This is a genomic window from Mycobacterium sp. RTGN4 (genome assembly GCF_033804635.1).
GTDB lineage: Bacteria > Actinomycetota > Actinomycetes > Mycobacteriales > Mycobacteriaceae > Mycobacterium.
The window spans coordinates 55872-170306 of sequence record NZ_JAPZLB010000014.1 but is presented as its reverse complement, the minus strand read 5'-3'; the positions used below and the strand labels follow the sequence as shown (position 1 = coordinate 170306).

Sequence of the window (114435 nt, the reverse complement as noted above, 5' to 3'; positions counted from 1 at the left end):
ACCCGACAGCTGACCTCGCGGGCGTTGACGAGAGGATTTTCTGCGCATATGAGCAGCGGACGGCATCGTAAGGCCACCAGTTCAGCGGTAAGCGTCGCAAAGATCGCCTTCACGGGCGCCGTCATCGGAAGCGGAGGTCTCGCCCTCGCCGGGCAGGCCGGTGCCGCCACTGATGGCGAATGGGACACGGTCGCCCACTGCGAATCCGGCGGTAACTGGGCCATCAACACCGGCAACGGTTACCAGGGTGGCGTGCAGTTCTCGCCAAGCACTTGGTCGGCGCACGGTGGCGGCGAGTTCGCGCCCGCCGCCAACATGGCCACCAAGGAAGAGCAGATCGCCGTCGCGGAACGCGTGCTGGCCACTCAGGGCCGCGGAGCGTGGCCGGTGTGCGGACGGGGACTTTCCGGTTCAACGCCACGCAACGTCGTAGCCGACGCACCTAAGCCACTCGACAACCCCGACCTCAACGGCGACGTCCCGCCGCCAGTTGAGCAGTTGGGCTTCGACGCGCCTGCTCCCGACGCCCCTGCGCCCGATGTGCCGCTGCCCGACGCACCGCCCCCCGCTCCCGATGCACCGCTGCCGGACGCCCCGCCGCCCGCACCCGAGCTCGCCGCGCTAGACGCACCTGCCCCCGACGCGCCGCCGCCGGTCGATGATCTTCCGCCCGCCGATCCCACGCTGACGGCTTTCGATGCACCGGCACCAGATGCGCCCCCGATCGACGCACCGGCACCTGATGCACCGGCGCCCGATGCCCCGGCACCCGCGGTCGAGGCTGCGGACTGGGACGTCGTCGACGGTGCCCCGGCGCCGGCCGACCAGCCGCAGGAATGGGCGCTGCACGCGGGCGACCTGAAGCTCGACCCGGCGACCCCGCCGGCACCCGTCGACCCCGCAGCTGCGCCCGCACCCGACCCGCTGGCCCCGCTGAATGCCGTCAACGTTCCTGGCCCGGTCTTCGACGCTGCCAACATGGCGGCCAGTGGCCAGATGCCGATCGCACCCAACGGCATGCCGCACCTCGCGAGCCCCGATGCACCGCCTCCTGGCTCGACGATGGACCCAGCCCAGGCCGGCGACACCGACACTCCCAACGTCAGCTACCTCAAGGATCTGTGGCAAGCGGTTCAGAGCCACGACATCAGCGGCAAGGAAGCCCTGATGATGGGGATTGCCCAGCGCGGGATGAACACCCCCTACCCGGATCAGGAGGCGGGCCCCAACGTGCCGGTCTCCCCCGGTGCCCCGGCGGTCGATCCGCTGGCGCCCGCACCGCTGCCTGCCGGGTAGTCAACGCGGCGTCAGGCCGATCCCACCCATTCGTCGGAGCCGTCGACGAAGAACTGGTGCTTCCACACCGGTAGCCGCGCCTTGACGGTGTCCACCAGCAGTGCACAGGTCTCGAACGCTGCCTGGCGATGGTCGGCGGCGACGGCCGCGACCAGCGCCGCATCCCCGATCTCCAGCGTGCCGATGCGGTGGCTGACCGCGATCGCACGAACGCCGTGACTGTCCCTGGCGATCTCGGCCGCCACGTCGACGAGGGTCTGCAGCGCCGTCGGATGTGCGGAGTACTCCAGCCGCGTTACCGAGCGTCCACCGTCGTGGTCACGCACCGCGCCGACGAACCCGACCACGGCGCCTGCCGCCCGATCCGCAACGAGCGCCTCGTGTTCGGCGAGGTCGATGCGTTGCGCGTTCAGTTCGGCGCGGAGTACGACAGCACTCATCGGGTGTGATCCTGACCTTCCAGCTGATCCAGCGCGTGATCCAAGACGTCAGCCAGTACACCGAGGCCGTCGTTGACGCCTCCCGGCGACCCAGGCAGGTTCACGATCAAAGTTCCGTCGCGGACCCCGCACACGCCACGGGAGAGCACCGAGGTGGGCACATGCGGCAGCCCGGAGCGCCGGATCGCATCGGCCAGGCCGGGGATTTGATAGTCGACGATGTCGGCGGTCGCATCGGCGGTCCCGTCGGTGGGCGAGATTCCGGTGCCGCCTGACGTCAGCACCAGGTTCGCCCGCTCACCGATGGCTGCGAACAGCGCACGGTTCACGCCGCTTCCGTCCGCGACGACGATGGGCGCGGGCACGTCGAAACCCCGCTGAGTCAGCCAGGCGACGATGACCGGTCCGGTGCGGTCCTCGTAGACCCCGGCGGCCGCGCGAGTGGACGCAATGATCACCCTGGCCGTCCGCGTCACGGGCGTTGCCACGAGCCCGTCTTGCCGCCGTCCTTGCGCAGGACCCGAATGTCGTCGATGGTCGCCGCCGGGTCGACGGCCTTGAGCATGTCGTAGAGCGTCAGCGCGGCCACGCTCACCGCGGTCAGTGCTTCCATCTCCACACCGGTGCGATCGGTCGTCCGGACGGTCGAGGTGATCACGACTTCCGTTGCGCCGATGTCGAATTCGACGTCGACACCAGTCAGCGCCAGCTGATGGCACAGTGGGATCAGGTCACTGGTGCGCTTGGCGGCGAGGATGCCTGCCACCCGCGCGGTGGCCAACGCGTCGCCCTTCGGCAGGCCGCCGGTAGCGATCAGTTCGACGACGTCGGGACGAGTCCGCAGGGTGCCCGTGGCAACTGCGGTGCGCTTGGTCGCGTCCTTGCCCGTGACGTCGACCATGTGCGCAGCCCCGGTCTGGTCCAGGTGCGAAAGTCGATCGGCTCGAGCGGTCACGCTATCTGTTGATGACGGTGACCGGGTGCGTGTAGGGCAGCTCCTCGGCGGGCAGCGGGAACGTCACCTCGCCGAAGGGCGACAGCGCCCCGGTGCGGTCGGTTGCCAGCTCGCTGACAGCGTGGTCGTCGGCGTCGCCAGCCGGCCAGCCGTTGTCGACGTAGCGGTTCTTCTGCGGTTTCTTGTCAGCCACGCTCCACATTGTGGCAGGTGGAGCGACGAGTGGCGAGGCCGGTGCGCGACGATAGGCTGGTTGCCAATGTCCAATGCCGTGTCCAATCCAGCCGCCGTGGTCCCGTTGGGGGCCTGGCTCGCTGAACTGCCCGACGAACGGCTGGTTCGACTGCTGGAACTACGGCCCGATCTGACTCAGCCGCCGCCGGGTTCGATCGCGGCGCTGGCCGCACGGGCCCAGACGCGCCAGTCGGTCAAGGCCGCCACTGACGACCTGGACTTCCTCCGGCTGGCCGTGCTCGATGCGCTGCTGCTGTTGCACGCCGACGGAGCACCCGTTCCGCTGTCCAAGCTGGTCGCGATGGTCGGAACACAGGTCGACGAGGACGACCTGAACGCCGCCGTCGACGACTTGACGACCCGCGCGCTGGTCTGGGGCGACGGCGCAGTGCGGGTCACCCCGGAAGCCGCGTCGGGACTGCCGTGGCATCCCGGCCAGGTCACCCTCGAAGCCGACCAGGACGGCGCAGAGCGGATCGCCGAGATGTTGGCGGACGTCGACACCGCGCAACGCGACTTGCTCGAGCGGTTGCTCGACGGTTCACCGATCGGGCGCACCCGCGACGCCGCGCCTGGCACGCCCCCCGACCGCCCGGTGCAGCGACTGCTCGCCGCCGGGTTGCTCCGCCAGGTCGATGCCGACACGGTGATTCTGCCGCGCTTGGTGGGCCAGGTGCTGCGTGGAGAACTGCCCGGGCCCACCGGCCTGCGGCGGCCTGAGCCTGCGGTGACGTCGGTGACCGTGTCCGACGTCGACGCCGCCGCCGCCGGTGCTGCGATCGACCTCCTGCGCGAGGTCGAGCTCCTCATCGAAACCTTTTCCGTCGCACCGATTGCCGAGCTTCGCAGCGGCGGACTGGGCGTGCGGGAGCTCAAGCGCTTGAACAAGGTCACCGGTATCGACGACCACCGACTCGGGCTCATCCTCGAAGTCGCGGCCGCCGCCGGACTCATCGCATCGGGCATGCCCGACCCGGATCCGCTGGACGGCAGTGGTCCGTACTGGGCGCCGACGATCGCCGCCGATCGGTTCGTCGAATCGCCCGCGGCGACGCGCTGGCACCTGCTGGCCTCGACGTGGCTGGACCTGCCAGCCAGACCCAGCCTGGTTGGCGAGCGTGGTCCTGACGGCAAACCGTATGCGGCACTCTCGGATTCGCTGTTCTCGACGGCCGCTCCGCTGGACCGCCGACTGCTGTTGACCTTCCTCTCCGACCTGAAGCCCGGCCGGGGCGTTGGCAGCGACGATGCCGCGCAGGCATTGCGTTGGTTACGTCCGCGTTGGGCCGCCAGGTTGCAACAGGGGCCGATGGCGGACCTGCTCGCCGAGGCGCACGCTGTCGGCGTGGTCGGCCGGGGTGCGCTCGCGACCCCGGCGCGCCTTCTGCTCGCGGGCGATTCCGACGAACGCATCATCGCCGCGATGGCCAAGGTCTTACCCCCGCCGATCGACTACTTCCTGCTGCAGGCCGACCTGACGGTGATCGTGCCAGGACCACTGGAACGCGAACTGGCCGAGCAATTGGCCGCGGTGGCCGAGGTCGAGTCGGCAGGCGCGGCGATGGTGTACCGGATCAGCGAGCAGTCGATCCGGCGGGCACTGGATACCGGGCGCACTGCAGGCGATCTGCACACGCTGTTCACCAAGCACTCGAAAACTCCAGTGCCACAAGGATTGACGTACCTCATCGACGACGTCGCACGTCGGCACGGCCAACTGCGGGTCGGCATGGCGTCCTCCTTCGTGCGCTGCGAAGATCCCGCGTTGCTGGCCCAGGCCGTCGCGGCTTCCGCGGTGGAGCGGCTGGACGTGCGGTTGCTGGCCCCGACCGTCGCGGTGTCCCATGCGCCGATTTCCGAGCTGCTCGCCGCATTGCGCGACGCCGGGTTCGCACCGGCCGCAGAGGACGCCTCGGGCACCATCGTCGACATCAGCGTCCGGGGCGCGCGGGTACCCGCCCCGACCGCCCGTCGCCGCGGCTACCGACAGTCGGGCCCCAACGCACAGACGTTGGGGGCGATCGTCGCCGTGCTTCGCAAGATGGCCGCGTCGCCATCGTCTGGCGTCAGGCTCGACCCGGCCGAGGCGATGGCACAACTCCAGCGGGCCGCCCATCATCAGGGTTCGGTGGTGATCGGCTACGTGGACGCGGCAGGTGTCGCCACCCAACGCGTCGTGGCTCCGATCAACGTGCGGGGCGGCCAACTCACCGCATACGACCCGGCGGCCGGACGGGTGCGCGAGTTCGCCATCCACCGCGTGACGTCGGTGGTGTCGGCGGACGAGACGATAATGGACACATGAGCTACTTGAAGCGCGCATGACCGAGGGCCCCTTGATCGTGCAGTCGGACAAGACGGTGCTGCTCGAGGTCGACCACGAGTTGGCAGGCGCCGCGCGGGCGGCAATCGCCCCGTTCGCCGAGTTGGAACGCGCACCCGAGCACATCCACACCTATCGGATCACCCCGTTGGCGCTGTGGAACGCACGCGCGGCCGGCCACGACGCCGAGCAGGTCGTCGATGCACTGGTGTCGTTCTCGCGGTACGCGGTGCCCCAGCCGCTGCTCGTCGACATCGTCGACACGATGGCCCGCTACGGTCGGCTGCAGCTGGTGAAGAGCCCGGTGCACGGCTTGATGCTGGTCAGCCTGGACCGTGCAGTGCTCGAAGAGGTGCTGCGCCACAAGAAGATCGCCCCCATGCTCGGCGCCCGCATCGACGACGACACCGTCATCGTGCACCCAAGCGAGCGCGGCCGGGTCAAGCAGATGCTGCTCAAGATCGGGTGGCCCGCAGAGGATCTCGCGGGCTACGTGAACGGCGAGGCCCATGCGATCGCGCTCGAGCAGAACGGCTGGGAGTTGCGGGATTATCAAGAGCTCGCCGCCGAGTCGTTCTGGGTTGGCGGCTCGGGCGTGGTGGTGCTGCCGTGCGGCGCGGGCAAGACCATCGTCGGCGCGGCCGCAATGGCCAAGGCGGGCGCGACGACGCTCATCCTCGTCACCAACACCGTCGCCGGACGGCAGTGGAAGCGCGAGCTCATCGCGCGGACGTCGCTGACCGAGGAGGAGATCGGGGAGTACTCCGGAGAGCGCAAGGAGATCCGCCCCGTCACCATCGCGACCTATCAGGTCATCACGCGTCGCACCAAGGGCGAATACCGCCACCTCGAACTGTTCGACAGCCGCGACTGGGGGCTGATCATCTACGACGAGGTGCATCTGCTGCCCGCTCCGGTGTTCCGGATGACGGCCGACCTGCAGTCCCGTCGACGGCTCGGGCTGACCGCCACGCTGATCCGCGAGGACGGCCGCGAGGGCGACGTGTTCTCGCTCATCGGGCCCAAGCGCTACGACGCCCCGTGGAAGGACATCGAGGCGCAGGGCTGGATCGCCCCAGCCGAGTGCATCGAGGTCCGCGTCACGATGACCGACAACGAGCGGATGCTGTACGCGACGGCCGAGCCCGAGGAGCGCTACAAGCTGTGCTCGACGGCGCACACGAAGATCGCCGTGGTGAAGTCGATCCTGGCGCGTCACCCCGGTGAGCCGACGCTCGTCATCGGCGCCTACCTCGACCAACTCGACGAGCTCGGCGTCGAGCTCGACGCTCCGGTCATCCAAGGGTCCACCAAGACCGCCGAGCGCGAGGCGCTGTACGAGGCATTTCGACAGGGCGACATTCAGACCCTGGTGGTGTCCAAGGTCGCCAACTTCTCCATTGACCTGCCAGAGGCCAGCGTCGCGGTTCAGGTTTCCGGGACGTTCGGATCGCGGCAGGAGGAGGCGCAACGGCTGGGCCGGTTGCTGCGCCCCAAGGCCGACGGTGGCGGCGCCGTCTTCTACTCGGTGGTGTCCCGCGACAGCCTCGACGCCGAGTACGCCGCACACCGACAGCGGTTCCTCGCCGAGCAGGGCTATGGCTATGTCATCAAGGACGCCGACGACCTCTTGGGGCCGGCCATCTGAGTTCCCAGGCTTCGCACGTGACGTCGCGCACGCCTTGGGAAGGCGCTAGCCTCAACAGTCATGACCGGACGCCACCGCACCCGCGCCTACTCACCAACCGCCAATGCCGCCCGAGTGGCGCTGGTCGGGCTGGCCGTCAGCATGGGTGCCGTGGCGTTCGCAGCACAGGCCAGCGCAGACCCGGCCGATCCGGCCGCGCCGATACCAGTCGCCCCGGGCGATGCTCCGGCACCCGGGCAGCCCGTCGTGGAGGCGGCAGGCCCTCCGCCCGCACCGGGCGACGCGCCGCCCAATTTCAACCCGTCGCAGGCGGTAGGGCGGGTCGCCGACGATCAGGCCCACTATGGAACTGGTTCGGGGCCGCTGGGCTTCCTGCGCGATGCGTGGAACCAAGCCAAGGACCCGTATGGGCTGAACGACCCGTCAGCGTTCGCCGCCGCGCCGCCGCCTCCAGGTGCCGGTCCAGCGCCGGCGCTGCCGCCTGGATACGTCTCGACGAACGCGCCGGGATCCGAGACGGCCCATGTCGCCGGCCCACCTGCTCCTCACCCGGAGCTCCCGCCCGGGTACTTCTCGAAGAGCGGGCCTCCGCCCCCCGGATACTTCGACCCGCCACCCGCACCAGGCGACCCCGCGGTGTTGCCGATGGTCGCGCCGGGTGCACCTGCGGCACCCGGGGCGCCCGCGCCGTACGTGCCGGTTCACTCGCCGCCACCTCCGCCGCTGCTGCCGCCTTCGTAACCATCAGTTGAGGGCACGCCTTCCAGCTGAATCAGCTGTGGCGCAACGTGCCGATGATTTGGTCGATGAGCCCGGGGTCCGGCGCTCCGGGGTAGCCCTGACCGATCGATACGACGAACACGACCACGCCCTTGGCACCTGGGACCGTGGTGGCCACCACGCTGTGTAGCGCGCTCGGTCCGTGGCACTCGTCTTGCTCGATGTCGGTCACGGTGGCGCGGAGCTCAACGGCGGGCGCCCCATCGACGATGAGGGTGCGGGGCTGGCTGGGCGAAACCGTGGGTTTGCGACCGGTTTCCGACGTGTAGACGTCCTCGACGAGGCTGGACTTCGCGCGCGCTTCCCGACCGATGTCGTCGGTATCAAACTGGTTATCCAACCCGCTGACGGCCCGCCAATCCTTAGGGCAGAGCGGAACTTCCAGCTCTGCGGTCCCGCTCAACACTTCAATTGGGCAAGTCCCGAATGGGCCATCGGGACAAAACTTTTCCCACCCGAGCATCGTCGAGCAGTCGGAGACCCTCCAGTCGGCCGGCACGTCGTAGGCCAGCCCGACCGGACTGCTCACTGGTTGCCAGCCCGTCGGCGTCAGTGGTCCCGCAACCGCAGGCGGGCAAATCGGCGCCGACATCGGCGGCGGTGCGAAGAACGGGGGCGGAGGCGCCGCGATCGTCGAGGTATCGGTTGGCGCTGACGTCCGCGACGTCATCGTCCGCACGGTCCACACCAGGCCGGCGCTGACGACGATCAGCAGCACCGCCAAGGCGAGCGACATCCACAGCCACGGCCGCTTGCCAGGGGGCGGACCGCCTGGCGGCTGCGGCGGACCCGGTGGAGGCGGCTCCCCGGGTTGCGGCCTGACGTATCCGTATCCCGGCCAATTGCCAAGCGCGGGATAGCTTTCCGGATTCTCTCCCATGAGCGACCGCGCTTTCGATTGATGCTTCGAACGTCACCTAACTCAGTGCGGGGACGACCTCGCGCTCGAAGAGTTCGATGCCGGACCGGTCGTAGGCGGCCTCCGGGAAGTACAGGATCGCGTACTCACACCCGAGCGCCTTCATGTGCAGCAACCGCTCGACGATCTGCTCGGGGGTGCCGGTGGCGGAGTCGGGCGACGTGGCATTGGCCAGCATCGCATCGACCGCTTCGGCGTTGGCCTTGGTCACCTGCCTGGCGCGAATCCGTTCGACACGGTCCTTCACGTCGGCCTCTGATTCGCCGACGATCGCGTTGAAGTTGGCCGACCTCACGATGGCACCGTAGTCGGTGCCGACCTCCTTGCAGTGACCCTCCAGCACCTGCGACTTGTGCGTGAAACCCGCTGGCTCGGAGACGAAGTTCGTGTACTGGGCGTACCTGGCGGCGATCTTGAGCGTCACCTTCTCACCGCCGCCAGCGATCCACAGCGGAGGACCGCCCTCTTGCAACGGCTTTGGTGCGACGATGGCCCCGTCGACCTGATAGTGCTTGCCATCGGGGAAGCTGACTCGGCCGTCGCGCCAGGCGTCCCGCATGATCTGGACGCCCTCGTCGAGCATGCCGAGTCGCTTGCCCGCCGACGGGAAGCCGTAACCGTATGCCTCCCATTCGTGTTGGTACCAGCCGCCGCCGATGCCCATCTGGACGCGGCCACCCGAGATGACGTCTACCGTGGCAGCCACCTTGGCCAGATAGACGGGATTGCGATAACCCATCGCCGTACACATCTGGCCGAGCTTGATCCGCGACGTCGTCGCCGCGAAGGCCGACATCAATGTCCAGGCCTCATGGGTGGCTTCGTCGGTGGGCACTGGCACGGTGTGGAAGTGGTCATAAACCCACAGCGAGTCCCACGCGCCGCCGTCGGCGTAGGCGGCGAGGTCGTTCATCACCTCCCAGTGGCGTGCGGTGGGGATGTCGACGAGATCGAGCCGCCAACCTTGCGGGATGAAGAGTCCGAAGCGCATGTCTTCGACCCTAGTCCTGGCGGGGCAGGCCCAATGCGTCGAGCGCGCCTGCGACGGCGGCGGCCTTGAGCGCACGCTCGGACGCGTCGGGAAACTGCACGCAACAGTCCTGCAGACCGCCGAAGGCGATGGTGGCGCGGGCCGCCTGAGCAAGCGTCGGCCGCGGACCGAAGATCAACTTGCCCAGGCTTTCCCGCCACGCGATCACCCGATCCACGAAGCCGAGTTCGACCAGCGTGGGCAACTCCGCGACGATGATCAGCAGGTCGGCGCGGTGCCGGTAGTGCAGGTCGAAGTAGCCCTCCAGGAGCGCGCGGGGAGCGATGGCGCGGTTGCGCTGGTTGACGGCGAGGAACTCCTCACCGTCCTCGATCAGCGGCGCCACGATGCTGCGGACCAATTCTTCGCGGGAGGCGAAGTGGTAGTACAGCGCCGGCTTCGTGAGCCCCACCCGGTCGGCGATGTCCTGGAGGCTGGTGCGCTGCACGCCCCTGGCGGCGAACAGTTCGCGTGCCACGTCCTGGATGCGCTGCCGGGTGTCTGACACGGGCCTCGCCACGTAGCCACCCTATCTGACTTAACGATCGGTAAGCTAATGTCCGCATGCTTACCGATCGTTAAGTAAGGAGGAAAGATGCGCGTACTCATCTCCGGCGCGAGCATTGCAGGGCCGGTGCTCGCCTACTGGCTGACTCGCCAGGACATTGACGTCACCGTCGTCGAACGTGCGCCGGCACTGCGCAAGACCGGCGGCCACGCCATCGACCTGTTCCGGCCCGCGATGGAGATCTCCGAGCGCATGGGCGTACTTCCCCAGATCATGGCGCACGCGACCGGGACCACGCTGCTCACCGTTCACCGGCCGTGGGCGTCCCGGCCCGCGCGGATCGACTACCTCAAGCTCGTCGGAGCCATGTCCGACCGCCACGTCGAAATCATGCGCGACGACCTGAGTGAGATCTACTACGACGCCACCCGGGCCGATGTCGAATACGTCTTCGGCGATGAAATCACCTCGATCTCCGATGACGGCGACGTGACCTTCGCCCATGGCGCTCCGCGACGGTTCGACGTCGTGGTCGGTGCTGACGGACTGCACTCCGGCGTGCGCGGACTGGTCTTCGGCGACGACGTTCCCGAACAGTTCCTCGGCGGCTACCTGAGCGTCGTGTCGGTGCCGAAAGCCCTTGCCCGCGAGGGTGAAATGAACGGCTTCTTCGCGCCCAACCGCGTCGCGATGATCTACACCGCCGATCACCTCGACGACGCGCGTGCGGTCTTCATGTTCCGGCCCGAGCAGCCATTGGACTACGACCACCGGGACGTAGCCGGCCAACGCAACCAGCTGCGCGCGGCGTTCACCGGCATGCACGCCGACGTCGACACGTGGCTCGCCGAGGTGGACAACACCCCCGCGTTCTACTTCGACGCCATCACTCAGCTGCAGATGACCAGCTGGTCACGAGGCCGCGTGACGCTCGTCGGCGACGCAGGCTATTGCCCCGGGCCCGCAGTGGGCGGCAGCACCAGTCTGGCGGTATACGGCGCCTACGTATTGGCCGCCGAACTCGCCCGTTCCGGTGGCGACCATGTGGCAACGTTCGCCTCCTACGAGGCGACGATGGTGCCGTCGGTCGTCGGCAGCCGCGCGCTGGCGAGGGTGAACGCGAAGACGATCGTGCCCGGAAGCCGTTGGGGTGTAAGGGCGCTCATCGGCGCCGCCCAAGCGATCTCCGTGCTTCCGCTGGGGCTGACGCAAGCGCTGGCCAGACTCAACTCCAAAGGGGTTCGGCTCTACGACACCATGCCGCTGCCGGACTGGCCGATGGTCGACGCGCGCTGACGCCAGCCGCCGCCGAACAGACGCAAAGGGCCCTGAAGATTCAGGGCCCTCTGTGTCTGCTCGCGCTAGCTGGTCAGCGACGCAGGCGGATTGAAGCGCTCGCCGTACTTGGCGGCCAGTTCCTTGGCCCGCGCCACGAACGCTTCCTTGCCAACACCCAGGGCACCCTCGTAGCCGACGATGTACTGCGCCGAGCCACCGGTGTACGGCGGGTAACCGATACCCATGATCGAGCCGATGTTCGCATCGGCGGTGGACGTCAGCACACCTTCGTCGATGCACTTCTGCGTCTCGAGCGCCTCGGCGAACAACATGCGATCGATCATGTCCTGCAACGGAATATCGGCAGTACCGGAGTTGAATGTGTCGTTCAGCCCCGACCACAGGCCGACGCGCTTGCCGTCGACGTACTCGTAGAAGCCCGCGCCCTTCAGCCGCGACGGCCGCTCGAGTTCGATCATCTTCTCGACAACCGCTTCGGCGGGATGCGGCTGGTAGGTGCCCCCGTCGTCTTCGACGCCCTTGCGGGAGGCGACGGCGATCTTGTGCATGAGCTCGAGGTTGAGCTCGTCGGACAGCTGCAGCGGCGGGGCGGGGTAACCGGCCTGGCTACCCGCCTGCTCGATGCTGGCAGGCACTACGCCCTCACCCAACATGGCCAGCGCCTCGTTGACGAACGTGCCGATGACGCGGCTGGTGAAGAAGCCACGGCTGTCGTTGACCACGATCGGAGTCTTGCCGATGGCTAGCGTGTAGTCGAACACGCGGGCCAGCGCGGCGTCAGAAGTCTTCTCGCCCTTGATGATCTCGACCAGCGGCATCTTGTCAACGGGTGAGAAGAAGTGGATTCCGATGAAGTCGTCCTGGCGCTTCACGCCCGCGGCGAGCCCGGTGATGGGCAGCGTCGAGGTGTTCGAGCCCAGCAGCGCGTTGGGTTCGACGATGTCCTCGATCTCCTGGAACACCTTGTGCTTCAACTCGACTGACTCGAACACGGCCTCGATGACGAAGTCGACGCCCTTGAAGTCGGCGGCATCGGCGCTCGGCGTGATGCGGGCGAGCAGCGCGTCGGACTTCTCCTGCGTGGTCTTGCCGCGCTCGAGTGCCTTGGCTTCGATCTTCTCGGAGTAGTTCTTGCCCTTCTCCGCGGCCTCGATGCTGACGTCCTTGAGCACGACGTCGAAGCCTGCCTTGGCCGACACGTACGCGATGCCCGCGCCCATCATGCCCGCACCCAACACGCCGATCTTGGTGATCGGGGTCTTGCCGATGCCCTCCGGTCGCGAACCACCCGAGTTGATGTACTGCAGATCGAGGAAGAACGCCTGGATCATGTTCTTGGAAACCTGGCCGGTGACCAGTGTGGTGAAGTAGCGGCTCTCGATGCGGCTGGCGGTATCGAAGTCCACCTGCGCACCCTCGACGGCGGCGTCCAGGATGGCGCGCGGCGCGGGCATCGGGGCACCCTTCAGCTGCTTGCGCAGCAGCGCCGGGAACGACGGCAGGATGGCGGCCAGTCCGGGGCTGCTCGGGGTGCCGCCAGGCATCTTGTAGCCCTTGGCATCCCACGGCTGGACGTGGCTGTCGGGGTTGGCCTTGATCCACGCCTTCGCGGCGGGGATGAGCTCGTCCACGGTCGGCAGTACCTCGTCAACCAGGCCGGCTTCGAGCGCCTTGGCCGGCTTGAACCGCGTCCCCTGGCTGAGGATCTCCATGAACGCCTTCTGGATGCCGAACATCCGCACGCTGCGGGCCACGCCGCCGCCGCCGGGCAGCAGGCCCAGCGTGACCTCGGGGAAGCCGACGACGGCGCCCGGGACATCGGCGATGATCCGGTGATGGGTGGCCAGTGTGATCTCGAGGCCGCCGCCGAGCGCGGCGCCGTTGATGGCGGCCACGACGGGCTTGCCGAAGGTCTCCAACTTGCGCAGGTCAGCCTTGACCGCCTCGACCATGTCGAACGCCTCACCGGCGTTCTCGGGGCCCAGGTTGATCATGCCCTTGAGGTCACCGCCGGCGAAGAAGGTCTTCTTCGCGCTGGCGATGACGACGCCGCTGATCGAATCCTGCTCCGCAACAAGGCGTTCGACCGCCTTGTGCATGGATTCCTGATAGTGCTCGTTCATCACGTTGGCCGAACCGGTCGGGTCGTCCAACGTGAGGGTGACGATGCCGTCGGCATCCTTGTCCCACTGAATGGTGTTCTCTGCCATGGTCTTAAACCCTCTCAATGATGGTCGCGACACCCATGCCGCCGCCAATACACAGCGTGATCAACGCGCGTCGCGCACCACGGCGCTCGAGCTCGTCGACCATGGTTCCGGTGATCATGGCGCCGGTGGCGCCCAGCGGGTGGCCGAACGCGATGGCGCCACCGTTGACGTTGAGCTTCTCGTCGGGGATGTTCAGGTCCTTCTGGAACTTGAGCACCACCGAGGCGAAGGCCTCGTTCAGTTCGAACAGGTCGATGTCGTCGACCGTCAGCCCGGCCCGATCCAGCACCTTCTTGGTTGCCGGGGTCGGTCCCGTCAGCATGATGACGGGGTCGGCGCCGCTGGTCGCTGTGGCCACGATGCGGGCGCGCGGGGTCAGGCCCTGCGACTTGCCCGCAGCCTCACTGCCGACCAGCACCAACGCGGCGCCATCGACGATGCCGGAGCTGTTGCCGCCGGTGTGGACGTGGTTGATCTTTTCGATGTAGTGGTACTTCTGCAGCGCCACGTCGTCGAAGCCGCCCATCGCGCCGACGCCGTCGAACGCGGTCTTCAGCTTGCCGAGGCTCTCGACGGTGGATCCCGGGCGCATGTGCTCGTCGTGGTCGAGGATGACGAGGCCGTTCTGGTCCTTCACCGGCACGACGGACTTGGCGAAGTAGCCGCCCGACCATGCTGCGGCCGCCTTCTCCTGCGAGCGCGCGGCGTAGGCGTCGACGTCCTCGCGCGAGAAGCCCTCGATCGTCGCGATCAGGTCCGCGCCGATGCCCTGTGGCACGAAGCCGATGCGGTAGTTGGTCTCCGGGTCAGACGCCCAGGCGCCGCCGTCGGAACCCATCGGGACGCGGCTCATCGACTCGACGCCACCGGCGATCACCAGGTCGTCCCAGCCGGAGCGCACCTTCTGTGCGGCGGTGTTGACGGCCTCCAGGCCCGAGGCGCAGAAGCGGTTGAGCTGGAATCCGCCGGTGGTCTCGGGCAGCTTGGCAACTAGCGCGGCGGTCCGGGCGATGTCGCCGCCCTGGTCGCCGACCGGCGAGACGACGCCCAGAATGACGTCGCTGATCAGGTTCTCGTCGAGATCGGGATGGCGGCTGCGCAGTTCGTCGATCAGGCCGACGACCAGGTTGACGGGCTTGACCTCGTTGAGCGAGCCGTTGCGTTGCTTGCCACGAGGCGTGCGGATCGCCTCGTAAATGAAGGCTTCATCGGACATGTTTTGACTCTCCAGGTCCTTCGGGAATATGGATACGCAGACTCCCAAGCTGAAGAAGCCCACGCGGAGGCTTAGCCCTCGCAGTCGCGAGCCTAGCAGCCGCCCCCCAACCCGTTGGTTGGGCGTCCGCTCAGCTACCCGTCAGGTGTAGCGTGCCCCGCTCCCCCCGAGCAGGGGTCAAGCCGATTCGAGTTCGGTGTAGGCACCCATCGTCGGATAGTCGACGTAGCCCACCGGACCCGGCCCATAGAACGTCGTCACGTCCGGCTCGTTGAGCTCGGCGCCGACGATCAGCCGGTCGATGAGGTCAGGGTTGGCGAGGAACGCCCGGCCCACCGTGGCGGCGCTGATCACGCCCCACTCGGCGAGTTCCTCCAGCTGGCAGAAACTCGTGTCGATGTCGCGGCCGGTGTTCAACACCAGCGGCCCGAACCAGAGCCCGCGAATCGCTCCGAACGCGGGGACGTCGGGATTGATCAGCACGTGCAAGTAGGCGATGTCCAGCGGAGCGATCCGCGTGAGGAGCGCCTCGTACACGGTGACCTCGTCCAATTCCCGCATGTCGCCTGCGGTGTTCCCTGGCGAGATGCGCAATCCGACACGCCCCGCCCCGACCTCTGCGGCGACGGCCTCGACGACCTCCGCGGTCAGGCGCGCCCGGTTCTCCGGCGATCCGCCGTAGGCGTCGGTGCGGTGATTGGTGACGTCGGACGCGAACTGATGCAACAGGTACCCGTTGGCGGCGTGGATCTCGACGCCGTCCATCCCTGCGTCGATGGCCCGGCGCGCGGCTGCCCGAAACTGCTGGACGATTCCAGCGACTTCCTTGGTGGCCAATGCACGCGGCACCGGAAGCGGCTGCTTGCCGGTCGGCGTGTGCGTGGACACCTCGGCGGCGATGGCCGAAGGTGCGACGGACTCGACGCCGCTGATGTCGGGGTGGGCCATCCGTCCGACGTGCCACAACTGCACGAACATCCGGCCGCCCGCGCCGTGCGTCGCCTCGGCGATCTCTGCCCACTTGGCCTGGTGACGGTCGGTGTAGATGCCGGGAGTGTTGAGGTAGGCGCCGTTGGCGGCCTGCGAGATCGCCGTGGCCTCGGTCACGATGAGCCCTGCGGAGGCGCGCTGCGCGTAGTACTGGGCGGCGAGCTCCGAAGGCGTGCCGTCCGCTTGCGCGCGCGAACGGGTCAAGGGCGCCATGAAGATTCGATTCTCGGCCGCCGTGTCGCCGATCCGGATGGGCCGCAGCAGGGCGGCGTCGTGCGGAAGCGTGTAGGTCATGCCGCCGTCAGCGTCATCGGGCGCCCATTCATTCCCATAGGCTCGATATCCATGACGGTATCGAGGCTGCAGCCATACGCCGTGACGATCTTCGCCGAGATGTCGGCATTGGCCGCGCGCATCGGGGCGGTGAACCTCGGGCAGGGCTTTCCCGACGAGGACGGCCCGCCCGCGATGCTGAAGACGGCCGAGCAGGCGATCGCCGACGGCGTCAACCAGTACCCGCCCGGGCCCGGCATCGCACCGCTGCGCGAGGCCATCGCCGCACAGCGTCGACGCCACTTCGGCATCGACTACGACCCGGACACCCAGGTGCTCGTCACAGTCGGCGCGACGGAGGCCATCGCTGCAGCGGTCATCGGGCTCGTCGAACCGGGCTCCGAAGTGCTCGTCATCGAGCCGTTCTACGACTCCTACTCCCCCGTCATCGCGATGGCCGGCTGTCACCGCGTGGCGGTGCCCCTGGTGGCAGCCGGCCGCGGCTTCGCCATCGACGTCGACGCGCTACGCCGGGCCATCACGCCGCGCACCCGCGCGTTGATCGTCAACTCGCCGCACAACCCCACCGGAATGGTGGCCACCGACGCCGAACTCAGCGCCATCGCCGAACTGGCGGTCAGCAACGACCTGCTCGTCATCACCGACGAGGTGTACGAGCAGCTGGTGTTCGACGGCCACCGACACCTGCCGCTCGCCGGATATCCAGGGATGGCCGAACGGACAGTGACGATCTCGAGTGCGGCCAAGATGTTCAACGTGACCGGATGGAAGATCGGATGGGCCTGCGGGCCACGTGATCTCATCGCGGGCGTGCGGGCGGCCAAGCAGTTCCTGACCTACGTGGGCGGGGCCCCGTTCCAGCCGGCGGTCGCTCACGCACTCGACACCGAGGACGCCTGGGGAGCCGCCTTGCGGGAGTCGTTCCAGGCCAAGCGGAATCGGTTGGCGGGCGCACTGACCGACATCGGATTCGGCGTACTCGACAGCTTCGGCACCTACTTCCTGTGCGCCGACCCCCGCCCACTCGGGTACACCGACAGCACGACGTTCTGTGCGGAGCTGCCCGAACGGGCCGGGGTTGCGGCCATCCCGATGTCGGCGTTCTGCGATCCCGACTCAGCTCACATCGGCGATTGGAATCACCTGGTGCGCTTTGCCTTCTGCAAGCGCGATGACACGATGGAAGAGGCTATCCGCCGGCTTCAGGTGCTGAAGGCTTAGCACTCCGCGAGATCGACACCACGGTTGTTGAATCGACTGCGGAACGACCATGGTGTCGGTTTCGCGAGCATCCCAGCCGTGCTGACGCTCAGACTTCGATCGGTGGGTTCAGCCGCTCCATCGTGTATTGCCGATTTCGCCTGGCGGCAAGGGCACTCGCCGAGAGCGACACCGCGAGCACGCCGCAGAGCACGCCGATCGCCACCCACAGCCTGGTTTCCACACCGCCGACCGTCAGTTCACGTAAACCGTTGACGGCATAGGTCATTGGGTCGAAGGGGTGGAGGATCTGGAATGGCTTCGCGGTGGTCTCCACCGGATAGATGCCACCCGAGGACACCAGCTGCAGCATCAGAAAGGCCAGCGTGACCACCCTGCCGACCGCGACGCCGAAAACCGCGTTGAACGCCTGGATCATGGCTAGGAAGGTCGCGGCGACGAGTAGCAGGAAGGCGATCGTGCCGAACGTGTGTTTCGCATGCAGCCCCACTCCGAAGTGGACGACGGCGTACATCACCGCGACCTGAAGGGCCGCCACCGTCAAGGCAGGCCAATACGACGCCAGCACCACCCGCAGTGAGCCCAGCCCGCCCACGATCGGCCGGGCCTGCAGCGGCGTCAGGATCATCCAGATGATCAGGGTGCCGATGAACAGTGCCAGCGGCAGGAAGAACGGCGCGAATCCGGTGCCGAAGGTGGAGGCTTGATTGCTGAAGTTCTGCTGTACGCCAACGGGACTCGCGACGGTCTTGGCGACGGCGTTGCGCTGCTGATCGGTCCACGTCGGAACCTGCGCCGCGCCCTTGTCCAACCCATCCGAAAGTTGACGTGAGCCGGAACTGAGCTGCGTAGTGCCCGCAGCCAGCTTGTCCGCGCCGGTGGCCAGCTGCCGGCCACCATCGGCCAGCTTGACCAGGCCGGTATTGAGTCTCTTTGCGCCACTGTCGAGTTGGGCTGCCCCGTCGCGAAGTCTCACGACGTCCGACTTGAGCTGACCGTTCAATGCCTGCGTGAGGAACTTCCGCATCGGGCTGTTCGGATCGCCGAACTCGACTTCGAGTTGTTGGGCGCTGTCGCGAAGTCGGTTGAGACCGGCATCGGTGGTGGGGTCGACACCCTGCGCGACCAGTAGCCGTTGGGCTCCGGCCAGCACGTCGCCCAGCTCGCGCACCCCCGGGTCCGAATTGCTCTGCAGCCCACCGAGCACCTGCTGCACGATGTCGGATGCCAGGCGCTGATCGACGTTCAACGACGCCAGCCGGTCGGTGGCCGTCTTGAGCCCGCCGCTGAGCCGGGCCGCGAGGTCGCCGACCTCGTCCGGATTGAGGTTGAGTTGGTGGACCCTGTCCAGCACGGTGATGAGCGGGCCGGTGGCCTGACCGATGCCTGTCGACAGTTGGTCGGCGCCTGCCGCGAGCGCCGCCGAGCCGGTCCTGGCCGTCACAAGCCCGTCGGCCAGCGTGTGCGACTCGCCTGCGAGTTGATGGGCCCCGTCGTTGGCGGTCGTCAACCCGGCGGTGAGTTGATTGGCTCCGTCGGCGGCCCGTTTGATGCCGGCACCGGCGTCGGTGAGCCCGATCAGTACCTTGCCGATCACCTGCTGCCCGACCTGGGCGCCCACCTGGTTGAGCACCTCGCGTGAGGCGTTCTGCCCGATGATCGAAGCGAGGTAGTTGTTGGCGTCGTTGAAGTTGAATTCGATTTGCGCCTGGTGCGGATCGGACGTCCCCGAGGATGCGATGGACTCGCTGAAATCCTTGGGAAGCGTGATGGAGAAGTAATACTTGCCGCTCTCAACGGCTTTGGCGGCCTCATCGGCGGACACCAGGTGGAGATCGAGCTGGCGGGACTTCACCAGGGCGCCGGCCACCTGATCACCCGCGCGCAGTTCCTGCCCTTGCGCAACCGAGCCGACGTCCTCGTTGACCAGGGCGACGGGCACCCTGTCGACGGCGGCGAACGGATTCCAGAACGCCCAGAGGTACATCGCGCCGTACAGCAGCGGCAGCAGGATGATCGTGATCAACGCCAGCCGGGGCAAGGTGCCGCGGGAGTAGCGTTTGAGGTCGGTGCCCAGCGACATTCCGGCAAGCATCGTCAGTCGACACCCTTCTGATCGCGAGCGGTCAGCTCGGCATGGCTGATGTTGACGAGCGGTATTTGAGCGCGCACGCCGAGGCCGTCGGGAACCGGGTTGGCGGACGCCGTGACGATCGTTTGACGCTCCCCCAGCGCAACGAGCCGGCGCACCAACTCCGCCCGGTCGCCGTCATCGTCCACCTGGTCGAGGCTGCCGACCACCAGCACCGGAGGCGAGCCGATGTTGGCCAACGCGATGCGCAGCAGCACCGCATCGAGTTCGGTGAGCTGGTCGACGTAGGCGTCGAGTTCAGGCAGCGGAAGTGGGCCAAAAACGGGCCCGCACAACCGGGCCAACTCGTCTGCGTTTGCGCGGCGCACCAATCGGTACCACGGTGCGCTCCAACGCAATTGCTCGGTGACGAGATCTCGGACGGTGACCGATTCATACACGCCGTCGAGGTCCTCGACCCCAGCCAGTGCGCAGTGTTCGAAGATCTTCGCCGCGCGCGTCTGCCCGAGCACGTCAAGCGACCCGCCCATCGCCTTCATCCGACCGGCGAGCGTCATCAGCACCGCGGTTCGACCGGAGCCCGCGGGCCCGAGCAACACCGTGACCCCACCTTGCGCTAACTCCAGATCCACCGGTCCGTATACGGGTCCCCACGGACCTCGCATTGTGATTGCCCTGGCCGTGATGGCCGGTGGCTGCTCTTCATCAGGGTCTGCTTCCGGCACCGTGCCATCCAAACACGGGGCCACCTCTGATGTGGCGCAGTCGCCGTCAGAGCGAGGCGGCGACTTCCCACAGTCGTGCGGGATCAGCGGGGTCCGATCGCAATTGACTCAGCACCAGGTCGGTTGCTCCCGCATCGCGGTAGCTCTGCAATTGCTTGCCGATGGCTTCGGCCGAACCCACCGCGGCGATGTCGGCGGCCCTGTCCGCACCCTCGCGCGCGATCACCTTGGCGTAGGAGGGGATGGTCTCGTAGAACGCCAGTTCGTCGGTAGCCAGAGTGCGAGCGGCGTCGGCATCGTCGGAGACCACCACGGGCACCGCGGCGATGATCTGCGGCGCGGGCCGCCCTGCCGCCGCAGCAGCTTCGGCGATGGTGGGCACGATGAACTCCTCGAGCGTGCGCGGGCCGGCCAGGTAGGGCAGCGTGCCGTCGGCGAGCTCGCCCGTGACTCGTAAAGCCTTGGGCCCCATGGCTGCAACGTACACAGGCAGCGGTGCGCCACCCGGCAGCGCGACCGGCCACTCGGGCGCAGCGGTGAACTCGGCGCCGTGGTGGTCGACCGCGCCGGTGTGGAAGATCGACCGCAACACCTCGAGGTGTTCGCGTAGCCGGCCCACCGTGTTGGGCCATGCCTTGCCGAACGCCTGCTCCTCCGGGGCATGCGCCCCGAGGCCGAGGCCGAGACTGAAGTTTCCGTGCGACGCCGCCTGCGCGGTCTGGGCCAGTGTGGCAACGATCAAGGGGTGGCGCGGGTTGATCGGCACGACGAACGTCCCGACCCCGAGCCCGGGCACGGCAGCGCCGACGAGCCCGGCAAGCGCGATCGCATCGTATTGGAACTGCTGCGCAAGCCAGATCTGACGGACGCCGACGTCGAACGCGCGGCGGGCCTGGTCGACGATGTCGTCGACGGCGTTGGATGCGGTGGCACGGACGTTGAGCACTACTCCAGTGGGCATGTTCGGTGCAGCGATGTGCCGTTGCTGATCATTCCCTTTCGCTCACCGTGTCTTTTAGCCGTGGTTTCGCGTCACCCGGCAGCGCAGCCGATCGATCGCCGCGTCGAGCACGATCTTCTTGGCCCGTTTGATCAGGAACCCGGGAATGGGGGCGGCGAGGTCGATGATGAGGTCGAACCGCACCCGCGTCCTGTCACCCTCTCGCGTGAGGTTGTATTCGCCGTGCTGTCCGCGCTGCTGGAAGGTGTCCTGCGCGTCCCACACCACCCAGTCCGGACCCCAGTGGTACTCGAGGAGCTCCTTTTCGGTGACGCCCATGAGCTTCAACGTCGCCTTCACGTGATGCGGACGGCCGTCGGGGTGGCGGTCGAGCACCTCGGTATGGCGGTGCACGGTCGACCACGACGGCACTTCCTCGATGTCGGCGAGGGCATCGAGGATCGCCTCGGGCGAGGCGTCGAAAACCACCTCGCGGGTGGCTCTCACGGCCATGGTGGCAAATATAGCCACCTCGTTTGCCTCGCGCAGTCGATTGCACAGCTAACCTGACGGACTACCAGCCAATGTCGTCGAGCGCAGTGGTGTGCTGGGGCGGCGTTCCGACCGGACCTGCCGGCGTGCGGGAGAACCGCGGTGCAGGGGCCGCCTGGTCGACGCCGTGCGCGGTGATCATCGTCGAACGAGCCCTCAGGTGCTCGCCCACGGACGCCTCGGTCCAGTTCAGCACCGGCGTGACGCAGGCATCGGTGCCCGCGAAGACCTCAGTCCATTCGGCGCGCGTCTTGCTGGCGAAGCGTTCGGCGAAAATGGCCTTCATCTCGTCGTAGCGGTCGAGCTCGAACTGGCCGGGCACCTCGTCGGCCGCCAAGCCGAGGCCGCTGAGCAGCAGCGCGAAGAACTGCGGCTCGATGCTGCCGACGGCCATGTACCCGCCGTCAGAGCACTCGTAGGTCAGGTAGAAGGGCGCGCCTCCGTCGAGCATGAACGACTCCCGCTGGTCCTTCAGCGAACCCGTCACCTTCATCGTCCAACTCATCTGGGCGAGGATGCTGACCCCGTCGACCATCGCGGCGTCGATGACCTGGCCCTGCCCCGACCGCTCCCGTTCGTACAGCGCCGCGACGATGCCGAGCAGCACGAACATCGATCCGCCGCCGAAGTCGGCGACCAGGTTCAGCGGTGCGACGGGTGGGCGGTCGCGGTAGCCGATGGCGTTCAGCGCGCCGGTCTGCGACAGGTAGTTGATGTCGTGGCCGGCGGTCATCGCGAGCGGACCGTCCTGACCCCAGCCCGTGATGCGGGCAAAGATCAGCCGCGGGTTGACCGCCGCACACTCGTCGGGCCCGATGCCGAGCCGCTCGCAGGTACCTGGGCGGAAACAGTCCAGCAGCACGTCGGCCTTGGCGACCAGCGCGAGCAGCCGCTGCGGTTCGTTCTTGACGTCGAGGTCGACGACGCGTTTGCCGCGGTGCAACAGGTCGAGGTTTTCGGCAGGCATCTGCAGGCCGCCTGGTCGACGCACCCGCACCACATCTGCACCGAGGTCGGCGAGCACCATCGCGGCATGCGGGCCTGGGCCGATACCGCCGAGTTCGATGACCTTCACCCCGGCAAGGGGTCCCGTGTTAGTCACGCGAGGTGAGCCTACTGGCGGGCGTTGCCGTTCAGGGCGCCCATCGGCTACCTCGGAGTATCGTCCGCGTCAATATGGTCAAAGCCATGTGCCGGTCGTGTGGAGCGACACCGCGCGGGGGCGCTCGATTCTGCGACGCATGCGGGTCACCGTTGCCCGCAGCGGTCGATCCTGCGCAGTACCGGCAGGTGACGGTGCTTTTCGCCGACGTGGTCCGGTCGATGGACATCGCGACCACCGTCGACATGGAGCGGTTGCGCGAGATCATGACCGAGCTCGTCGAGCGATCGGCTGCGGCGGTGCAGCGCTACGGCGGAACCGTCGAATACAACGGTGACGGCGTGATGGCGCTTTTCGGTGCCCCAATCGCCTTGGAGGACCACGCTTTTCGGGGGTGCCTCAGCGCACTGGCCATCCAGGATGAGGCCACCCGGTTGGCGGCCGAGGTGGCCCGCCGGGACGGCGTGGAGCTGCGGGTGCGGGTTGGCCTGAATTCGGGCCGCGTCATCGGCGGTGAACTCGGCTCGGGCGCATTCGGCTACCGGGCGATCGGTCGGCAGGTCGGCATCGCGCAGCGGATGGAGTCGGCCGCACCGCCCGGCGGCGTGATGCTGTCGGAGTCGACCGCGCATCTCGTCGAACACGCCGTGATGCTGGGTGAACCGGAGTTGGTGCGCATCAAGGGAGCCGACGAACCGGTGCTCGCGCTCCGACTGATGGCGATCAGCCCGCGAGATGACCTAGCCGGGCGTGTTGAGGCACGCTTGGTCGGTCGGGGCTGGGAGATGGCAACGCTCGAGGCCATGGTGGACCGCGCCATCGGTAGCCGCGGTGGTGTCGTCAACGTAGTGGGACCACCGGGCATCGGCAAGAGCCGGGCGGCCCGCGAGGCCGCCGCGCTGGCACGCGAACGCGGAGTCGAGGTGTTTTGGACCTTCTGCGAGTCACACGCTCACAACATCCCGTTTTACGCGGTCACGCACCTGTTGTGGGCGGCCCTCGGCATCGCTGACCTCGACGACCGAGCTGCCCGCCGACGGGTGCGAGCACGCGTGCCCGATGCGGATCAGCAGGACGTACTGCTACTTGATGATCTGCTCGGCATCGCCGACGCCAATGTGCCGCTGCCCCAGATCGACCCGGATGCTCGGCGTCGCCGGTTGACCGCGCTGATCAACGCCCTGTCGCTGGCGCGCACCCAACCCGCACTGATCATCATCGAGGATGCCCACTGGATCGACGAGGTCAGCGAGTCGATGCTGGCCGACTTCCTCACCGTGATTCCGCGCACCCCGTCGATGGTGCTGATCACGTCTCGCCCCGAGTATGAGGGAGCGCTGACGCGGGTGGCCGGCGCCCATGCGATAACGCTTGCCCCACTGGCAGATTCGGATACCGCGGCGTTGCTGGGTGACCTGTTGGGTTCGGATCCGTCCGTCGGCGAGCTGGCGACAATCATCGCCGAGCGGGCCGCCGGGAATCCGTTCTTCGCCGAGGAGATGGTGCGCGAGTTGGTACAGCGCGAGGTGCTGGCCGGTGAGCGCGGTAGCTATGTCTGTCACGCGGACATGGCCGACGTCGCGGTACCGGCCACGGTGCAGGCCGCCATCGCCGCGCGGATCGACCGGCTGAGCAGCCCGGCCAAGCGGACGTTGAACGCTGCGTCGGTAATTGGCGCCCGCTTCGGGGCGGAGCTGCTGTCCGCGTTGGGCATCGATGCAATGATCGACGAACTGCTCACCGCGGAGCTGATCGATCAGGTGCGGTTCATCCCGAGTGCGGAGTACGCATTCCGCCACCCGCTGATCCGCGCGGTGGCCTACGAATCGCAACTGAAATCCGATCGCGCCCAATGGCACCGGCGCCTAGCCATCGCGATCCAAGAGCGCGCGCCGGAGTCGTTGGAGGAGAACGCGGCGTTCATCGCAGAACAACTGCAGGCTGCGGGCGAGATGCACGCCGCCTACGGCTGGCACATGCGCGCCGGTGCGTGGGCCACCAACCGCGATGTCACCGCTGCTCGGCTCAACTGGGAGCGCGCACGCCGGATCGCCGATGAGCTGCCCGCCCCCAATTCCGAACAAGACCCCGACCAGCTGTCGATGCGCATCGCCCCGCGCACGTTGCTGTGTGCCACCGACTGGCAGGCCCGAGAAGTCCAGGAAAGCCGGGGCCGCTTCGCGGAGCTGCGGGAGTTGTGCAGCGCGGCCGGGGACAAGATCTCCCTGGCCATCGGAATGACCGCGCTGACCACCGAACTCCTCTACGCGGGGCACACGCGTGAGGGGGCGCGGATGGCATCCCAACAGATGGCACTGCTCGAGTCGATCGGCGATCCCACCCCGACCATGGGATTGGTGGCCATAGCGTTCTGCAACTGGCTCGGAGTCGGCGATTTCGACCAGATCTTGCGGTGGTCACAGATCGTCGTCGACGCAGCGGCCGGTGACCCTGCCAAGGGCGCCGGCTACGGCGTGGGATCACCGCTGGCGATCTCCTTGGCATGGCGCGGCACCGCTCGGTGGTGGCTGGGCCGTCCGGGTTGGTGCAACGACCTCCACGACGCCGTCGCGATAGCCCGACGCAGCAATCCGGAAACCTTCTCCGGTGTCATCGCCTGGACCTACGGTTTTGCGATACAGCACGGGGTGCTCGTGGCCGATGACTCAGTGCTGCGCGCGAGCGAGGATGCGGTGCAGACCGCTCACAGCGCCAGCAGCGATCGCGCAATAGGCTTGGCTGCGTACACGTTGGGTGTCGGGCTGCTGAATCAGGACGCCGCGGCTGACCGCCGCCGCGGGCTCGAATCGATGATGCAGGCCCGCGACATATGGCTGCGCAAGCGTGCGCTCTTCCTCATCCCGGTCACGGACTTGTGGGCCGCCCGGGAAACGGCAAGGCGCGGCGATCGCGATGCTGCTATTGGGGCGATGCGCCGAGCCGTCGACGAGCTGCGCCAGGTATTCCCCTTCTATGGCGTGTGGGGCGCAGGCGTTCTGGTGGAGACGCTGCTGGAGCGTGCGGCCGAGGGCGATCTGACCGAAGCCGAAGAGGCGATCGAGCGGTTGGCGGACCTCTGGGCAGACCAGGGTTCGGTGATGCTCGACATCACGCTGCTGCGGCTGCGCGCGCTGCTGGCGCGGTCCCGCGCCGACAATGTTGTCTACCGGGATTTGGTAGGGCGCTATCGCGAAATGGCGAAATCGGCTGGCTACGAAGGCCACATCGCCTTGGCCGAGGAGATGTCGTCGGGCGGTGATCGATGACAGCCGCCGCAGCGTGCGGGTCATGCGGCACGGCCCTGCGGGAGCATGCCAGGTTCTGCGACGAGTGCGGTGCCCCGACCGCGGCTTCGGCCGACACAGCGCAGTACAAGCAGGTGACGGTGCTGTTCGCCGACGTGGTGCGATCGATGGACATCGCGGCCGCCGTGGACATCGAGCGCTTGCGCGACATCATGACCGAACTCGTGGAGCGCTTGGCCGCGGTGGCGCAGCGGTACGGCGGAACCGTCGAATACAACGGTGACGGCGTGATGGCGCTTTTCGGTGCGCCAATTGCGTTGGAGAACCATGCTTTTCGAGGGTGCCTTGCCGCACTCGCCATCCAGGCCGAGGCCAACCGGTTGGCGGCCGACGTGAAGCGCCGCGACGGCGTCGAGCTGCAGTTGCGGGTTGGCCTGAACTCCGGGCGGGTGATCGTCGGCGAGCTCGGGTCGGGCGCGTTGGGTTACGCCGCGACCGGCGCAACGGTGGGGTTTGCCCAGCGAATGGAATCGGTCGCCCCGCCGGGCGGGGTGATGCTGTCCGAAGCGACTGCGCGACTGGTCGAGCGCACTGTCACGTTGTCGGAACCACAGTGGGTGCGCATCAAGGGCGCCGACGAGCCGGTATGCGCGCGCCAACTGCTGGCAATCAGGCCGCCAGAAGAACAGACCGGGCGCGCCGAAGCGAGCCTCGTCGGTCGGCGCTGGGAGATGGCAGCGCTCGACGCCATCGTCGACCGAACCAACCGTGGGCGTGGCGGCGTCGTGAACATCGTGGGACCGCCGGGCATCGGCAAGTCTCGGGCGGCCAGGGAAGCCGCCGCGCTGGCGGCCGGGCGCGGCGTCGAGGTGTTCTGGGCCTTCTGCGAGTCACACACCGGTGACGTCCCATTCCACCTCGTCGCGCAGCTGATTCGGGCGGCCACCGGGGTGTCGGATCTGGACGGCGACGCTGCCCGCGCACGAGTGCGAGCCGCCATGCGCGATGCGGACCCAGAGGATCTGCTGCTGCTGGACGACCTGCTTGGCATCGCCGACCCCGGCGTTCCGCTGCCCCAGATCGATCCGAATGCGCGGCGCCGCCGGTTGACCGCCCTGCTCAACACGGCAGCACTGACGCGCACCACCCCCGCGCTCTACATCGTCGAGGACGCGCACTGGATCGACGTGGTCAGCGAGTCGATGCTGGCCGACCTCCTCACCGTCATTCCGCGTACGACGTCGATGGTGTTGATCACCGCGCGTCCCGAATACGAGGGTGCGCTGACGCGGGTCTCGGGCGCCCAGTCGATAGCGCTTGCCCCACTGGCCGATTCGGAAAGCGCCGCGCTACTGGGCGACTTGGTGGGCGCGCACCCATCGGTCGGCGAGCTGGCGGCGAAGATCGCCGACAGGGCTGCAGGCAATCCTTTCTTCGCCGAGGAGATGGTCCGAGAGTTGGTTCAACGCGGCGTGCTGACCGGCAAGCGCGGCAACTACCTGTGTCGCGCAGATGTCGCCGACCTCGATGTCCCGGCCACGGTGCAGGCCGCCATTGCCGCGCGCATCGACCGCCTGAACACCCCGGCGAGGCGAGCGTTGAACGCAGCGTCGGTGATCGGAGTCCGCTTCGGGGCGGAGCTGCTGGCGGCGCTCGAAATCGACCCGGCGTTCGACGAACTGCTCAACGCGGAGCTGATCGATCAGGTGCGGTTCACCCCGAGCGCCGAGTACGCCTTCCGGCATCCGTTGATTCACGCGGTGGCGTATGAATCGCAACTGAAATCGGACCGCTCCGAATGGCACCGGCGGCTCTCGGCGGCGATCGAAGCGCGTGACCCAGGTTCGGTAGACGACAACGCGGCGCTGATCGCCGAACATCTGCGGGCCGCGGGCGAACTGCACGCGGCATATGGCTGGCACATGCGGGCCGGGGCCTGGTCGACCAACCGCGACGTCGCGGCCGCCCGACTCAGTTGGGAGCGCGCATGCCGCATCGCTGACGCATTACCAGACCATGACCCGACTCAGCTGTCGATGCGCATTGCGCCCCGCACCATGCTCTGTGTCACCGACTGGCTGTCCCGGCCGGTCCAGGCAAGCTGGGGCCGCTTCGCCGAGTTCCGGGAGTTGTGCAGCGCGGCCGGAGACAAGGTGTCGCTGGCGATCGGCATGACCGGGCTGGCAAGTGAACTGCTTTACGCCGGTAATCCTGGCGAGGGGTCGCGGTTGGCATCTGAACAGATGGCGTTACTCGATTCCATCGGTGATGCCAGCCTGACCGTCGGATTGTCGTTCGTCGCGTTCGCCAACTGGTTCAACAGTGGGGATTTCAGCGAAATCTTGCTGTGGTCGCAGAGCGTCATCGACCTGGCAGCAGGCGACCCCACCAAGGGTGCCGACTTCGGTATCGGCTCACCACTGGCGATCGCCACCGCATTTCGCGGCATTGCTCGATGGTGGTTGGGCATCCCCGGCTGGCGGGAGGACCTCGACGATGCCCTCGCGATGTCCCGAGTCGGCGGCGCGACGACGCTCGCCCTCGTCGTTGCTTGGGTCTATCTCGCGCTGACCAACGGTGTGCTTCGGATCGATGACACCGTGATGCACACCGCCGAGGAGGCGTTCCGCGTTGCCACGGACTCCAGTAGCAATTTCGCCGTCATAGGCGCCCAGCTCACACTGGCGATTGCGCTGTTGCATCGCGACGACGCCGACGACCGTCGTCGTGGGCTGGATCTGATGACGCAAACGCGCGACAGGGATCTGCCCGACAGCGCACCGTCTTTGGTCCCGCTCGCACAGGTGTGGGTGGCGCGAGAACAGGCCAGATCCGGTGACCGCGATGCTGCGATCACTGCGATTCGCGAGGCCGAGAAGGAGCTACACCAAGCAGGCCGGGTCGGCTGGGCCGTCGGCGTCACCGACATTCTGGTGGAAACGCTGCTCGCGCGCGGCACCGAGGTCGACCTTGCAGAGGCCCGGGAGGTGATCGATCAGTTGGCGAAACCTCCGTACGACGGTTCGGCAATTCAGGAAATCACGCTGCTGCGCCTGCGCACGTTGTTAGCCCGGGCGGAAGGCGACGACGTTGCCTACCGGGACTTTGCGATTCGCTATCGCGCGATGGCGCATTCGCTTGGCTTCGAAGGGCACATCGATTGGACCGAGGCGATGACAGCGACCTGACTGCTCGACCGGGTTTGCTCTGAGCACGAGAGCATCCCCGGGCCCCCTCGACCCGGGGATGCTCTCCCATGGCGACCTACTGTGCTTCGCCACGTCCCCCGTCCGCGTTGTGCTTGCCGTCGAACCCGCGACCGTCGACGATGCTCCCCCAATTGACCGACATCCCGGCTACGTAGGCCTCCGCGGCCGACAGCAGGAACCGGCGCATGCCACCTTCGTTGCGTCGGAGCGTCCCCACCACGCTGTGGTCGTCGCCGTAGGCCTCCAGGGAGTCCTGGATGCCGCCATCCAGCACCGGGTGCGGACTGCATTCAACGAACGTGCGATAGCCATGTTCGTACGCCCATCGGACACTCTGTTCAAACAACACCGGCTGCCGCAAATTCGCGAACCAATAGTCGCCGTCGAGGATCGTCGGGTCCAGCCCGGCACCGGTCACAGCGGAGATGAAAGTGATGTCACCGGTTCGCGGTTGCAGTCCGGACAGGCACTCGTGCAATGTCGCCCGCAATGCCTCGACGTGAGCAGACTGCGAGGCGTAGTCGACGGGGATTCGTACGGCCGGCACGCTATTGCGCCCGCACACGACCATCAACTCGTCTAGTGCCGCTGCCTGCCCAGTCACGACGCTCGAACGCGGACCATTCTGCGCACCAATGGAAATCGTTTGTAGCCAGGGCTTGATAAGCGTGTGAATCTGATCGATCGGCCGGGCGATCGAAACCATGCCACCCATACCCGCTATCGCCCTGATCGCCTTGCTACGCAACGTGACGACCTTGGCAGCGGCCCGCAACGACAAGGCGCCCGCGACGTACGCCGCAGCGAGTTCGCCCTGCGAATGGCCGAGGACGGCGGTTGGCTGAATTCCAAGCGCCCGCCATTGCGCGGCCAGCGACACCATCACAGCGAACAGCACGGGTTGGATCACGTCGATCCGCTCGAGGCTCGGGCCACCTACGCCGGCGCGCACGGCCTCCAACAGCGACCAGTCCACGAACTCGCGGAAAGCGTTGTCGCAGAGCCGCATCTGATCAGCGAACGCGGGTGCGGTTTCGAGCATCTCGACGGCCATCCCCGTCCACTGCGTGCCCTCGCCGGGAAAGACGAAGACCGTTCCACCCGCTGTCGAAACCCGCCCGATTGCCACATTCGAAGCAGGAGCGCTGGAGGCAATCGCCGCCAACCCGTGCAATAACTCGTCGCGGTGGGCGCCAAACACCACTGCGCGGTGGTCGAAGGACGCTCGGGTGGCGGTCAACGAGTACGCAACATCGATAGGATCCGCGTCCGGTCGCTGCTCGACGAACGCGCGCAACCGGGCGGCTTGCTCAGCCAACGCAGGGGCCGACCTCGCGGACAACACCCAAGGTGTCACCGGTGCGAACTGCCGCTCCGCGTTGCCCCGCAGTCCACGGTTGGACATTGACCGTTTCTCCGTCCGTGCCGTGGCCGGGATAGCTGCGCCATCAGGTCTAGATCCCTAGGTGGACATCGTCGCTCGCCTTCTGCACAGCGGGCTCAGTAGCGACCTACTGCAATCACGCAGGATCGCGCACGGCGCTACTTAGTAGCGACTGACGGCTACTTGGTTGGCCGCTGATAAGGCCGCAACAGCGCAGCGAGTTCGTCGCGGCTGGTAGTTCCGGTTTTCATCATGGCCCGATAGAGGTGGCTCTCGACGGTGCGGACGGACACCGTCAGGCGCTCGGCCACTTCCCGGTTCGACAAGCCCTCGCCGACCAGCATCACGAGCTCGGTTTCGCGATCGGTCAATGGCAAGGGCGCGGAGGCCTGACGAAGCGCCGGGGTAACTGCGCCGCACTGCGCGGCGAGCGCCTCTGCCCGTGTCGAGCAGCCCAGCGCCGAACCACGCTTGTCTTGCCGACGGTACGCGAGCGCGGCCTGGGCAGCGGCGTCGACAGCGGCGACGAGATCGCCGATACGCTCGAATTCCTCTGACACCGCAGCTAGTTCAGCAGCATCACCGTCGTGCAACGCCTCGGCGAACCGGGCGGCGAGGCCCGCGCGCGGTCCCTCGACGATCGCCTCGAGTTCGCGCAACCTGGGACCGCTGGAGCGATCACCGAACTGGGTGGCGGTCTGGAGACAAAGCACTTCGGCCGCGAATTGCCCTGCTGCGCTCGCCTTTTCCGCTGCCGAGAGCGCACCGGCGCCGGCCTCGCTGACGGCGCCCTGACTCGCGACCACCCACGCCATGGCCAGGCTCCGCTCGTACTCAAGGGCACGAAATCGGCGAGCCACCTTGTCGAGCGCGGTGAGCGCGACGACCGCCTCGCGAGTCAACCCGAGCATCGCGAGCGCGGTCACGTGGGCTACGCGATAGCGGTATCCCCAGCCGGTGGAATGCGACGCGGTCAACCCGTCGGCCGCACGTTCCAGCAGCAGACCTGCGCGGTGCAGCTCACCGGCGCCAAGCGCAGCCCGACCAGCCACGGCGGCCCCGAGCAATTGAGCCGCCCCTGGAAGATGCGTGGCCTGCTGAGCGGTCCGCTCGGCCACCGCTGACGCGCCTGCTACGTCGCCGGCCAGCAGAAGCGCGCTCACTTCGGCGTCGGCGATGTTGAACCTCATGTGCGGAGCATCGAGTGTGCGCGTGGCAACGGCGTATCCCGCAGCGGCCGCCGCGACGGCTTCGGTCACGTGTCCCGCGTCCGCCGAGATCTGTGCGATCACCCAGGCGATCTCCGCACCAACGACGGGAATATCGTCCAATGCAAGGGTTTTCGAGACCTGCATCGCGACCTCCGGCTGGTCCATGGCAAACCAGTACACCGTCAGGAAGGCGTCGATGTAGGTGTGAGCGGACGGAGCTGTGGTACGCGCTGCCTCGTCGATGAGCTCCTTGGCGCGCGACGGGTCGGCAAGCGCCCAGAGCATGTTGCTCGACCGCAGAAACGCCAGTCTCGCGCGGTCATGGTCGGTCAACTCAGCAGTCGGGATGGCGCCGAGCACCGCCTCGGCCTCCTCGCCGCGCCCGAGCCACGACAATGCATGGGCCCGAACGAAATTGAGTCTCGGCCCCGCCCCAGCGCGGACCGCCCCCTCGGCCAGTCGATCCGCCAAGGCCAGGTCGCCCAGCCAGACGGCACCGTTCGCAGCCCTGACGAGCAGATCGGCATCTGGAGCCAGGTCGGAGTCCAGGCTCAACGTTGCGCGGCGCACGACGACCCCGATGTCGTCACGGTCACCGGATGCGGCGAGTTCGGTGGCGACCAGCCCTCGCAGCCGTCGTAAGCGGCTGCGGGGCGCACGCCGACGGCGTACCTCTCCGTAGAGCGGATGCTCCATCCGCACTTCGATACCGCTCCCGGCTGGCTGGAGCCGAATGAGGCCGCGAATCTCGGCTTCCTCGACCGCTTCTGAATCGGTGATCCGCGACAAGGCCTCGAGTTCGATCGGTTCGCCGACCGCGAGCACGTCGACCACATCGCCGACTGCCGTTGGCATGACCCCGATCCGGGACTCTATGAGGTCGACGAGGCCGGGCGGCATGACCGGATCGCCGATCCACCGCCAGTACCCGCCCTGGAGCACCATTCGACCGTCGGCGACCTCCCGCTCGACGATGTTCTGCAGATACAACACGTTGCCCCGCGTCAGATTCCAAAGTCGCTGGGCGGCATCCGAATCCACCGAACCTTCCAGAACCTCCGACAGCAGGGTGGTGGATTCCTCGAGCGACAGCTGCTCCAGGTCGATTCGGTTGAAGTGGCCGACCTTCCATATCTCCCGTACCGCGACCGGAATCGGCTCGTCGGCGCGGACGGTGAGGATCAGTTTGGCCGTGCGCTGTTGGGCTATCTGATGGACCACGAATGTCGAGAGCTCGTCCAGCAGATGGACGTCATCGACACCCAGCACCACCTTGGCGGTCGAATCCGAGGCCGTGGTCAGCGACTCGATCACACCCCGCAACAAGTGCACCGTGTCGGTGGCGTCCGACGGCGCCCACGCCGTGAATGCCCCGAGCGGAATCGTTCGCGCGGATGACGCTCCGGCCGTCCAGCGGGTATCGCAGCCGCTGGCCGCGGCAATCCGCAGTGCCTCGCGCGCGATCCGACTCTTTCCGACCCCCTCGACTCCGCACACCAGAATGCCGGAATCGGTCGAGGACGAGATGGCGGCCTCGATCGTTCGCATTTCCCCCGCACGGCCAATTAACGGCCACGACACGCGCACCCTGAGAGCGTAAGAGGCGCGTTACCGCCACGCGGAGATATCGCGACTTCGCGGCCCCCACGAGGGGGCTGACTAGCCGCCCTTCTTGACCTTCAGCACCTGCTTGCGCAGGCCGTCGGTGGCCGTCTCCATGCCGCCCTTGAGGGTGCGCTTGACGATGAAACCGGGCAGCGGCACGGACAGGTCGATCTTCATATCGAACCGGACCTTGGTCTTGTCGCCGTCCTTGGTCAGCGTGTACCCGGCGTCCTGCGCCTTCATCGAGCCCGACGACAGCAGCGTCCACGTCACGCTGTCATCGGCCCAGGTGTACTCGATGACCTGCTCGTCGCTGATCCCGGCGGCCTTGACGGTCATCTTGGCCTGCTTGGGCCGGCCGTCGGGGTAGCGCTCGAGCACCTCCGACTTCTGGTACTGCGGGGACCACGTCGGGGTCGCCTCGACGTCGGCGATGACGTCCAAGATCTCCTCGGGCGTCGCTTCGATGACCACTTCACGCGAATCAGTAGTTGCCATGCCGCGACATTAGCTCGTCGCAACTACGGATTCGGCGGGAACAGCATTGACTGCCACGTCTTGTCGTCGGGGTGCGCGAGGTTGCTCTGGGTGTAGCGGCGGCCGTCGGGTCCGACGTAGTCGCCGCTGCCCGGGTCATAGGGCACGTACGCGACGGGCGCTGGGGGTGACGGCGGCGGCGCGGCATCCGACGGCGTCACGCCGGGCGGGAACTGCGGAACGGCCTGACCGGACAGCGTCGCGTTGGGGTCGCCCTTCCAGTTGTTGCCGTCGTTGAGCGGGACGTAGTGTTCGTCGCTTTCGCACATCTCCGCGGTCGGGGCCCGCTTGGCGGGGTCGTTCTCGCACGGAATGTTGCGCACGCCACGGACATTCAACGGCGAGTCCTGTGGCACCCGGCAGTACAACTCACCCTTGGTGCGGTCGGGCGCATCCTGGTCCGACGGCGAGCGCTGCTGCTGCACTGGCAGAAATCCGGTATTGCACGGCGGCGGCGTATTGAGGTTGAGGTTGAAGTCGAGGTAGATGCCCTTGTAGGCCTGCTTGGTGTCGGCGTTCGGCAGCGCGATCGCCGACATGACGGCAGTGCCCTGTGGGAAGAGCACCAGCAGTTGCTCGATGTCGGACCGGTAGGTCACCGCGATCTGACCGAGACTGACCATGTTGGCCAGCAGCACGGGCAGCACAGGCGCGACGCGGTCGAACAGCGCCTTGCCTTCGTTCAGCGCTGGTCCACCCTTCTGCAACAGATCTGCGAAAGCCGGGTCCTGGGCCTTGAACTGGCCGGTGATCAATGCCATGTGGTGCGCCCACGTCGCGATCGAATCCGACGTCTGCACTTGGGAATTCGCCACGGCAGGGAACTGGTCGATCAACGTGGTGAACGAATCCTTGGTCTTGCCCGCCTCGATCGCCAGCGACGTCGAGCCGTCCACGATGCGCGACAGCTCCGGACCCAGCCCTCCGACCGCCTTCGCGGCCTCGTCGACGACGGTCTTCAGGTTGTCCTGCGGGATCGCCTTCAGCGCCGTGTTGGTCTCGTCCAGCAGGCTTCCGATGTCGGCCGGAATCTGCACGCTCCCAACACCTATCACGTCTCCGTCACCGAGTGGCTGCGCGTTGGTGTTCGGTTTCGGCGTCAGTTCGATGAACTGCTCACCGACGGCCGAGCGGCTGTGCACGGCGGCCGTGACGTCGGACGGCACCTTGATCTCCGAGTTCAGCGTCAGCACCGCCTGAACGCCATCGCGGGTGACGTCGACCGACTTGACCCGGCCGATCTCGGTGCCGCGATAGGTCACCACCGAGGTGGGATAAAGGCCGCCGGTCGCGGGCAGGTCGACCGTCACCGTGTAGCGCCCGATCCCGAGCAGCGCAGGGACGTGAATGAATCCGAATGCCATGACGCTGACGGCGATCAACGTGATGGCGGCGAGAATCGCCAGCTGTGTCCATACGGTGCGTGACAGGCGCAGCATGTCAGTACGAATCCCAGTGGTAGGGGGCGATGAGCGGGTTGCCCGCGGTGTACGGGCTCGGCATCTGGCCGATGGTGCGGCCCCATTGCAGTTCGAGTTCGGTGAGGTTGCCCTCCCACCGCGTCCCGGTGAACAGGCCGCTGTCCAGGCGGCTCAACGTCAGGTCGATCACCAGCGTGATGTTCGCGAAGTCGCCGCGGAACCAGTTGGCCACCGTGCTCTTCACCCACGGATAGGTCGAAAGGAAGTCCAGTCCCCTGGTGAGCGCGGGACCGGCGTTGGCCAGTTCGCGAAACACGGGCGCAATGTTGCGCAGGTTGTTGACGAACGATTCCTTGGTCGCCTCGACCGTCGAGGCCGCGACGGCACTGAACTTGCCGACCGCGTCGATGGCGTCGGCCAACTTCGTGCGGGAGTCGGCCAACACCTTGAGCGCTTGCGGAATGGTCGTGAGTGCGCGGTCGACCTTCTGATCGTTCGCGGCCACCTGCCCGGCCAGCGAGTTCAGCCGCTCGGTCGCGGTGATGATGTCGTCGGTCTGATCGTTGAGTTGCGCGATGAAAGTGTCCAGCTGAGTCAGCAGACTGCGCATGTCGTCCTCACGACCGGCGAGTGCGGTGGCGAACGCCTTGTTGATCTCCTGCAGCTGACCCAGCCCGCCGCCATTGAGCAGAATCGACACCGACGCCAACGTCTGCTCGGTGGTCGGATACGTACTCGCCCTCGACAGCGGGATGACCGAGCCGTCCTTGAGCTCGCCCTCCGGCGCCTCGTCAGTGGGTGGCGCGAGCTCGATGTGCATGGAGCCCAGCAGGCTGGTCTGCCCGACCTTCGCGGTGGCATTGGCGGGAAGGTGGACGTTGCCGTCGATGCGCATGGTGACCAGCGCATGCCAGTCCTGCACCTCGATCTTGGTGACGTTGCCGACGTTGACGTCTGCCACCCGCACCCGGGTGTTCTGTTGAATGACAACGACATCGGGTAGCTGGGCCTGGATGGTGTAGGAACCATCGCCTCCGCCGGCGGTGCCAGGCAGGCTCAGCGAATTCAAGCCGCGCCACTCGCATCCCGAGCTCGCCAACACGCACACGGCGACAAGCGACGCAACGATGAGGCGCTTCATGGCGTACCTCCGGCAGGCGGCGCTTCGGCAGGCAGCATCATTCCGGCCAGCCCGTCGTTCGGATCGGTCGGCTTGGGGACCACGACCTCGGCGGCCAGCGGCGCGTCGGCAGTAACCGCGGGCGGCAGATGCGGATTCAGCCGGTCCTCGCTGTAGGTGATCTCGTTGGGCCGCGCCGATGCCCCGACGAATGGATTGAAGCCCAGCGGCGGGTAGTTGAACTGACGGTTCTTGATGATCGGCGCCAGGTACTGGACGCACAACTTCGACGACTGCTCGTAGTTCTCACGGGAGGCGGATTGTATTGCACTGCAGATGAACTGGACCGTGTTCGCGAAGTTCACCGGCGCCAGGATGCCGGTGACGGCGCTCTGCGCAGGCTGATAGATGTTCATGAAGTTCTGGAACACCGTCGGGGTGATGTGGAGCACCTGCTTGACGTCGCCCCGGCTGTCGTTGAGCGCCGTGGTGATGGCGTTCAGCCGGTCGACCGTGACACCGACGCTCTCGCGGTTGTCGGCGACGAATCCGCGCAGGTCGTTGACCGCACCGTCGAGGCCCTTGGTGGCGTTGGCCACCTCGTTCGGCGTGTTGGACAGCACGGTGCTGACGTCGGCGAGGTTGTTGTTGAACGCGGCGAGCAGATCACTGCTCGAGGACAGTGCGGACACCAGCAGCTGCAGGTTCTTCACGGTGCTGAAGATGTCGGTGCTGTGGTCGCCGAGCGCCGAGGTCGCCTGCGAAAGCTTGACGATGGTGTCGTGCGCGGTGTCGCCCTGACCGCGCAGGTTGGCAGCGGCGGTGTTGATGAACTCGCCGACCGCGCTGGGACCGCCGGGGGTGGTGGGCTGCAAGGAGTCGGTGAGCTTCTCCAGTTGTTGCCGGAAGTCGTCCCACTCGACGGGCACTGCGGTGCGTTCCTCCGGAATGGCAGCGCCCGCAGCCAGTTTCGGACCACCGGAGTAGGCGGGCACCAGTTGGATGGCCCGTGCGCTGACGAGCGTCGGCGACAGGATCGCCGCCTTCACGTCGGCGGGGATCGGGTACTGCGAGTCGACCGAGAAGGTCACCTTCGTGGTGTTCGGCTGCGGCTCGATCTTGTCCACCGTGCCCACTGCGACGCCGAGGATGCGAATCTCGTCACCGGTGAAAAGGCCGTTGGTGTTGGGGAAATAGGCGGTGAAGACGTTGTCGGACACCCCCTTCCACCACGGTGTGGCGACGACCGTGATGCCGACGACGAGCGTGAGAGCGAGCGCCACGGCGGTCACGATGCGCAACAGCCGGCGGTTCTGGAAGATCGTCACTGGCCACCCTCCAGCGGAGGCGCTTCACCCGGCGCGGTCACGTAGACCGGAGGCTGCTTTTGCTCGGGTTTGACGTCCGCGGGCGGCCCAGGTGGCGGCCCTCCCGGCGGCGGCGCGGCCAGCGGCTCGCGGTATGGGTAGCAGCCGGTTGGACCGGGCAGTGGCACTCCGGGTGGGCCACACCCCGGATCGCCGGGATTGCCCGTAATCGCATCGGGCAGATTGAGATTGGGCGGCCCACCCTGTCCCGTCCGCGGGTAGGGCATCGGAAGCGCCGGGGTGCCGGGCTGGCCGGTGGGCGGGTCGACGAGCTGCGACGGCAACAGCACGTTGGGGTCGAGCCCCAGATCGGAGAAGGCCGCATCGATGAACGGCTGACTGAACTGTCCAGGGATGAGGTTGACCAGCGACGCCTTGAAGAACGGTCCTGAGCCGAGCACCTCGCCAAACGACATCGCGTAGCGCCGCAACAGCCCGAGGGTTTTCTGGAGCTCCTGTTTGCGGTTGTCCAGGATGGACAGCACGCCGTTGAGTTTGTCGAGCGCGGGCCGCAATGTGGTGCGGTTGTCTTGCACCAATCCCGACAGCTGCTGCGACGCCGTCGTCAGATTGTTCATCAGCGCATCGACCGAAGCCCGTTGTGAGAGCAGCGCATACAGCAGGGCGTTGGCGTTGCGCACCAGCTGGGCGATCTGATCGCTGCGCTTGGCCAGCACCCCGGTGACCTTGTTGGCGTTGGCGAGCAGATTTCGGAGCTGCGCGTCGCGGTTGTTCAGGGTGTCGGAGAACCGGGCTACCCCGTCGAGGGCGAGCTTGAGCTCGGGCGGAGTGTCTTGGAAGGTCTGCGCCAAAGTGGTGAGCGACGTGGACAATTGAGTGGTGTCGAGTCCGCTGACGGTCGTGGTCAGATCACCCAGGGCGTCGGGCAGGTCGTAGGGCGACTTCGTCCGCTCGAGCGGGATGGTGCCGGTGAGCCTGCCGTCGCCCCGCGGCGTCAACTCCAGCATCTTGGCACCCAAGACGGTCTCGGTCTTGATCGCCGCCTCGGTGCGATCGCCCAAGGCGATGCCATCGTCGACGGTGAACGCGACACGGACCTTGGTGCCCTCCAGATGGATGCTCGACACCCGCCCGACGGTCATGCCCGACACGCGCACGTCACTGTCGGTCTTGATACCGCCGGCCTCGGCGAAGAAGGCCGAATAGTCGTTAGTGCCCTTGATGAACGGGATCTTGTCGTACGAGAAGGAGGCGGCAACGATGGCGACGAGCAGCGCGATGCCGACCAACCCGACGACGAACCGATTCCGCTCGGCCAGCGGCTTGATCGTGGGGCGCCTGAGTTTCACTGGGACTCGGTTCATTTCGGTGTGCACCGTCCCGAGGACTGACCGGCGACCTTCACGTATACCGGCTGCCCGCCCTTGCCGTTGAGCTTGAGAATCGCGTCGCAGAGGTAGAAGCCGAAGTAGTCACCGTAGAGTCCCTGTCTGGCCAGCACCTGATACGCGTCGGGCAGCGTCTTGACGAGGTCGTCGACGTAGGCGTGGTCGGCTTCGATTTGAGCCGCGAACCGGTCGGTTTGTACGACGGTTTCCTTGAGCGGCTGTCGAGCGGCCAACAGCAGGTCGGAGACTGACCCTGCGGCAGCGTTGACGTAGGCCAGGCCGTTGGCGATGTCGGTCTTGCGGTCGGCGAGGCCCTGCACCAGCAGCGACAACTTGTCCAAGCCTTCGGCGAACTGACCATCGCGGGTGGCGAAGGTGTCCAGCACCGTGTTCAGGTTGGTGATGACCTGGCCGATGAGGTCGTCGCGCCCGGCCAGCGTGGTCGTCAGCGCCGAAGTCTGGGCGAGCACCGATGCGACGGTCCCGCCCTGGCCCTGGAACACCTTCAGCAATTGGCCGGACAGCGCGTTGACCTGGTCGGGATCCAGCGCCCGGAAGAGCGGCCGGAAGCCACCGATCAGCGCGTCGACGTCGAGTGCGGGCGCGGTCTGCTCCTTCGGAATCGTCTGTCCCGGTTGCAGTTTGCGTACCGAACCGGGCCCATCCTCAAGCGCCAGGTAGCGATCTCCGATGAGGTTCTCGTACCGCACCGCCGCTCTGGTGCCCTCGGTCAGCGGAAGGCCCTTGTCGACGGCGAAGTCAACCTTCACGGTGCCGTCGTTCTGCAACGTCATGCCGGTGACCTTGCCGACCTCGACGCCGGCGACACGGACGAAGTTGCCGCCCTTGAGCCCGGAGATGTTCGTGAACACGGCGCTGAAGCCGACGCGCGAGTCGAATCGGAACTGCCCGAAGACGGTCACCAACGCGAACACGAAGACAAGGCACACCGCGGTGAACAGCCCGACCCTGGTGAGGGTGCCCAGCATGTTTCGTCTCATGGCTGGCCCTCACTCGGTGCTGGTGCAGGATCGGGAGCGGGCAGCGGTCCCGGCGGTGGCAGCGGCGCGCCCGGCGCAGGCGGGTACAACGCGGTGCCGTCCGGCGCGAATTCCGGTGCGCCGTAAGGAGGTGCGCCAGGATAGAGCGGAAGCGGGCCCGGCGCAGGTCCACCCGAATAGCGGTTCTTCGGTGGTTCGGGGAAGGCCTTGGTGGCCGGGAAGTAGTTGGAGAAGCCAGGGAAACCGATGCCGGGGTTGGGCCGAACGTCCAGCCCGGTGCCGAATCCCGTATCGGTGACGAGGTATTTCACCGGGAAGTTCTTGCTGACGTCGGGCAGCGAGCCGCAGCTCGGCCGACCGCCGGGTCCGCCCTTGGCGTTGACGACCGGCAGGTTGTCCGGAAAGCGGTACGGGTCGTCGCCGGCCAGCAGTGCCGCATCCATGATCACCGATCTGCCGTTGCCGCCCAAGGCATCTCGACCACCATGCTCGAGGAACCACTGCGCGCCCTGGAACAAGCAGGTGTAGGTGGGCGAGTACTTGTTCAGGAGCTCGGTGGTGGGAGCCAGCAGATTCATCGCCTTGACGAGGTCGGGCTGGTTGCCGCCGAGCACGGTGATGCCCGACTGCGCGAACCCGACCGACGACAGCAGCACGTCGTTGAGCGCGGTGGACTGGTTGGCGATCGTGGTGCTGGTCGTGGAGAACGAATCGAGTATCGACACGATGTCCTGGGCCGCATTCGAATATGCCTGCGCGGTCTGACCGAACAGTTGCCAGTCCTGCTTGACCGTCGGCATCCGCGGGTTCACGGCGAGCAGGACCTGGTTCGAGTCGGTGATCGCCTGGCCGATGACGTCACCCTTTCCGCGCACGGCTTCGGCCACCGCTGACAGCACCGAGTTCAGCTTCGCCGGGTCGATGGACGCGACGACCGACTGCAGATTCTGGAACACGGTGTTGACTTCGACGGTCACGTTGCGCGAGTGCAGCACCGCACCGGGCGCCAGCGGTTTGGAGCTAGCGCCGGCGGGCACGATGAGATCCACGTACTTCGCGCCGAATGCGGTGCTGGACTTGATCTCTGCCTCGACGTCGCTCGGCAGGTACTGGAACGGCCCTGGATACATCTTCAGACGAAGCGAGGCGCGATTGGAACCTTGACCGATCGCGTCCACTTCGCCTACCTGCACACCACGCAACTTGACCTTGGCGCCGTTCTCCATCACCAGGCCCGCCCTGTCCGACACCAGCGTGAGCGGAATGAACGTGCGTGCTGCGCCGGTGAAGAGCACCGCGGTCAGTGCAGTGAGCGCGATGACCACAAGGAAGAGCACGGGGGCGTACCAGATCGGGTCGATGCCGCCGCCGCGGCGCGGCGAATTCACAGGAGCAGTCACGCCGTCATCCCGACAGGTGGAAGTTGCCGGACTGCCCGTAGACGGACAGCGTGATGGTCAACAGGATGAAGACGCCCGCCGTGATCGACGTGCGCACCGCGCGTCCGACCGCTTCGCCGACGCCCGCCGGTCCCCCGGTCGCGGTGAACCCGTAGTAGGTGTGCACCGCCATCACGGCGGCAGCCATCGTCAGGGCTTCGGTGAAGGACCACAACAGATCCGTCGGCTGTAGGAACGTGGAGAAGTAGTGGTCGTAGACGCCGCGCGACTGGCCGTAGATGACCGTCGTGCCGAATCGCGTCGCCAGGAATGACATCAGGACGGCGATCGTGTAGATCGGGATGACGGCGACGATCCCCGCCACGATGCGGGTGGACGCCAGATAGGTGACGGCGCGGATGCCCATCACCTCGAGCGCGTCGATCTCCTCGTTGATGCGCATGGCGCCGAGTTGGGCGGTCGCGCCTGCCCCGATGGTGGCGGCCAGCGCCACGCCGGCCGTCGCGGGCGCGATGAAGCGGACGTTGAGAAACGCGCCGAGGAATCCGGTCAGCGCTTCGATGCCGACGTTGGACAGGGTGTTATAGCCCTGCACGGCGATCAGCGCGCCGGTCGACAGCGTGAGGAAGCCGACGATGACGACCGTGCCACCGATGACCGCCAGTGCGCCGGTGCCCAATCCCATGGTCGCGATCAGTCGCAGCACCTCGCCGGGGTACCGCCGCACGGCATCGCCGGTGGAGGCGAGGGCTTGGCCGTAGAAGGCCGTCTGCTCGCCCAGCCGGCGCGTGCGGTCGACGACCGTCACGTCGGAGCCACCTTGACGCCGAACGCGGTGGCCAGGATGTTGATCAGGAACAGCGCCATGAACGCGAATACGACGGTCTCGTTGACGGCGTTGCCGACGGCCGTCGGGCCGCCGCCGACGGAAAGCCCCTTGTAGCAAGCGATAAGCCCGGCGGACAGCCCGAAGAGCAGCGCCTTGACGAGCGACACGATGACCTGAGGGAGGCCGGTCAGCAGGGTGAGCCCGGCAGCGAATGCGCCTGGCGTGACGTTCTGGACGTACACGACGAAGAAGTAGCTTCCGGCCAACCCAACGACCGCCACTACTGAATAGAGCATCAGCGCAACGAAAGTCGCCGCGATGACCCTGGGTACCACCAACGCCTGGACGGGGTTGATGCCGATGACCTTCAGCGCGTCGATCTCCTCGCGGATGGTGCGGGCACCAAGATCCGCACACATGGCGGTGGCGCCTGCCCCGGAGACGACGATGGCGGTGACCACCGGCCCGACCTGCGTGACCGATGCGAGCGCTGCGCCGGCGCCGGACAGATCGCCTGCACCGACCTCGATCAGCACGATGTTCAAGGTGAAGACGATCAGCACGGTGTAGGGAATCGACAGCACCAGCGTGGGGACAATCGACACCCTGGCCACGAACCAGATCTGTTCGATGAGCTCGCGCCATGCAAACGGCCTGCGGAACATCGCAGCAAAGGTCTCACCGGCGAGCACCATGAAGTCGCCCACCGCAAAAGCTGGTTTGGTCCAGGCGGTGCCGTTCACGGGCTACCGCCGATCGACTGACGCATCGGTTTGGCTACGTCACTGACGCAGGGCCACGCGCGACGACGAGCTACGCTGCGACGGAGGCGTCAGTGCCACCGTGCGCGAACACTCGATTGCGGATCCCACGTGCATTCCCATCGTCGTCAACTTTTGCCGGACACTAAGAGCACCGGGATTAGCCGTCAAAGGTGCATTCTGGCAAACGCCGACGTCAATTGGTGAACATGCTGGTGTGTCGGTCGTCGCCACTTTCGCTCACATTGATTTGATTTCGCAGAGCGAAACGGTTGCCAGATGGTTCGAACGTGTTGGCGCTGCCAGCGTTAGGCTTCGGCCCATGAGCGATGCCGTCGATCCGTCCGTCCCTCCCAGCGGCACCGGCTGCGTCGAATGCGAGGCCGTCGACGGCTGGTGGGTGCATCTGCGGCGCTGCAGCGCGTGCGGGCACATCGGCTGTTGCGACGACTCCTTGGCCCGGCATGCGACCGCGCATTGGCGGGCCACCGGCCATCCGATCATCCGGTCGTTCGAGCCCGGCGAGGACTGGTTCTGGAACTACGACACCAATGAGTACTACGACGGGCCGGAACTCGCTCCACCGGAATGCCATCCCGCCGATCAGACCGCGCCGGGGCCCTCCGAACGCGTCCCGCAGGACTGGATGGCGCAGCTCGAGCGCCGGGGCGACTGACCCGCGGTGGTGAAGGCCGGGGGTGACAGCACTTTCACCGTGCTCGTCGCGTTCGGTGCGAACCTCGTGATCGCCGCAGCGAAGACCTTCGCCGCCGTAGTGTCCGGTTCTGCATCGATGACCGCGGAGGCCGCCCACTCCTGGGCAGACACCGGCAACGAGGTCTTCCTTCTGGTCGCCAACCGAAGGAGCACCAGGGACGCCGACGCGCGTAGGCCGCTGGGATATGGGCGCGAAGCGTATTTCTGGTCGCTGCTCGCCGCGGTCGGGTTGTTCGTCGTCGGAGCGGTGGTCTCGATATTTCGCGGGGTCACCGAGTTCATTCACGGCGGCGAAGGTGGCGAGGACTACCGGCTGGCCTATGTGGTGCTCGCCGTCGCGTTCCTACTGGAGGGCACCTCACTTCTGCAGGCTGTCCGCCAATTGAGGCGGGAAGCAGTCGAATTCGACGCCAGTGTGCTCGAATTCGCCGTTCAGACCTCGGACCCGACCGTGCGCGCCGTGTTCGCCGAGGACGCCGCGGCGTTGATCGGCATCGCGATCGCGTTCTTCGGCATCCTGCTGCACCAGCTGACGGGAGCGGTGGCATGGGATGCGGCTGGCTCGATCTTGGTCGGCGTGCTGCTCGGCGTCGTTGCATTCTTCCTGATCGATCGCAACCGGCAATTCCTCACCGGCGACCCCGGCTCACCGCGCATCAAACAGGCGCTCGAGGCCGAGCTCAATGGGTTCCCCGAGGTCGCAGAGGTTCGGTTTCTGCGGCCCGAATTCATCGGCCCGAAACGACTTTTCGTGATCGCCAGCGTCGACCTGGTCGGTGATGCGGCCGAATCCACGATTGCCCGCACCCTGCGCGAGTTGGAACACCGGCTGGAGCAGAACCCCTACGTCGCAGAGGCGGTCCTGACGGTCTCCGAACCCGACGACCAGCCGACCAACTAACGCGCGTCGGCCAGCGCCTCCTGAGCGGCGTTGTACCCGGGTATGAAGGTGATGCCAGGACCGCCGTGGCATCCGGCGCTGCCGAGGTAGAGCCCTGCGATCGGAATCGGTTGGTCTGAGTAACCTTTCGGCCCGGGCCGGTTGATGCCGATCTGGTCGGGGTGGATGAGCCCGTGGCAGTAGTCGCCGCCGGGCGCGCCGAACATGGTGCCCATGTGCTTTGGAGTGAACGTGGTGTGCCGACTGATCAGGCTCTCGAAGTTGGGGGCCAGTCTGGTGATCTTGTCGATGACCCGTTGACCCATCTCGACCTTCATCTCACCGTAACTCGACGTGGTGTCCTCGACAGGGAACCACAGCGAAAAGGCCGAAGCGGCATGCTTGCCCGCGGGCGCCAACCCTGGATCGTTCACCGAGGGGATCTGCAGCGCTATCGCGGGATCGGCGGGTACGACGCCGCGCCGACAGTCCTCCCACTGCTGCTGTAATTCCTCCGGGGTACTGAAGATTCCGATGTTCGACTGCATCGCAGGATCATTGAGCACTTCATAGGGCGCCGCGAACTCCGGTACGCCGTCGAGCGCGAAGTGCATCTGCAAGTAGCTACCGCGATGATCGATGCGCGAAAAGCGCTCGCGGACATCGTCGGGCACTGCGTTCGGCGCCACCAGCTGGTTGAGCGTGAGGTCGGGGGCCACCCCGGAAATGGCGATCGGCGCGCTGATCGTCGATCCGTCCTCGAGTCGCACACCCGTGACACGCCCATCGGCGGTCAGGATCTCCTCGACCTTGCTACGCAACCTCAATTCGCCACCGCTGGAAGCGAACACGTCGCAGAGATGGGTGGTGAGTGCCCCGATGCCGCCGCGCAACTTCTTGACGAGCAGCGCATTCTCGTCAGGAACGGCGAACCCGTACGCCAAGGCCGCCGCGGTACCTGGCGTCGCGGGCCCACGATAGGTGGTGTTGACCGCAAGGAGTGACAGCATCCCGCGCAGCGCGCCGTGCTTCTCCCGGTCCGGCAGATAGCGGTCGAGCACATCGGTGACCGAACCAAAGAGCATGTCGGTGATGGTTGACCGCTCGAATTCGTTTGTTGCACAGGCGTACATCTCGTCGAGCGTCTTCGGGGGCTGGCCTGCGTCGAAACGTCCCAGTGCCCGGGTCGGGGCCTGGCACCAGGCCATCAGCCCGGCCATGCCGTTGACGGCCTCGGCCCCGTGCACCTCGTTGATGTGCATCATCAGCTTCATCGGGTCGGTGTAGTAGATCAGCGGCTCGTCGCCGACGCCGCGCAGCGACACCGACATCACGTCGAGGTCGACGGTGGGTAGTTCGTCGAGACCCAGTTCACGGCTCACCTTTGCCGACGTCGGAATCTGGACCGAACCGGCGATCTCGAACTTGTACCCGTCGAACAGTTCGACGGTCGAGGCCATTCCGCCCGCGTACAGCTTGGAATCCAGGCACAGCGTGCGCAGCCCGGCACGCTGGAGCAACGTGGCCGCGGTCAATCCGTTGTGGCCCGCACCGATGACAATCGCGTCGAAATCCGTCATGAGAGGAGTCTGGCTTGAGGCAAAAGTTTTGTCAATAATGACGAAACTTCACCGTGTGTCTCTACCGGGTGGTTGCCGCGAACCCCGCTGCCACCGACTCGAGCGCGGTCCGACACAGCCGTGCCAGTTCGGGCAACTGACGGTGCTCGTCGAGCATCCACACCTCCATCGCTCCGAACACTGCAGCGGCAATGCATCTGGCCGTCACGGTGATTCGCAAACGTTCGTCGGTGCCCGCAGGGGGGTCGTCGTCCTGAGTGAGGTATTCCTCGACGGCCTCCGCGAAATCAGCTTCCACTTGGCGAATGTGGCGCACGATGCGGCCGGCATCGAGCTCCTGTGCGCGCAGCTCGGCGATCTTCGACACCGCTTCGACGTCGTAGGGCGCCGAGAGCACGGCCGCATGCACGGAGTCGATGAGCGACTCTTCTCCGGAGTGGTCGGCCAGCGCGGCGCGGAACCATTGCAGGCCAGCGTCGTAGTCGGCGAACAGCAGATCGTGCTTGGAGGTGAAGTGACGGTAGAACGTGCGCAGGGACACTCCGGCGTCGGCGGCGATCTGCTCGGCGGAGGTCTCTTCGACGCCCTGTCCCAAGAAGCGCACCAACGCAGCCTGGCGCAGGGCATCGCGAGTTCGCTCGCTGCGCGCCGTCTGCGCAGGCCTCACCATCTGGGTAAGGTACCGCAGCCCTGATGTCGAACTCGGCCTGCCGGGTCAGCTAGCTGGGCAACTTGGCCTTGATCTTGGCGGCCAGCTCCGCCGCCGCGGTCACCGGCGCGGTCTGCGACTTGCACGCCTCCACGTCGATGATCAGATTGACCGCGCGCTCGAGCACGTGCTGGCAAGCGCGCACCTCGGCACCTTCGCCGCGGGTGATGGGCATGGACAGCTGGGTATCGGTCTTGCCGAGGTCACCACTCAACCACTTGGGCAGCGGCTGATCGTTGAGCGTGATGTTGACGTGATGGTTGACGCATTTCGACCAGCGGTCCGCCGACTGTGCGAAGAAGTCGCCCGCGGCTTCCGTGGTCGGGTAGTACACGACGGACTGCGCGGCGAGGGTGTCCCACGTATCGACGTCGGGGGTCCGCAACGTTTGTCTGCGCATCCCCTGCCACCCGTGGTCACCGTCACTCGGTCCGTAGATCGCCGACTCGGCGACTTGCCACACGCCAAGACAGTTGAGGTTGGGTAGCAGATTCCGGTTGTCGGCCATCGTGGTGTCGGTCGACTGCGGCGTCAACGACCTTGTCCCCATCACGGCGTTGACCTCATCGGTGCTCAGCAGCAGCTTGTTGAGCGCCGAGGTCGGAACCAGCTGAGGTGGCGGCTTCGCGGCGGGCGGGTTACTCGAACAACCGGTCAGCGCAAGACCGATGGCCAGCACCCCGATCGCATACCTCATCAACGACGACAACGACTCGTACGCGTCGTCAGGCGTGAGTTCCAGCTGAGGCGCACGCCTGCTGGACCTTGGTGGCGTCGTCGTTCATCTCGTTGGCGGTGTTGTTGAGGCCTTCGCCGCCGCCATGCAGCCCCATCTTGATGAGCAGCTTGGTGGCACCAAAAGACCACGACCGCATCGGATCCGCGATATCTGGGCTCAGCCCAGGGGTGCCCGCGGCGTCCAGTGCCACTGCCGCGGACTGGCGAAGGGCAGTCCGTCCGACCGTATTACTACTGCTGGTGGCGGGGTCCTGGTAGTCCGGCTGCTGGTACGTCTCGAGGGCATCGGCAAAGTCGCCGTAATACGTAGAGCTGGCGTCGAGGACGTCGCCGAACTGGCCGCACGCCTGAACCGCGGCGGGATCGGCATTGTCCGACGTCTGGCCCGATACCTGGACCGGGCCAGGCACTCCCGGGTTCGGAACGTCGTCGTCGGGGTCAGCGAAAGCGCTGGGCGCAACGGACAACCCGACGCCCACCGCGACCGACATGGCGAGCACTGCTCGTCCGATCACGACCTGTGGCCTCAACGAATTCCTCCATGTCAGTTGGGTTCTCAGCGACCCCAAAGTACATCGGCTCAGCCACACTGCAGAACCTCATGGACACACGACAGTCAACAGTCGATCGATTAGATGTCCAACAAGTGAACGACCGGCCAACTGGCAGTTGCGGCCCGAGGTCCATCCCATGGCCCGTGTCTGAGAGTTACCTGTCGATTGGTCGCCGTATTGTCCAGCGGCGCAATGCCGGCAGCCTGGTCACCCCGCCGCTTTCTAAGGCCAGGAGGCACGACGCTCACTGGCTTTTAATCTGGCCTGAATTGTTTGTCGTCCGTTCACCGTTTGGACACTCGGCCATTAGATGCTCCGACGCGAAAGATCCGTTGGATCCCATCTGAATTCGGACCCATGAGAGGCGCCACCCCACCATGTTGAATCGTCTTGCCACGCTGGCTGCTGTCTCCACATTGCTAACCGTGGGAACCGCCCCGCTGGCACTAGCCGATCCGCCACCGGATCCCGCCATCGTCCCCGTCAACGCCCCGCTGCCGCCAGAAGGCGCCGTGCCGTCCGCCCCGGCCGGTGTGTTGAACACCCCGGACGGCTGGAACCTCTCGGTGGTTGGCACCAACGAGACCCAGCTTCCCGTCGCACCGTTGACCACGGCCCTCTCCTCGCGCGAGTACTTGGTGGCCGGCACGTTCACCGGAACCGTCAGTGGCGGCGGCAAGACCAAGCTGACCGGCGGCACGCTCGAGGCGGGCGAACAGATCGGCTGCGGCATCATCTCCGACGAAGAGGAAATCAACCCCGGTGCCAGCTTTACCCCTGGCATCAAGATCCCCTTCACCGGCTCAGGTGGCGACGTGAGCGCCGGCTTCGGCCTCAGCTTGCAGGGCAAGATCTACCTGAAGCCCGGCACGGTGACCACCGTCGCCATCGACAAGAAGTCGTTCAAGGGCAAGACCGCTCGCGTCAGCATCACCGGCGTTCGCATCAAGACCGACCAGTGCGCAGGACAGTCCTTCATCCGGTCGTACGCCACGATGACGTCCTCAACCGACAACACCGACGACGTGATCACGTACCTCGGCGTCACCAAGTCCGTCTAAAGCCCAGTCGACTTCGAAACGAGAGCACAAAACAATGTTGAATCGCTTCGCCCTGACGGCAGTCGCCGCGCTCGCCATCCCCTTCGTGGCGACGTCCCCGCTCGCCTTCGCCGATCCCGATCCCGCCGTCGACCCCGCCGCCGACCCAGGACCCCCGCCGGACAACGGTATCGTCGCCTCCGCCGAGCCGGGTGTCGTCACCAGCCCCGACGGCTGGACCCTGACCGTCGTCGCCAAGGACGAGACTCAGCTTCCCGTCGCGCCGCTGACCACCGCGGTGTCCTCGCGCGAGTACCTGGTGGGCGGCACCTTCACCGGAACCGTCACGGGCAGCGGCAAGACCACGCTGGCCGGCGGCAGCCTCGAGGCCGGCTACCAGATCGGATGCGGCATCGAACTCGGCCAGGTTCGTCTGATCGGTTCGGCCGGCATCAGCACCTCCGGTTCGACGCTCGCCGGCGTCGTCCCGACGGGTGTCTCGTTCCCGCTCTCGGGCACCATCGAGATCCACGTCAAGCCCGGTTCAGTCACCCAGGTGCCCGTGGACAAGAAGACGTTCAAGGCCGCACCGGTGCGCGTCACGCTGAAGGACACGCACATCAAGGTGGACGGCTGCGTCGGTCAGTCGTTCCTCCGGTCCTACGCGACGCTGACTAGCTCGACCACGGACACGGACGACATCGTCGCCTACTACGGCGTCACGAAGTCCGTCTAACTCAGGGAAGAGATTGTTTGCCATGACGGATCCAGCTCGCCTGGCCAAGGCCAGGAAGACGGTCGCGAACGTGGCAGCACTCGGAACGTTGGCATTCGGAGCGGCGGTCGCCTTCTCGGTGACCGCCGCTGCGGATCCGCCGCCCGATCCGCTGCCTGCCGATCCGGCCGCACCGGCCGATCCCGCACCGCCGCCCCCGCCCGGCCCGACGGTGCCCATGGTTGGGCAACTCAACTCGAACGGCCTCAGCCCGCTGGCACAAGCCGGCGCAGACCCGGTCCCAGGCGGTTTGGGCGCACCGGCGGTCAACGGAATCGACCGGAACAGCATCCTGGGCCAGAACCCGGTGCCCTTGGCGCCCGGCCAAGATCCTGGAGTCGTACCCAACCTCAACGTTTTCAACAACGCCTACGGCGTGCAGCAGAACGTGAAGCCTGCGGCACCTGGGCAGGGCGAACAGTTCGACGTCGCTCCTGGCGAAGAGAACTCAGATGTGTCGAAACGCGAGTGGTTCGGCCGGTTCATCGACATGAAGCGGGCCGGAATGCTCAAGGGCGGGTTCCTCGGCCAGGTGCCGCAGGAGGAACTCGGCCAACCACTTCCCGGCACGGCGCCGCCGCCGGGGACGAACTTGCCGCTGGGGCCCGTGCAGTTCCTGCCGGATCCTGTCGACCCTAATGCCCCACCGCCACCGCCACCGCCTGGCTGATCCAGCTGACACGATTGAGCCCCAACGTCACCTATGACGCTGGGGCTCAATCGTTTACAGCTTCAGTTCGGCTAACCGCTCCGGCAGCGCGTCGACGTGCTCGGCCAGGGCTTCACGCATGGCCGCTTCGTCCGCCACCCGCTTGCCGTCGCGCTGCAACCAGATCAGCCCGTCGCGGGCGACGGCCAGCAGTGCGTCCACCAACGCATCCCGATCACGCGAGCCGTCGAGCAGTGGCAACAGATAGCGATCCACGGGCCCCAAGAACACCGTCTCGTGCCAGCGGTTGAAGGTGGTGGCCTCGGCCGCGGTGCGTGTCAGCCCCGCCATGCGTCGGGTCGGCTCGAACAGGCTGGGCACCGCAGGCGAGCACTCCGGCGGTGGCGCTACCGGGTCGAGCCGATAATGCGCGTGTCCGCGAAAGATCAAGTACTCCAACAGGTCGTCGATGCGCTTCGCCATTTCGGTGTCGTCGACCCCGGCAGACCGAATGCGTGCCCGCACCATGTCCGTCAGCTCCTGCCGGGTCAGCGTCCACGGCCAGTGGGCGTTCAATGTGTCTAGCGCGACCTTGACGATCGGATCATCGGTCACCAGTGTCGACTCGCCAGGCGCACCGTATTCCTGAGGTGTTTGGTCCAACCGGGTGGCGCCGTCGGCAGGCGGCACCTGAGCTGCGAAGTGCACTGACTCCCAACGGTTTCGGTCGAGTTGATAGCGGATACTCGGCACGCGTTCGCCATGTACCAGCAGGGTCTGGCGGAAGGTGCGGTTGACGACGAAGTCCAGATACTGCTCCATCAGCACCTGACTGTGCCCACATTTCTTGAGCAGCTTCTCCGAGATCTCGTCGCCGTAGTTGCCCGCGAACATGACCTGGGGCCGCGCCTCGGCGAGGTAGGCCAGCCCATGCGCTCCGGCACGCTCCAACATGTCGAGGAAGTAGCACGGCAGGTTGTACGTCTCGAGTTCTTCGTGCAACAGGTAATAGTCGTCGGCCTTGCCGCCAAAGGCCTGGTAGTCACCCAACGCGGTGGCGAGCACGCCACCTTCGGGGGCGACGTCGTCGAAGAATTCGAGCAGGCCGCGCGCGTGGCTCACCTTCTGATCCGGCGTCGTCGCCTCGGCACCGAACAGCATCATGGCGTCGCGCACGATCTCCTTGTTCTTCCAGCCCGGGTACACGTTGTAGCTCACGTAGGCCACGCCGTCGGGAGCCAACAGGGCGCGGATGGCAGGCAGGATGGCGCTTTGAACGTGCTCCGGCACCCAGCTGTACACACCGTGGCAGATGACGAAGTCGAACTGACCCAGCGGCGCGAGGTCCATGGCCGCTATGTCGCCGATCACCAACTCCAGGTTGTCCAGGCCCATCCCCTCGACGAGTACGCGGCCGCGTTCGATCTGCACCCGCGACAGATCGATTCCCACCGCGCGGGCCTGCGGGTGCTCGGCGGCGAACGGAATGAGGTTGCCCCCTGCGGCACAGCCGATTTCGACGACGCGCGCCGTCGGTACCTCGGCCGTGTCCAAGCCCAGCAGGTGCGCGATCGCCGCGATCCGGCCAGGCGCCGACTCCGGATACGCGTGTGATTCGTAAGGTGCCGCGTCGTAGTGCGCGCGCACCCGTTCAACCGCTTCCTCCGTAGAGGGGCTCCAGTGGTTCACGCGTGAGATGCCTGTCGTTAACTCGATGTACTCGAGTACAGCTAACGCAAGCAAGCTGAAAGCAGAAGCCTTTGTGCTCTGTGGGTTTGCCGTTAGGCCACGACTCCGTGTGGGGTGATGAGGAACTTCTCGCCCGTCGCACGCTTGTTGTAGGCGTTGAACGCCTCGGGCGCGAGCATGCCGGCCAGTGAAACCTCGCTGGTGTACGCACTCGCGAACGTCGTGGTGAGCTCGGCCGCCACGCGGGCCCGGAGCCGACCGACGACGTCGGCGCCCGCCCCTATGAGGAACGGGGTGAGCAGCCAACCGCCTATCCCCCAGGCCATCCCGAAGTCCCTTTTGAGGGTCGTCGGACCCGTGTCGAGTCCGCCGTAGATGTAGACCTGCTTGTGGACGGTGGACCCGTAGCGGGAGTACTCGGCCCCGCTCGAGTTGGCCGCTTGCTCCATGCCGCTGAGGAGCTGGCTCGCGAGCGTGCCTCCACCCGTGGCGTCGAACGCAAGTGTGGCCGACGTCGCCTTGAGCGCCTCGACCAGATCGGTTGTGAACGACGGCGATCCCGAATTGAGCACGTGGGTCGCACCAAGCGACTTCAGCAGCTGCTGCTGCTCCGGCTTGCGGACGACGTTGACCAACGGCACCCCGTCCTTCGCGCAAATCTTGACGAGCATCTGGCCGAGGTTCGACGCGGCAGCGGTATGCACTAGGGCCGAATGACCTTCGCGGCGCATGGTTTCCAGCATTCCGAGGGCCGTCAGCGGATTGACGAAGGACGACGCCCCCTCCTTCGCCGTGGCCCCATCCGGCAAGACGAGGCACGCGGCCGCGTCGACCGCACGGTATTGCGTGTACATCGCACCGCCGGCTATCCCCACCCTGCGCCCCAGAAGGGCCTGCGCTGCCTCTGATGACCCCGCGGCAACGACGAGGCCCGCGCCTTCGTTGCCCACCGGAAGCGATTTGTCGACCCGGGCCGAAAGCGCAGCCAGGGCTCCCGGCCCCAGCTGTGCAGTGACGACGGGGCGCTCCGGGCTGCCCGCGACCGTGGCGGTCGCCATGTCGGCGCCCGCGATCAGCAGGCCGAGGTCCGAGGGGTTGATCGGCGAAGCTTCGACGCGCACCAACACCTCGTTGGCCGCCGGGGTCGGGACTGGGACGTCGTGCAGCGAGAGCTCCAGCGTGCCCTGCGACGTCACCAACGAACGCAGTTCCAGTGCGGTGTCGGGCAGATCTGCGGTCATGGGCGGTGCCTCGTTCCTGTGGATGGGTATGTATCCCACCCTAGGAACACCTGTCGCGGGCACAACCCTTCCCGGTCATGGCAGTGACTGCAGGCCGGCGCCGGTGAGCAGGTATCCCGCCGCCAGCGTCGCTGGATCCTTGCCTACCAGGTCCAACACGGCACTACCGGCGGTTTCGGGCGTCAGTGGCGTCCCTAGTTGCTGCAGGTAGGCCTCCTCGGTTTGACCGGTGCGGGCGGCGTACGCCCGGACTCCGCGCCGTCCCACGTCACCGAACGGAGTCATCCTGGGCATGACCGCCGTGACGGTGATGCCAAGCCCGGCACGTTCCGACTCGTCGTTGGCATAGCCCGCGATGAATCGTTGGGTGGCCTTGGCTCCGGCGTACCCGCCGCTGGCCGGTGATCCGTTGATCGCTGCTCCGCTGCTGATGACCACGACCCGGCTGCCCGGGGGCAGGGGTTTGAGAAGTGCCTCACGAAGCCAGGTGAAGGCAATCTTGACGTCGGCGTTCCAGTTGGCCGAGAACGTCTCCCAGGTCTGGTGCTGCAGCGGACGCATCACCGGGTTGGCGCCCGCGACCAGGACGAGGTTCCGTGGCTCGTACTGGTCCAGCAGGCTCCACGCAGCGGTGGGGTCGGTGGCGTCCGCGACTTCGGTGTGAAGGTTCGCGCCGGCGGCGCCGAGCTCGGCCAGTGCTGAAGCGGTGCGGGCGACCGCGATGACGGGGGCGCCGGCTTCGGCGAACGCGCGGGCGATACCGCGCCCCAAGCCTCTGCTGGCACCGACGACCATCGTGGTCGCCACCGTTGAGTCACTCATGTCGTCTTCTTTCGTTGGGCTACCAAGGGATTGAGCGAGGCTTAGGTGGTGGGTGTCGCGGCGACGAGGCCGGCGTACTGGCGTTCGAGGGCCTTAGCGGTGCCGCGTCGCCAGTCCTCGGCCAGCGACGCCGACATGTCGTCGGGGAAGATTTCCTCGTCCCCGTTCTGCACTCCGTCGAAGATGGCGCGTGCCACCGATTCCGGGGCGGCCTTTGGGATGTCAAGGGCGCGCGACATATCGGTGTCCACCGGACCAGTCATCACCGCGTGCACGGTCACGCCGCGTCCGGCCAGGAGCGCGCGCAGCGACTGCGACAGGGAGAAGGCGGCCGCCTTGGAGATCGAGTAGGCCGGAATGACGGGTATCGCGGCCCAGGCCGTCACCGACAAGACGTTGACGACGGCTCCCCGCGACGCAGTCAGCAGGGGCCGGAACGCCTGGGTAACGCCGTACGTGCCAAAGAGATTGACCGCGAGGGTCTGTTCGAGCGCGGCGCGGTCGGTGAGGTCGTCATAGACCGACACGCCTGCGTTGTTGACCAGGATGTCCAGGGCGTCGATGCTGTGCGCCGCGGCCTCAATCTGGCTGGCATCGGTCACGTCCAGGGCTACGGGCGTAACGCGACCGTCCTGCTGCGCCAGGGGTTGGCGCGTACCGGCGTACACGTGCTTGGCGCCCCTGCTCAACGCTTCTGCGACCAACGCCGCTCCGATGCCGCGATTGGCTCCGGTCACCAACACGGTCTTGCCTGCGATCGTCATTGCGCCTCCTGTTTCGTGTAATTCGAGCTGTCAAAGAGGTAGGCACCGCGGCACGATCAAATTGGGCCAACGGCGAGCGCCTAGTTTCCGAACCCGCTGGGGTCAGTACGACGAGCCGATGAAAACGGCACACGAGGCTGAAGGAGTGGTGGTGACACGTGGCGACAACCGAACTGATCGCGCGGGCGCGCGCTGGGGACGACGCGGCGTTCCGCGAGTTGACCGAGCCGCACCGGCGAGAGCTGCTGGTGCACTGCTACCGGATGCTGGGGTCCTTTCAGGACGCCGAGGATGCGCTGCAGGATGCGCTGCTGTCAGCCTGGCAGGGGCTCGGTGGGTACGAGGGACGTGCCTCGATACGCACCTGGCTCTACCGAATCGCCACCAACCGATGCCTCAACGCGTTGCGCGCAGCCAGCCGACGCCCGGTCAAGGAGTGGGACATCGCCGCCCTTGATCTGCCGGATCCGACCGGGCTGGGCGAAATCGTCTGGCTCGAGCCCTATCCCGACTCCCTCCTGGAAGGGTCGGTCGCCGTGCCGCTGGGGCCGGAAGCGCGTTATGAACAGACCGAAGCCATCTCCTTGGCCTTCATGACCGCGCTGCAGGTGCTACCTGCGCGGCAGCGCGCAGTGCTGATCTTGCGGGACGTGCTCGGCTACCACGCCAGCGAGGTCGCCGACATGCTCGATTCCACGGTCCAATCGGTGAACAGTGCGCTCAAGCGAGCGCGCTCCGGTCTGCAACTACGGCTGGCCGACGAGCACGGGCCGCCACCTGTTGCCGACTCCCCCGTCGAACAGGCGCTGGTGACGAAGTTCGTCCGCGCCTATCAGGCTGGGGACGTCGATGCCGTCGTCGAGTTGCTCACCGCCGACGTCCGCGTCTCCATGCCACCGATCCCCCTCGAATACCACGGTCGCGACGTGGTGAGGCGCTTCTTCGCTCATGTGCTGTCGCAGCGGAGATACCACCTGGTGCCGACGCGGGCCAACGGCCAGGTGGCGTTCGGCGCCTACCTAACTCCTACCGCCGGAGGCCTCCGGCACGGGGCCGGTCTGTTGGTCCTCACCCTGTGCGGCAACGAGATTGGCGGCATCACCCGCTTCGACAACGATGTACTCCCGGCCTTCGGACTGCCGCGCTCACTCCCACGCTGAGCGCCAGAATCGCACGCATGGGTTGGGATGCGTTGTAGCCAAACGGTATTCGCGGAGAAAGCCCTACGGGCGCGCATCCATTATTCGTTCGCCTGGGCGTTGAGTTTTCGTTCGTGGTCGATGCGTTGCCGTCGGTCTTGGGTTCTGGTGGTTTTGCGTTTGGGCATGGTGAGGCCTGAGGTGTGTTTGGCCGGGGGTGTGCCGGTGGTGGTGAATTCCGCAGTGGGGGTGCAGAGTTCGGGGAACAGTAGTCGGCTGCCGGGGTGGGTGGTGGCGGTGTGGCCGTCGGGATCGGTCCAGTGCACGGTGCCATCGGGTGACTGCTCATCGTGCCAGCCGGGCCAGAACGTTTTCAATAAATGATGTTCGCGGCATAGACATTTCAGGTTCGACGCACACGTCGGCCCGTAGGGCCAGGGGATGGTGTGGTCGATGTCGGCGACGGTGGCGGGTTTGGTGCAGCCAGGAAACCGACACGTCAGGTCGCGGCAGCGGACGTATTCGGCCAGTTTCTTCGAGGGCCGGTAGCGGGGTTCGGGTGGGGCTTGGCCGGGGTGGGCGAGTGCGGTGAGGGTGGCGTGCATCGCGGCCTGGGCGGCGATCGGGGCGGGCAGCACCGCGCCGCCGAGGATGATGCCGGGTGAGGCGGGGCAGTGCTGGCCGGGGTCGGCGTTGATTGCAGCTACCAGGGCGGTCCAGTTGTAGGCCGACCAGGGTTTGGGCAGCAGCGGTGGGGCTTGGCCGTGCAGGGCGCGGCGTTGGGCGTCCAGGTTGCCCACCGGTGGAGTGGGAGTAGCACCTTCGCGCTCGGGTGTGGACTCCGGCTGGGGCGTCGACTCGGGCGTCGGTGGTGGGCCCTCAGCCGCGGGAGTGTCGAGGGTGTCGCTGCGGGCGATGACGTGGATGACGACTCCGCCGCCGGCCGGCTTGGAGGCCGCCTCGCAGTCGGGCTGTTCGCACAGGCACGGCAGCCGGTCCCACCCGAAGCCCAACGCTCCGAGTGCGGCGGCGCGGCGTTGATCGATTGTGCGGGGGTCGCGGTCGCAGACGGTGCCCGCGAGCGCGTGCAGGCGTTGGTCGAAGGCCTTGCCGTCGGTGCCCAGCACGGTGCCCGAGACATGGGCGATGCCGGTGGAGTCCTCGACGTAGACGTCGATGCTGCAGGCCCGGCTGGTGGATTGGGTGCGGCGCACCGCATGCGGGTCGTGTTTCAAGACCAGGGTGTCGATGGTGCGTTCGGCCTCACACACCGACATCGCGCCACGGTGGCGTAGTTCGGTGGCCAACTCGGCGTCTAGCGCGCGTAGGGCGTCGGGGTCGCGGACCAGGGTGGTGCGGGTACAGATGGCGTGCACCAACCGGTAGGAGATCAGTCCCTCGGCGAACAGGGCACCCACCTGGGGTAGCCGTTCGCGCAAGGTGACAGCATCCATGAGTAGTCCGGAGGCCACGCCGCTGGTGACCTGGTGGGCGGCGCCGATCTGTGCGCAGACCGCGGCCCAGTTGTCGAGGTGCCATTGGTCGCGTTCGGCGGATCCGTCGGCGGCGTACGCGGCGGCGAGCATGTCGGCCATCGCGGCGAGTCGGGCGGCGCAGGCGGCGTTCTCCAACCGGGCACAGGCCCGGACGCGGTCACCGGGGGACCGCGCTGAGGTGATGGAGGCCAGGATTTGTTCGAACACACTTTCGAAGGTAATCACCGACTACACGCCCGGCCACCCCCGAACCCGGATCTGTGGATGAAACCCAGACTGTGGATCAACTCAAACGAAACCAGCGAAAGTGTCGGTACCCCATGCTATTCGGGCCACGGACCAGTGGGAAGAGGTGCACGAAACCCCGGCCACGAGCGTGACCGGGGTTTCGTCAAGCCCTGACGCGAGAAACGCCTGAGCGGCGCAACGGCACTCGGAAACGTCCGCGCCTCCCGGCTCACACTGAACGGCGGGCCCGCGTGCCGGTGCTTCTGGGCCGGGAGTCGGCAGGGTTGTCATCGTCCTCGTCGCGGTACGGCCACCATTGGGCAGGCTGGGTGTCTCCGTACGCGTCGTGCCAGTCCCACCACTCGTACGGCGGGGTCTGTGGGTAGCCGTCCGGCGAATCTTCCCAGTCCTCTTGGCGGCCCAGCGCGGTGATGTCGAGGTAGCTCCACGTGGTCCCCAAGGCGGCGTCTCCGCGGTTGTTGACGAAGTAGGTGCGATAGACCCGATCGCCGTCTCGAATGAACGCATTCGTGCCGTGCCACTGGTCCACTCCGAAGTCGACGTCGAATCCGTCAGTAATGGTGTACCAGGGCGTCTTCCAGCCCATCCGCGCCTTTACCCGTTCGATGTCGGCCTGGTTCGCGCGTGAGGCGAAGACCAAGGTGGTGTCGCGGGCATTGAGGTGGGCGACAGGCGGAGCGTGATCGGCCGCGAACGAACAGCCGCGGCACGCGTGCTCGGGCCAGCCGAACACGCCGGGCTCGAAGAACGCCCGGTAGACGATCAGCTGACGGCGTCCCTGAAACAGCTCGAGCAAGCTCGCCTTGCCCTCGGGACCGACGAATTCGTAGTCCTTGTCCACGGCCAGCCATGGCATCCGCCGACGCAGGGCGGCCACGGAATCGCTGGCGCGAGTCAACTCCTTCTCCTTCACCAGCAGCCGCTGGCGCGCTGACTCCCATTCCTGCGGCGACACGATCGGAGGTGTGTTCATTGCCCTATTGCCTTCCAACTCAGATCCGTTCGGACACTCGTAGCCGACAAACGTCGACTACGAGTACAGGCACCGAAAGCGCCCCAAACTGGTCGCGGCTCTGTGGTTGGGATCGGCCTTTGCCCGCGTAGGTAGCGGCGGCCCGGGTACTGGAAAAGTCGTATGGGTTGCGGCCAGCGAGGCACAGAAGCGCCGCGTGGTCAGATCTTGGTGACGAGATTTCGCGACAAATGGTGCTGAACAGCAACGACAAACTGAGTGGCCAGGGCCGGGATCGAACCGGCGACCTTCCGCTTTTCAGGCGGACGCTCGTACCGACTGAGCTACCTGGCCAGGTCGGCGAGGCATTGAATGCCTCGCCGTTTGGCGACCCTGACGGGACTCGAACCCGCGACCTCCGCCGTGACAGGGCGGCGCGCTAACCAACTGCGCCACAGGGCCTTGCTTTGCAACTCCCTCGCGGGCGCCGCGTGTACCCCCAACGGGATTCGAACCCGTGCTACCGCCGTGAAAGGGCGGCGTCCTAGGCCACTAGACGATGGGGGCCTATCCGAATCTCTCCGGGGTACTCGCAACGCGACCACGTTAGGAGCTTGCATAGCTTAGGTGATCGACACCCGAATCCTCAAACGGGTCGCCCGGACGCGCCCCGCCATCGGTGCGCAACAGCGACAAGTATTCTGATCACCCGCGCCCCTATAGCTCAGTTGGTAGAGCTACGGACTTTTAATCCGCAGGTCCCAGGTTCGAGCCCTGGTGGGGGCACCACGCGCGTCGTTAAGACTTAGGCAGCGGGTGGGAAGTCGACGACATCCCACGCCAGCGGCAGCTGGTTGGTGCGCGCGCTGGGCTTCGCCTCTGACACGAAGCGGTCATCGTTGAACGTGCCGACGAAGGTGAACCGGTCGATCTCGAAGGGCACGTTGTCGCTGGAGAGCGGAACCGGGGCCCGCATGACGTGGAAGTGCAGGTGGGCCTCCGACGTATTGCCGGAGTTGCCGAGACGTCCGATGACCTGGCCGCGGGTGACCTTGTCACCGACCTTCACCGACGCCGAGCCGGGGATCATGTGCGCGTAGAAGGCGAAGTTGCCGTCGCCGATGTCGATGATGACGTAGTTTCCGCCGAGTTCCTCGAAGGATTGGTCGGGTGTGATGACCTGCGGCGTGGCCTCCTTGTTGTCGGACACCACCGCCGCGACCGTGCCGTCGGCGACGGCTAGCAGCGGGGCGTCGTAGGCGAGGTAGTCCTCGTTGCGCGTTCCGTCGCCGCGGTGTGTGGAGGCTGGGCTCTTCGCGGGGTCGACGCGCAACCAGTCGATGGCGTAGCGCTCGCTGCCATTGAGCCTCCCGCCGACCCCCATCACCGCGCCACGGTGTGGCGAGACGACGCAGCACGCGTTGCCGGCCACCCAGTCGTCGCCGGCGAGCGGCGGCCCGATCACGACCGGAGACGCCGCGCTGGTGCGGACCGCACCACCGATCTGGATGACGGAGTCCGGGTACCGCGCGCTGACCGGTTGGTACTCCGGCAACGCCTTACCGAGCGTGACGGACAGTCGGTGGGTGACGTCCGCGGGGACCTTCGCGCGGGTGTCGTACACGCCGTCGAGCACCAGCACCGCAGTGCGTCCCGCGGGTATCTCGGTGACGGGGACGGGCGACAGGTTGGGAATCAGGAGGGTCCGCTCCACGGCCTCCTGCTGTCCGATCGTGGCGACGGCGGCGCCCGCTGGCCCGTCGGCGAGGGTCTCCAGCTTCGTGATCGTCGCCGGGCGGGGCCCGGAGTTCAGCACCGAAAGCTCGTAGGCCACATGGACCTTGCCGTCCGTTCCCGTGACCGGGATCGGGTCTGGCCCGATGGTCGTGATGACGAGCGGCGCCACCACGTCGACGTCGATCGGGTATCCGGGCGGGATACCGCCGCGGCTGTCGGCGCTAGGGGTCGGGGCCGGGCTCGAGCCTGCCGAATCGGAGGACGACGAGCAGGCCGCCAGAAGCGCAGCACAGGCCAGCAGAAGGGCGGGTGACTTTCGCATGGACCGCTCGCCTTGCCTATGGGTGGTGAGGACTCAGCAAGTGATTCGTGCGCGGATGGTGTCGACGGACGCCTCGCCGCGGCGAGCATAACTGTTCGATTCCGTAGGAGCGGTCGATACCGTTGGTTTACAACCTGATTCGCCACATTCGACACCAACCAATCCACCCAAGAGCGCGATGGCGAAAAGAAGAGACGACGCCACATCGACGCGCACAATGACGGCCATGGGTGATCATGAGGTGAGGGCCGCTTTGGAGCGCCACTGGGCAGCGTCCGACGCCAACGACTTTGAGACCGAGCATCAGATGTACCGAGCCGACGCGGTGCTGACCTACCCGCAGTCGGGTGAGCGCATCCGCGGCCGGGACAACATCCAGGCGTCGCGCGCCGCGCAGCCAAACAGCAAGCGGTTCACCGTGCGACGGGTGTTGGGCGGCGGCAATCTGTGGATCAGCGAACTCGTGCTCACCTACGACGGACAACCGTCTTACGTCGTGAGCGTCATGGAATTCGAGCGCGGTGAGGTCGTCCGCGAGACGCAGTACTTCGGCGATCCCTTCGAGCCCGGGCCGTCGCGGGCTCAGTTCGTCGAGTCGATCGAAGACCGCTAGCGCCGCTGACGGCTAGGGCTAATGCAAATTAATTAGGACCGATTCTGCGCATGAATTCCGCATGACTGCGCGTTCACAGCATGCCGTAAGAAATACCGAGGCATTCGACGAATTAATCCACGAATTTCAATGTCCCGCCGACGCCAGCCCCCGTCAATCCGCCTCATGCAAAATGATTATTGACGCTCGAGATAGTGCATGATATGGCGCACTGACCTGCAGTGAAGGTACTGTCCACCGTTTCTACCCGTTTAATTCTGACAGTGACTGCCGCTTTTGGAATTCACTTGTTACTCCCCGGTAAGAACGTTTATCTTCTGCTGTGTTCCTCATTACATCGCTGTTTATCAAGGGGTATTTGTGCACACAGAAGCTCGACAACTAGCCGTCAGGTCGTACCTCACCGCAGGGGTGGCCATGGTCGGCGCAAGCGTCATCGCGGTCTCACCCATGGCACCGCCGATGCCCGACATTCATCTGCCGGCGGTACACCTGCCATCGCTTCAGTCGGCCGAGGTCGACCTCGCCGCCTTGGCGAACCCGTTCGCGGCCTACACGCAGGTGTTCGACGCGGCGGTGGCCAACCTCCAGCCGATCCTGCAAGCAGCGGCGAAGAATCCGACTCCGGTCCTGACCAAGGTGCTGTCGAATCAGTTCACCGGCTTCCAAGCACTTCTGGCGGCACTTCCGACTAGTACGGACGCGCTCACCAGCGCCGTGACCAATGCGGCTTCAGCGGATCCCTCGTCGAGTCTGGCGCATCTGCTCGCCGGCGAACCCACCGCGTTGCAGACCCTCGTGACGGCGCTGCAGACCGCGTTCGGCCAGGTGTCCACCGCGCTGACCACCACGGTGCCGCCACTGCTGCAGGGCGCGTTCGCCGACCTCACCGACGCCAACGTCGAGGGCGCCGTCAACAACGTGCTACTCGCTGCGCTCGCGCCCATCTTCCCGCTGACCAACGTGCTCGGCCCGGCGCTCGGCGTCATTTCCGAGCCGTTGCAGTCCTTGGTGGATGCAGTCAGCGGCTTGGGCCCGGTCGCGACCATCCTGGTCAACCCGTTGCAGAACGTGGTGAACGTGCTCAACATCCCGACCGATCAGTCGCTCAACGTGCTATTGGCTGCTTCCGGTCTCATCGGCCCGCTGGTCGAGGCCCCGGCTGCCGCCGGCACCGCGCTTCAGGGCGTGATCGACGCCGTCAAGACGGGCGACGCGGGCAGTGTGCTGAGCGCCATCGTCGATGCTCCTGCCGTGATCGCCGGCGGTGTGCTCAACGGAGGATTGGGACCCGACATCGGAGACCTTGTAGCTCCCGGCCTTGGACTTCCGCCCGGCTTGCTGCACGCCGTGTTCGGCGGCCTTCTGAGCCCCGCGTTGTCTAGCGGCCCCGGCGGTGCGCTCGAAACAAGCGGCACCTTGGCCGGTCTGCAGACGCTGCAGGGCCTCATTGCCGATGCGCTGAAGCCGCCGACGATTCCGGTGGCTGCGAAAACCGAAACGGTCGCCCTCGCCAGCGTTGACACCGCCGCGACTACCCCGACCGCGTTGCCCAGCCTGAAGTCCGCGTTGGTGGGTCTCAAGACCCCGCTGGCGCTGAAGGTCAAGCCCACGAAGGCGACCGACGCCGAGGACACCACCAAGGCCACGGACGCGACCACGACGGCCGACACCAAGCCGACCGACACCACGACGGCCGACACCAAGCCAGCCGACACCAAGGCCGCCGACACCAAGGCGTCCGACACCAAGGCGGCCGACACCAAGCCCGCGGCCTCGGACGCGGGTGACACCGGCAACAAGCCAGCCAAGACGCCGGGCAAGCACCGCGCGTCGGCAGGCGACAACGGCGGAAGGCATGCGCGTTCGCACGATTCCTCCGGGGCCGGCGCAGGCAAGAGCGGCAAGAGCGGCTCAGGGAGTGGTCGCCACCACGCCGCGTAAACCCTGAGCGGACGCGAACGCAGCGGCCCCTCCATCCGAGGTTCACCATCGGAGGGAGGGGCCGACTGCTGCGCCCAGTCTGTCGGGGGACCCGACGTTCCAGGTAATGACAGGCCCTCCCAGTCCCGGCGCGTTCGGCCTACCGTCGGAGCAGTGCACAACAAGCGCGAGGTTCGTGAGTTCCCCGAGCCTCGGCGCCGTCACCGCATAGCGATACGACTGCGCCGGCCAACACCGCGCGCCCAGCGCAGACAACGAGAGGAACTCCAATGAAAGCCACCGTGATGTACGGCGCGGGCGACGTCCGCGTCGAGCACGTCCCCGACCCGACCTTGCAAGAGCCGACCGATGCGCTGGTGCGCGTCGTGCGCTCCTGCATCTGCGGCAGCGATCTGTGGCCCTACGGCTCGATGCCCGTCAAGGAGCGCGGCCGCCGCATGGGACACGAATTCCTCGGCGTCGTCGAGGATGTCGGGTCCGACGTGTCCGGCCTGAAGGCGGGCGACCTCGTCGTCGCGCCGTTCGTCTGGGCGGACAACACCTGCGATTTCTGCCGCGAGGGGCTGCACACCTCCTGTCGGCATGGCGGCGGCTGGGGTGCGCCAGGCGTCGACGGGGGCCAAGGCGAGGCCGTTCGGGTACCGCAGGCCCAAGGCACATTGGTGAAGCTGCCCGTCGCTGAGGACTCGGCGCTGCTCACCTCCCTACTGACCCTGTCCGACGTGTTCTGCACCGGCCACCACGGCGCGGTCACGGCGCGGGTTGCGCCGGGTCGCTCCGTGACGGTGGTCGGCGACGGTGCCGTCGGACTGTCGGCGGTGTTGGCCGCCAAGCGACTTGGTGCCGAGCAGATCGTGCTGATGGGCCGACACACCGATCGCACCGACCTCGGTCGCGAGTTCGGGGCCACCGATGTCGTCGCCGAACGCAACGAGGAAGGGGTCGCAAGGGTGCGCGAGCTCACCGGCGGTGACGGTACCCACGCCGTCATCGAATGCGTCGGCACCGAGCAGTCGTTGGTGACCTCGGTCGGCGTCGTCCGCGATGGCGGTGTCATCAGCAGGCTGGGAGTCTCCCAATATACCCAGGTGCCAATGGGTTTCGATACCATGCTCCGCAACATCACGCTCACCGGCGGCGCCGCGCCTGCGCGGGCCTACATCGAAGAACTGCTCCCCGACATCCTCGACGGTTCGATCGAGCCGGGCAAGGTATTCGACCGCACGATCGGCTTCGACGACGTCCCGGACGGCTACCGCGCGATGGCCGACCGCAAGGCGCTCAAGGTCCTCATCCAACCCTGACCCGAAAACTCAACCGAGAGAAGGTAATCGAATGAAGCACATCAAGCTGGGCGACCTGGACGTCGCGCGCATCGGCCTCGGCTGCATGGGCATGTCCTTTGGCTACACAGGGGCGGGCACCGATGACGCCGAATCCATTCGCGCCATTCACCGGGCGATCGACCTGGGCGTGACGCTCATCGACACCGCAGAGGTATACGGCCCGTACACCAACGAAGAACTCGTCGGTAAGGCGCTCAAGGGCCGCCGCGACGACGTCGTGCTGGCGACGAAGTTCGGCATGATCTCCCACAGTGGCGCTGGCCCCGGTGAGCTCGACAGTTCACCGGCGAACATCCGTGTCGCAGTCGAAGGTTCACTGCGCCGGCTCGAAACCGATCGGATCGACCTGTACTACCAGCACCGTGTGGACCCGAACACTCCGATCGAGGACACCGTCGGCGCGCTCGCGGAGCTGGTGGCGGAAGGGAAGATTCGGCACATCGGACTTTCCGAGGCCTGGGTGGACAACATCCGGCGCGCGCACGCCGTGCACCCCATCACCGCGCTGCAGTCGGAGTATTCGCTGTGGACCCGCGACCAGGAGCAAGACGTCTTGCAGGTGCTCCGCGAGCTCGGCATCGGCTTCGTCGCCTATTCGCCGCTAGGGCGGGGCTTCCTCACCGGACAGATTCGCTCGACGGACGACTTCGACGAGGGCGACAACCGCAAGACCAACCCGCGGTTCGAAGGGGAGAACTTCCAGCGCAACCTGCGCGCCGTCGAGGAGGTCGTGGCCATCGCGGACGAAGTCGGCGCCACCCCAGCACAAGTCGCGCTCGCGTGGCTATTCGCTCAGGGTGACGACATCGCCCCCATCCCGGGTACCAAGCGGGTGTCCCGGGTCGAGGAGAACGTCGCAGCCGACGGAGTCGAACTGACCCCCGAGCAGGTCGACAAGCTGACCAAGGTGTCCCCCGCCGCCGGCGGGCACCACAGCGAGCAGCAGATGAAGATGATCGACCGCTGAGCTCAGGCGGTACGCGCGGTGACGATGTCGTCCGCCAAGGGGGCGATCGCGCCGATGATCTGCCCGATCGTCCCCTCCGGCACACCGGCGGCCGTGAGACTGTCGGTCAGATGGCCCGCCACCAAGTTGAAGTGGTGTTGCGTGATGCCGCGGCCCTGATGCACCCGCTGCATCGACCCGCCGGTATAGGGCTCCGGCCCGCCAAGCGCGGCCGCGAAGAACTCGACCTGTTTCGCTTGGAGCCGCGCCATATTCGTCCGCTTGAAGAAGCCGGCCAGCTGATCGTCGGCCAAAACGCGCACATAGAAGTCGGCGACAACCGACTCCAACGCTGCGGTCCCGCCGAGTTGTTCGTAGATAGTCGTCATACCGACTACGAAACCCCCTTGCGATTGCGCGCCATTTGCCCTGGCATGTCTGACGCGCAAATTCGACCTCACAGTGGCCCGACGGTCCCAGTGAGTTCCGCAGACGGGTGACTCGGCGGACACCTGCACCGATGACGGAATTCGTTATCCCGCAGGCACCGTCGGCATCGCCGAGGTGCCGGGCCAGCACCCGAGCGGGCTGAGCCCGCTTTCGCGCACCGCGTCCAGGCACTTGCTCACCAGCACGTTGGGATCGTTGGACACCGACTTGGAAAGGATCGCGTTGGCCTTGGCCTCGGCCTCGGCGGTCTTGGCGCGCTGCTCGGCGATCCTGGTGTTGGCCTTCTCGACATTCAACGCGTTGATGCGGTCCTGGGTAGCCTGGTCGTAATTGACAAGGGGCACAATGACATTGATGATCTCGATCTGCCCGCCGACCTTGGTGCGCAGCTTTGCGGCCACCTCGTCGCCGAGCGCCTGGACGCTGGCGCCATCGGAGTTCTCCGGATTCAGCGGATCGAAGTCGGCGAACACCTCGTTGAGCGCGGCCTTGAGTTCGCGCGTGACGAGGTTGTCGCGGACGTTGTCGAAGTCGCGGTAGTCGAGGAACAGTTCGTCGGCCGCGTCGGGTTGGATACGCCACCGAACGCTGTTGTCCACGTATGCCGTCGAGTTGTTCCCAACCCGGACCGTGGTCGCATTGTCGCCGGTGTGGTTGTCGATCTGGATGGTGCCGTTCATCTCGGTGACCGATTGCCACGGCGCCTTCACGTGCAACCCGTTGCTCAGTGTCCCGCTGGGGCGCCCGAAGGTGGTGACCACCCCGACGTTGCGCGGCGACACCACCGTCGTCGATCCAAGGATGATCACCAGGATGGCCAAACCCCCGGTGATCACGGCGATCCGGAGGTTACGGGTTCGGCCCGCCGGGTTCTTCGCCCACGTCCGCGCGAGCAGCGCGCCTACAGTGACCGCTAAAAGCACCAACGCTGCGAATACTTGCCACGTCATCTGAGGCGATCCTTCGGTCTACCGCCGCGGCGCGATTCGCCACAGCCGGTTCCCAGGAATCGTATGGGCACGGCCGACGCTGCGGGCCGGTAGCGCTCAGACCGCGGGGCAGTAGTGCATGCCGTTGCCGCGCGCGTCGAGCGGCGGAAGGTTGCGCGCAGGCGTGTGAACCAGCGGTGCATCGGCGGGGAGGCGCCCGGTGGCCCGATCCCAACCCGTGCGGGCGCGCGGGTGCATACGGGCACGGACGGGCAGTAGCGAGAAGACGAAGCCGATGGCCTTGCCCAACCTGCGGTGCAGCCACTCGTCACGCCGAGACCAGTCGTATCCCATCAGCACGCGGACCGCCGGGTGGTATAGCCCGACGGTGAACCACACGAAGAACGGCGCGACCAATCGACGTTGGGCCGCCCACATCCACTCCGGCATCCATTCCGCGAACGGCGGCTTGGGCAACTCGGTCAGGTCGAGCACCTCACGGGCGGCGAAGTTGTTCTCCAGCACCTCGCTGCACATGTGGTCCCAATAGACCTGGAAGTCCTCCCAGGTCTTGGGCACTGGGCGCATGCTCATTCCGTACATCGAGTACCACTGAACGTGCTCGTCGAACAGCTGGCGCTTCTCGGCTTCGGTGATGCCACCGCAAAGCCGTTCGGCCACAATCAAAGTGCCGACGAAGAACGTCGAGTGGGCCCAGTAGAAGACGTCGGGGTTCAGCGCGTGATAGCGGCGGCCCTCGGCATCCACACCCTTGATGTCGACGTGGTAGTCGCGCACCTCCGCTCCCGTCGCGGGAGCCTGGTCACCGTCGAACACCACGCCGCCGATCGGATACAGCGAGCGCAGCAACCGTGGCCAGCGCTCGCGAAAGAAGATCGAGTGCTCCTCGACGGCAGCGCCCAACTGGGGATGCATGTTCTGCATCGACCCGGCCCACGGCCCTTGTAACATCCCGCGCCAGTCACCGAAGTACTTCCAGGTCAGCGAATCAGGCCCCAAGGGCGTCGGCGGCGCATCGTAGCCGCCTGGCGCCATTGGGCAGCCCGCCGCAATGACGGGCTCACCGGTCCTTTCGCTGTTCACGGGGCATACGTCAGAAGTATCTTGAGTCACTGGCGAACTTCCCTTGAGTGTCAGAGCCCGACTCTGACTACGAGCGTTGTCACTATGAGCTTAGGAGCAATGTGTCTTCCGGTCAACGACGGGGCCGATGGTCCGGCGTTCCACTGCAGGATCGGCAGACGCTGCGCCGCGACGAACTGGTCGCGGCCGGAGTGCAATTGCTCGGCGGCGCGAGCGGGCCCGCACTGACGGTACGTGCGGTGTGTCGGGCGGCCAGCCTGACCGAACGCTACTTCTACGAGAGCTTCGCCGACCGCGACGAGTTCGTGCGCGCCGTCTACGACGACGTGTGCACCGCCGCTATGGCCGCACTGACCACGGCCGACACCCCGCGCGACGCCGTCGAACGGTTCGTCACGCTGATGGTCGACGATCCGGTACGCGGCCGCGTGCTGTTGATCGCACCGGAGCGGGAGCCCGTGCTGGCCAAGTCGGGCGCCGAGTGGATGCCCAGTTTCATCGAGCTGTTGCAGCGCAAGTTGACCCTCATCACCGACCCCGCCAAGCAGGCGATGGTGGCGACGGGATTGGTCGGTGCACTGACCGCGCTGTTCTCGGCCTATCTCTACGGTCGGTTGGCGACGACCCGCGAGCAATTCATCGACTATTGCGTCGACATGCTGGTCAGCAGGGCCAGCACCCCCTAGCCGCTACTCCCCCGGCGCGCCAGGAGTCTGGCCGAGGTCGGCGAGCTGGTCCTGCTCATCCTGCGCGGCCTTGGCCGCCTCTTCGGCCGCCTTCTCGTCGTCTGCAGCCTTGGACTCTCGGCCCGACTGGCTGCCCAACGACAAGCCCGGCGACTTGGCGGTGGCATAGGTGCCGTTGCAGTTCAGGTAGACCTGCACGGTGTCGCTCACGTGGATGCCGTCGTTCGCGCTGGCGAACGGCGCGGTCTGCGACCGATCGACGATGCAGTCGTCCTGGGCCAACTTGTCACCGACTCGACCCGCCACGACGACGGTCTGGCCCGCATCGCTGGCCGCGGACGAGGCGTCCGCATACGTCTGACCGGCGTAATCGTCCGCCGCCGCGACACCACCGCCCAGAAGTGTCGACACAGCCAGCGCACCAATGGCGCCGGCACCAACAACGATGAACTTCTTCACGTGGTGCCCTATCTCTCCGCGGGTCGCAAATGCCTTGCTGGCGGGGATAGTACCGCTGCGCGCACGTTGGCGCAGCACTCCTTGGAGTGATCCACAAGGGGCAAAAGCGGTGGTTACTCTGCGGGTTACTCGGCACCTTGCTGTGGGTCGGCGGCAGCAAGCTCGTCGAGTTCCGCCTGTGCCTGCGCGGCAAGCCGCTGCTCGGCGGCTTGACTAGCGCGCCCTTCGGGACTGGCCGCGGAGTAACCCGGCGAGTTCGCGGTGCTGTGCCTGGAGTAGCAGTTCAAGTTCACCAGCATGTTGTTGCCGGTCGACGACCCCGAGGAATCGAGGCGACTCGCCCTGGTAGCGCTGGAGACGATGCAGTTGTCCCAATCCTGGCGGTCTCCGACGGTGGTAGAGACGATCGCTCCGAACCCCTGCTGGCTCAGCGTGCTCTTCGCGTCCGCGAAGCTATGGCCCACCACGCCGTCATCCGCCGCGGCCTGACCTGCGCCAACGAGGGCCAGCGCCACCGCAGCGGCACCCAGCAGCACGGTTTTCTTCACGTAGGTCGCAACCTCCCTGGGAACATGCCCCGAATGTCCTGAGCGGGCGCTGCGCCCGCGGCGAGATTACCGCGAGTTCGGTCCAATGATCACTAGTGCGTCACACATGCCCGATGAACTTGAATGTCACCGGGTTACACACTTATATTGAGTGCAACCATTAGGTACAGATATCTCGGAGGGGCCAATGTCGAACGACTTGACCGATTTGCAGCTTCTGCACGAACTCGAGCCCGTTGTCGAAAAGAACATCAACCGGCATCTGTCCATGCGCAAGGACTGGAACCCCCACGACTACATCCCGTGGTCCGACGGCAAGAACTATTACGCCCTCGGCGGCCAGGACTGGGATCCCGAGCAGTCGAAGCTGTCGGAGGTCGCCCAGGTCGCCATGCTGCAGAACCTGCTGACCGAGGACAACCTTCCCTCTTATCACCGCGAAATCGCGATGAACTTCAGCATGGACGGCCCATGGGGCTGGTGGGTCAACCGCTGGACGACCGAGGAGAACCGACACGGCATCGCCCTGCGCGACTACCTGGTCGTCACCCGCGCGATCGACCCGGTCGAACTCGAAGAGCTGCGCATCGAGCAGATGACCCGCGGCTTCAGCCCCGGCCAGCACAACCAGGGTGACATGTTCGCCGGGAGTCTGTTCGACTCGGTCATCTACGTGACGTTCCAGGAACTCGCCACCCGTGTTTCGCACCGCAACACCGGCAAGGCCTGCAACGAGCCCGTCGCCGATCAGCTGCTCGGCCGCGTCTCGGCAGACGAGAACCTGCACATGATCTTCTACCGGGATGTGTCGGCTGCTGGGTTCGACATCGCACCCAACCAGGCGATGAAGGGCCTGCACCGCGTGCTGCGCAACTTCAAGATGCCCGGATATACGGTGCCCGAGTTCCGTCGCAAGGCTGTCGTCATCGCCGTCGGCGGCGTGTACGACCCGCGCATCCACCTCGACGACGTCGTCATGCCCGTGCTCAAGAAGTGGCGGATCTTCGAGCGCGAGGACTTCAGCGGTGAAGCCGCCGAGATGCGCGACGACCTCAGCAAGTTGGTCGAGGAGCTCGAGGACACCTGCGAGAAGTTCGAGGTGGCCAAGGTGCGTCGCCTCGAGCGTGAGCGCAAGGTCGCCGAGAAGAAGGCGATGAAGAACCTCCTGGTGACATCATCGGCAGCCTCCTAGCTCCAGCCCCCAGCGACTCGGCCCTCTCGATCGGGCCGATCGCCTTACGCAGCCCCGTCGTGCTGGCGCCCATGGCCGGCGTGACGAACGTGGCGTTCCGGACACTCTGCCGCGAACTTGAGCTGGCCCGCGCCGGCACCGTCAGCGGACTCTACGTTTGCGAAATGGTCACTGCGCGTGCGCTTGTCGAGCGCCACCCGGTCACGATGCACATGACGACGTTCGCGGCCGACGAGACGCCGCGCTCGCTGCAGCTGTACACCGTCGACCCCGAAACCACGTTCGCCGCGGCGCGGATGATCGCCGACGATGGCATGGCCGACCACATCGACATGAACTTCGGTTGCCCTGTCCCCAAGGTCACCAGGCGCGGTGGTGGTGCGGCCATTCCGTTCAAGCGACGCCTCTTCGGTCAGATAGTGGCCGCCGCAGTGCGTGGTGTCGCGGGCACGTCGATCCCCGTGACCGTGAAGTTCCGGGTCGGTATCGACGACGACCACCACACACACCTCGATGCGGGCCGCATCGCCGAACAGGAGGGTGCGGCCGCAGTCGCGTTGCACGCCCGCACCGCTGCCCAGCGCTACTCGGGGGCCGCCGACTGGGACCAGATCACACAACTGAAACAGCACGTCACCAGCATTCCGGTGCTGGGCAACGGCGACATCTTCGACGCCGAGGACGCCATGGCCATGATGGCGACGACGGGATGCGACGGGGTGGTCATCGGTCGCGGCTGCCTCGGCCGACCGTGGCTGTTCGCCGAACTCTCGGCCGCCTTCACCGGACGGGCACAAGCCACACCGCCGTCGCTCGGCGAGGTGGCCGACATCATGCGGCGCCACGGCGCGCTGTTGGCCGACCACTTCGGTGAGGACAAGGGCATGCGCGACATGCGCAAGCACATCGCCTGGTACCTGCACGGATTCCCGGCAGGAGCCGACCTTCGCCGGGCGTTGGCGTTGGTCAAGACACTCGCCCAGCTCGACGAGTTGGTCGGTCAGTTGGATCCCGACGTGCCCTTTCCGCGAGCCGCCGAAGGCCCGCGTGGACGCCAGGGCTCACCGGGTTCGGTGGCGCTTCCCGACGGATGGCTGACCGATCCGGACGACTGCACAGTGCCCCTGGCAGCCGACGTGATGAACTCAGGAGGCTGATCCGTCTCGGTATCGATATGTCACTGACACCGTCTCGGACTAGAAGCTTCTCAGGTTGTCTCAGTACGATAAGGATCCACATACGGGCTTCGACTGGCGGAGACCCGCTACGTGCTGCTAGAAGACTAGGTACAACTAAGCGCACGAGCAGAAATCCCAGTGCCGGGAAGCAAGCAATCCGCGGCGCGCAATCTCCATGGTCGGAGGCCGGTAGGACATGAGTGACGGCGACAACGCCACTCCCGGCCGCCACCCCCGAGGCCAGCCGAGTGACGACGGTCACAGGTTTACCCGATCCCCCCAACCATTGCCAGGCGCCGCGCCGTGGGAGCGCGGTCGCGGGCACGACGACCAACCCACTGCGGAGCCCGACGCGCACACCCCGGGCAACAACGGTGCGATCACCGTCGCCGACCTCATCGCGAAGGTGTCAGGCGAACCGCACGACGAACGTCCACAAGAGCCAACCCGGCACCGGGTTCCGGTTCCCCCGGCTCCCCCGGCTGCCCCGGCTCCCGCTCCGCCGGCACCTCCGCCAGTGCGCGTCCGGATCGCGCCAGCCCGCGCCAGAGCGGTCGATCACGAGCCCTCCACCGAGGTCATCCCCGTCGTGCCTGCGCACGCGTCCGAGTTGCCGCTCCTTTCGGCGGAGCGGCGCGCGCCTGCACACCCCGCGCGGATCGGCCACGGGCCCGAACGGCCCCGTTCGAAGTCTCAGCGCAACGTGCGCGCAGCCAGGGTCGTCGGTCGTGTCGCGGCCGCGCTGATCGCGGTGCTCGCGCTGGCCATGACGGGTGCGGCGTGGCAGTGGCAGGCCTCGAAGGATCGCAGCCTCAACAAGGTCGCCGCGCTCGACCCCAACTCGCGCGACATCGTCGACCCCAACGCGCAGTTCGGCGACGAGAACTTCCTGATCGTCGGCGTCGACAGTCGCATCGGCGCCAACAGCGACATGGGGGCGGGCGGCACCGCCGACGCAGGCGGCTCCCGGTCGGACACCATCATGCTGGTGAACATCCCCGCCAGCCGCAAACGCGTTGTGGCCGTGTCGTTTCCGCGTGACACAGCGATCACCCCGCTCAAGTGCGAGGCATGGAATCCCGACACCGGCGAGTACGGCCCGCTCTATGACGAGGAAACCAAGACTTACGGTGAGGACCAGGTCTACACCGAAACCAAGCTGAACTCCGCGTACTCCCTTGGCGGGCCCAAGTGCCTGGTCAAGGTAATCCAGAAGTTGTCAGGGCTTTCGATAAACCGCTTCATGGCGGTCGATTTCTCCGGCTTCTCCAAGATGGTCGACGCGCTCGGCGGGGTCGAGGTGTGCAGCACCACGCCTCTGGAGGACTACGAGTTAGGCACGGTGTTGGCCAACGCCGGTCGGCAGACCCTCGACGGCCCCGCCGCCCTTCAGTACGTACGCGCCCGTCAGGTCACCACCGAGTTCAATGGCGACTACGGGCGCATCAAACGTCAGCAGCTGTTCCTGTCGTCACTGCTTCGGTCGATGATGTCCCAAGAGGTCTTCTTCGACCTTGGCAAGCTCAACAACGTCGTCAACATGTTCATCGACGACACCTACGTCGACAACGTCAAGACCAAGGATCTCGTCGACCTTGGGCAGTCGATCCAAGGGCTCAAGGCGGGCCGCGTCACCTTCGTGACGATTCCGACGGGCGTCACCGACACCGAGGGCAACGAACCGCCACGGGTCGACGACATGAAGGGCTTGTTCGACGCGATCATCAACGACGATCCATTGCCCGAGGAGAAGAACCCGGACAACACCCCGGTGCCTGCGACGCCGGAGGCCACCACCGCCACGGCCCCACCCACGGATCCGAGTGGCGAACTGGTGAACGCAGTCACGACCGACCCCAGCGGGGTCACCGTGCGGGTATCCAATTCGACCGGCGAGGACGGGCTGGCGGCCACCGCGTCCAGTGAGCTGGGACAGCACGGCTTCAACGTCGTCGAGCCCGACGACTACTCCGGCGCCGTGGACGCCACGACGGTGATGTTCTCCGCCGGGAATGAAGAGGCCGCGGCCACCGTGGCATCGTCGTTCATCAACCCCAAGATCGAACGCGTGGCGGACACGGGCGACACCGTGCGGGTAGTGCTCGGATCCGACTTCCACGCGGTGAACCCGCCATCGCCGAGTGGCTCCGCGGTCCAGGTGCACGTGGTGAAGGGCACCAGCAGCGAGCCCACCCACCTGCCCGAGGACTTGACCGTCACCAACGCCGCCGACACCACCTGCGAATAGGCCCTCCCGCACACGTATCGCGGCAGGTGGCATTCACCTTTCGTTCACCCACGACGTCGTGACGTTCTCGCTGCGCAGCCCGTAGGCTCTACCCCATGCGAACCGCCTACCATGAGCAACTGGCCGCTCTTTCCGACCAGCTCGGTGAGATGTGCGGGCTTGCGGGCGTGGCCATGGAGCGCGCGACCCAGGCTCTGCTGCAAGCCGACCTCGTCCTCGCCGAGCAGGTCATCACCGACCACGAGCAGATCACCGCAATGAGCGTGCGCGCAGAGGAAGCCGCATTCGTCCTGCTGGCTCTGCAGGCTCCCGTCGCCGGCGACCTGCGCGCCATCGTGAGCTCCATCCAGATCGTCGCCGACGTCGACCGGATGGGCGCCCTGGCGCTGCACGTCGCCAAGATCGCCCGGCGCCGTCATCCGCAGCACACGCTGCCGGAGGAGGTCAACGGGTACTTCGCTGAAATGGGCCGTGTCGCAGTCGAATTGGGCAATAGCGCGCAAGACGTGCTGCGAACCCGGGACCCGGAGAAGGCCGCCCGCATTCGCGAAGAGGACGACGCGATGGACGACCTGCATCGCCACCTCTTCAGCGTGCTGATGGACCGGGAGTGGAAGCACGGCGTGATCGCGGCCGTCGACGTCACCCTGCTGAGCCGCTTCTACGAACGCTTCGCCGACCACGCCGTCGAGGTCGCCCGCCGCGTGATCTTCCAGGTCACCGGACAGTTCCCCGAGGAAGAAGAAGTTCCGACGCCGCACTGAGGCTAGGAAACGTCGATCCGGACACCGGTCTTCTTGGCCGCGAGCAAGTCACGCAGTACCTTGGCCAACACTTCCAGCTCCGCGTTCCCGTAGCGCTTCAGGAAGTCAGCCATCCCCTGCGCCATTTCTTCGTGGAGGTGGCGATGGGCTTCGGCGACCAGTTCACCGTCGTCGGTCAGGGTTAGTTCGACCTCCTTGCGGTTGCCAGGGATCGGCGTGCGGGCCGCCAAACCGGCCTCGACGAGGCGTTGCACGTGCTTGGACACGGTGCCCTTGAGTTGCCCCGATCGGGCCGCCAAACCGACCACGCTGACCGGTCCGTCCGCGATTCCGGCAAGCAGGTGCATCGACAACGTGGGCAGCGCGCGGACGGCTGGCTCCAAGCGAACCGGGCAGTGCTGCGCCATGAAGTCGCGCTCGGCGTCGCCGTCGTCATCGCCTTCGAACTTGTCCCCCACCGCACCGATCAGCTCGTTGATGGCGGCGATGAGCTCCGCCTTGGTTTTCATGGAAACCATCTTGCCATCTGGGCCTTGGGTGCATACATTGTTTCTATAGAAACCATTTCTCACGAAACGAAGGGACGAACGATGAAGGCTGCCGTCGTCGACCAATGGGGCCAGATACCGGTCTACACCGACTTCCCCGACCCTGCCACCCGCGACGGGGCGGTCGTGGCGGCGGTCGAGGCATCCGCGCTGACCAATCTCACACGCGGCCTGATGTCGGGAAAGCATTACGCCAGCAAGGAAATTCAGCTACCCGCTATCCCAGGGGTGGACGGGGTCGCTCGGCTCGACGACGGTCGCCGCGTCTACACGGGCGCGCTGGCCCCCTACGGAATGATGGCCGAGCAGACGCTCATCAGCCCGCACGGCACGTTCGTGGTCCCCGACGGCGTCGATTCCGTCACTGCCGCCGCCATCCCGAACCCCGGCGTCTCCGCCTGGATGTCACTCGAATACGCGGCCGCGGTGAAGCCCGGTGACCACGTGCTGGTGCTCGGGGCCACCGGGGTCACCGGATCGATGGCCGTTCAGCTGGCCAAGTCGGTGTTCGGCGCGGGCGTCGTGGTGGCACTCGGCCGCGACACCACCCGGCTCGACTGGCTGCGCACCGTCGGCGCCGATGACGCCATCGCGCTCGGCGACGACGAGCCCTTCGCCAGGGTTTCCGCACTGCATGCGCAACGACCCTTCGACGCGGTGCTCGACTACCTCTGGGGCGAGCCCGCCGAACGGCTGCTCACTGCGTTGGCCGACAGCCATCCGTCGGCGCACTACCACGCCACCCGGTTCGTCCAGATCGGCTCGATGGCCGGCCTGACGATGAACCTCCCGGCGGGCATTCTCCGCAGCACGGGCATCGTGTTGTCCGGCGTCGGACTCGGCAGCGTGCCCCCCGAGGTGCTCGGGCGGGCGCGAGTGGAGGCCCTGCCGCGAATGTTCGACATGGTTGCCGCTGGCCAACTGCACCTGAGCACGCTGGCGCGGCCGCTTGCCGAGGTCGCGCAGGTCTGGACCGCGGCCGAGCCATCGGGCACGCGGGTAGTGTTGACGCCGTAGCCGACCGCTCGCATTTCACTGCAAACTCGCTGAACGAGCCCCGGCCTGCTGTAGTTATCAGGTGATCACGGTCGGCACATTCGTTGGGAGCTCGCGCTGAGATGAACCGGCGCAGCACAACGTCCCACCGGATGCCCAGGACGGCCAAACCCAGGTCGGCGTGGTTTCGTGTGGCCAGCCGGGGCCTGGTCGCCCTGATGTCCACCGTGGCGCTGCTGGTCACGGGGACGCTCTGGTGGGGCGCGCACGACCTGCTGGGTGGGTTCACCGTCTCGGCCGCGCTACCCGGCGACGGCGACCGGTCCAGCGGCGGAGCGATGAACATCCTGCTGATCGGGCTCGATTCGCGGAAGGACCAGGAGGGTAACGACCTGCCGCAGGAGGTCCTGGACCAACTCCACGCCGGAGACTCCGACCAGGGTGGCTACAACACCAACACGCTGATCCTGATGCACGTCAGCCCGGACGACAAGGTCACCGCGTTCTCGATCCCGCGCGACGACTACGTGGCGTTCAACCGCGTCCCCGGATACCGGCACATCAAGATCAAGGAGGCCTACGGGCTGACGAAGTTCTACACCGAGCAGAAGCTCGTCGACGAGGGCGTCAGCGACCAGTCCGAGCTGGAGAAGCAGGGCCGCGAGGCTGGCCGCGCAGCCACGCTCAGCGCGGTCCGCAACCTCGTCGGGGTGCCCATCGACTACTTCGCCGAAGTCAACCTGGCCGGCTTCTACGACTTGGCCGCTACGCTCGGCGGCGTCGAAGTATGCCTGAATCACGCTGTCCACGACGACTATTCGGGTGCCGATCTGCCCGCTGGACATCAGCGGCTCAACGCTACGCAAGCCCTGGCCTTCGTGCGTCAGCGCCACGGACTGGACAACGGCGACCTCGACCGGACACACCGTCAGCAGGCGTTCCTGGTGTCGGTCATCCATCAGTTGCAGGACTCCGGAACGTTCTCCAACCTTGGCAAGCTGCAGGAGTTGCTCGCGGTGGCGCGCAAGGACATCGTCTTCTCCGACGGCTGGGACGTCAACCGGCTGAAGCGCCTCAGCGCGCTCGCCGACCCGAGCGCCAAGTACGAGACGCTGCCGGTGCTGAGATACGACGTCAAGAACGGCCAGGACGTCAACATCATCGATCCGAAGCAGATCCGGGCCCAGGTCCGCGCCGCGTTCAGCGACGGCGGCCCGACCACCACGTCGCCACATTCACCGTCGAGCATCGTCGACGTCGTCAACGCCAGTCGGCTCAGCGGTGTCGCGGCGTCGATGTCCGAGCAACTTGCCGGTCACGGGTATCCGGTGGGTGAGATCCGCGACGCCACTGCCGAGGACCCCACCAGCACGGTGATCGAATACGGGTCGGGCGCCGAACGCGACGCCGAGGACATCAGCGGGCTGCTCGGCGACATCCCGACCGAGCCCGACAGCGGCATCGAATCGGGGCACGTCCACGTCGTGCTCGGCGACGACTACAGCCCGCCGAGCGCCGACGAACTGTCGGCGTCCTCAACGTCAGCGCATCCTGGATGGTTCTCCGAAGGCTCCACCACGACGACCACGACAACGACCACCACCACGACAACGACGACCACCACGACGACGCCCACGCCCGATCAGGGTCAGCCGCTCAGCGGCGCCGAGATCCCCTGCGTCAACTGAAGCGGTCGTGTAGCTGCGGGTCGTTCTTCCACCACAGCGTCGACTCGGCAACCTGCTCGGGCGGCGCCTCTGGAACTCGATCGAGTTCGGCGTCGACGTCGGCCGCGCGCGCCTTCTCGTCCACGGACAGGGCGCGCACGAGCAGCATCAGGAACGGCAGCCCGAGGACGTCGCCGAGAATCCACAGGATCCCGGCTCCGACCGACTGATCCACCCGCGGGCTGGGTCCCCAGTCGCGGCCCAGCCCTTGGTAGTAGGCGACCGCGACGAGCGGACCCAGCCACAGCATTACGCCCAGCAGACCGTCGCCGATGGTCTCCGCGATACTGATCACCATCGAGAGCAACTGCGAGTACCGACGCGGCACCGGATCCGCTTGCAGCCGCGCATAGAAGTAACCGAATCCGATTGCCAATAAGAGGATTTCGGTCACCGTCCCGACGGATCGTCGTTCGAGTGCGGCGGTGTACCACGGTGTGAGGTATAGCAGCCACGGCGTGGCGAGCATGGCGACGGACGTGGTGAGCGGGTGAGCCACGACGCGGGCCGTCCGCGAGCCGAGCGCACGATCGAACCTCGCCGCCGCTGCGCGGGAGAGCGCATTGCGCAACACCGTCAGCGGAGTGCCCAACGCGATCAGCATCGGCGCGACGAACAGCAACAGCAGGACCTGCAGTGCGCGCACCCAGAACAGCACCTCGGCGTACACGGCGATCGCGCTGACCGTGGCCAGGCCCCAGCTCACCACGCCGACGGCAAAGCACCAGGCGGCACGCCGGTCGACCACCCGGGTCCCGGCGCGCAGACACCACCAGTACCCGCCCCCGACCACCGCCATCAGTACAACCGATGGCAGGTCCAGGGTCCACGAGCCGACGGCCGTCGACGGCGTGAGGGGCGCTAGCACTGATCGGACGCTAGCCCCGCACGCTGTCAGCCCGCCCTACTGGTCCGCAGAGCTTGCTGAGTCCTTCTTTACGAGGTCAGCCGAATCGACCGGAGATGTAGTCCTCGGTCGCCTTCTCCGTCGGATTGGAGAAGATCTTGTCGGTGTCGTCGATCTCGACCAGCTGGCCCGGCTTGCCCGTGGCCTCCAGGTTGAAGAACGCGGTCTGATCGCTGACCCGGGCCGCCTGCTGCATGTTGTGCGTGACGATCACGATCGTGAAGTCCTGCTTGAGCTCGGAGATCAGATCCTCGATCGCCAGCGTGGAGATGGGGTCGAGCGCAGAGCACGGCTCGTCCATCAGCAGCACGTCGGGCTGAACCGCGATGGCGCGGGCGATGCACAACCGCTGCTGCTGTCCGCCGGACAGCCCGCCACCCGGCTTGTCGAGCCGGTCCTTGACCTCGTTCCAGAGGTTCGCGCCCTTGAGCGACCGTTCGGCCACCTCATCGAGCGTCTTCTTGTTGCGCACGCCCTGCAGCTTCAGCCCGGCCACCACGTTGTCGCGAATCGACATGGTGGGGAAGGGATTCGGACGCTGAAACACCATGCCGATGGTCTTGCGAACGCCCACCGGATCGACACCCGCTCCGTAGATGTCCTCGCCGTCGAGCAGCACCGAGCCCTCGACGCGGGCGCCGGGGATGACTTCGTGCATGCGGTTCAGCGTGCGCAGCACCGTGGACTTGCCACAGCCCGACGGGCCGATGAAGGCCGTCACGCTGCGGGGCTGCACCGACAGTGCGACGTTGGACACCGCGTGGAAGGCACCGTAGTAGATGTTGACGTCTTTGAGATCAAGCCGCTTGGCCATGGAAACTCCTAAACCTTCTTGGGGGCAAAGATTTTGGCGACGAGCCGTGCGGCGATGTTGAGCACCGCTATCAGCAGGACCAGGGTCAGCGCTGCGCCCCACAGTCGATCCGTTGGCACGGGGTTGCCCCCGCCCGCCCCGGCGCCTGCGGCGATCTGGTCGTACATCATGCCCGGCAGCGAGCCCATGAAGCCGCCGAACATGTCGAAGTTGATCGACGCTGCGTAACCCACCAGGATCAGCAGCGGCGCCGTCTCGCCCATGACGCGCGCCAACGCCAGCATCACGCCGGTGACGATGCCGGACAACGCCGTCGGAATCACGATGCGGACGATGGTCTTCCACTTCGGCACGCCCAGTGCGTAACTCGCCTCGCGCAGGTCCATCGGAACGATGCGCAGCATCTCCTCGGTGGCCCGCACGATCACCGGGATCATCAGCAGCACCAGAGCCAGTGAGACGGCGAACCCCGAGCGTTGGAAGCCGAACGTGGCCACCCACAGCGCGTAGATGAACAACGCCGCGACGATCGACGGCACGCCGGTGAGGATGTCGACCATGAAGGTGGTGAACTTGCCGAGTCGGGTACCGCCGCCGTACTCGACGAGGTACACCGCGACCATCACGCCGATCGGGACCGAGATGATCGAGCAGACAAGGCCTTGCAACAGCGTTCCGACCAAGGCGTGGTAGACGCCGCCGCCTGCCGCGAATGCGGTAGTGCCCGCCTGCGAGTGGGTAAACCAGTCCGCTTGGGTCACCGCGTCGATGCCCTTGGTGACGACCGCGTAGAGCACCCACACCAGCGGAACCAGTGCGATCAAGACGGATACCGTGACCAACACAGTGGCGGCGGTGTTCGTGATCTTGCGGCGCACGCTCACGCCCTGGAAGGTCGCGACCTTCAGGGGTCGATCCAGTGTCGACGTCATGCCTTGGCACCTCTCCCTGCGACGGCGGCGCGGGCCAGCGAGTTCACCACGAACGTCAGGATGAACAGCACCAGACCCGCAGCGATGTAGGCCCCCGCCTTGTATTCGTCGTTGAATTCGCTTGCGGCAGCAGCGATCTTGCTGGCGAAGGTGTAGCCGCCGTCGAAGAGCGACCACCCGAACTGCTTCTGAACCCCGCGCAGGATGATCAGTAGTGCGATGGTCTCGCCGAGCGCACGGCCGAGGCCGAGCATGGCACCGCTGACGTAGCCCGACAGGCCGAACGGAAGCACCGTGGTGCGGACCACCTCCCACCGGGTGGCACCGAGCGCCAACGCCGCCTCGATCTGACCGCGCGGCGTCTGGACGAACACCTCCCGGGTGACGGCGGCGATGATCGGCAGGATCATCACCGCGAGCACGATGCCCGCCGTGAAGATGGTGCCGCCGCCGGCCACCGACGCGCTTCCGGTCTTGAACAGGAAGATCCAGCCGAGGCTCTCGTTCAACCACAGCGCGAACGGCTTGATCACCGGTGCAAGAACGTAGATCCCCCAGACGCCGTAAACGATCGACGGCACCGCGGCGAGCAGGTCGACCATGTAACCGAGCGGTCCGGCCAGCCGACGCGGTGAGTACTGGGTGAGGAATATCGCGATGCCGAGCGCCACTGGCATCGCGATAACCAGAGCGAACACCGAGACGAACACGGTCACCAGCAAAAGGTCGAGGATGCCGAAATGCATCGCCGACGTATCGGTGGTGATCCAGTTGCCGCCGTAGGTGAAGAAGTTCTCCTGGTTGCGGGCCAACGCAGGAATCGCGCGCCACAGCAGGAACACCGCGATGGCCGCGATGAGCACGACGATCAGAATGCCCGCGCCCTCCGCAAGGCCGCGGAAGATCTTGTCTCCCAAGCGAACCTTCGCACCCTTGGAGGGGTTGGTGGAGATGGGTTCCGGTGCGGGAAAGGGTGAAGCGATCACTTCACCCGATCCCGCGTCCGCTGGATTCGGTATCGTCACGTCGACCCTATCGGTCATTGGTCCCGGAACCCATCCTCACCGTTCTCGTGCAGTCGCGCCAGGCAACTACGCAATTGCGTCAACGGACTTCAGCAAGCGCGCCTTGAACGCGTCGGGCAGCGGGACGAACCCGGCCGCCGACAGGTTTGCCTGGCCCTGGTTTGCGGCCACCGTGAGGAACGACTTGACCGCCGCGGCGGTGTCGGCGTCGTAACCCTTCGAGCAGACGATCTCGTAAGTCGCCAGCATCAGCGGGTATGCGCCCGCGGCCTTGGTGGCGTACAGCGCGTCGAGGTCGAGCGCGAGGTCAGGGCCGTCGGCCTTGAACTTCGCGTCGCCGACCGCAGCCTTCGTCGACTCGTCGGTCAACGCGACCGCGCCCGCGCCACTGTCGATCTGGACGAACGGCAGGTTCGCCGCCGCCGCCGGGCTCTTCTCGACGTACCCGATGGCACCGTCGGTGGCCTGCACGGCCTGCACGACGCCCGCGGACTTCGCGGCGCCCTCGCCCGCACCGCCCTGGAACTCCTTGCCCGCACCCTTGGTCCAGGTCTGCGGGGCAGCGGCGGTCAGGTACTTCTGGAAGTTGTCGGTCGTGCCCGAGGAGTCGTTGCGGTAGATCGGGGTGATCTTGGTGTCGGGCAGCGTCACACCGGAGTTCAGTGCGGCGATGGCCGGGTCATTCCAAGTCGTGACGGCGCCGGTGAAGATCTTCGCGATTACGTCGGCGTTCAGCACCAGCTTGTCGGCACCCGCGACGTTGTAGGCCAACGCGATGGGGCCGAACACCAGCGGCAGGTTCCAGGCCGGGTTGCCGCCACAGCGCTGTGCGGCCGGGTCGACCTGGTCCTTGGACAGCGCCGAATCGGAGCCCGCGAAGTCGACCTGCTTGGCGAGGAACTGCGTGACGCCCGCGCCCGAACCCGTTCCGTTGTAGGAGAGGTTCTTGCCGCTGCACGCCTGGCCCCAAGCCTTGTTGAACTCGGCGATCGCGTTCTGCTGGGCGGTCGAGCCCTCGGCGGTCAGCGTGTTCTTGCCACCGCAGTCGGCGGAGGCTGACGACGAGCTTCCCGAAGCGCTGGAAGAGGAGGTTCCGGCGTTGTTGTCACTGCCGCAGGCGGTCAGCGTCAGGGCTGCGATGGCCGTCGCCGAGAGCGTCGTGCCAAGTACCTTGCCAAAGCGATTGAGCTTCACTTATCCCACTTTCGATTGTCGGCCTCAAGACTCTCCGGCAACGTATTCGCCGCGCATGGACGGCTCGGGGATGAAAAGTGAACGAAAGGTGAACAGGCTCAGCAGCTTCACAGCTGAGGGGCTAACGCAGGGTGTACGCGACATCCGTACTGAAGACCTCGAAACCCAGCTTCCGATAGGTCCTTACGGCGGCTGAGTTATTTGCCTCGACGTAAAGCATCACCGTCGCATCGGCGCCCAGCCGCTCCGCGAGATGACGCAGACCGACCAGTGTCAACAAGGCACCAACGCCACGGCCCTGGGTCGTCGGATCGACGGCCACCACGTAGACCTCACCGAGCTCGGGCCCGTGCACTTTGGTCCAGTGGAACCCCAGAAGCTTTCCGGACTCCTCGTCGTAAGCCAAGAACAATCCGGCGGGGTCGAACCACGGCTCGGCGCGCCGCTCGACCAACTCGGCCTCGGTCCAGCCACCCTGTTCGGGATGCCACGCGAAGGCCGCGTTGTTGACGCGCAGCAGCTCTTCGTCGGCGTCGGGGCCCGGGTACGTCGTCACCCGCACCCCATCGGGGACCGGGTCGGCAGGAAGGTCGGCCAGCGCCCGACGCATCTGCAGGAGTTCGCGCGCGGCCACCAGGCCAAGAGCGGATGCCGTCGCCCTGGCGGACTCGATGTTCCCGTGCGCCCAGACCCTGGCGCCGGCGCCGCCCTCGGTGAGCCCAGTGCGGATCAACGCCGCACCGATACGCCTGCGCCGGACAGTTGGGTGGACGACGACCTCCGCCATCGCCGTCGCATCGGTGGTCGCCTCAACCAGATTCAGATAGCCGACGATCGTCCCGCCGTCTTCTGCCACCAGGTGCCTGGTGCGGTCGTGCGAGAGCTCGCGCAGCACCTGATCACCGACGGGGGCGACGCCGTCGTGATCCTGGGCCGCGGCGATGACATCGCGAATTCTTCGTTGGTCGGCATCCGAGAGCGTGGCGTGCCAGGCCAGCGCGGTCACTGACTGTGCAGCGGGTCGGTCAGCGGCTCCGGCGCGTCGGCGTAGGCGTCGGTGTCCTCGAAGTCATCGGCGACCTCCGCACCGGGCGCGGGCGGGCGGCCCCTGGCGGGTCGAACAGCCTTGTAACCGACGTTGCGCACGGTGCCGATCAGCGACTCGTACTCGGGGCCGAGCTTGGCCCGCAATCGGCGCACGTGAACGTCGACGGTACGAGTGCCGCCGAAGAAGTCGTATCCCCAGACCTCTTGGAGCAGCTGCGCTCTGGTGAACACCCGACCTGCGTGCTGCGCCAGATACTTCAGCAGCTCGAACTCCTTGTAGGTCAAGTCGAGTGGGCGGCCTCGCAGTCGGGCGGTGTAGGTGCCCTCGTCGATCACCAGCTCGCCGAGGTTGACCTTGCCGAGGTTCTCCTGCTCTGCGGCGCCTCCGCGGCGGCCGACCAGAAGCCGCAGTCGGGCATCGATCTCGGCGGGGCCGGTACCGGGCAGCAGGATGTCGTCAAGCCCCCAGTCGACGTTGATGGCGACGAGTCCGCCCTCATTGACCACGGCAACGACAGGAACCAGCGTCCCCGTCGTACCGAGCAGCCGACACAAGCCGCGGGCGGCCGCAAGATCCGTGCGCGCATCGACGATCGCCACATCCGCGGTACCGGCCTCCAAAAGCGAGGACACCTCGGTAGGCGCCGTCCGCACGGTGTGTGCGAGCAGCGAGAGCGAGGGCAGCACCGAATCGGGATGCGGGTCGACGGTCAGTAGCAATAGATCCAACGGGTCCTCCATCACGCCTCTGGGAGACGAACCAGACGTCAGTGTCCGGTCATCTCCCAGATTCATGGCTGACACGTGGCCGTTACCGGCCAACGATGGCCTAACGATAGCGCGCTACCAGCCGATTAGCCGCGCTGAGCGTGGGTGTGACCTCCGGTAAGCCAGAATGACCCAGTGCGCAAGGTGCTGATCGGACTAGTGGCGACGGTGACGACCCTGGTCGTCGCTTCCGTCGGGGCTGACTTCGGCGGTGCAATCTACGCGGAGTACCGGTGGGCGCGCAGCGTGCGCAGCGCGAACGGGCTGGATTTCGACCCCTGGGTCGGAATCCTCGGATTCCCCTTTACCGCGCAGGCAATGCGCCACAGATATCGCGAGGTGGAGATTCGCGCAGGCGGCGTCGACCACCCGGTCGTCGGCAAGGTGTCGCTGGAGGCCACCATGCATTCGGTCGACCTGAGCCAGACGTCGTGGCTGGTGGAACCGGACGCCAAGCTTCCCATCCGAAAGCTGGAGAGCCGCATCATCATCGACTCGACCCACGTCGGACGGTTCATGAAGATCAAGGACCTGCTCGTCGAGGCTCCATCCAGGGAGACCAACGACCCGACGGGTGGCACCACCGAGTCGGGAATCTCGAGCAACTCGGGGCTCGTCTTCACCGGCACCCCCAAGTCGGCGGGCGTCGACGAGAAGGTGAGCGTTTCGGTCGACCTCTCCGTGGTCGGCGAGGAACAGACGACACTGGTGCTCAAGGCCACCGGGGTGCTCACCGGCGCAGGCACGGCCGACCACGAGGTCCCCGAGCAGAAGCAGGCGGCGGTGCTGGCCGCGTTCAGCACCAGCATCCCCGGCCAGAAACTGCCGTTCGGCCTCAAACCGACCAGTGAGGGCGCCCGCGGGTCCGACCTCATCATCGAAGGCATCACCACGGGAGTAACCGTGCCGCTAAGTGGGTTTAGACAGTCATGAGTTCATCTGTCGTCGTCGTGGTCGCCGTGACCATCGCTGCGTTCGGGGTGGCGTACCTCGTCGGACGGCTGCTGACGTTGCGTTCCGGGATGCTGCGCGACGCCACGAAAGCTGCCGACTTGTCGGCTGAAGCTGCTTCCGATCTGGGGCTTTCCACTACCGGCCCCACGGTGCTGCACTTCACCGCCGAGTGGTGCGGACCGTGTGCGGCGGTACGCAGGGTGGTCGACCAGGTGTGCGACGAACTGCCGGGGGTGGCCCACGTCGAGATCGACATGGACGCCAATCCGGCCGCCGCGCGTCGACTTTCGGTGTTGTCGCTGCCGACCACGATCATCTTCGCCGCCGATGGGCGCCCGCAGTTCCGCATGACCGGCGTCCCGAAGGCCGCTGACCTGCGCGCTGCCCTCGAACCACTAGTGGCTTGACGGCTTCGTCTTTCGGAGGCTCTTTAGGTACCATGGCCGACGTGTCCGCCCGCCTCGAGCTAGTGCTCACCAAGCGCCGCACAGTCGACCTGTGCCGCGTTGCGGGTTGTCGCTGTTGTTGTCGTAGCTGCTAAGTAGCCGCGCAGTACTTTGCGCCGCGCTAGGAGCAGCCCCCGCGGGTATGCCCGCGATCCGTGTTGACAACAATCAGGAGCATTCTCATGTCGAACAAGATCACCGGACCAGACCAGGTCGACGTCCGGGGCCCGCGCTTCGCGGCCTGGGTCACCACCGCCGTCATCGTGGCCACATTGGTCGCCGCCACCTTCAGCAACACCGCAGCGGCCGTCATCCTCGGCCTTCAAGCCGTCGTCTTCGCCATCGGCGCCGTCGGCGGCCCGCGCAAGCACCCGTACGGTCGGATCTTCGCGACCCTGGTCGCACCGCGGCTCGGTCCGGTGACCGAGCGGGAGCCAGTACCGCCGCTGAAGTTCGCCCAAGCCGTCGGCTTCGTCTTTGCCGTGATCGGGGCCGCCGGCTTCGCCACGGGACTGAGTCTGGTCGGGCTCATCGCAACGGCGTTCGCGTTGATCGCCGCATTCCTGAACGCCGCCTTCGGCATCTGCCTTGGCTGCCAGCTGTACCCGCTCGTCGCTCGCCTGCGCCGGGTCCCCATCCCTTCTTAATCTGAAATACCAAGCTACCGAAAGGTTCTCGTAATGGCTCGCTCCGAGGTACTCGTCACCACCGAATGGGCGGAGAGCAATCTCGACGCGCCCAACACCGTCTTCGTGGAGGTCGACGAGGACGCCAGCGCCTACGACGTCGGGCATATCGCCGGCGCCGTCAAGCTGGACTGGAAGACCGATCTCCAGGATCCGGTGCTCCGCGACTTCGTCGACGCGGAGCAGTTCTCGAAGCTGCTGTCGGACCGGGGCATCTCCAATGACGACACCGTGATCCTCTACGGCGGCAACAACAATTGGTTCGCCGCCTACGCGTACTGGTACTTCAAGCTGTACGGCCACCGCGACGTCAAGCTGCTCGACGGCGGGCGCAAGAAGTGGGAACTCGACGCACGCCCGCTTTCGGCCGACAAGGTCGAACGCCCCGCGACGTCGTACACCGCGCAGACGCTCGACGACAGCATCAGGGCCTACCGCGACGAGGTCATCGCCGCCATCGGCACCAAGAACCTGGTCGACGTCCGCTCCCCCGACGAGTTCTCCGGCAAGATCCTGGCGCCTGCCCACCTGCCGCAGGAGCAGAGCCAGCGCCCAGGGCACATCACCGGCGCCATCAACGTTCCGTGGAGCAAGGCGGCCAACGACGACGGCACCTTCAAGTCCGACGACGACCTCGCCAAGCTGTACGCGGAGGCCGGGTTGGACGGCGAGAAGGAGACCATCGCGTACTGCCGGATCGGGGAGCGTTCGTCGCATACCTGGTTCGTGTTGCAGGAACTGTTGGGCCACAAGAACGTCAAGAACTATGACGGCAGTTGGACGGAATACGGCTCCCTGGTGGGCGCCCCGATCGAGTTGGGAAGTTGAGATATGTGCTCCGCACCGAAGCAAGGACTGACGTTGCCCGCCAACGTTGACCTCGAGAAGGAGACGGTCATCACGGGCCGTGTCCTGGACGGCACCGGCCAGGCCGTCGGCGGGGCGTTCGTGCGCCTGCTCGACTCGTCCGACGAATTCACGGCCGAGGTCGTGGCATCGGCCACCGGCGACTTCCGGTTCTTCGCCGCGCCGGGGACGTGGACGCTACGTGCGCTCTCGCCTGCCGGTAACGGCGATGCCAGCGTTGCCCCGTCGGGTGCAGGCATCCACGAAGTCGACGTCAAGGTCGCCTGACCGCTAACACGGGGGCGGCGGCCGCGTGACCCAACTCCTCCGTCCGCTCCCGAGGAACTAGACTCAACATCGTGGTGCTCTTCTTCGAGATCATGCTCGTAGCGGCGGTGGTGGTCATCACCTGGTTCGCGCTGTACGCGGTCTACCGGCTCGTCACCGACGACCTGTGACGTCCGCAGACGATTCAGCCGACGCTTCGATCGGCGGTATCTCCGCATCCGGTGACGAGGCATTGGCCGCGGCCGCTGAACGCAGCAAGGTGACCTCCGCCCGCAACCTCCCGGCCTTCGACGACCTCCCCCTGCCTACCGACACCGCCAATCTGCGCCAGGGTGTCAACCTCAACGACGCGCTGCTCGCGCTGTTGCCGCTCGTCGGAGTGTGGCGAGGCGAAGGCGAAGGCCACTCCGCTGCCGGCGACTATCGCTTCGGCCAGCAGATCGTGGTGTCCCACGACGGCGGCGAATATCTGAACTGGGAAGCCCGGTCCTGGCGGCTGTCCGAATCCGGTGACTACGAGAACCCTGGGCTCCGCGAGACCGGCTACTGGCGGTTCGTCGACGACCCGAGCGATCCGGGCGAATCGCAGGCCATCGAGCTCTTGCTCGCCCACTCCGCCGGCTATGTCGAATTGTTCTACGGCCACCCGCTGAACCTGTCGTCGTGGGAGTTGGCCACGGACGCCCTGGCCCGCAGCAAGTCGGGTGCGTTGGTGGGCGGGGCCAGGCGCCTGTACGGCATTGTCGAGGGCGGCGACCTCGCCTACGTCGAGGAGCGCGTGGACGCCGACGGTGGCCTGGTGCCGCACCTGTCCGCCCGGCTCGCGCGGTTCGTCGGCTGATGCGCGGGATCGTGCGACCTCGACTGATGGTGGCTGGACTCGCCGCGGCCGGACTACTCAGCGCGTGTGGGTCCGAGCAGGTACCAGCCCCGACTAGCACCCAACCCACCTCGCAGCACGGTGCCTACGCGCAATGTCTGGCCGAGCACGGGGTGCCAACGCCGCCCGCAGGCCCCGCCGCCCCGCCGGGCGTCGACGAACAGACGTGGGCGAAGGCGCAGCAAGCATGCGCCGACCAGACACCGGGACCCGCCAGCTAGCTGCGCTGGGCTCAGCGCGCCAGGGCCACCAGCTCGCCGAAGTAGGAGGAACGTTGATTTCCAAGTGTTTTCGAGCCGCACTGCTCGCGGTGGCCGCGACGGCGCTCGTCGGTGGAACCGCGGCGTGTTCGTCGGGTGGCGACTCGGGAACGACGTCAACGACCACCACGCCGTCCACCGCCGCGCCGGCGACGACGTCGGCTGCACCCGCGAAACCCGACTTCGACGCGTTCTCGAAATGCATGACCGACAACGGCATGCCTGCACCCCAGCCGGGTGGGCCGCCGCCTGGTGCACCTCGCGATCAGCCGGCCGGACCGCCGCCCGGTGGTCCTGGTGCACAGCCGCCAGCCCCTGGGGTGGACCAGGCGACCTGGGAGAAGGCCTTTGCGGCGTGCGCCTCACTGGCTCCGCCACCGCCGCGCTAGTAGCGGCACCCGGACATGAAGCGGCCCCCGAGCCTTGGTTCCTGGTCGGACAAAACCGAGGGGCTCGGGGGCCGGGTGGCTGCTGGGAATTCGCTAGCGCGCGCAGGTGATCCGTACGTAGCGCAACGAAACCCCGGTGCTGCTAGCGGGCAGCCACCTCACATGTCCATGAGTTAATCAAATTCTCGGACCACCTCCCTTCTCGTGTACGAGCGACCGTACTCCCGAAGTGAAGGCCCGACAACCGATTTTCCCGACTCGTCAGTGTTCGCCGGCCATCGCCTCGTCGACGAGCGCCGCCAGGTCGGCGGCCATCGGTGCGGCGCGCAGCGATTCCCCGTCGAGGGTGTGCACTCTGGCGGCCAGCATGACACTCGACAACAGCCAAACACCCTGAGCAGCAACGAGATCAGCCTTGCTCAACATCGCGTGTTCGCAAGCGAGGCCACGCTCTTGGGCCACCGCGAAGAAGGCTGCCACGGTGGTGCCCGCCAGGATCGGCAGCGACGTCGGCGGTGTCAGAAACACGCCTTCGGCGTAGATGACGACCGCTGAGCGGGGACCTTCCAGCACGACACCGTCCGAGCTCAGGAACACGGCGTCGTCTGCCCCGAGCCGCGCGGCGTGCCGCAGCGCGGCGACGTTGGCCGCATACGACACCGACTTCGCGCCCGCCACCGACCATGGGGCCGCCTGCGCGACGGCGGAACAGCCACGGTCCAGCGTGACGGCGCTGACCCCGTCGCGGCGGGCCACCGCCACCCGGGCCGGCACCCGCGACACCGTCACGAATCCGATCGAAACTCCGTCGCGGCGCCGCCCGTAGACCATTCGCAGCACCGCGTCGTCGGCTGCGCCCCATCGGTCCACTGCCGTGGCGACCGCCGTGCGCCACGCCGCGGGCTCCGGCGCAGCGAGTCCGACGATCGCGGCCGAGGAGTCCAACCGCGCCAGGTGCGCCTCGAGCAGACTCGCCCGACCGTCGCGCAGCAGCAGCGTCTCGAACACGCCGTCGCCGCGCGCGAACAGTGGGTCATCGGCATTCAGCACTGCGTGGCCAGGCGCCAGCACGCCCCCGTCCAGCGTGACGACCACGTCCATGGGGGATGAGGGTATCCGGCACTGCAGCTCCGTAGAGTTGAGTGATGTCTGCAGTCCCCGCGCCAGAGCAAAGTCCAGATGCCGGCGCCGTATGGCACTACGGCGATCCGTTCGGCGAACAGCGCGCCGGCGCCGACGCTGTCATCTTGGTCGACCGTTCCCACCGCGCCGTGCTGACGTTGACCGGCAATGACCGCCGCAGCTGGCTGCACACCATCTCCACCCAGCACGTCAGCGACCTGCCCGACGGCGCCGTCACCGAGAATCTGAACCTCGACGGCCAGGGACGTGTCGAAGATCACTGGATACAGACCCAACTCGACGGCGTCACCATTCTGGACACCGAGGCGTCGCGGGGCGAGCCGCTGCTGGCCTACCTCCGCAGGATGGTGTTCCGTGCCGACGTGACGGTCGAACCCGCCGAACTGGCGGTGCTGACACTGCTCGGACCCGGGGCGTCGGCCGAAGCGGTGCTCGCGGTGCTTGGGGTGGCCGAGCTGCCTGCGGTGTGGACCGCCTCGCCGCTGGCAGGTGGCGGGTTCGTGCGCACACTGCCCGATGAGCAGGTAGACGTGGTCGTACCGCGCGACACTGCCGCCGACTGGCGTGCGCGGCTGGTCGCGGCGGGCGTCCGGCCTGCAGGTGTCTGGGCTTATGAGGCACGTCGTGTGGCTGCGCTGCACCCGCGGCTCGGCGTCGACACCGACGAGCGGACGATCCCACACGAAGTCAGCTGGATAGGCGGCCCCGGCGAGGGCGCCGTGCACCTCGCCAAGGGGTGCTACCGGGGGCAGGAAACCGTCGCTCGCGTGCACAACGTGGGCAAGCCGCCGCGGATGTTGGTGCTGCTGCATCTGGACGGGTCCGCGGATCGCCCGGTCACGGGCGACCCCGTGCTGGCCGATGGAAAGCCGGTGGGACGGCTGGGCACTGTCGTCGATCACGTGGACCTCGGCCCCATCGCACTGGCGCTGCTCAAACGCGGATTGGCGGCCGACACCGAACTGACGACGGGAGGCGAGTCGGAGGTGGCCGCGGTCATCGACGCCGATTCCCTACCCGCCTCCGATGTCGTCGGGGCGGGTCGATTGGCGATCCAGCGGCTGCGCAGCGACAAGCGCTGAGCGCTCCGCGGCCGCGCAACGGTAGGCCTGCCAGCATGACACCGCGGGGCACGGTAAAGTGTTGACAGGACAATAAACACACACAGATCGGAGCCGCCCAACCAACGGGCCGCTCCGTTATTGCGCGAGGGGGTCCCCCATGGGCCGAGGCCGAGCAAAGGCAAAGCAGACCAAGGTTGCACGTGAGCTCAAGTACAGCTCACCGCAGACTGATCTCACGCAGCTGCAGCGCGAGCTGTCGCACGCTCCCGACAACCCCATCGGCAGCCGTGTAGTCGACGAAGTGCCCGAGGAATGGGCCGAAGAGGACGACTGGCGGCGCTAGCACCCGCTAGTCACTGCCGCCGCACGATCTAGAAGCGTGGGTGCTGCCCGACGAGTTGCGTGCGCGGCTCGCCCTTCTTGCCCTTCTTGACGACGCCAAGCGTCCAGCAATCCAGGTGACGGGCCGTCAGGATCGCCAAGGCCCGGTCGGTGTCTTCAGGCGCGACCAGCGCCACCATGCCGATGCCCATGTTGAACGTCTTGTCCATCTCAGCCCGCTCGATGCGACCGCGTTGCGCGATCATGGCGAAGACCGGGGCGGGCGTCCAAGTGCCGCGGTCCATTTCGGCGACCAGGCCGTTGGGAATGACGCGCTCCACGTTGCCCGCGAGTCCGCCGCCGGTGATGTGGCAGAACGTGTGGACCTGCGTCTCGGCGGCCAGCGCCAGGCAGTCCTTCGCATAGATCCTGGTGGGCTCCAGCAACTCTTCGCCGAGCGTGCGGCCGAACTCCTCGACGTGTCCGCCCAGATCCATCCGGTCGATTTCCAGCAGCACCTTGCGGGCCAACGAATACCCGTTGGAGTGCAACCCGGTCGATGACATGGCGATGATGACGTCGCCCGGCTTGACCCGTTCGGGTCCGAGCACGTCGTCGGCTTCGACGACGCCGACCCCGGTGGCCGATACGTCGTAGTGGTCGGGCGCCATCACACCGGGATGCTCGGCGGTCTCTCCCCCCATCAGGGCACAACCCGCGATCACGCAGCCGTTGGCGATGCCGGACACGATCTCGGCGACCCGCTCGGGCACGGTGCGGCCCACGGCGATGTAGTCCTGAAGGAATAGCGGCTCCGCCCCGCAGACCACCAGGTCGTCGACGACCATGGCGACGAGGTCCAGTCCGACGGTGTCGTGCTTGTCCATGGCCTGGGCGATGACCAGCTTGGTGCCCACACCGTCGGTCGACGACGCAAGCAGCGGCTCCCGGTAGCCCCCGCGCAGGGCGAACAACCCTGCGAAGCCGCCGAGGCCGCCTCGCACCTCAGGTCTGGTGGCCTTCTTCGCCAGCGGTTTGAACAATTCGACGGCGCGATCCCCCGCGTCTATGTCCACTCCGGCCGAGGCGTAGGAGGTGCCGGCACGTCGTTCGGCTCGCTTGCCCTCGCTCATCGCGCCCAAGGGTACCGGTCTCGGTGACCACCGCGCACGCCCCACCGCCCGGCACCGACGGTCCCCACCCGCGGACGCCCGGCGTGTGACACGCTCAGCGCTGATGAACGGACTTCGCGTGCTCGCCCCGGCCGCCGCCATGGCCGTGCTGAATGTGCTCGGACCCGGCGCGACGGCGGCCACAACCCCGGTTGCGACTTCGATTGACGAATAGCGGGTAATCCATCGGCACGGCCGCGCCGAATTCCTTCGCAAGCGGCCTGTGAATGATGGAGGAGCGTTGTCGGAATCCAACACCCGTTGCCTGGTGACCGGGGCAACGGGGTACATCGGCGGGCACCTCGTCCCCGTACTGCTCGAACAGGGCCACACCGTGCGGGCATTGGCGCGCAACCCCGACAAGTTAAACGATGCCCGGTGGCGCGAGCAGGTCGAGGTGGCCAGGGGCGACCTCGGCGATCCCGACTCATTGACCGCGGCGTTCACCGACGTCGACGTCGTCTACTACCTGGTGCACTCGATGGGCACTTCGTCCGACTTCGTCTCCGAGGAGGCCAAGTCGGCGCGAAATGTCGTAACTGCGGCGCAGCAAGCCGGGGTCAAACGGATCGTCTACCTGTCGGGACTGCATCCCGACGGTGACGTCGCCGAACTGTCGCCGCACCTGCGGTCGCGTACCGCGGTCGGCGACATCCTGATCGCGTCCGGGGTCGAGGCCGTCGTACTCCAGGCCGGCATCGTGGTCGGGTCCGGCTCGGCGTCGTTCGAAATGATCCGGCACCTGACCGACCGGCTGCCGGTGATGACCACGCCGAAATGGGTGAGCAACAAGATTCAGCCCATCGCGATCGACGACGTGCTGCACTATCTCGCCGAAGCCGCCACCGCGCCGATACCCGAATCCCGCACCTGGGACGTCGGCGGTCCCGACGTGCTCGAGTACGGCGAGGCCATGCAGGTGTATGCCGACGTGGCCGGATTGAGCAAGCGGGTCATCATCGTGCTGCCGTTCCTCACCCCCTCGATCGCCAGCTGGTGGGTGGGGCTGGTGACCCCGATACCGTCGGGGCTGGCCCGGCCACTGGTGGAGTCCCTGCACTGCGACGCCGTGGCTTCCGAGCACGACATCGATGGCGTCATTCCGCCGCTACCTGGCGGTCGAACCGGCTATCGAGCTGCAGTGATCGAGGCGTTGCAGAGCGATGGCACCGCGTCCCAGGGTGGACGCAGACGCCTAGCCAGGTTGAGTTCGCCTGGGCCGCAATAACCTTCAGGGCCTGCGCAACGCCGACAGGTTGTCGTTCTCGGGCTGGACCGGAGCATTGCTGCGCGCGGCATTGGCCAACATGTGCTCGATGACGTTCTTGCCGAGCGCGGTCTCGCCGGGTAGCTCGATCGGATAGTTTCCGTCGAAGCACGCCGAGCACAGTCGAGTCGCCGGTTGCTCGGTGGCGGCGATCATGGCCTGTCTGCTGATGTAGCCGAGGGTGTCGGCGCCGATGGCGCGTCGTACGCCTTCGACCATGTCGTCCTCGTCGGCGCCGATGCTGGATGCATTCGCGATCAGCTCGGCGGGAGTGGCGAAGTCGATGCCGTAGAAGCAAGGCCACCGCACCGGAGGTGACGCGATCCGCACGTGCACCTCGAGCGCACCTGCCTCACGCAGCATCCGGATCAGCGCACGCTGGGTATTGCCCCGCACGATCGAATCGTCGACGACGATCAGGCGCTTGCCGCGGATGACTTCCTTGAGCGGGTTGAGCTTCAGCCGGATGCCCAACTGGCGGATGGTCTGCGACGGCTGGATGAAGGTGCGGCCGACGTAGGCGTTCTTCATCAGCCCCTGGCCATAGGGAATGCCGGAGCCCTGGGCGTAGCCGACGGCCGCAGGCGTACCGGACTCCGGGACGCCGATCACCAGGTCCGCGTCGATGGGCTTCTCGGCGGCGAGCCTGCGCCCGATGTCAACGCGGGTGGCGTGCACCGACCGACCAGCGATGATGCTGTCGGGCCGGGCCAGGTAGACGTACTCGAACACGCAGGCCTTGGGCGTCGGGTTGGCGAAGCGGGTAGACCGCACGCCGTCGGCGTCGATGGCCAGCAATTCACCGGGTTCGATGTCCCGCACGAAGGATGCGCCGACGATGTCCAGCGCCGCGGTCTCCGACGCGACGACCCAACCGCGGTCTAGCCTGCCGAGGGACAGCGGCCGAACCCCATGCGGATCGCGGGCGGCATACAACGTGTTCTCGTCCATGAACGTCAGACAGAACGCGCCGCGCACCGTCGGAAGCAGCTCGAGGGCGGCCTGTTCGAGGGTCGAGTCGGCGGCGCCGTGAGCCAGTAGCGCTCCGAGGATGTCGGAGTCGGTGGTGGCCGCGGCGGCGCCTCGGGTATTGATGAGGCCCGCCTCGCGCGCGCGGGTCGCCAAATCGGTGGCATTGACGAGGTTTCCGTTGTGACCAAGCGCGACACCCGTGCCCGCAGCGGTGTTGCGGAACACCGGCTGGGCGTTCTCCCACGTCGTGGAGCCCGTGGTGGAGTACCGGCAGTGCCCGATGGCGACGTGTCCGTGCATGGCGGCCAGCGTCGGCTCGTCGAAGACCTGACTGACCAGGCCGAGATCCTTGAACACCAGCACCTGCGAACCATCGGCGACGGCGATGCCCGCCGCCTCCTGGCCACGGTGTTGCAGCGCATAGAGGCCGTAGTAAGTGAGCTTCGCCACTTCCTCGCCCGGAGCCCAGACGCCGAAGACGCCGCATTCCTCTTTAGGGTCGTGCTCTAGCGCGTCGTTCGGGTCGTTTACTAGCGGCTCGACGGTCACAGTGGCTGCTCCCTGGGGGCGGTGGGTGACGTTGCCCAGTCTACGGGCAGAGGTGGCCGTTGGCGGAATCGAACCACGGTGTCGACACGCTCGACGTCGAGTACAACGCCGACTCGCCCGCATTCATTTCGCCAGCCCGACGACGGGCAACCAATCGGCGAGCTCTGTCGCCCGCGCCCCGGACACCCGCAAGGAACCGTCGGCGACGGCGTCAGGCAGCGCGCGGAGGCCGGTGGCCAGCAGCAGCCAGGTGCGCGCATCGGTCTCGACGACGTTCGGCGGGTTACCTCGCGTGTGGCTGAGGCCCGATATGCATTGCACCGCAACGAATGGCGGAACCCTGAGCTCGACAGTGGCGCCGGGGGCCAACGCGGCGAGCGTGCGGGCGGTGAGCCGGACGGCCTCACCAAGGGCGGCCCGATCGGGCGCGGGTGAAGTGTCGTCGACGAGCCAGTCGGCGACCGCCGACACGGCTGCGCGAGTCTTCGTCGGATCCGCAGTACGCCGAGCGGCCATACTTTATTGTCCCTGGAAATGTCGCCAACTCTGGCCATCGACCGCCACCGACCGCCGTACAAGCTGGCAGGTGTGGTGTTGCTGGTCGTCGTCGCCGTCGTTGGCACCTTGATCTGGCTCCAGTTCCGGGGCGCCTTCAAGACCCGCACCGACCTGACGGTGGTGTCCCAGCGGGCCGGCCTGGTGGTCGATCCCGGATCGAAGGTCACGCTCAACGGTGTCGAGATCGGCCGGGTGACGGGCCTTTCGACCAGCGAGGTCGACGGCGTCGAACAGGCGAAGATCGCGCTCGAGATCGATCCGAGGTACCTGTACCTGATTCCGTCCAACGTGCTCGCCGACGTCAAGGCCAGTACCGTCTTCGGGAACAAGTACATCGCCTTCAGTTCTCCGAAAAACCCATCGCTGCAACATGTTGCGGACCACGCCGTGATTCGAGCCCAGTCGGTCACGACGGAGTTCAACACGTTGTTCGAGACGGTCACGGCGATCGCCGCGCAGGTCGATCCGATCAAGCTGAACCAGACGTTGACGGCGACGGCAGAGGCGCTGACGGGGCTGGGGTCAAGGTTCGGGCAATCCCTTGATGACGCCAACGTGATCCTCGACGACGTCAATCCACGAATGCCGCAGCTGCAAACCGATATCGCGCAGACGGCGAGGCTCGCCGACGTGTACGCCGACGCATCCGCGGACCTGTTCCACGGCCTAGACGCTGCCGTGACCACCGCGCGCGCGCTCAACGACCGCCGGCACGACGTCGACGCCGCCCTGATGGCCGCGGTCGGATTCGGCAGCACCGCGGCGGACACGTTCGAGCGCGCCGGGCCGTACCTGGTGCGCAGCGCCGCGGACCTCGTCCCGACGACCAAACTGCTCGACGACTACCGCGGGATGATTTTTTGCACCGTGCGCAACTACGCCGAGGTTGGGCCGCTCATCGCAAGGTCGCTCGGCGGGAACGGATACTCGCTGGCCCAATACGGCACGCTGCTCGGCTTGGGCGCGGGCAACCCGTTCGTCTACCCGGACAATCTGCCGCGCGTCAACGCGCACGGTGGCCCAGAGGGCCGCCCGGGGTGCTGGCAGAAGATCACGCGCGACCTGTACCCGGCGCCGTATCTGGTGATGGACACCGGGTTCGACCTCGCTCCGTACAACCACGTCGAGTTGGGCCAACCGATCGCCAACGACTACGTCTGGGGCCGCCAGGTCGGTGAGTACACCATCAACCCGTAACGGTTGACCTCAAGCATTCTTGAGGTTCTACCGTGTGGGCATGACGTTCAAGGCACACGAGATCGAGTTCATGCGGGCCGCCGAGCTCGGCAGGTTGGCGACCATCCAGCCCAACGGCACACCTCAGGTCAGTCCGGTCGGGTTCACCTTCAACTCCGAGCTCGGCACCATCGACGTTGCGGGCTATCACATGTCGAAGAGCCAGAAGTTCCGGAATCTCGCCACCAACCCCAATGTCGCCTTCGTGGTCGACGACATCGCATCGCGGGACCCGTGGCGGGTGCGCTGCCTGGAGATTCGCGGCACCGCGGTTCAGGCGGACGCGGAGCCCGCGACGGGGGCGGCAGGCGATGAGCTCGACACCGCGATCATTCGCATCACCCCGCGCCGCATCATCGCCTTCGGCATCGACGATCTCGACACGGAGCCGCACCAGCTGAAGGCGGACGCCCGCGACGCCTGAGATGGATGGCGAGGGCCGCGACGGCCCCGGCCTCATTGGTCGCCAGGTGCGCGAGCATGGGCGCCAGCAGGCTGCCCGACCGCGAATGCAGCCAGCCGAACACCCAGCCCGCCGCGCCCGTCACGAGCACGGTGCCCACGACCGGCTCGCCCGCGCCGCGCGCATCGGCGACGTGCGACAGCCCAAAGACGGTGGCCTGCAACAGCCTGCCCCACCTCGGCCCGAACGCCTCGGCGGCCAGGGTGCCAAGGGCCGCGCGGAACGCTGCTTCCTCGGACCACACCGTGCCGACGGGGATGCGAAGTAGGAGCCATCCGGCCGCCGGGTCAGGTAGCTCGCGCTCGGCCATCGCCGCACGCACGCGAGGCAGCGCCGTCGCCGCTGCCACCCCCGCCGAGACGACGGTGGCCGCCGCGACGCCGAGCCGCAGCCCACCCCGGAGCGCAGGTGGGTCCAATCCCAGCGGTGCATTCACCAGCGCGACGAGCCCGGCACCACCGGCGGCGTGCAAGGGCACCAACCATCGTGCGGGAACCCGCGGCGCGACCAACCCACTCCAGACCACCAGCGCTCCGGAGAGCAGCAGCGCTCGGGTCGGCTTGCTGGGCACTATGTTTCGGGTCCGTCGACGCCCGCCGTACTCTTCAGCGCAGCGCGTATCCGCTCAGTGTCGGCCGGAGTCCAGCCGTCCGGCGGGATCACCCCCACCCATCCATCCAGCACCGTGTCGCCGTAGTTGTGGCCGTGGCCGGCAGGCACCCCGCTGGCGTCGGTGATGTCGGCGCCCACCTGCCAGAAGGTGATGATCGGATACCACTGCATCGCAGCCGTACGGTCGTCGCCGCGGGGCTCCTTGAGCCAATCCGGCCGGGAGAACAGGAGATCCGGCGACCACCACACGATGGGGTCCGACGGGTGCTGCAGGAACAACACACGGGTGCCTTCCCATGGCGGGGCAGTCACGGCCGCCACTTCGGCGGGACTCGACGCTTGCGAGAAGCGCACGGTGCGCCCGTTGTCGTAGCGCGGTTCCACCTCGCGTGTGCCAGGGTCACGCCGCGCCACCAACCCGCTCCACAACGAACTCTCATGAGGCGGACCCACCCACAGCACGGCGGAGAAACCCATCTCAGCGATGTCGGGCAGCCACGGGAATGCACTCTGACCGGCGTAGGAGCCCAGACTCTCGCCGTAGAGCACCAGCTTGGGCCGCCGCTCGGGCGGTAACTTCGACCATCGGTCGTGGATGGTGTCGATGAGTAGCGTGCCCGACGCCGAGGACTTCTGTTGGTCGCCGACGAACGATATCCAACTCGGTAGATACGAGTACTGCACCGCCACCATCGCGGTGTCGCCGTTGTACATGGTTTCCAGCGCCCTGGCGGCCACTGGATTCACCCAGCCGGTACCCGTGGTCGGCACGACGATCAGCAGCTTGCGCTCAAAGGCTCGGGTCCGATCGAGTTCACGCTCGATGACGTCCATCCGGCCCTCGTCGGTGTCGGCCGTCTCCAGACCGGCGTACACCCTGATGGGTTCCTTGGCGGGGTGCCCGTTCAACTTCGTCAACTCAGCGGCGTGCGGTCCGGTGGCGACGAAGTTGCGGCCCTGATAGCCGAGGGTGTCCCACGGCGCCAACGACATCGGGCTACCGGACTTCTCGGGTGCCGTGGGTTGCTCGACGCCTGCTCGGGTTTCGGCGTTCTGCGGCTGGAACGCGCGGTTCGCCCCGGCGAGAAAGCCCCGATACAGCACGCCGTTGATCAGCGTGACGAGCACGATCACCACAATCGTCGTGCCGATGGCCAGCGCAACTTCCCTATCCAGGTGCCAGCGCCGAATGATCAGTCGGGCAAGCACTTTGATCGCGTCAAGCACAATGCGGGACACGCCGACACATGCACCGCCGACCGCAACGGCGATGATGACGGTGCGGAGGTACGACGCCGTCGCCGGCCCTTCCAGACCCATGAGCTGCGCCACCTGGCGCTGCCAGCGGGCCGCAGGAACCAGCATCAGCAGACTGGCGGAGGCCGAGAGCACGACGGTGCCGACCTTCAGCCGGTTCTGCACGGCTTTCGGCGGTGGCCACCACCGCCTGCGGCGAAAGACGAAGTGGTGGAACACCTTTCCGATGACGACGCCGATCGCGTAACCGATCGATGCCGTGATGCCACCGATCAGACCCTGGAACAACCAGTCCCTTGGAAGTAGTGACGGGGTCAGCGACAAGCAGAAGAAGAGGGCGCCGAAGCCAACGCCGACGAAGTCGAGTCGAATCAGGCTCCACGCCCAAAGCAGCAGCGGATGCGAAGTGTTGGCTGGCGCCCTCACCCGAACAGTCCGGGCAGCACGCCCTCCGACGTGCTCCGCAGTTCCGCGAGCGGGACGGTGAATAGCCCCTGAACCTCGACGGCATCACTACCTTCGTCGACAACGCCTATCCGGGTGGCGGGCAACCCGCGCGCCTCGCACATGGCGCGGAAGCGACTCTCCTCGGTGCGCGGAACGGCGACGAGCACACGTCCCGCAGACTCCGAGAACAGTGCCACGAAGGGGTTTACATCCTCGGGAAGCACCAGCCGGCAACCGGTTTCGCCGGCCAACGCAGCCTCAACGACGGCTTGAATCAGCCCACCCTCGGACAGATCGTGCGCGGCGGTGATGAGCCCGTCGCGCGACGCCGCGGCGAGCACCTGGGCGAGCAACTGCTCGCGGGCGAGGTCGACCTTGGGCGGCAGTCCACCGAGGTGGTCGGCGGTGACCTGAGCCCAGATCGAGCCGTCGAACTCGTCGCGGGTGTCGCCGAGCAGGACCAGCGTCTCACCTGGTTCGGTGCCGATGCCGGTGGGGATGCGACGCGTCACGTCGTCGAGCACGCCGAGCACACCCACCACGGGAGTCGGGAGGATCGCGGTGGTTCCGGTTTGGTTGTAGAAGCTGACGTTGCCACCGGTGACCGGAATGCCAAGGGTCGCACAGCCATCGGCGAGGCCACGCACGGCCTGGGCGAACTGCCACATCACGCCGGGATCCTCCGGCGAGCCGAAGTTGAGGCAGTTCGTGACGGCGACCGGGGCGGCGCCCGTGACGGCGACGTTGCGATAGGCCTCGGCCAGCGCCAGCTGCGCACCCGCGTACGGGTCGAGGAACGTGTAGCGCCCGGACGCGTCGGTGGATACGGCGACGCCGCGTCCGGTGGCTTCGTCGATGCGGAGCACCCCACCGTCGGCATGCTCGGCGAGCACGGTGTTGCCGCGGACGTAGCGGTCGTACTGCTCGGTGATGAACGCGCGGCTGCACAGATGCGGACTGCCAAGCAGCGCAAGCAAAGTCGCGCGGAGTTCGTCACCAGTCGACGGCCGCGGCAGCTTCGCCGACGTATCGGCGTTGAGCGCGTCCTGGGTGTCGGGCCGGGCCACCGGACGCTCGTAGACGGGACCCTCGTGCGCGACGGTGCGGGGCGGCACGTCGACGACGGTCTCGCCGTTCCAGGTGATTTCGAGGTTGGCGCCGTCGGTGACTTCGCCGATGACGGTCGCGAGGACTTCCCACTTGCGGCACACGGCCATGAACTTTTCGACGTTTTCCGGAGCCACGACCGCGCACATGCGTTCCTGCGATTCGCTGGACAGCACCTCGGCGGGGGTCATGTACTTCGCCCGCAGCGGCACCTTGTCGAGCTCGATCGACATGCCGCCGTCCCCAGCCGAGGCGAGTTCAGAAGTGGCACAGGACAATCCGGCTCCACCGAGGTCCTGGATCCCGATCACCAGCCCGGCGGCGTACAGCTCGAGACAGCACTCGATGAGCACCTTCTCCATGAACGGGTCGCCGACCTGAACCGCCGGGAGCTTCTTGCGGCCGGGCCCGTCGCCCTCGTCGCCGCCGAACGTCTCCGAGGCCAATACCGAGACGCCGCCGATGCCATCCAGGCCGGTACGCGCGCCGAACAGGATGATCTTGTTGCCCTTGCCCGACGCGAAGGCCAGGTGCAGGTCCTCTTTACGAAGCACCCCGATGCACAACGCATTCACCAGCGGGTTGCCCGCGTACGACGCGTCGAACACCGTCTCGCCACCGATGTTGGGCAGGCCCAGTGAGTTTCCGTATCCACCAACCCCGCGCACGACCCCGTCGAGCACCCTTCGGGTGTCCGGGGCGTCGGCCGCGCCGAAGCGCAGCTGGTCCATGACCGCCACGGGGCGCGCGCCCATCGCCATAATGTCGCGGACGATGCCGCCGACCCCGGTGGCGGCGCCCTGGTACGGCTCGACGTAGGAGGGGTGGTTGTGGGACTCCACCTTGAACGTCACGGCCCAGCCGTCGCCGATGTCGACGACGCCCGCGTTCTCGCCGATGCCTGCCAGCATCGCGGTGCGCATGGCCTCGGTGGTGGTCTCGCCGAAGTAGCGCAGGTGGACCTTGGACGACTTGTAGGAGCAGTGCTCGCTCCACATCACTGAGTACATCGCCAGTTCGGCGTCAGTGGGCCGACGGCCGAGGATCTCGCGGATGCGCTGGTACTCGTCGTCCTTCAGCCCCAGTTCACGGAAGGGCTGAGGGTGGTCGGGAGTGGTTGCGGCGGTCTGGACGGTGTCAACTTCGTGGCTGAGCCCGGATGTCACTCCACCATTCTATTGGCTTGGGCCTGGTGGAACACGCGAGCGGCCGCCGGAGCGCCGATGCCGTGGATCAGCACACTGCCCAGCACGGTCACGACCATGGTGAGCAGCACCGCATGCTCGTCACCACCGCCGAGCACATTGAACGCCAGGAGGCCGAAAACGATCGACGCGGCGCCCCGCGGACCGAGCCAGCCCAGCATCAGCCGTTCGGGCCAGGAGAACGTCGACCCGAGCATCGCCGCGGCGACCGGCAGCATCCGCACCAGCGTCAACGCCAGCAGGCAGAACACCACCACGCCGATCGTCAGTCCGGCTCGCCAGTAGGCGATCAACACCAGGCCGCCGAAGACGAACCACATCGCCGCCGTCAACAGGAAGCTGAGGTCGTCCACCAGTTCCAGTTCGCGTTCGACGTCCTGCGAGCGCCGGAAGTAGTGATAGGCGATACCGCACACGAACGCCGCGATGAAACCGTTGCCGTGCACTCCGAGGCTCAACGTGAACGCCATCGCCGGGGCGGAGACGACGATGATGCGTTTCGACTGTTCGGTCATCAAGCCGTGCCGCTCGGCCACGTTGGCGGCCAGCGCCAGGCCCGCGCCGACCGCCAGCCCCAGCGCCAGTCCCTTGAGTGAGTGCGGGACTGCCTCGCGAAGGGCGGCCAGCGGGGTGTCGGCAGGCTCGTGCTCGCCACCGGCGAGCGCCAACGCAAAGATGAAGATCGGCGAGATGATGCCGTCGTTGTAGCCAGCCTCGGCGTTGAGCAGATCGCGGACCCGGCCGGGGATCCGTTCGTCGCGCACGATCGAAGGAGCGGGGGAAAAGTCGATCAGCACCACGATGCACGCGATGACGATCAGGGTCCCCCACGAGGTGCTGGGTAGCAGCCAGAAGCCAAGCAGCACCGACAGTCCCAGGCTCAGCGGCAGAGCGATGAAGAGCAGCCGCATGGTCGAGCGCGGCTGACCACCGAACAGCCCCCCGCGCACTGCGGTGGCGTCGACGAAAAGCAGTACCGCCAGAATGATTTCGGCGATCCGCTCGGCGACTTCGGAATTCAGCGTGTCGGCCAGCGAGCCGTGCGTCGTGTACTCGACTGCGGCGCCTGCGACCACCAGGAAGAGCGGTGAGGTGATGCGCCATCGTTCCAGCCGTCGGGCCGTGAGCGCCCACCCCGCCAACACGACCGAGACCGCGATCAGCGATAGCAACACCGGCGTGATCTTGCCACGTCCACCGGCTATTCAACGGTGATGGATCAGCTCCCGCCAGCGACGCAGAACGCATTGCCTGCGGGGTCGGCCAACACCACCCAGTGGAAGTCGTCACCGAAGCCGTTACGGCCAGTCTCCGTCGCACCGAGCGATACCAACCGAGCGACCTCGGCATCCATGTCGGCGACCGAGAAGTCCAGGTGCACACGGTTCTTACCGGGTGTCGGGTCGGGCACCCGCTGGAAGGCCAGGGCGGGTCCACCGGGGCGGGCCACCAGTACGAATTCACCTGGTGCCACCGCGTTGACGTCTCCGCCGGCGGCGGCCGCCCACCAGGCGGCAAGTCCGTCCGGGTCGGAGCAATCGAAGGTGACCGAGGCGATGTCTAGAGTCATGCGCTCGAGGCTAGATCAGCCCGGTGACAGAAACGCCTGCAGCGCCGCGGCGTACGCGGGTACGTCGGCCGCCCCCATCAACTCCCGCGCCGAATGCATCGCCAACTGGGCTGCGCCGACGTCGACGGTCGGGATCCCGGTTCGGGCCGCCGTCATCGGTCCGATCGTCGACCCGCACGGCAGATCGGCCCGGTGCTCGTAGCGTTGCAGCGGCACCCCGGCCTGATCACAGGCCAACTGGAACGCCGCCGCGGTCCGGCTGTCGGTGGCGTAGCGCAGGTTGGGTTGCACCTTCAGCACCGGTCCTGCGTTGACCTCGATGAGGTGGCCCGGCTCGTGACGTTCCGGGTAGTTGGGGTGCGTCGCATGCGCCATGTCGCCCGAGGCCACCATCGAACCGGGCAGCCTGCGCAGGAAGTCCTCCCGCGTGCCGCCTGCGGATAGCGTGATCCGTTCGAGCACCGTCAGCAGCAGGTCGGATTGGGCTCCATGATCCGACGTCGAGCCGACCTCTTCGTGGTCGAAGAGCGCCAGCACGGGCACGTATCCCCCTGGCTCGGCGGCGAGGAACGCCTCCAGCCCGGCGTAGCAGGTGCCCTGGTTGTCCAGGCGCGGTGCGCTGACGAGTTCACGTTCTGCACCGACGAGTGTCGCGGGCGTCAGGTCGTGCGTCATGAGGTCGGCGGCCAGCACGTCGGAGGGGTCGACGTCGGCCTGCCTGGCCACGTAGTCCATGAAGGACCGCGTCCCGCCACCGACACCCCAGACGGCGTTGACGTGGCGCTGCGGGTTCAGTTCCACGCCCTTGCGATCGTCGGAGAGGTGGATGGCCAGCTGGGGCACCCGCAGGATGGGGTCGTCGATCTTGACCAGGACGTCGTCGGTCCGGTTGCCCGATCGCACGGACAGTCGGCCGCTGAGACCCAAGTCGCGGTCGAGCCACGAGTTCAGCCACGCCCCGCCGTAGGGCTCGAGCGCCACCACCTGCCAGCCAGATACGAAGCGGTCGGGGTGCTGTTTGACCCGAAGATTGGGGCTATCGGTATGCCCACCGACGATGCGGAACGGTGCGCCGGCGTCGGCCGACTTCCATGCGACCAGCGAGCCCGCCCGCACGACGAAGTAGCCGGGAGCGTCCGTCGGCCACGCGTCGGCCTCGGCGAGCTCGGTGAAGCCCGCGGCCCGTAGCCGCTCGGCCACGGTCGCACAGACGTGGAACGGCGACGGCGATGCGTCGATGAATTCGCAGAGCGCTTCGGCCGACGCACGGAACGTGTTGGCTGGACTGCCTGAGATCATGTAGCCCATCCTTACCGGTCAAGCCGTCTGAGGTGACGATAGGGTCAGTTCGTGACTCGTCGTGCGCAGCCGATTCTCACACCGCTCACGCCTGCAGCGATCTTCCTGGTGGCCACCATCGACGATGGCGGCGAGGACACGGTTCACGATGCGTTCGCCGACCTGTCCGGCCTCGTCCGCGCAGTCGGATTCCGCAATCCCGCAGCATATTTGACCTTGGTCACCGGCATCGGGTCCGCCGCCTGGGACCGCCTGTTCGGGGGCCCGCGCCCGGCCGACCTGCACCCGTTCCCCGAACTCGTCGGGGCGCGACACCACGCCCCGGCCACCCCCGGCGACCTGCTGTTTCACATCCGCGGCGAGTCCATGGACGTCTGCTTCGAACTCGGCGGCCGAGTACTTGCGTCCATGGCGGGCGCGGTGACCGTCGTCGACGAGGTGCATGGGTTCCGGTTCTTCGAGCAACGCGACCTGCTCGGCTTCGTCGACGGCACCGAGAATCCGGATGGGCCCGAAGCCGTCGAGGCGGTCCAGATCGCGGATGATCCCGACTTTGCCGGTGCCAGCTACGTGCACGTGCAGAAGTACACCCACGACATGGCCGCGTGGAACGCCTTGAGCGTCACCGAGCAGGAACTGGTGATCGGGCGCACCAAGCTCGAAGACATCGAAATGGCCGACGACGTCAAGCCCGCCAACTCGCACCTCGCTTTGAACGTCATCGAAGACGAGGACGGCAACGAACTCCAGATCGTGCGGGCCAACATGCCGTTCGGCACGCTCGGGAACGGCGAGTCGGGTACCTACTACATCGCATACGCCGCCGACCCCGACGTCACCGAACGCATGCTGCGCAACATGTTCATCGGCGATCCGCCGGGCAACACCGACCGGATTCTCGACTTCTCGACCGCGGTAACCGGCACCATGTTCTTCGTGCCCACCGCGGACTTCCTCGACGACCCACCGCCGCTTCCCGATGGTGACACCGAAGCGGCTCCGGCCTCGATCTCCCGCTCCAATGGCTCCTTGTCGATCGGCAGTCTGAAAGGACAACCTCAATGAACAATCTCTACCGCGACCTCGCGCCGATCTCCGAAGAGGCCTGGGGCGAAATCGAAACCGAGGCCACCCGGACCTTCAAGCGGCACATCGCCGGTCGCCGCGTGGTCGACGTCAGCGAGCCAGGCGGGCCCGTGAAGGCGGCGATCAGCACCGGTCATCTGCTCGACGTGGCGTCCCCCGGCGACGGCGTAGTCGCCCACCTTCGCGAGAGCAAACCCCTTGTCCGGCTGCGAGTTCCGTTCACCGTCGGCCGTACCGACATCGACGACGTCGAACGCGGATCGCAGGATTCGAACTGGGATCCGGTGAAAGAGGCTGCCAAGCAGCTGGCCTTCGCGGAGGACCGCGCGATCTTCGAGGGGTACGAGGCGGCCTCGATCGAGGGCATCCGTTCCGCGAGTTCCAACCCGCCGCTGGCGTTGCCGTCGAATCCCGCGGAGATCCCCGACGTGATCTCGCAGGCACTGTCGGAGTTGCGGCTGGCCGGTGTCGACGGGCCGTACTCGGTGCTGCTCTCGGCCGACGTGTACACCCAGGTCAGCGAGACCACCGCGCACGGCTATCCGATTCGCGAGCACCTGAGCCGCCTCATCGACGGCGAGATCATCTGGGCACCCGCCATCGACGGGGCGTTCGTACTGTCGACCCGCGGCGGTGACTTCGACCTACAACTCGGTACCGACGTGTCGATCGGCTACCTGTCGCACGATGCCGACACCGTGCAGCTTTACCTGCAGGAGACGTTCACCTTCCTGAACTACACGGCCGAGGCGTCGGTCGCCCTGTCCCCCTAGCCCTCCCCCCTTCTTGCGATTTCGGCGCGTTGGGCCGAGAGTTATGGAATAACCAGTCCGGAATGGGACTTATGCGAGTCGGCTTCATAAAAAACTTCTCGCAGGAGGCACTCCCATGACGAACACACTGACCGGCCAGACCGCCCTGGTAACCGGCGCGACCGCAGGCATCGGTTACGCGATTGCGGTTCAACTCGCCAACGAAGGCGCCGAGGTGATCGTCCACGGCCGCAACGCCGAACGTGGCGCCAAGGCCGTCCGCGACATCGAAAATGCAGGCGGCAAGGCACGTTTCGTCGCCGCCGACGTTTCGAAGGCCGCCGATGTCCGACGCCTGGCCGACGAAGCCGGTGCCGTCGACATCCTGGTCAACAACGCGGGCATCTACCGGTTCGCCCCGACGTTCGAGACCACCGACGCCGACTTCGACGACCAACTCGACACCAACCTCCGCGCCCCCTACCTACTGGTTCAGAAACTGGTACCGGGCATGCTCGAGCGCGGCCAGGGTTCGGTCGTCAACGTGACGACCGTCGCGGCGTCCACGCCGGCCGCGGGCGCAGGCATCTACGGTGCCAGCAAGGCCGCACTCGAGCTGCTCACGAAGCTGTGGGCCGACGAGTTCGGCGCCGCGGGCGTACGGGTCAACGCCGTCGCCCCCGGACCAACGGTGACACTGGGTACCGAGGCATTCGAAAGCGACCTCATCGAGGGACTCGGCCGCACCACGGCAATCGGCCGGACGGCAGAGGCCGACGAGATCGCCAACGTCGTAGCCTTCGTCGCGTCCCCGGCCGCGAGTTACGTGAACGGCGCGATCGTGACCGTCGGCGGTGGCGCGCAGGCGATCAAGCCCGCCGCCTGATCCCCAAGCGATTTCGGCGTGTTCAGTTGCGGCCAGCGCAACTGGGCGCGCCGAAGTCGTGGCTAGGGTGGCGCCACCAACGAGAACAATTCGTCGTTGATGCGCTCGATAAGCGTGGTGTTGACTCTCCACACGTCTTGGACAGAACTCGGAATCGACCAGAGCTTGTCGCACGTCGCTAGGTCGTAGCCCACGGCGGCCGAATCGTCGCCCATCAGCACCGCGACCTCGCCGTCGGAGGCAATGTAGTACGAGCCGATGCCGTCGATGTCGCATGTCTTTCCGGTTGCCCCACTTTGCAGGTCGTATTGCTGCCAATGTCGATCGTCACCTCCGCCCGTAACGAAGAGCCTTTGCCCGACGAGGCGCGCTTCAAGTCCCGGCGTGACCGCTAGCTCAAGGAGCTCGTGCCCGTCGAGCGTGAGAACGACGTCCTTCGACGGCGTCGTCACCATCGGAATATCGCGCGACCCAGTGAGAATGGTGCCCTTGAAGTCTGGTTTGCCCAGCGCCTTGCCGGTTTCATCGAAGAATCGCACCTGGGTCGATGAGAACTCGCCGTTGACGGAGTACTCGTAGCCGAACCCGCCCGGATAGATCACTGCCTGACTGAGAAGAACTCCCTGCGGCACTTCAGGTTTCACCGCTGCACCGTCGGCAAGCGAAAAGACAATGTCGGTGGCGGAAGACGGGCCGCCGTCCTGGGCAGCTAGTGATTGCGGTGCAGCATCGTGTACCCAATCCTTTTCTCCGGAAAGGTGTCCGCCGCCGGGGACAAACCACGTGAGTTCGGCGTGCGTACCCAAGCCATGCACACCCTCACCGCTCACCGTCGCAACGGCGTAGTCCCCACGTTGCTCGACCGTTGGATGATTGTCGAAAGGTGGTATGCGCAATTCAGTTGGACCATCGAAAATCGTTGACCCGTGGTCAGTATCGACTACCCATGCACGTGCCGGCTTCGTGGGATCGCGGTCCTCACGTATACACAGCACCATCTTCGGCCCGTTGATGAAACAGTTAAAACCGAGGGCGTCGTCCGAACGTCCGAGTTCGACCGCGGGGAACAACCTCTTGCCGGTCGCCACGTCGACTCCGGCCAACCACCAGCCGGTACCCGTGATGCCGAGGAAGATACCTCGATCACCAGCGTTGCCAATCAATTTGGGGACGCCCCCGGGCGGGAGGCCGAGTTGTTGCGCCGAAATTTTCCAACCAGGCACCGGCTGCTTCCGCATCGACGACGTCAGCAGAAGCTGCGCGGGTAAACCAAGGGACGGGGCCGATTGCGGCTTGGTTGCTTGCTTTCTTGCCGTCGCATAGAACACGGCCGCAATGACCACCGCGACCACCACGGAAAGAACTGCGCCAATGATCCACCACGAACGACTGCGGATCGCTGACATCAAGACGTTGCCCCGAACCCGGCGAGCCGATCGATCGCACGACCGTCCGTCAGTTCTTCGCGGTGGTCGGAGTTCAGCCAGTAGAAGCGGACAAAGCGACGGACTGCCGTCCCTTTGGGCGTATACGAGTCGATGGCCACCGTGCGGGTCCGTCCGTCGTGAAAAACAACGAACAGCGTGGCTCTGAACGGTGGGGGCTTGCCCGGCCGTCGATCCGCGATATCGGCAATGTCGTCCCAAGCGCTCTCGATAGACGCGATCCCCTGCCCCAATTCGAAGCTGAGGGGGTCAAGCGTCAGAAAACTGTTTCCGCCGCGTTTGAACAAGATCCACAGGTTCGCGATCCCGGTAAGCGCGGCACCAATCGCGAGGACGAGGAACATTCGCTTGCCGTAGGGGAGGGGAATGTCGATCATCCCCAGCGGAGTGAAGATCGCGTACGTCGTCACTGCGATGACGGCCGCAAATGTCGCCGACATCAACAGCCCGTCCACGGTCTTGTCGGGCCGGATCGTCGTTGCTCTTCCGACGAGCTCCGCTCGGGGCCTCACCTTGCCGCTCATGACTTGCAGTAACGAAGACTCAAGTCCCATGAACGCGAGTGCAAACGCCAAAACCACTACTAGAGTGAGGTATTCGCCACGTGCAAGGCAAATGCACGCCCACACAACGCAAACCACCACCAGGCCGTTCACCACAAGGAAGTAGAAGGTTAACAGCAGGAAGTTCTTCACTCTGGACACACCAATTCTCCGACAACCCCTCCGAGCTGCCCGAAGCCGAACCCCGCGGTGCCGCTTGCAACACCCGCCCATACCGGGGCCAGTTCGGGTTGGACTGCCGTGAGTACGGCATCGAAGGTCATGCCACCAATAACTCCGGCACCACCCTTCCACGCGGCGACGCAAGCATCGTGCTTCGTCTCCGCCGTCGCTACGTCGTAAATGGCCGCCGCCACCCCAAACGCGGGACCTGCAAACTTCGCGCCCGCCCCAACTCTTTCCAGGGTTTCGGCACTCAGCCCCGGTATCCCCTTTTCGCTCTGCTTCTCCAGAGCGGTGAGGCTGCCACCGACGATGTCTGGGATGGGTTCGGCGAAGAACGCATCAGGCAAGTTGCCCGTATGGCCGTCTTTGGTGACCACGCCGCCGCTGCATTTGCCGTCGGGTGTTCGCGTCATGGTTACCGTTGTGCCGTCCGTCCAGAAGATTTCGGTTCTTTCCGATCCATCGTCGTGCTTGATCGTTTCGGCAATCGAGACCACGTTGCCCTTTGCGTCGTATTGGGTGACCTCGACAGTGCCCTCGGGCACCTTGTGCGCGCTAGGGGGCCAGCCACCTTCAGTCTTGATGACCTGCTTGCTTCCGTCGAGCATCATCAGCGTCTTGAAGTGATTCCCATTCTCGTCGGTCGACTCGGCGGTGTCCCGGACGGTCGTTGACATGTCCTGGGCACGGACCATGCTCTGCAGCTGCCGTCCGGCATCGGTGTTGGGGTCTGGAACCTCGTTGCCGGGCACTGGCGGCAACGGACTAGGCGGTCCTTGACGAGAATTTTTAAACGCTGCGCCCTCCTTGGCCCTTGCCAGCAGGAGTTGTTGCATGGTGTCTTTGTCGGCCGCGTCGACTGCGTGCACCAGCGGATTGAGGTCGGCTTGCGCTGCTTCGGCCCGCTTTTGGAGGTCGGCTGCGTGCTCGGCGGTCATTCCCGCCGGTCTGATCAGCACTACCCATTGATCGTTGACTTCAAGTTCGCCCTTGTCGATGGCGTCGGCCTCGCTCAACGCGTCGCTTCGGGCTTTGCCGATCCTTCCGGAACCGGTCTGTAGGGCATCCGCTACCGCTTTGGCGTAGTGGAGAAAGTTCGACGAGCGGTCGGTTGCCCGCGTGAACATCTTCGCTGCTTCTTTCTGAGCGCCGCCCGACCACACCCTGGCCTCCGGCATCCGATCGCAGTCGTCGTCCAGCCTCCGCACCGTGTCGTAGGTCGACTGCCCAGCATTGCCGATCGTCGAACCGGCCGGCGCCAACGACTCCGGGTTCCAGCCCTGTAAGCGCGAACGTGACGGCAACACGTGGCTAGAACAGCCTCTTGAAGCCGCCGGCGAGGGTGTCATCGTCGACCTCATACCGATCGCCGGCGCCGCGCACCATCACCCCCATGTTCTCGACCTGCGAGGCGATGTCGTCACCGACCAGCGACAAATGATCGCCGACCTGACGCATGATCCACTGCGTCTCCGAACCTGGCAGCCCGTCGGCCGCAGCGCTGGCACTCTTCAGACCGTCGTCAGCTCTCCTGAGCGTCGCAGACGCGACGTCAACCTGCTTGGCGAAATCTCGCAAGAGATCTGGATTGACTAGCACTGTCCCCCATCCGATTTCACTAAACCACCGGCATGCCAGCAAACAAACAAAATGACACTAACACTCGACAGTGGCAGCGTCGCGCACCAACTTTGACTGGGAGTCTGCTGAAAGCTAAGCCGCCAGCACCGCGTCGAGTCCCGAACAGAAATGCCGAGCCTGTCGTGCCAGCAAGGCTGCGCTTGCACTGCCCGCGGAATATGGGCCGAGAATCCGCGATCGTGACCGTCGGCGGTGGCGCGCACGCGATCAAGCCAGCCGCCTGATCCCCAAGCGATTTCGGCGCGTTCAGTTGCGGCCAGCGCAACTGGGCGCGCCGAAGTCGTGGCTAGGGATGACTACGCCGCCAGCACCGCGTCGAGCGCCGAGTAGAAGATCCCGAGCCCGTCGTCGGACGGACCGGTCAACGCCTCGGTCGCGTGTTCTGGGTGGGGCATCAGCCCGACGACCCGGCCGTTGGCCGACGCGATCCCCGCAATGGCGCGCATCGAGCCGTTCGGGTTGTCGTCGCGGTAGCGGAACACCACGCGCCCTTCACCCTCCAGTTCGTCGAGCACCGCTTCGGAGGCCACGTAACGGCCCTCCCCCGACTTGAGCGGCACCAGCAGATCGGCGTCCGGCTCGTAGCGCGTCGTCCATGCCGTCGAGTTCGACGCGACTTGCAACCAGACGTCGCGGCAGACGAAGTGCAGACCCGCGTTCCGGGTCAACGCGCCAGGCAGCAGGCCGGCCTCGCAGAGCACCTGAAAACCGTTGCAAATACCCAACACTGGCAGGCCCTTGGCCGCGGCCGACACGACCGAACCCATCACCGGCGCGAACTTGGCGATGGCGCCGCAGCGCAGATAGTCGCCGTAGGAGAAGCCACCGGGCACGATGACGGCGTCGACCCCCTTCAGGTCGGCGTCGGCGTGCCACAGGTTCACCGATTCGGCGCCGACGGCGCGGGCCGCGCGGGCGGCGTCGACGTCATCGAGGGTGCCGGGGAAGGTGATGACCCCGACGCGAGCAGTCATTCGGACTCCCGGTGCACGGACCAGTCCTCGATGACGGTGTTGGCGAGCAGCGACTCGGCAATCTCGGCGAGTGCCTTGTCTGACACTGCGTCGTCGACTTCGAGTTCGAACCGCTTGCCCTGCCGGACATCTGAGATCCCGGCATGTCCCAGTCGGCCAAGGGCGCCGACGATGGCCTGACCCTGCGGGTCGAGGATCTCAGCCTTTGGCATGACGTGCACTACGACCCGGGCCACGGGTGCTCCTTTGCCTGTTGACGGCGTTTCGGTCGGACATGACTCTACCGGCGCGGGCGCGGTCC

107 protein-coding genes, 4 tRNA genes and 1 riboswitch (1 of these 112 cut by a window edge) are annotated in these 114435 nt (G+C 66.4%); of the genes, 42 read left to right on the top strand and 69 right to left on the bottom strand.

From position 1 onward, the window contains the following. A riboswitch (cyclic di-AMP (ydaO/yuaA leader) is annotated at positions 1-39 on the top strand (it extends 153 nt beyond the left edge of the window). A gap of 9 nt (positions 40-48) precedes the next feature. Continuing rightward, positions 49-1296, top strand: coding sequence for a transglycosylase family protein (locus SLQ30_RS25955; protein WP_319449527.1), 1248 nt, complete (start codon positions 49-51; stop codon positions 1294-1296). An 11-nt stretch (positions 1297-1307) separates the two neighbouring features. Here SLQ30_RS25955 and SLQ30_RS25950 read toward each other — a convergent pair whose 3' ends face one another. Genes SLQ30_RS25950 through SLQ30_RS25935 form a run of 4 tightly spaced genes read right to left on the bottom strand, consistent with a single transcriptional unit; the run spans position 1308 to position 2893 of the window. After that, positions 1308-1736, bottom strand: coding sequence for a molybdenum cofactor biosynthesis protein MoaE (locus SLQ30_RS25950; protein WP_319449528.1), 429 nt, complete (start codon positions 1734-1736; stop codon positions 1308-1310). Next, on the bottom strand, positions 1733-2212 hold the full coding sequence (locus SLQ30_RS25945; RefSeq protein ID WP_413468184.1) for a MogA/MoaB family molybdenum cofactor biosynthesis protein: 480 nt from the start codon (positions 2210-2212) through the stop codon (positions 1733-1735). Before SLQ30_RS25945 ends, SLQ30_RS25950 begins: the two co-directional genes overlap by 4 nt. After that, positions 2209-2691, bottom strand: a complete 483-nt coding sequence (gene moaC / locus SLQ30_RS25940; protein ID WP_319449530.1) for a cyclic pyranopterin monophosphate synthase MoaC — start codon at positions 2689-2691, stop codon at positions 2209-2211. The genes SLQ30_RS25945 and moaC overlap by 4 nt, the downstream gene beginning before the upstream one ends. Position 2692: 1 nt before the next feature. Beyond that, entirely contained in the window at positions 2693-2893 is a 201-nt protein-coding gene (locus tag SLQ30_RS25935) for a hypothetical protein (protein ID WP_319449531.1), read from the bottom strand. 57 nt (positions 2894-2950) lie between these two features. On the opposite strand from SLQ30_RS25935, the gene SLQ30_RS25930 reads away from it, so the two are divergent. Genes SLQ30_RS25930 through SLQ30_RS25920 form a run of 3 tightly spaced genes read left to right on the top strand, consistent with a single transcriptional unit; the run spans position 2951 to position 7637 of the window. Further along, positions 2951-5230 carry a helicase-associated domain-containing protein gene (locus SLQ30_RS25930; RefSeq protein ID WP_319449532.1) on the top strand — a complete coding sequence of 760 codons (2280 nt, stop codon included), beginning with the start codon at positions 2951-2953 and terminating at the stop codon, positions 5228-5230. Between the two features lie 16 nt (positions 5231-5246). Then, positions 5247-6896: a DNA repair helicase XPB gene (locus SLQ30_RS25925; protein WP_319449533.1), complete on the top strand. Its 1650-nt coding sequence runs from the start codon at positions 5247-5249 to the stop codon at positions 6894-6896. 60 nt (positions 6897-6956) lie between these two features. Then, positions 6957-7637, top strand: coding sequence for a hypothetical protein (locus SLQ30_RS25920; RefSeq protein WP_319449534.1), 681 nt, complete (start codon positions 6957-6959; stop codon positions 7635-7637). A 31-nt stretch (positions 7638-7668) separates the two neighbouring features. On the opposite strand, the gene SLQ30_RS25915 is transcribed toward SLQ30_RS25920, so the two are convergent. Genes SLQ30_RS25915 through SLQ30_RS25905 form a run of 3 tightly spaced genes read right to left on the bottom strand, consistent with a single transcriptional unit; the run spans position 7669 to position 10145 of the window. Then, a complete protein-coding gene (locus tag SLQ30_RS25915; RefSeq protein ID WP_319449535.1) occupies positions 7669-8556 on the bottom strand; it encodes a hypothetical protein in 888 nt (295 codons plus the stop codon). A gap of 37 nt (positions 8557-8593) precedes the next feature. Further along, on the bottom strand, positions 8594-9586 hold the full coding sequence (locus SLQ30_RS25910; protein WP_319449536.1) for an LLM class F420-dependent oxidoreductase: 993 nt from the start codon (positions 9584-9586) through the stop codon (positions 8594-8596). A 10-nt stretch (positions 9587-9596) separates the two neighbouring features. After that, on the bottom strand, positions 9597-10145 hold the full coding sequence (locus SLQ30_RS25905; RefSeq protein WP_319449537.1) for a helix-turn-helix domain-containing protein: 549 nt from the start codon (positions 10143-10145) through the stop codon (positions 9597-9599). A gap of 75 nt (positions 10146-10220) precedes the next feature. Here SLQ30_RS25905 and SLQ30_RS25900 point away from each other — a divergent pair, with 75 nt between their 5' ends. Then, on the top strand, positions 10221-11429 hold the full coding sequence (locus SLQ30_RS25900; protein WP_319449538.1) for an FAD-dependent monooxygenase: 1209 nt from the start codon (positions 10221-10223) through the stop codon (positions 11427-11429). Positions 11430-11494: 65 nt separating this feature from the next. Here SLQ30_RS25900 and SLQ30_RS25895 read toward each other — a convergent pair whose 3' ends face one another. The 3 genes from SLQ30_RS25895 to SLQ30_RS25885 all read right to left on the bottom strand — a co-directional run bounded on the left by SLQ30_RS25895 (position 11495) and on the right by SLQ30_RS25885 (position 16142). After that, complete coding sequence (locus tag SLQ30_RS25895) at positions 11495-13642, bottom strand: 3-hydroxyacyl-CoA dehydrogenase NAD-binding domain-containing protein (RefSeq protein WP_319449539.1); 2148 nt, start codon at positions 13640-13642, stop codon at positions 11495-11497. Positions 13643-13646: 4 nt separating this feature from the next. Next, positions 13647-14858 (bottom strand): acetyl-CoA C-acetyltransferase, encoded by a 1212-nt coding sequence (locus SLQ30_RS25890; protein WP_319449540.1) that lies wholly within the window; start codon positions 14856-14858, stop codon positions 13647-13649. Between the two features lie 177 nt (positions 14859-15035). After that, entirely contained in the window at positions 15036-16142 is a 1107-nt protein-coding gene (locus SLQ30_RS25885; RefSeq protein WP_319449541.1) for an alkene reductase, read from the bottom strand. A 51-nt stretch (positions 16143-16193) separates the two neighbouring features. Between SLQ30_RS25885 and SLQ30_RS25880 the strand changes: the two genes are divergently transcribed. Then, complete coding sequence (locus SLQ30_RS25880; RefSeq protein ID WP_319449542.1) at positions 16194-17363, top strand: pyridoxal phosphate-dependent aminotransferase; 1170 nt, start codon at positions 16194-16196, stop codon at positions 17361-17363. An 88-nt stretch (positions 17364-17451) separates the two neighbouring features. Here SLQ30_RS25880 and SLQ30_RS25875 read toward each other — a convergent pair whose 3' ends face one another. The 5 genes from SLQ30_RS25875 to SLQ30_RS25855 form a co-directional block, all read right to left on the bottom strand. After that, complete coding sequence (locus SLQ30_RS25875) at positions 17452-19458, bottom strand: YhgE/Pip domain-containing protein (protein ID WP_319449543.1); 2007 nt, start codon at positions 19456-19458, stop codon at positions 17452-17454. A 2-nt stretch (positions 19459-19460) separates the two neighbouring features. Beyond that, positions 19461-20120 carry an ATP-binding cassette domain-containing protein gene (locus SLQ30_RS25870; RefSeq protein WP_319449681.1) on the bottom strand — a complete coding sequence of 220 codons (660 nt, stop codon included), beginning with the start codon at positions 20118-20120 and terminating at the stop codon, positions 19461-19463. 106 nt (positions 20121-20226) lie between these two features. Next, positions 20227-21141 (bottom strand): TIGR03564 family F420-dependent LLM class oxidoreductase, encoded by a 915-nt coding sequence (locus SLQ30_RS25865; RefSeq protein WP_319449544.1) that lies wholly within the window; start codon positions 21139-21141, stop codon positions 20227-20229. Positions 21142-21195: 54 nt separating this feature from the next. Beyond that, complete coding sequence (locus SLQ30_RS25860) at positions 21196-21633, bottom strand: SRPBCC family protein (protein ID WP_319449545.1); 438 nt, start codon at positions 21631-21633, stop codon at positions 21196-21198. Between the two features lie 61 nt (positions 21634-21694). Next, complete coding sequence (locus SLQ30_RS25855) at positions 21695-22774, bottom strand: CaiB/BaiF CoA-transferase family protein (protein WP_319449546.1); 1080 nt, start codon at positions 22772-22774, stop codon at positions 21695-21697. Positions 22775-22848: 74 nt separating this feature from the next. Here SLQ30_RS25855 and SLQ30_RS25850 point away from each other — a divergent pair, with 74 nt between their 5' ends. Both SLQ30_RS25850 and SLQ30_RS25845 read left to right on the top strand, forming a co-directional pair. Further along, complete coding sequence (locus tag SLQ30_RS25850) at positions 22849-26040, top strand: ATP-binding protein (RefSeq protein WP_319449547.1); 3192 nt, start codon at positions 22849-22851, stop codon at positions 26038-26040. Further along, positions 26037-29207, top strand: coding sequence for an AAA family ATPase (locus SLQ30_RS25845; protein ID WP_319449548.1), 3171 nt, complete (start codon positions 26037-26039; stop codon positions 29205-29207). The genes SLQ30_RS25850 and SLQ30_RS25845 overlap by 4 nt, the downstream gene beginning before the upstream one ends. 76 nt (positions 29208-29283) lie before the next feature. Here SLQ30_RS25845 and SLQ30_RS25840 read toward each other — a convergent pair whose 3' ends face one another. The 11 genes from SLQ30_RS25840 to SLQ30_RS25790 form a co-directional block, all read right to left on the bottom strand. After that, the gene (locus SLQ30_RS25840; protein WP_319449549.1) at positions 29284-30633 is read right to left on the bottom strand and encodes an acyltransferase domain-containing protein; all 1350 of its coding nucleotides are present in this window, start codon (positions 30631-30633) and stop codon (positions 29284-29286) included. Between the two features lie 158 nt (positions 30634-30791). Continuing rightward, complete coding sequence (locus SLQ30_RS25835; RefSeq protein WP_319449682.1) at positions 30792-33371, bottom strand: helix-turn-helix transcriptional regulator; 2580 nt, start codon at positions 33369-33371, stop codon at positions 30792-30794. A gap of 111 nt (positions 33372-33482) precedes the next feature. Further along, complete coding sequence (locus SLQ30_RS25830) at positions 33483-33926, bottom strand: SRPBCC family protein (RefSeq protein WP_319449550.1); 444 nt, start codon at positions 33924-33926, stop codon at positions 33483-33485. A 23-nt stretch (positions 33927-33949) separates the two neighbouring features. Continuing rightward, positions 33950-35404, bottom strand: coding sequence for an MlaD family protein (locus SLQ30_RS25825; RefSeq protein WP_319449551.1), 1455 nt, complete (start codon positions 35402-35404; stop codon positions 33950-33952). 1 nt (position 35405) lies between these two features. Next, entirely contained in the window at positions 35406-36527 is a 1122-nt protein-coding gene (locus SLQ30_RS25820) for an MCE family protein (RefSeq protein WP_319449552.1), read from the bottom strand. Continuing rightward, a complete protein-coding gene (locus SLQ30_RS25815; RefSeq protein ID WP_319449683.1) occupies positions 36524-37828 on the bottom strand; it encodes an MCE family protein in 1305 nt (434 codons plus the stop codon). Before SLQ30_RS25815 ends, SLQ30_RS25820 begins: the two co-directional genes overlap by 4 nt. A gap of 2 nt (positions 37829-37830) precedes the next feature. Continuing rightward, the gene (locus tag SLQ30_RS25810) at positions 37831-39162 is read right to left on the bottom strand and encodes an MCE family protein (protein ID WP_319449684.1); all 1332 of its coding nucleotides are present in this window, start codon (positions 39160-39162) and stop codon (positions 37831-37833) included. 32 nt (positions 39163-39194) lie between these two features. Further along, a complete protein-coding gene (locus SLQ30_RS25805) occupies positions 39195-40223 on the bottom strand; it encodes an MlaD family protein (protein WP_319449553.1) in 1029 nt (342 codons plus the stop codon). Next, positions 40220-41623, bottom strand: coding sequence for an MCE family protein (locus tag SLQ30_RS25800; RefSeq protein WP_319449554.1), 1404 nt, complete (start codon positions 41621-41623; stop codon positions 40220-40222). The genes SLQ30_RS25805 and SLQ30_RS25800 overlap by 4 nt, the downstream gene beginning before the upstream one ends. 4 nt (positions 41624-41627) lie before the next feature. Further along, positions 41628-42431 carry an ABC transporter permease gene (locus SLQ30_RS25795; RefSeq protein WP_319449555.1) on the bottom strand — a complete coding sequence of 268 codons (804 nt, stop codon included), beginning with the start codon at positions 42429-42431 and terminating at the stop codon, positions 41628-41630. Next, positions 42428-43195: an ABC transporter permease gene (locus SLQ30_RS25790; protein WP_319449556.1), complete on the bottom strand. Its 768-nt coding sequence runs from the start codon at positions 43193-43195 to the stop codon at positions 42428-42430. The genes SLQ30_RS25795 and SLQ30_RS25790 overlap by 4 nt, the downstream gene beginning before the upstream one ends. A gap of 340 nt (positions 43196-43535) precedes the next feature. On the opposite strand from SLQ30_RS25790, the gene SLQ30_RS25785 reads away from it, so the two are divergent. Together SLQ30_RS25785 and SLQ30_RS25780 are read left to right on the top strand one after the other, a co-directional pair. After that, positions 43536-43889, top strand: coding sequence for a UBP-type zinc finger domain-containing protein (locus tag SLQ30_RS25785; protein WP_319449557.1), 354 nt, complete (start codon positions 43536-43538; stop codon positions 43887-43889). A gap of 6 nt (positions 43890-43895) precedes the next feature. After that, the gene (locus tag SLQ30_RS25780) at positions 43896-44831 is read left to right on the top strand and encodes a cation diffusion facilitator family transporter (RefSeq protein ID WP_319449558.1); all 936 of its coding nucleotides are present in this window, start codon (positions 43896-43898) and stop codon (positions 44829-44831) included. Here the strand turns inward: SLQ30_RS25780 and SLQ30_RS25775 are convergent. From SLQ30_RS25775 to SLQ30_RS25760, 4 genes are all read right to left on the bottom strand, one after another. Continuing rightward, positions 44828-46390 carry an NAD(P)/FAD-dependent oxidoreductase gene (locus tag SLQ30_RS25775; protein ID WP_319449559.1) on the bottom strand — a complete coding sequence of 521 codons (1563 nt, stop codon included), beginning with the start codon at positions 46388-46390 and terminating at the stop codon, positions 44828-44830. The two genes, SLQ30_RS25780 and SLQ30_RS25775, sit on opposite strands and share 4 nt — an antisense overlap. A gap of 61 nt (positions 46391-46451) precedes the next feature. Then, positions 46452-47060 carry a TetR/AcrR family transcriptional regulator gene (locus tag SLQ30_RS25770; protein WP_319449560.1) on the bottom strand — a complete coding sequence of 203 codons (609 nt, stop codon included), beginning with the start codon at positions 47058-47060 and terminating at the stop codon, positions 46452-46454. Positions 47061-47109: 49 nt separating this feature from the next. Then, the gene (locus tag SLQ30_RS25765) at positions 47110-47796 is read right to left on the bottom strand and encodes a sensor domain-containing protein (RefSeq protein ID WP_319449561.1); all 687 of its coding nucleotides are present in this window, start codon (positions 47794-47796) and stop codon (positions 47110-47112) included. Between the two features lie 28 nt (positions 47797-47824). Next, positions 47825-48367, bottom strand: coding sequence for a hypothetical protein (locus SLQ30_RS25760; protein WP_319449562.1), 543 nt, complete (start codon positions 48365-48367; stop codon positions 47825-47827). A gap of 401 nt (positions 48368-48768) precedes the next feature. On the opposite strand from SLQ30_RS25760, the gene SLQ30_RS25755 reads away from it, so the two are divergent. The 3 genes from SLQ30_RS25755 to SLQ30_RS25745 are packed head-to-tail and all read left to right on the top strand — an operon-like array spanning position 48769 to position 50876. Continuing rightward, positions 48769-49452, top strand: a complete 684-nt coding sequence (locus SLQ30_RS25755; protein ID WP_319449563.1) for an MspA family porin — start codon at positions 48769-48771, stop codon at positions 49450-49452. A gap of 34 nt (positions 49453-49486) precedes the next feature. Next, complete coding sequence (locus SLQ30_RS25750) at positions 49487-50167, top strand: MspA family porin (RefSeq protein WP_319449564.1); 681 nt, start codon at positions 49487-49489, stop codon at positions 50165-50167. A 22-nt stretch (positions 50168-50189) separates the two neighbouring features. Next, the gene (locus SLQ30_RS25745) at positions 50190-50876 is read left to right on the top strand and encodes a hypothetical protein (RefSeq protein ID WP_319449565.1); all 687 of its coding nucleotides are present in this window, start codon (positions 50190-50192) and stop codon (positions 50874-50876) included. A 54-nt stretch (positions 50877-50930) separates the two neighbouring features. Here the strand turns inward: SLQ30_RS25745 and SLQ30_RS25740 are convergent, their stop codons facing one another. From SLQ30_RS25740 to SLQ30_RS25725, 4 genes are all read right to left on the bottom strand, one after another. Continuing rightward, the gene (locus SLQ30_RS25740) at positions 50931-52502 is read right to left on the bottom strand and encodes a class I SAM-dependent methyltransferase (RefSeq protein WP_319449566.1); all 1572 of its coding nucleotides are present in this window, start codon (positions 52500-52502) and stop codon (positions 50931-50933) included. A gap of 134 nt (positions 52503-52636) precedes the next feature. Continuing rightward, a complete protein-coding gene (locus SLQ30_RS25735; RefSeq protein ID WP_319449567.1) occupies positions 52637-53785 on the bottom strand; it encodes a zinc-binding dehydrogenase in 1149 nt (382 codons plus the stop codon). 75 nt (positions 53786-53860) lie between these two features. Continuing rightward, the gene (locus SLQ30_RS25730; RefSeq protein ID WP_319449568.1) at positions 53861-54607 is read right to left on the bottom strand and encodes an SDR family oxidoreductase; all 747 of its coding nucleotides are present in this window, start codon (positions 54605-54607) and stop codon (positions 53861-53863) included. A gap of 41 nt (positions 54608-54648) precedes the next feature. After that, positions 54649-55371 carry an SDR family NAD(P)-dependent oxidoreductase gene (locus SLQ30_RS25725; protein ID WP_319449569.1) on the bottom strand — a complete coding sequence of 241 codons (723 nt, stop codon included), beginning with the start codon at positions 55369-55371 and terminating at the stop codon, positions 54649-54651. 158 nt (positions 55372-55529) lie between these two features. On the opposite strand from SLQ30_RS25725, the gene SLQ30_RS25720 reads away from it, so the two are divergent. Then, positions 55530-56531 (top strand): sigma-70 family RNA polymerase sigma factor, encoded by a 1002-nt coding sequence (locus tag SLQ30_RS25720; protein WP_319449570.1) that lies wholly within the window; start codon positions 55530-55532, stop codon positions 56529-56531. Positions 56532-56611: 80 nt separating this feature from the next. Here the strand turns inward: SLQ30_RS25720 and SLQ30_RS25715 are convergent, their stop codons facing one another. The 5 genes from SLQ30_RS25715 to SLQ30_RS25695 form a co-directional block, all read right to left on the bottom strand. Continuing rightward, positions 56612-58213, bottom strand: coding sequence for a DUF222 domain-containing protein (locus SLQ30_RS25715; protein ID WP_319449571.1), 1602 nt, complete (start codon positions 58211-58213; stop codon positions 56612-56614). 250 nt (positions 58214-58463) lie between these two features. Beyond that, on the bottom strand, positions 58464-59228 hold the full coding sequence (locus SLQ30_RS25710; RefSeq protein WP_319449572.1) for a DUF899 domain-containing protein: 765 nt from the start codon (positions 59226-59228) through the stop codon (positions 58464-58466). Positions 59229-59487: 259 nt separating this feature from the next. Continuing rightward, positions 59488-59561 (bottom strand) — tRNA-Phe (locus SLQ30_RS25705). Between the two features lie 31 nt (positions 59562-59592). Then, positions 59593-59669, bottom strand: a tRNA-Asp gene (locus tag SLQ30_RS25700). Between the two features lie 32 nt (positions 59670-59701). Next, positions 59702-59774, bottom strand: a tRNA-Glu gene (locus tag SLQ30_RS25695). 146 nt (positions 59775-59920) lie between these two features. Between SLQ30_RS25695 and SLQ30_RS25690 the strand changes: the two genes are divergently transcribed. Continuing rightward, a tRNA-Lys gene (locus SLQ30_RS25690) sits at positions 59921-59996 on the top strand. 16 nt (positions 59997-60012) lie between these two features. Here SLQ30_RS25690 and SLQ30_RS25685 read toward each other — a convergent pair. After that, complete coding sequence (locus tag SLQ30_RS25685; protein WP_319449573.1) at positions 60013-61266, bottom strand: M23 family metallopeptidase; 1254 nt, start codon at positions 61264-61266, stop codon at positions 60013-60015. A 226-nt stretch (positions 61267-61492) separates the two neighbouring features. On the opposite strand from SLQ30_RS25685, the gene SLQ30_RS25680 reads away from it, so the two are divergent. The 4 genes from SLQ30_RS25680 to SLQ30_RS25665 all read left to right on the top strand — a co-directional run bounded on the left by SLQ30_RS25680 (position 61493) and on the right by SLQ30_RS25665 (position 66136). Next, on the top strand, positions 61493-61879 hold the full coding sequence (locus SLQ30_RS25680) for a nuclear transport factor 2 family protein (RefSeq protein WP_319449574.1): 387 nt from the start codon (positions 61493-61495) through the stop codon (positions 61877-61879). A gap of 360 nt (positions 61880-62239) precedes the next feature. After that, complete coding sequence (locus SLQ30_RS25675; protein ID WP_319449575.1) at positions 62240-63823, top strand: hypothetical protein; 1584 nt, start codon at positions 62240-62242, stop codon at positions 63821-63823. Between the two features lie 269 nt (positions 63824-64092). Beyond that, positions 64093-65127: a zinc-binding dehydrogenase gene (locus SLQ30_RS25670; protein WP_319449576.1), complete on the top strand. Its 1035-nt coding sequence runs from the start codon at positions 64093-64095 to the stop codon at positions 65125-65127. 31 nt (positions 65128-65158) lie between these two features. Beyond that, on the top strand, positions 65159-66136 hold the full coding sequence (locus SLQ30_RS25665; RefSeq protein WP_319449577.1) for an aldo/keto reductase: 978 nt from the start codon (positions 65159-65161) through the stop codon (positions 66134-66136). Positions 66137-66138: 2 nt separating this feature from the next. On the opposite strand, the gene SLQ30_RS25660 is transcribed toward SLQ30_RS25665, so the two are convergent. The 3 genes from SLQ30_RS25660 to SLQ30_RS25650 form a co-directional block, all read right to left on the bottom strand. After that, positions 66139-66504 carry a group 1 truncated hemoglobin gene (locus tag SLQ30_RS25660; RefSeq protein WP_319449578.1) on the bottom strand — a complete coding sequence of 122 codons (366 nt, stop codon included), beginning with the start codon at positions 66502-66504 and terminating at the stop codon, positions 66139-66141. Positions 66505-66648: 144 nt separating this feature from the next. Next, the gene (locus SLQ30_RS25655) at positions 66649-67515 is read right to left on the bottom strand and encodes an SPFH domain-containing protein (RefSeq protein ID WP_319449579.1); all 867 of its coding nucleotides are present in this window, start codon (positions 67513-67515) and stop codon (positions 66649-66651) included. A 96-nt stretch (positions 67516-67611) separates the two neighbouring features. Further along, entirely contained in the window at positions 67612-68628 is a 1017-nt protein-coding gene (locus SLQ30_RS25650; RefSeq protein WP_319449580.1) for an oxygenase MpaB family protein, read from the bottom strand. Positions 68629-68699: 71 nt separating this feature from the next. On the opposite strand from SLQ30_RS25650, the gene SLQ30_RS25645 reads away from it, so the two are divergent. Continuing rightward, positions 68700-69284 carry a TetR/AcrR family transcriptional regulator gene (locus SLQ30_RS25645; protein ID WP_319449581.1) on the top strand — a complete coding sequence of 195 codons (585 nt, stop codon included), beginning with the start codon at positions 68700-68702 and terminating at the stop codon, positions 69282-69284. A 3-nt stretch (positions 69285-69287) separates the two neighbouring features. On the opposite strand, the gene SLQ30_RS25640 is transcribed toward SLQ30_RS25645, so the two are convergent. Both SLQ30_RS25640 and SLQ30_RS25635 read right to left on the bottom strand, forming a co-directional pair. Then, positions 69288-69743, bottom strand: a complete 456-nt coding sequence (locus SLQ30_RS25640) for a hypothetical protein (protein ID WP_319449582.1) — start codon at positions 69741-69743, stop codon at positions 69288-69290. Positions 69744-69868: 125 nt separating this feature from the next. Beyond that, on the bottom strand, positions 69869-70291 hold the full coding sequence (locus tag SLQ30_RS25635; protein ID WP_319449583.1) for a hypothetical protein: 423 nt from the start codon (positions 70289-70291) through the stop codon (positions 69869-69871). Between the two features lie 187 nt (positions 70292-70478). Between SLQ30_RS25635 and SLQ30_RS25630 the strand changes: the two genes are divergently transcribed. The 4 genes from SLQ30_RS25630 to phoU all read left to right on the top strand — a co-directional run bounded on the left by SLQ30_RS25630 (position 70479) and on the right by phoU (position 75673). Continuing rightward, a complete protein-coding gene (locus SLQ30_RS25630; protein ID WP_319449584.1) occupies positions 70479-71483 on the top strand; it encodes an acyl-ACP desaturase in 1005 nt (334 codons plus the stop codon). Next, positions 71468-72640, top strand: a complete 1173-nt coding sequence (gene dusB / locus SLQ30_RS25625) for a tRNA dihydrouridine synthase DusB (RefSeq protein ID WP_319449685.1) — start codon at positions 71468-71470, stop codon at positions 72638-72640. The genes SLQ30_RS25630 and dusB overlap by 16 nt, the downstream gene beginning before the upstream one ends. A gap of 217 nt (positions 72641-72857) precedes the next feature. Continuing rightward, complete coding sequence (locus tag SLQ30_RS25620) at positions 72858-74909, top strand: LCP family protein (RefSeq protein ID WP_319449585.1); 2052 nt, start codon at positions 72858-72860, stop codon at positions 74907-74909. A gap of 95 nt (positions 74910-75004) precedes the next feature. Continuing rightward, complete coding sequence (gene phoU, locus SLQ30_RS25615) at positions 75005-75673, top strand: phosphate signaling complex protein PhoU (RefSeq protein ID WP_319449586.1); 669 nt, start codon at positions 75005-75007, stop codon at positions 75671-75673. Positions 75674-75675: 2 nt separating this feature from the next. Here the strand turns inward: phoU and SLQ30_RS25610 are convergent, their stop codons facing one another. Then, entirely contained in the window at positions 75676-76182 is a 507-nt protein-coding gene (locus SLQ30_RS25610) for a MarR family winged helix-turn-helix transcriptional regulator (protein ID WP_319449587.1), read from the bottom strand. Positions 76183-76263: 81 nt separating this feature from the next. Between SLQ30_RS25610 and SLQ30_RS25605 the strand changes: the two genes are divergently transcribed. Together SLQ30_RS25605 and SLQ30_RS25600 are read left to right on the top strand one after the other, a co-directional pair. After that, a complete protein-coding gene (locus SLQ30_RS25605; protein ID WP_319449588.1) occupies positions 76264-77238 on the top strand; it encodes a zinc-binding alcohol dehydrogenase family protein in 975 nt (324 codons plus the stop codon). 101 nt (positions 77239-77339) lie between these two features. Next, entirely contained in the window at positions 77340-78905 is a 1566-nt protein-coding gene (locus SLQ30_RS25600) for an LCP family protein (RefSeq protein WP_319449589.1), read from the top strand. Here SLQ30_RS25600 and SLQ30_RS25595 read toward each other — a convergent pair. The 7 genes from SLQ30_RS25595 to SLQ30_RS25565 form a co-directional block, all read right to left on the bottom strand. Beyond that, positions 78898-79743: a cytochrome c oxidase assembly protein gene (locus SLQ30_RS25595; protein ID WP_413468183.1), complete on the bottom strand. Its 846-nt coding sequence runs from the start codon at positions 79741-79743 to the stop codon at positions 78898-78900. The genes SLQ30_RS25600 and SLQ30_RS25595 overlap by 8 nt on opposite strands. Before the next feature lie 145 nt (positions 79744-79888). Further along, complete coding sequence (pstB, locus tag SLQ30_RS25590) at positions 79889-80665, bottom strand: phosphate ABC transporter ATP-binding protein PstB (protein WP_319449591.1); 777 nt, start codon at positions 80663-80665, stop codon at positions 79889-79891. Positions 80666-80673: 8 nt separating this feature from the next. Further along, positions 80674-81597 carry a phosphate ABC transporter permease PstA gene (pstA, locus tag SLQ30_RS25585; protein WP_319449592.1) on the bottom strand — a complete coding sequence of 308 codons (924 nt, stop codon included), beginning with the start codon at positions 81595-81597 and terminating at the stop codon, positions 80674-80676. Further along, positions 81594-82640 carry a phosphate ABC transporter permease subunit PstC gene (pstC, locus tag SLQ30_RS25580; protein ID WP_319449593.1) on the bottom strand — a complete coding sequence of 349 codons (1047 nt, stop codon included), beginning with the start codon at positions 82638-82640 and terminating at the stop codon, positions 81594-81596. The genes pstA and pstC overlap by 4 nt, the downstream gene beginning before the upstream one ends. 48 nt (positions 82641-82688) lie before the next feature. Continuing rightward, the gene (gene pstS / locus SLQ30_RS25575; RefSeq protein ID WP_319449594.1) at positions 82689-83816 is read right to left on the bottom strand and encodes a phosphate ABC transporter substrate-binding protein PstS; all 1128 of its coding nucleotides are present in this window, start codon (positions 83814-83816) and stop codon (positions 82689-82691) included. 121 nt (positions 83817-83937) lie between these two features. Beyond that, on the bottom strand, positions 83938-84822 hold the full coding sequence (gene mshD, locus SLQ30_RS25570) for a mycothiol synthase (protein WP_319449595.1): 885 nt from the start codon (positions 84820-84822) through the stop codon (positions 83938-83940). After that, the gene (locus SLQ30_RS25565; RefSeq protein ID WP_319458342.1) at positions 84819-85604 is read right to left on the bottom strand and encodes a response regulator transcription factor; all 786 of its coding nucleotides are present in this window, start codon (positions 85602-85604) and stop codon (positions 84819-84821) included. The genes mshD and SLQ30_RS25565 overlap by 4 nt, the downstream gene beginning before the upstream one ends. A 162-nt stretch (positions 85605-85766) precedes the next feature. Between SLQ30_RS25565 and lmeA the strand changes: the two genes are divergently transcribed. The 8 genes from lmeA to SLQ30_RS25525 all read left to right on the top strand — a co-directional run bounded on the left by lmeA (position 85767) and on the right by SLQ30_RS25525 (position 90380). Further along, entirely contained in the window at positions 85767-86564 is a 798-nt protein-coding gene (gene lmeA / locus SLQ30_RS25560; RefSeq protein WP_319449597.1) for a mannan chain length control protein LmeA, read from the top strand. Next, positions 86561-86992 (top strand): thioredoxin family protein, encoded by a 432-nt coding sequence (locus SLQ30_RS25555; RefSeq protein WP_319449598.1) that lies wholly within the window; start codon positions 86561-86563, stop codon positions 86990-86992. Before lmeA ends, SLQ30_RS25555 begins: the two co-directional genes overlap by 4 nt. 221 nt (positions 86993-87213) lie before the next feature. Further along, positions 87214-87678: a DUF4395 domain-containing protein gene (locus tag SLQ30_RS25550; protein WP_413468182.1), complete on the top strand. Its 465-nt coding sequence runs from the start codon at positions 87214-87216 to the stop codon at positions 87676-87678. 33 nt (positions 87679-87711) lie between these two features. After that, positions 87712-88545, top strand: a complete 834-nt coding sequence (locus tag SLQ30_RS25545) for a sulfurtransferase (protein ID WP_319449599.1) — start codon at positions 87712-87714, stop codon at positions 88543-88545. 3 nt (positions 88546-88548) lie between these two features. Continuing rightward, positions 88549-88851 (top strand): DUF1416 domain-containing protein, encoded by a 303-nt coding sequence (locus SLQ30_RS25540; protein ID WP_319449600.1) that lies wholly within the window; start codon positions 88549-88551, stop codon positions 88849-88851. Positions 88852-89017: 166 nt separating this feature from the next. Next, positions 89018-89692, top strand: coding sequence for an FABP family protein (locus tag SLQ30_RS25535; protein ID WP_319449601.1), 675 nt, complete (start codon positions 89018-89020; stop codon positions 89690-89692). Continuing rightward, the gene (locus SLQ30_RS25530) at positions 89692-89952 is read left to right on the top strand and encodes a hypothetical protein (RefSeq protein ID WP_319449602.1); all 261 of its coding nucleotides are present in this window, start codon (positions 89692-89694) and stop codon (positions 89950-89952) included. The genes SLQ30_RS25535 and SLQ30_RS25530 overlap by 1 nt, the downstream gene beginning before the upstream one ends. Positions 89953-90005: 53 nt before the next feature. Beyond that, positions 90006-90380 carry a hypothetical protein gene (locus SLQ30_RS25525; protein WP_319449603.1) on the top strand — a complete coding sequence of 125 codons (375 nt, stop codon included), beginning with the start codon at positions 90006-90008 and terminating at the stop codon, positions 90378-90380. 261 nt (positions 90381-90641) lie between these two features. Here SLQ30_RS25525 and SLQ30_RS25520 read toward each other — a convergent pair whose 3' ends face one another. After that, positions 90642-91481, bottom strand: coding sequence for an aminodeoxychorismate lyase (locus SLQ30_RS25520; protein WP_319449604.1), 840 nt, complete (start codon positions 91479-91481; stop codon positions 90642-90644). A 44-nt stretch (positions 91482-91525) separates the two neighbouring features. On the opposite strand from SLQ30_RS25520, the gene SLQ30_RS25515 reads away from it, so the two are divergent. Beyond that, on the top strand, positions 91526-92605 hold the full coding sequence (locus SLQ30_RS25515; RefSeq protein ID WP_319449605.1) for a folate-binding protein YgfZ: 1080 nt from the start codon (positions 91526-91528) through the stop codon (positions 92603-92605). 139 nt (positions 92606-92744) lie between these two features. Further along, positions 92745-92930: a DUF3073 domain-containing protein gene (locus tag SLQ30_RS25510; protein ID WP_319449606.1), complete on the top strand. Its 186-nt coding sequence runs from the start codon at positions 92745-92747 to the stop codon at positions 92928-92930. A 28-nt stretch (positions 92931-92958) separates the two neighbouring features. On the opposite strand, the gene purM is transcribed toward SLQ30_RS25510, so the two are convergent. Next, on the bottom strand, positions 92959-94041 hold the full coding sequence (purM, locus tag SLQ30_RS25505; protein ID WP_319449607.1) for a phosphoribosylformylglycinamidine cyclo-ligase: 1083 nt from the start codon (positions 94039-94041) through the stop codon (positions 92959-92961). A gap of 280 nt (positions 94042-94321) precedes the next feature. Between purM and SLQ30_RS25500 the strand changes: the two genes are divergently transcribed. Beyond that, complete coding sequence (locus SLQ30_RS25500; RefSeq protein ID WP_319449608.1) at positions 94322-95308, top strand: NAD(P)H-binding protein; 987 nt, start codon at positions 94322-94324, stop codon at positions 95306-95308. A 3-nt stretch (positions 95309-95311) separates the two neighbouring features. On the opposite strand, the gene purF is transcribed toward SLQ30_RS25500, so the two are convergent. Together purF and SLQ30_RS25490 are read right to left on the bottom strand one after the other, a co-directional pair. Then, positions 95312-96868 (bottom strand): amidophosphoribosyltransferase, encoded by a 1557-nt coding sequence (gene purF, locus SLQ30_RS25495; protein ID WP_319449609.1) that lies wholly within the window; start codon positions 96866-96868, stop codon positions 95312-95314. Positions 96869-96991: 123 nt separating this feature from the next. After that, positions 96992-97384: a sterol carrier family protein gene (locus SLQ30_RS25490; protein WP_319449610.1), complete on the bottom strand. Its 393-nt coding sequence runs from the start codon at positions 97382-97384 to the stop codon at positions 96992-96994. Between the two features lie 18 nt (positions 97385-97402). Between SLQ30_RS25490 and SLQ30_RS25485 the strand changes: the two genes are divergently transcribed. Continuing rightward, positions 97403-98623 carry an MCE family protein gene (locus tag SLQ30_RS25485; protein ID WP_319449611.1) on the top strand — a complete coding sequence of 407 codons (1221 nt, stop codon included), beginning with the start codon at positions 97403-97405 and terminating at the stop codon, positions 98621-98623. 40 nt (positions 98624-98663) lie between these two features. Then, on the top strand, positions 98664-99086 hold the full coding sequence (locus SLQ30_RS25480) for a PPOX class F420-dependent oxidoreductase (protein ID WP_319449612.1): 423 nt from the start codon (positions 98664-98666) through the stop codon (positions 99084-99086). Here the strand turns inward: SLQ30_RS25480 and SLQ30_RS25475 are convergent. Genes SLQ30_RS25475 through SLQ30_RS25450 form a run of 6 tightly spaced genes read right to left on the bottom strand, consistent with a single transcriptional unit; the run spans position 99016 to position 106622 of the window. After that, positions 99016-99699 carry a type II CAAX endopeptidase family protein gene (locus SLQ30_RS25475; RefSeq protein WP_319449687.1) on the bottom strand — a complete coding sequence of 228 codons (684 nt, stop codon included), beginning with the start codon at positions 99697-99699 and terminating at the stop codon, positions 99016-99018. The genes SLQ30_RS25480 and SLQ30_RS25475 overlap by 71 nt on opposite strands. Beyond that, the gene (locus SLQ30_RS25470; protein ID WP_319449613.1) at positions 99696-101420 is read right to left on the bottom strand and encodes an alpha/beta hydrolase; all 1725 of its coding nucleotides are present in this window, start codon (positions 101418-101420) and stop codon (positions 99696-99698) included. The genes SLQ30_RS25475 and SLQ30_RS25470 overlap by 4 nt, the downstream gene beginning before the upstream one ends. Then, positions 101417-103714 (bottom strand): phosphoribosylformylglycinamidine synthase subunit PurL, encoded by a 2298-nt coding sequence (gene purL, locus SLQ30_RS25465; protein ID WP_319449614.1) that lies wholly within the window; start codon positions 103712-103714, stop codon positions 101417-101419. Before purL ends, SLQ30_RS25470 begins: the two co-directional genes overlap by 4 nt. Further along, on the bottom strand, positions 103711-104928 hold the full coding sequence (locus SLQ30_RS25460; protein WP_319449615.1) for a cation:proton antiporter: 1218 nt from the start codon (positions 104926-104928) through the stop codon (positions 103711-103713). The genes purL and SLQ30_RS25460 overlap by 4 nt, the downstream gene beginning before the upstream one ends. 44 nt (positions 104929-104972) lie before the next feature. Further along, entirely contained in the window at positions 104973-105323 is a 351-nt protein-coding gene (locus SLQ30_RS25455) for a VOC family protein (protein WP_319449616.1), read from the bottom strand. Between the two features lie 15 nt (positions 105324-105338). Continuing rightward, positions 105339-106622, bottom strand: coding sequence for a M18 family aminopeptidase (locus SLQ30_RS25450; RefSeq protein WP_319449617.1), 1284 nt, complete (start codon positions 106620-106622; stop codon positions 105339-105341). 51 nt (positions 106623-106673) lie between these two features. On the opposite strand from SLQ30_RS25450, the gene SLQ30_RS25445 reads away from it, so the two are divergent. The 3 genes from SLQ30_RS25445 to SLQ30_RS25435 all read left to right on the top strand — a co-directional run bounded on the left by SLQ30_RS25445 (position 106674) and on the right by SLQ30_RS25435 (position 109346). Continuing rightward, complete coding sequence (locus SLQ30_RS25445) at positions 106674-107687, top strand: Dyp-type peroxidase (protein ID WP_319449618.1); 1014 nt, start codon at positions 106674-106676, stop codon at positions 107685-107687. Continuing rightward, positions 107684-108481: a family 1 encapsulin nanocompartment shell protein gene (locus SLQ30_RS25440; protein WP_319449619.1), complete on the top strand. Its 798-nt coding sequence runs from the start codon at positions 107684-107686 to the stop codon at positions 108479-108481. Before SLQ30_RS25445 ends, SLQ30_RS25440 begins: the two co-directional genes overlap by 4 nt. Before the next feature lie 115 nt (positions 108482-108596). After that, positions 108597-109346, top strand: a complete 750-nt coding sequence (locus SLQ30_RS25435) for an SDR family NAD(P)-dependent oxidoreductase (RefSeq protein ID WP_319449620.1) — start codon at positions 108597-108599, stop codon at positions 109344-109346. A 62-nt stretch (positions 109347-109408) separates the two neighbouring features. On the opposite strand, the gene SLQ30_RS25430 is transcribed toward SLQ30_RS25435, so the two are convergent. From SLQ30_RS25430 to purS, 6 genes are all read right to left on the bottom strand, one after another. Then, positions 109409-110752 (bottom strand): hypothetical protein, encoded by a 1344-nt coding sequence (locus tag SLQ30_RS25430; protein ID WP_319449621.1) that lies wholly within the window; start codon positions 110750-110752, stop codon positions 109409-109411. Further along, positions 110752-111486: a hypothetical protein gene (locus SLQ30_RS25425; protein ID WP_319449622.1), complete on the bottom strand. Its 735-nt coding sequence runs from the start codon at positions 111484-111486 to the stop codon at positions 110752-110754. The genes SLQ30_RS25430 and SLQ30_RS25425 overlap by 1 nt, the downstream gene beginning before the upstream one ends. After that, positions 111483-112826, bottom strand: a complete 1344-nt coding sequence (locus SLQ30_RS25420; protein ID WP_319449623.1) for a hypothetical protein — start codon at positions 112824-112826, stop codon at positions 111483-111485. Before SLQ30_RS25420 ends, SLQ30_RS25425 begins: the two co-directional genes overlap by 4 nt. Before the next feature lie 4 nt (positions 112827-112830). Further along, on the bottom strand, positions 112831-113118 hold the full coding sequence (locus SLQ30_RS25415; protein WP_319449624.1) for a type VII secretion target: 288 nt from the start codon (positions 113116-113118) through the stop codon (positions 112831-112833). 338 nt (positions 113119-113456) lie between these two features. Further along, positions 113457-114134, bottom strand: coding sequence for a phosphoribosylformylglycinamidine synthase subunit PurQ (gene purQ, locus SLQ30_RS25410; protein WP_319449625.1), 678 nt, complete (start codon positions 114132-114134; stop codon positions 113457-113459). Beyond that, positions 114131-114370, bottom strand: coding sequence for a phosphoribosylformylglycinamidine synthase subunit PurS (gene purS / locus SLQ30_RS25405; RefSeq protein ID WP_319449626.1), 240 nt, complete (start codon positions 114368-114370; stop codon positions 114131-114133). The genes purQ and purS overlap by 4 nt, the downstream gene beginning before the upstream one ends. Positions 114371-114435: the final 65 nt, after the last annotated feature.

What these genes read in the sequence shown, in the direction of transcription:
- SLQ30_RS25955 (WP_319449527.1), top strand. Translation starts at nt 49, where the DNA reads ATGAGCAGCGGACGGCATCGTAAGGCCACCAGTTCAGCGGTAAGCGTC.
- SLQ30_RS25950 (WP_319449528.1), bottom strand. Translation starts at nt 1,736, where the DNA reads ATGAGTGCTGTCGTACTCCGCGCCGAACTGAACGCGCAACGCATCGAC.
- SLQ30_RS25935 (WP_319449531.1), bottom strand. Translation starts at nt 2,893, where the DNA reads ATGTGGAGCGTGGCTGACAAGAAACCGCAGAAGAACCGCTACGTCGAC.
- SLQ30_RS25930 (WP_319449532.1), top strand. Translation starts at nt 2,951, where the DNA reads ATGTCCAATGCCGTGTCCAATCCAGCCGCCGTGGTCCCGTTGGGGGCC.
- SLQ30_RS25925 (WP_319449533.1), top strand. Translation starts at nt 5,247, where the DNA reads ATGACCGAGGGCCCCTTGATCGTGCAGTCGGACAAGACGGTGCTGCTC.
- SLQ30_RS25920 (WP_319449534.1), top strand. Translation starts at nt 6,957, where the DNA reads ATGACCGGACGCCACCGCACCCGCGCCTACTCACCAACCGCCAATGCC.
- SLQ30_RS25915 (WP_319449535.1), bottom strand. Translation starts at nt 8,556, where the DNA reads ATGGGAGAGAATCCGGAAAGCTATCCCGCGCTTGGCAATTGGCCGGGA.
- SLQ30_RS25910 (WP_319449536.1), bottom strand. Translation starts at nt 9,586, where the DNA reads ATGCGCTTCGGACTCTTCATCCCGCAAGGTTGGCGGCTCGATCTCGTC.
- SLQ30_RS25900 (WP_319449538.1), top strand. Translation starts at nt 10,221, where the DNA reads ATGCGCGTACTCATCTCCGGCGCGAGCATTGCAGGGCCGGTGCTCGCC.
- SLQ30_RS25895 (WP_319449539.1), bottom strand. Translation starts at nt 13,642, where the DNA reads ATGGCAGAGAACACCATTCAGTGGGACAAGGATGCCGACGGCATCGTC.
- SLQ30_RS25890 (WP_319449540.1), bottom strand. Translation starts at nt 14,858, where the DNA reads ATGTCCGATGAAGCCTTCATTTACGAGGCGATCCGCACGCCTCGTGGC.
- SLQ30_RS25885 (WP_319449541.1), bottom strand. Translation starts at nt 16,142, where the DNA reads ATGACCTACACGCTTCCGCACGACGCCGCCCTGCTGCGGCCCATCCGG.
- SLQ30_RS25880 (WP_319449542.1), top strand. Translation starts at nt 16,194, where the DNA reads ATGACGGTATCGAGGCTGCAGCCATACGCCGTGACGATCTTCGCCGAG.
- SLQ30_RS25875 (WP_319449543.1), bottom strand. Translation starts at nt 19,458, where the DNA reads ATGCTTGCCGGAATGTCGCTGGGCACCGACCTCAAACGCTACTCCCGC.
- SLQ30_RS25870 (WP_319449681.1), bottom strand. Translation starts at nt 20,120, where the DNA reads ATGCGAGGTCCGTGGGGACCCGTATACGGACCGGTGGATCTGGAGTTA.
- SLQ30_RS25865 (WP_319449544.1), bottom strand. Translation starts at nt 21,141, where the DNA reads ATGCCCACTGGAGTAGTGCTCAACGTCCGTGCCACCGCATCCAACGCC.
- SLQ30_RS25860 (WP_319449545.1), bottom strand. Translation starts at nt 21,633, where the DNA reads ATGGCCGTGAGAGCCACCCGCGAGGTGGTTTTCGACGCCTCGCCCGAG.
- SLQ30_RS25850 (WP_319449547.1), top strand. Translation starts at nt 22,849, where the DNA reads ATGGTCAAAGCCATGTGCCGGTCGTGTGGAGCGACACCGCGCGGGGGC.
- SLQ30_RS25845 (WP_319449548.1), top strand. Translation starts at nt 26,037, where the DNA reads ATGACAGCCGCCGCAGCGTGCGGGTCATGCGGCACGGCCCTGCGGGAG.
- SLQ30_RS25840 (WP_319449549.1), bottom strand. Translation starts at nt 30,633, where the DNA reads ATGTCCAACCGTGGACTGCGGGGCAACGCGGAGCGGCAGTTCGCACCG.
- SLQ30_RS25835 (WP_319449682.1), bottom strand. Translation starts at nt 33,371, where the DNA reads ATGCGAACGATCGAGGCCGCCATCTCGTCCTCGACCGATTCCGGCATT.
- SLQ30_RS25830 (WP_319449550.1), bottom strand. Translation starts at nt 33,926, where the DNA reads ATGGCAACTACTGATTCGCGTGAAGTGGTCATCGAAGCGACGCCCGAG.
- SLQ30_RS25825 (WP_319449551.1), bottom strand. Translation starts at nt 35,404, where the DNA reads ATGCTGCGCCTGTCACGCACCGTATGGACACAGCTGGCGATTCTCGCC.
- SLQ30_RS25820 (WP_319449552.1), bottom strand. Translation starts at nt 36,527, where the DNA reads ATGAAGCGCCTCATCGTTGCGTCGCTTGTCGCCGTGTGCGTGTTGGCG.
- SLQ30_RS25805 (WP_319449553.1), bottom strand. Translation starts at nt 40,223, where the DNA reads ATGAGACGAAACATGCTGGGCACCCTCACCAGGGTCGGGCTGTTCACC.
- SLQ30_RS25785 (WP_319449557.1), top strand. Translation starts at nt 43,536, where the DNA reads ATGAGCGATGCCGTCGATCCGTCCGTCCCTCCCAGCGGCACCGGCTGC.
- SLQ30_RS25775 (WP_319449559.1), bottom strand. Translation starts at nt 46,390, where the DNA reads ATGACGGATTTCGACGCGATTGTCATCGGTGCGGGCCACAACGGATTG.
- SLQ30_RS25770 (WP_319449560.1), bottom strand. Translation starts at nt 47,060, where the DNA reads ATGGTGAGGCCTGCGCAGACGGCGCGCAGCGAGCGAACTCGCGATGCC.
- SLQ30_RS25765 (WP_319449561.1), bottom strand. Translation starts at nt 47,796, where the DNA reads ATGAGGTATGCGATCGGGGTGCTGGCCATCGGTCTTGCGCTGACCGGT.
- SLQ30_RS25755 (WP_319449563.1), top strand. Translation starts at nt 48,769, where the DNA reads ATGTTGAATCGTCTTGCCACGCTGGCTGCTGTCTCCACATTGCTAACC.
- SLQ30_RS25750 (WP_319449564.1), top strand. Translation starts at nt 49,487, where the DNA reads ATGTTGAATCGCTTCGCCCTGACGGCAGTCGCCGCGCTCGCCATCCCC.
- SLQ30_RS25745 (WP_319449565.1), top strand. Translation starts at nt 50,190, where the DNA reads ATGACGGATCCAGCTCGCCTGGCCAAGGCCAGGAAGACGGTCGCGAAC.
- SLQ30_RS25735 (WP_319449567.1), bottom strand. Translation starts at nt 53,785, where the DNA reads ATGACCGCAGATCTGCCCGACACCGCACTGGAACTGCGTTCGTTGGTG.
- SLQ30_RS25730 (WP_319449568.1), bottom strand. Translation starts at nt 54,607, where the DNA reads ATGAGTGACTCAACGGTGGCGACCACGATGGTCGTCGGTGCCAGCAGA.
- SLQ30_RS25725 (WP_319449569.1), bottom strand. Translation starts at nt 55,371, where the DNA reads ATGACGATCGCAGGCAAGACCGTGTTGGTGACCGGAGCCAATCGCGGC.
- SLQ30_RS25710 (WP_319449572.1), bottom strand. Translation starts at nt 59,228, where the DNA reads ATGAACACACCTCCGATCGTGTCGCCGCAGGAATGGGAGTCAGCGCGC.
- SLQ30_RS25685 (WP_319449573.1), bottom strand. Translation starts at nt 61,266, where the DNA reads ATGCGAAAGTCACCCGCCCTTCTGCTGGCCTGTGCTGCGCTTCTGGCG.
- SLQ30_RS25680 (WP_319449574.1), top strand. Translation starts at nt 61,493, where the DNA reads ATGGGTGATCATGAGGTGAGGGCCGCTTTGGAGCGCCACTGGGCAGCG.
- SLQ30_RS25670 (WP_319449576.1), top strand. Translation starts at nt 64,093, where the DNA reads ATGAAAGCCACCGTGATGTACGGCGCGGGCGACGTCCGCGTCGAGCAC.
- SLQ30_RS25665 (WP_319449577.1), top strand. Translation starts at nt 65,159, where the DNA reads ATGAAGCACATCAAGCTGGGCGACCTGGACGTCGCGCGCATCGGCCTC.
- SLQ30_RS25660 (WP_319449578.1), bottom strand. Translation starts at nt 66,504, where the DNA reads ATGACGACTATCTACGAACAACTCGGCGGGACCGCAGCGTTGGAGTCG.
- SLQ30_RS25655 (WP_319449579.1), bottom strand. Translation starts at nt 67,515, where the DNA reads ATGACGTGGCAAGTATTCGCAGCGTTGGTGCTTTTAGCGGTCACTGTA.
- SLQ30_RS25630 (WP_319449584.1), top strand. Translation starts at nt 70,479, where the DNA reads ATGTCGAACGACTTGACCGATTTGCAGCTTCTGCACGAACTCGAGCCC.
- SLQ30_RS25620 (WP_319449585.1), top strand. Translation starts at nt 72,858, where the DNA reads ATGAGTGACGGCGACAACGCCACTCCCGGCCGCCACCCCCGAGGCCAG.
- phoU (WP_319449586.1), top strand. Translation starts at nt 75,005, where the DNA reads ATGCGAACCGCCTACCATGAGCAACTGGCCGCTCTTTCCGACCAGCTC.
- SLQ30_RS25610 (WP_319449587.1), bottom strand. Translation starts at nt 76,182, where the DNA reads ATGAAAACCAAGGCGGAGCTCATCGCCGCCATCAACGAGCTGATCGGT.
- SLQ30_RS25605 (WP_319449588.1), top strand. Translation starts at nt 76,264, where the DNA reads ATGAAGGCTGCCGTCGTCGACCAATGGGGCCAGATACCGGTCTACACC.
- SLQ30_RS25600 (WP_319449589.1), top strand. Translation starts at nt 77,340, where the DNA reads ATGAACCGGCGCAGCACAACGTCCCACCGGATGCCCAGGACGGCCAAA.
- SLQ30_RS25595 (WP_413468183.1), bottom strand. Translation starts at nt 79,743, where the DNA reads ATGGCGGTGGTCGGGGGCGGGTACTGGTGGTGTCTGCGCGCCGGGACC.
- pstB (WP_319449591.1), bottom strand. Translation starts at nt 80,665, where the DNA reads ATGGCCAAGCGGCTTGATCTCAAAGACGTCAACATCTACTACGGTGCC.
- pstA (WP_319449592.1), bottom strand. Translation starts at nt 81,597, where the DNA reads ATGACGTCGACACTGGATCGACCCCTGAAGGTCGCGACCTTCCAGGGC.
- pstC (WP_319449593.1), bottom strand. Translation starts at nt 82,640, where the DNA reads ATGACCGATAGGGTCGACGTGACGATACCGAATCCAGCGGACGCGGGA.
- SLQ30_RS25565 (WP_319458342.1), bottom strand. Translation starts at nt 85,604, where the DNA reads ATGGAGGACCCGTTGGATCTATTGCTACTGACCGTCGACCCGCATCCC.
- SLQ30_RS25555 (WP_319449598.1), top strand. Translation starts at nt 86,561, where the DNA reads ATGAGTTCATCTGTCGTCGTCGTGGTCGCCGTGACCATCGCTGCGTTC.
- SLQ30_RS25550 (WP_413468182.1), top strand. Translation starts at nt 87,214, where the DNA reads ATGTCGAACAAGATCACCGGACCAGACCAGGTCGACGTCCGGGGCCCG.
- SLQ30_RS25545 (WP_319449599.1), top strand. Translation starts at nt 87,712, where the DNA reads ATGGCTCGCTCCGAGGTACTCGTCACCACCGAATGGGCGGAGAGCAAT.
- SLQ30_RS25540 (WP_319449600.1), top strand. Translation starts at nt 88,549, where the DNA reads ATGTGCTCCGCACCGAAGCAAGGACTGACGTTGCCCGCCAACGTTGAC.
- SLQ30_RS25530 (WP_319449602.1), top strand. Translation starts at nt 89,692, where the DNA reads ATGCGCGGGATCGTGCGACCTCGACTGATGGTGGCTGGACTCGCCGCG.
- SLQ30_RS25520 (WP_319449604.1), bottom strand. Translation starts at nt 91,481, where the DNA reads ATGGACGTGGTCGTCACGCTGGACGGGGGCGTGCTGGCGCCTGGCCAC.
- SLQ30_RS25515 (WP_319449605.1), top strand. Translation starts at nt 91,526, where the DNA reads ATGTCTGCAGTCCCCGCGCCAGAGCAAAGTCCAGATGCCGGCGCCGTA.
- SLQ30_RS25510 (WP_319449606.1), top strand. Translation starts at nt 92,745, where the DNA reads ATGGGCCGAGGCCGAGCAAAGGCAAAGCAGACCAAGGTTGCACGTGAG.
- purM (WP_319449607.1), bottom strand. Translation starts at nt 94,041, where the DNA reads ATGAGCGAGGGCAAGCGAGCCGAACGACGTGCCGGCACCTCCTACGCC.
- SLQ30_RS25490 (WP_319449610.1), bottom strand. Translation starts at nt 97,384, where the DNA reads ATGGCCGCTCGGCGTACTGCGGATCCGACGAAGACTCGCGCAGCCGTG.
- SLQ30_RS25485 (WP_319449611.1), top strand. Translation starts at nt 97,403, where the DNA reads ATGTCGCCAACTCTGGCCATCGACCGCCACCGACCGCCGTACAAGCTG.
- SLQ30_RS25480 (WP_319449612.1), top strand. Translation starts at nt 98,664, where the DNA reads ATGACGTTCAAGGCACACGAGATCGAGTTCATGCGGGCCGCCGAGCTC.
- SLQ30_RS25455 (WP_319449616.1), bottom strand. Translation starts at nt 105,323, where the DNA reads ATGACTCTAGACATCGCCTCGGTCACCTTCGATTGCTCCGACCCGGAC.
- SLQ30_RS25450 (WP_319449617.1), bottom strand. Translation starts at nt 106,622, where the DNA reads ATGATCTCAGGCAGTCCAGCCAACACGTTCCGTGCGTCGGCCGAAGCG.
- SLQ30_RS25440 (WP_319449619.1), top strand. Translation starts at nt 107,684, where the DNA reads ATGAACAATCTCTACCGCGACCTCGCGCCGATCTCCGAAGAGGCCTGG.
- SLQ30_RS25435 (WP_319449620.1), top strand. Translation starts at nt 108,597, where the DNA reads ATGACGAACACACTGACCGGCCAGACCGCCCTGGTAACCGGCGCGACC.
- SLQ30_RS25430 (WP_319449621.1), bottom strand. Translation starts at nt 110,752, where the DNA reads ATGTCAGCGATCCGCAGTCGTTCGTGGTGGATCATTGGCGCAGTTCTT.
- purQ (WP_319449625.1), bottom strand. Translation starts at nt 114,134, where the DNA reads ATGACTGCTCGCGTCGGGGTCATCACCTTCCCCGGCACCCTCGATGAC.